The 111,777-nt window shown below is 65.2% G+C and carries 112 protein-coding genes, 3 tRNA genes and 1 riboswitch (1 of these 116 only partly in view); of the genes, 52 read left to right on the top strand and 63 right to left on the bottom strand.

Annotated features, from left to right (window positions below):
- Positions 1–389: 389 nt before the first annotated feature.
- A complete protein-coding gene (locus tag AC13HB_RS09325; protein WP_482949476.1) occupies positions 390–1,043 on the top strand; it encodes a hypothetical protein in 654 nt (217 codons plus the stop codon).
- 190 nt (positions 1,044–1,233) lie between these two features.
- Here the strand turns inward: AC13HB_RS09325 and AC13HB_RS09330 are convergent, their stop codons facing one another.
- Together AC13HB_RS09330 and rpmB are read right to left on the bottom strand one after the other, a co-directional pair.
- The gene (locus AC13HB_RS09330) at positions 1,234–2,970 is read right to left on the bottom strand and encodes an amidohydrolase (protein ID WP_482949477.1); all 1,737 of its coding nucleotides are present in this window, start codon (positions 2,968–2,970) and stop codon (positions 1,234–1,236) included.
- Between the two features lie 105 nt (positions 2,971–3,075).
- Entirely contained in the window at positions 3,076–3,360 is a 285-nt protein-coding gene (gene rpmB / locus AC13HB_RS09335; RefSeq protein ID WP_482949478.1) for a 50S ribosomal protein L28, read from the bottom strand.
- Positions 3,361–3,551: 191 nt separating this feature from the next.
- On the opposite strand from rpmB, the gene AC13HB_RS09340 reads away from it, so the two are divergent.
- From AC13HB_RS09340 to AC13HB_RS09370, 7 genes are all read left to right on the top strand, one after another.
- Positions 3,552–4,370 carry a DUF3108 domain-containing protein gene (locus AC13HB_RS09340; RefSeq protein WP_482949479.1) on the top strand — a complete coding sequence of 273 codons (819 nt, stop codon included), beginning with the start codon at positions 3,552–3,554 and terminating at the stop codon, positions 4,368–4,370.
- Positions 4,371–4,547: 177 nt separating this feature from the next.
- Positions 4,548–7,169 carry a helicase-related protein gene (locus AC13HB_RS09345; RefSeq protein ID WP_482949480.1) on the top strand — a complete coding sequence of 874 codons (2,622 nt, stop codon included), beginning with the start codon at positions 4,548–4,550 and terminating at the stop codon, positions 7,167–7,169.
- Positions 7,166–7,474 carry an RNA-binding S4 domain-containing protein gene (locus AC13HB_RS09350; protein ID WP_482949481.1) on the top strand — a complete coding sequence of 103 codons (309 nt, stop codon included), beginning with the start codon at positions 7,166–7,168 and terminating at the stop codon, positions 7,472–7,474. The genes AC13HB_RS09345 and AC13HB_RS09350 overlap by 4 nt, the downstream gene beginning before the upstream one ends.
- A gap of 34 nt (positions 7,475–7,508) precedes the next feature.
- On the top strand, positions 7,509–7,958 hold the full coding sequence (locus AC13HB_RS09355; RefSeq protein ID WP_482949482.1) for a tellurite resistance TerB family protein: 450 nt from the start codon (positions 7,509–7,511) through the stop codon (positions 7,956–7,958).
- A gap of 63 nt (positions 7,959–8,021) precedes the next feature.
- A complete protein-coding gene (gene fdxA, locus AC13HB_RS09360) occupies positions 8,022–8,363 on the top strand; it encodes a ferredoxin FdxA (protein WP_482949483.1) in 342 nt (113 codons plus the stop codon).
- Between the two features lie 221 nt (positions 8,364–8,584).
- Positions 8,585–9,106: a CarD family transcriptional regulator gene (locus tag AC13HB_RS09365; protein WP_482949484.1), complete on the top strand. Its 522-nt coding sequence runs from the start codon at positions 8,585–8,587 to the stop codon at positions 9,104–9,106.
- Positions 9,107–9,221: 115 nt separating this feature from the next.
- A complete protein-coding gene (locus tag AC13HB_RS09370) occupies positions 9,222–10,136 on the top strand; it encodes an RNA polymerase factor sigma-32 (RefSeq protein ID WP_482949485.1) in 915 nt (304 codons plus the stop codon).
- Here the strand turns inward: AC13HB_RS09370 and AC13HB_RS09375 are convergent.
- On the bottom strand, positions 10,133–11,002 hold the full coding sequence (locus AC13HB_RS09375; RefSeq protein WP_482949486.1) for a thermonuclease family protein: 870 nt from the start codon (positions 11,000–11,002) through the stop codon (positions 10,133–10,135). The genes AC13HB_RS09370 and AC13HB_RS09375 overlap by 4 nt on opposite strands.
- Positions 11,003–11,155: 153 nt before the next feature.
- Between AC13HB_RS09375 and AC13HB_RS09380 the strand changes: the two genes are divergently transcribed.
- The 3 genes from AC13HB_RS09380 to AC13HB_RS09390 all read left to right on the top strand — a co-directional run bounded on the left by AC13HB_RS09380 (position 11,156) and on the right by AC13HB_RS09390 (position 12,540).
- Entirely contained in the window at positions 11,156–11,710 is a 555-nt protein-coding gene (locus AC13HB_RS09380) for a methyl-accepting chemotaxis protein (RefSeq protein WP_482949487.1), read from the top strand.
- An 82-nt stretch (positions 11,711–11,792) separates the two neighbouring features.
- Complete coding sequence (locus tag AC13HB_RS09385) at positions 11,793–12,449, top strand: DsbA family protein (protein ID WP_482949488.1); 657 nt, start codon at positions 11,793–11,795, stop codon at positions 12,447–12,449.
- 14 nt (positions 12,450–12,463) lie between these two features.
- Positions 12,464–12,540 (top strand) — tRNA-Arg (locus tag AC13HB_RS09390).
- A 25-nt stretch (positions 12,541–12,565) separates the two neighbouring features.
- Here AC13HB_RS09390 and AC13HB_RS09395 read toward each other — a convergent pair.
- From AC13HB_RS09395 to AC13HB_RS09435, 9 genes are all read right to left on the bottom strand, one after another.
- Positions 12,566–13,612 (bottom strand): NAD(P)-dependent alcohol dehydrogenase, encoded by a 1,047-nt coding sequence (locus AC13HB_RS09395; protein ID WP_482949489.1) that lies wholly within the window; start codon positions 13,610–13,612, stop codon positions 12,566–12,568.
- Between the two features lie 57 nt (positions 13,613–13,669).
- On the bottom strand, positions 13,670–14,461 hold the full coding sequence (pgeF, locus tag AC13HB_RS09400; RefSeq protein ID WP_482949490.1) for a peptidoglycan editing factor PgeF: 792 nt from the start codon (positions 14,459–14,461) through the stop codon (positions 13,670–13,672).
- The gene (locus AC13HB_RS09405) at positions 14,458–15,894 is read right to left on the bottom strand and encodes a protein adenylyltransferase SelO (RefSeq protein WP_482949491.1); all 1,437 of its coding nucleotides are present in this window, start codon (positions 15,892–15,894) and stop codon (positions 14,458–14,460) included. The genes pgeF and AC13HB_RS09405 overlap by 4 nt, the downstream gene beginning before the upstream one ends.
- 53 nt (positions 15,895–15,947) lie before the next feature.
- Positions 15,948–16,874: an alpha/beta hydrolase gene (locus AC13HB_RS09410; protein ID WP_482949492.1), complete on the bottom strand. Its 927-nt coding sequence runs from the start codon at positions 16,872–16,874 to the stop codon at positions 15,948–15,950.
- A gap of 88 nt (positions 16,875–16,962) precedes the next feature.
- The gene (locus tag AC13HB_RS09415) at positions 16,963–17,187 is read right to left on the bottom strand and encodes a hypothetical protein (protein WP_482949493.1); all 225 of its coding nucleotides are present in this window, start codon (positions 17,185–17,187) and stop codon (positions 16,963–16,965) included.
- A gap of 178 nt (positions 17,188–17,365) precedes the next feature.
- Complete coding sequence (locus AC13HB_RS09420; RefSeq protein ID WP_482949494.1) at positions 17,366–17,944, bottom strand: DUF924 family protein; 579 nt, start codon at positions 17,942–17,944, stop codon at positions 17,366–17,368.
- Complete coding sequence (locus tag AC13HB_RS09425; protein WP_482949495.1) at positions 17,941–19,734, bottom strand: long-chain-acyl-CoA synthetase; 1,794 nt, start codon at positions 19,732–19,734, stop codon at positions 17,941–17,943. Before AC13HB_RS09425 ends, AC13HB_RS09420 begins: the two co-directional genes overlap by 4 nt.
- 119 nt (positions 19,735–19,853) lie before the next feature.
- Positions 19,854–20,741 carry a DUF417 family protein gene (locus AC13HB_RS09430; RefSeq protein ID WP_482949715.1) on the bottom strand — a complete coding sequence of 296 codons (888 nt, stop codon included), beginning with the start codon at positions 20,739–20,741 and terminating at the stop codon, positions 19,854–19,856.
- A 287-nt stretch (positions 20,742–21,028) separates the two neighbouring features.
- Positions 21,029–21,113 (bottom strand) — tRNA-Leu (locus AC13HB_RS09435).
- A 150-nt stretch (positions 21,114–21,263) separates the two neighbouring features.
- Here AC13HB_RS09435 and AC13HB_RS09440 point away from each other — a divergent pair.
- The 5 genes from AC13HB_RS09440 to AC13HB_RS09460 all read left to right on the top strand — a co-directional run bounded on the left by AC13HB_RS09440 (position 21,264) and on the right by AC13HB_RS09460 (position 24,703).
- Complete coding sequence (locus tag AC13HB_RS09440) at positions 21,264–21,881, top strand: exopolysaccharide biosynthesis protein (protein ID WP_482949496.1); 618 nt, start codon at positions 21,264–21,266, stop codon at positions 21,879–21,881.
- Between the two features lie 64 nt (positions 21,882–21,945).
- Complete coding sequence (locus AC13HB_RS09445) at positions 21,946–22,473, top strand: disulfide bond formation protein B (RefSeq protein WP_482949497.1); 528 nt, start codon at positions 21,946–21,948, stop codon at positions 22,471–22,473.
- Positions 22,470–23,066, top strand: coding sequence for a demethoxyubiquinone hydroxylase family protein (locus tag AC13HB_RS09450; RefSeq protein WP_482949498.1), 597 nt, complete (start codon positions 22,470–22,472; stop codon positions 23,064–23,066). Before AC13HB_RS09445 ends, AC13HB_RS09450 begins: the two co-directional genes overlap by 4 nt.
- Positions 23,067–23,591: 525 nt before the next feature.
- Positions 23,592–23,951, top strand: a complete 360-nt coding sequence (locus tag AC13HB_RS09455; RefSeq protein ID WP_482949499.1) for a hypothetical protein — start codon at positions 23,592–23,594, stop codon at positions 23,949–23,951.
- Positions 23,952–24,229: 278 nt separating this feature from the next.
- Complete coding sequence (locus tag AC13HB_RS09460; RefSeq protein WP_482949500.1) at positions 24,230–24,703, top strand: helix-turn-helix transcriptional regulator; 474 nt, start codon at positions 24,230–24,232, stop codon at positions 24,701–24,703.
- 81 nt (positions 24,704–24,784) lie between these two features.
- Here the strand turns inward: AC13HB_RS09460 and AC13HB_RS09465 are convergent, their stop codons facing one another.
- The 4 genes from AC13HB_RS09465 to AC13HB_RS09480 form a co-directional block, all read right to left on the bottom strand.
- The gene (locus AC13HB_RS09465) at positions 24,785–25,099 is read right to left on the bottom strand and encodes a hypothetical protein (protein ID WP_482949501.1); all 315 of its coding nucleotides are present in this window, start codon (positions 25,097–25,099) and stop codon (positions 24,785–24,787) included.
- A gap of 306 nt (positions 25,100–25,405) precedes the next feature.
- Entirely contained in the window at positions 25,406–26,533 is a 1,128-nt protein-coding gene (locus tag AC13HB_RS09470) for a hypothetical protein (protein ID WP_482949502.1), read from the bottom strand.
- Positions 26,534–26,797: 264 nt separating this feature from the next.
- The gene (thiC, locus tag AC13HB_RS09475; RefSeq protein WP_482949503.1) at positions 26,798–28,669 is read right to left on the bottom strand and encodes a phosphomethylpyrimidine synthase ThiC; all 1,872 of its coding nucleotides are present in this window, start codon (positions 28,667–28,669) and stop codon (positions 26,798–26,800) included.
- A 17-nt stretch (positions 28,670–28,686) separates the two neighbouring features.
- Complete coding sequence (locus AC13HB_RS09480; RefSeq protein ID WP_482949504.1) at positions 28,687–29,553, bottom strand: MBL fold metallo-hydrolase; 867 nt, start codon at positions 29,551–29,553, stop codon at positions 28,687–28,689.
- Between the two features lie 78 nt (positions 29,554–29,631).
- A riboswitch (TPP riboswitch) is annotated at positions 29,632–29,733 on the bottom strand.
- A gap of 180 nt (positions 29,734–29,913) precedes the next feature.
- Between AC13HB_RS09480 and AC13HB_RS09485 the strand changes: the two genes are divergently transcribed.
- Genes AC13HB_RS09485 through AC13HB_RS09495 form a run of 3 tightly spaced genes read left to right on the top strand, consistent with a single transcriptional unit; the run spans position 29,914 to position 31,980 of the window.
- Positions 29,914–30,561, top strand: coding sequence for a DUF2272 domain-containing protein (locus AC13HB_RS09485; RefSeq protein WP_482949505.1), 648 nt, complete (start codon positions 29,914–29,916; stop codon positions 30,559–30,561).
- Positions 30,562–30,601: 40 nt separating this feature from the next.
- Positions 30,602–30,958: a hypothetical protein gene (locus AC13HB_RS09490; protein ID WP_482949506.1), complete on the top strand. Its 357-nt coding sequence runs from the start codon at positions 30,602–30,604 to the stop codon at positions 30,956–30,958.
- Complete coding sequence (locus tag AC13HB_RS09495; protein ID WP_482949507.1) at positions 30,955–31,980, top strand: hypothetical protein; 1,026 nt, start codon at positions 30,955–30,957, stop codon at positions 31,978–31,980. The genes AC13HB_RS09490 and AC13HB_RS09495 overlap by 4 nt, the downstream gene beginning before the upstream one ends.
- Positions 31,981–32,025: 45 nt before the next feature.
- Here AC13HB_RS09495 and AC13HB_RS09500 read toward each other — a convergent pair whose 3' ends face one another.
- From AC13HB_RS09500 to AC13HB_RS09515, 4 genes are all read right to left on the bottom strand, one after another.
- Positions 32,026–33,552: a serine hydrolase domain-containing protein gene (locus tag AC13HB_RS09500; protein WP_482949508.1), complete on the bottom strand. Its 1,527-nt coding sequence runs from the start codon at positions 33,550–33,552 to the stop codon at positions 32,026–32,028.
- Between the two features lie 103 nt (positions 33,553–33,655).
- A complete protein-coding gene (locus AC13HB_RS09505; protein ID WP_482949509.1) occupies positions 33,656–34,444 on the bottom strand; it encodes a helix-turn-helix domain-containing protein in 789 nt (262 codons plus the stop codon).
- An 81-nt stretch (positions 34,445–34,525) separates the two neighbouring features.
- A complete protein-coding gene (locus AC13HB_RS09510) occupies positions 34,526–35,059 on the bottom strand; it encodes a hypothetical protein (RefSeq protein WP_482949510.1) in 534 nt (177 codons plus the stop codon).
- Between the two features lie 124 nt (positions 35,060–35,183).
- Positions 35,184–36,473: an adenylosuccinate synthase gene (locus AC13HB_RS09515; RefSeq protein ID WP_482949511.1), complete on the bottom strand. Its 1,290-nt coding sequence runs from the start codon at positions 36,471–36,473 to the stop codon at positions 35,184–35,186.
- Positions 36,474–36,641: 168 nt separating this feature from the next.
- On the opposite strand from AC13HB_RS09515, the gene AC13HB_RS09520 reads away from it, so the two are divergent.
- Positions 36,642–37,217: a hypothetical protein gene (locus AC13HB_RS09520; RefSeq protein ID WP_482949512.1), complete on the top strand. Its 576-nt coding sequence runs from the start codon at positions 36,642–36,644 to the stop codon at positions 37,215–37,217.
- 11 nt (positions 37,218–37,228) lie between these two features.
- Here the strand turns inward: AC13HB_RS09520 and AC13HB_RS09525 are convergent, their stop codons facing one another.
- Both AC13HB_RS09525 and AC13HB_RS09530 read right to left on the bottom strand, forming a co-directional pair.
- The gene (locus AC13HB_RS09525; protein WP_482949513.1) at positions 37,229–37,801 is read right to left on the bottom strand and encodes an acyloxyacyl hydrolase; all 573 of its coding nucleotides are present in this window, start codon (positions 37,799–37,801) and stop codon (positions 37,229–37,231) included.
- Positions 37,802–37,872: 71 nt separating this feature from the next.
- The gene (locus tag AC13HB_RS09530; protein WP_482949514.1) at positions 37,873–39,063 is read right to left on the bottom strand and encodes a phosphoserine transaminase; all 1,191 of its coding nucleotides are present in this window, start codon (positions 39,061–39,063) and stop codon (positions 37,873–37,875) included.
- Between the two features lie 88 nt (positions 39,064–39,151).
- Between AC13HB_RS09530 and AC13HB_RS09535 the strand changes: the two genes are divergently transcribed.
- Complete coding sequence (locus AC13HB_RS09535) at positions 39,152–40,288, top strand: aminotransferase class V-fold PLP-dependent enzyme (RefSeq protein ID WP_482949515.1); 1,137 nt, start codon at positions 39,152–39,154, stop codon at positions 40,286–40,288.
- Entirely contained in the window at positions 40,285–41,217 is a 933-nt protein-coding gene (locus AC13HB_RS09540; RefSeq protein ID WP_482949516.1) for a DMT family transporter, read from the top strand. Before AC13HB_RS09535 ends, AC13HB_RS09540 begins: the two co-directional genes overlap by 4 nt.
- Here the strand turns inward: AC13HB_RS09540 and thiD are convergent.
- From thiD to AC13HB_RS09560, 4 genes are all read right to left on the bottom strand, one after another.
- Entirely contained in the window at positions 41,214–42,029 is an 816-nt protein-coding gene (gene thiD, locus AC13HB_RS09545) for a bifunctional hydroxymethylpyrimidine kinase/phosphomethylpyrimidine kinase (protein ID WP_482949517.1), read from the bottom strand. The genes AC13HB_RS09540 and thiD overlap by 4 nt on opposite strands.
- A 72-nt stretch (positions 42,030–42,101) precedes the next feature.
- Positions 42,102–43,082: a tetratricopeptide repeat protein gene (locus AC13HB_RS09550; RefSeq protein WP_482949518.1), complete on the bottom strand. Its 981-nt coding sequence runs from the start codon at positions 43,080–43,082 to the stop codon at positions 42,102–42,104.
- Positions 43,083–43,124: 42 nt separating this feature from the next.
- Positions 43,125–43,985 (bottom strand): hypothetical protein, encoded by an 861-nt coding sequence (locus AC13HB_RS09555; RefSeq protein WP_482949519.1) that lies wholly within the window; start codon positions 43,983–43,985, stop codon positions 43,125–43,127.
- A gap of 82 nt (positions 43,986–44,067) precedes the next feature.
- Complete coding sequence (locus AC13HB_RS09560; protein WP_482949520.1) at positions 44,068–44,958, bottom strand: LysR family transcriptional regulator; 891 nt, start codon at positions 44,956–44,958, stop codon at positions 44,068–44,070.
- Between the two features lie 94 nt (positions 44,959–45,052).
- Here AC13HB_RS09560 and AC13HB_RS09565 point away from each other — a divergent pair, with 94 nt between their 5' ends.
- On the top strand, positions 45,053–45,817 hold the full coding sequence (locus tag AC13HB_RS09565; RefSeq protein WP_482949521.1) for a DODA-type extradiol aromatic ring-opening family dioxygenase: 765 nt from the start codon (positions 45,053–45,055) through the stop codon (positions 45,815–45,817).
- A gap of 9 nt (positions 45,818–45,826) precedes the next feature.
- On the opposite strand, the gene AC13HB_RS09570 is transcribed toward AC13HB_RS09565, so the two are convergent.
- The 13 genes from AC13HB_RS09570 to AC13HB_RS09630 form a co-directional block, all read right to left on the bottom strand.
- Entirely contained in the window at positions 45,827–46,954 is a 1,128-nt protein-coding gene (locus tag AC13HB_RS09570; RefSeq protein ID WP_482949522.1) for a glutathione S-transferase family protein, read from the bottom strand.
- 34 nt (positions 46,955–46,988) lie between these two features.
- Complete coding sequence (locus AC13HB_RS09575) at positions 46,989–47,819, bottom strand: methyltransferase domain-containing protein (RefSeq protein WP_482949523.1); 831 nt, start codon at positions 47,817–47,819, stop codon at positions 46,989–46,991.
- Positions 47,820–47,922: 103 nt separating this feature from the next.
- Positions 47,923–48,135 carry a hypothetical protein gene (locus AC13HB_RS09580; protein ID WP_482949524.1) on the bottom strand — a complete coding sequence of 71 codons (213 nt, stop codon included), beginning with the start codon at positions 48,133–48,135 and terminating at the stop codon, positions 47,923–47,925.
- A 130-nt stretch (positions 48,136–48,265) separates the two neighbouring features.
- Positions 48,266–48,472 carry a hypothetical protein gene (locus tag AC13HB_RS09585; protein ID WP_482949525.1) on the bottom strand — a complete coding sequence of 69 codons (207 nt, stop codon included), beginning with the start codon at positions 48,470–48,472 and terminating at the stop codon, positions 48,266–48,268.
- Positions 48,473–49,265: 793 nt separating this feature from the next.
- Entirely contained in the window at positions 49,266–51,482 is a 2,217-nt protein-coding gene (locus AC13HB_RS09590) for a 3-hydroxyacyl-CoA dehydrogenase NAD-binding domain-containing protein (protein ID WP_482949526.1), read from the bottom strand.
- Between the two features lie 362 nt (positions 51,483–51,844).
- On the bottom strand, positions 51,845–53,050 hold the full coding sequence (locus AC13HB_RS09595) for an acetyl-CoA C-acetyltransferase (RefSeq protein ID WP_482949527.1): 1,206 nt from the start codon (positions 53,048–53,050) through the stop codon (positions 51,845–51,847).
- Positions 53,043–53,507 (bottom strand): endonuclease domain-containing protein, encoded by a 465-nt coding sequence (locus AC13HB_RS09600; protein ID WP_482949528.1) that lies wholly within the window; start codon positions 53,505–53,507, stop codon positions 53,043–53,045. The genes AC13HB_RS09595 and AC13HB_RS09600 overlap by 8 nt, the downstream gene beginning before the upstream one ends.
- A gap of 149 nt (positions 53,508–53,656) precedes the next feature.
- On the bottom strand, positions 53,657–54,250 hold the full coding sequence (locus AC13HB_RS09605; RefSeq protein WP_482949529.1) for an FMN-binding negative transcriptional regulator: 594 nt from the start codon (positions 54,248–54,250) through the stop codon (positions 53,657–53,659).
- Positions 54,251–54,256: 6 nt separating this feature from the next.
- Positions 54,257–54,619, bottom strand: a complete 363-nt coding sequence (locus AC13HB_RS09610) for a hypothetical protein (protein ID WP_482949530.1) — start codon at positions 54,617–54,619, stop codon at positions 54,257–54,259.
- The gene (locus AC13HB_RS09615; RefSeq protein ID WP_482949531.1) at positions 54,619–54,987 is read right to left on the bottom strand and encodes a hypothetical protein; all 369 of its coding nucleotides are present in this window, start codon (positions 54,985–54,987) and stop codon (positions 54,619–54,621) included. Before AC13HB_RS09615 ends, AC13HB_RS09610 begins: the two co-directional genes overlap by 1 nt.
- A gap of 2 nt (positions 54,988–54,989) precedes the next feature.
- Positions 54,990–56,156 carry an acyl-CoA dehydrogenase family protein gene (locus AC13HB_RS09620; RefSeq protein ID WP_482949532.1) on the bottom strand — a complete coding sequence of 389 codons (1,167 nt, stop codon included), beginning with the start codon at positions 56,154–56,156 and terminating at the stop codon, positions 54,990–54,992.
- A 100-nt stretch (positions 56,157–56,256) separates the two neighbouring features.
- Positions 56,257–58,047: an acyl-CoA dehydrogenase C-terminal domain-containing protein gene (locus tag AC13HB_RS09625; RefSeq protein ID WP_482949533.1), complete on the bottom strand. Its 1,791-nt coding sequence runs from the start codon at positions 58,045–58,047 to the stop codon at positions 56,257–56,259.
- Positions 58,048–58,124: 77 nt separating this feature from the next.
- Positions 58,125–58,607: a MerR family transcriptional regulator gene (locus tag AC13HB_RS09630; protein ID WP_482949534.1), complete on the bottom strand. Its 483-nt coding sequence runs from the start codon at positions 58,605–58,607 to the stop codon at positions 58,125–58,127.
- Positions 58,608–58,730: 123 nt separating this feature from the next.
- Here AC13HB_RS09630 and AC13HB_RS09635 point away from each other — a divergent pair, with 123 nt between their 5' ends.
- The 4 genes from AC13HB_RS09635 (at position 58,731) to AC13HB_RS09650 (ending at position 65,441) form a co-directional block, all read left to right on the top strand.
- Positions 58,731–60,305: a hypothetical protein gene (locus AC13HB_RS09635; RefSeq protein ID WP_482949535.1), complete on the top strand. Its 1,575-nt coding sequence runs from the start codon at positions 58,731–58,733 to the stop codon at positions 60,303–60,305.
- A gap of 330 nt (positions 60,306–60,635) precedes the next feature.
- Positions 60,636–63,743 (top strand): peptidoglycan-binding protein, encoded by a 3,108-nt coding sequence (locus AC13HB_RS09640; protein ID WP_482949536.1) that lies wholly within the window; start codon positions 60,636–60,638, stop codon positions 63,741–63,743.
- A 7-nt stretch (positions 63,744–63,750) separates the two neighbouring features.
- Positions 63,751–64,686: a sulfite exporter TauE/SafE family protein gene (locus tag AC13HB_RS09645; protein ID WP_482949537.1), complete on the top strand. Its 936-nt coding sequence runs from the start codon at positions 63,751–63,753 to the stop codon at positions 64,684–64,686.
- A complete protein-coding gene (locus AC13HB_RS09650) occupies positions 64,686–65,441 on the top strand; it encodes a TIGR02186 family protein (protein WP_482949538.1) in 756 nt (251 codons plus the stop codon). Before AC13HB_RS09645 ends, AC13HB_RS09650 begins: the two co-directional genes overlap by 1 nt.
- 6 nt (positions 65,442–65,447) lie before the next feature.
- Here the strand turns inward: AC13HB_RS09650 and pdeM are convergent, their stop codons facing one another.
- On the bottom strand, positions 65,448–66,176 hold the full coding sequence (gene pdeM, locus AC13HB_RS09655) for a ligase-associated DNA damage response endonuclease PdeM (protein WP_482949539.1): 729 nt from the start codon (positions 66,174–66,176) through the stop codon (positions 65,448–65,450).
- Positions 66,163–68,649 (bottom strand): ligase-associated DNA damage response DEXH box helicase, encoded by a 2,487-nt coding sequence (locus tag AC13HB_RS09660; protein WP_482949540.1) that lies wholly within the window; start codon positions 68,647–68,649, stop codon positions 66,163–66,165. The genes pdeM and AC13HB_RS09660 overlap by 14 nt, the downstream gene beginning before the upstream one ends.
- 131 nt (positions 68,650–68,780) lie before the next feature.
- Here AC13HB_RS09660 and AC13HB_RS09665 point away from each other — a divergent pair, with 131 nt between their 5' ends.
- The 10 genes from AC13HB_RS09665 to AC13HB_RS09710 all read left to right on the top strand — a co-directional run bounded on the left by AC13HB_RS09665 (position 68,781) and on the right by AC13HB_RS09710 (position 75,830).
- Positions 68,781–69,728 carry a hypothetical protein gene (locus AC13HB_RS09665; protein WP_482949541.1) on the top strand — a complete coding sequence of 316 codons (948 nt, stop codon included), beginning with the start codon at positions 68,781–68,783 and terminating at the stop codon, positions 69,726–69,728.
- Between the two features lie 101 nt (positions 69,729–69,829).
- Positions 69,830–70,660 carry a mechanosensitive ion channel family protein gene (locus AC13HB_RS09670; RefSeq protein WP_482949542.1) on the top strand — a complete coding sequence of 277 codons (831 nt, stop codon included), beginning with the start codon at positions 69,830–69,832 and terminating at the stop codon, positions 70,658–70,660.
- Between the two features lie 68 nt (positions 70,661–70,728).
- Positions 70,729–71,034, top strand: a complete 306-nt coding sequence (locus AC13HB_RS09675; RefSeq protein ID WP_482949543.1) for a DUF6460 domain-containing protein — start codon at positions 70,729–70,731, stop codon at positions 71,032–71,034.
- An 84-nt stretch (positions 71,035–71,118) separates the two neighbouring features.
- Positions 71,119–71,934 (top strand): response regulator, encoded by an 816-nt coding sequence (locus AC13HB_RS09680; protein WP_482949544.1) that lies wholly within the window; start codon positions 71,119–71,121, stop codon positions 71,932–71,934.
- A gap of 61 nt (positions 71,935–71,995) precedes the next feature.
- Entirely contained in the window at positions 71,996–72,487 is a 492-nt protein-coding gene (locus AC13HB_RS09685; protein WP_482949545.1) for a PaaI family thioesterase, read from the top strand.
- Positions 72,484–72,906, top strand: a complete 423-nt coding sequence (locus AC13HB_RS09690) for a PaaI family thioesterase (protein ID WP_482949546.1) — start codon at positions 72,484–72,486, stop codon at positions 72,904–72,906. The genes AC13HB_RS09685 and AC13HB_RS09690 overlap by 4 nt, the downstream gene beginning before the upstream one ends.
- Positions 72,907–73,057: 151 nt before the next feature.
- Positions 73,058–73,402 (top strand): UrcA family protein, encoded by a 345-nt coding sequence (locus AC13HB_RS09695; protein WP_482949547.1) that lies wholly within the window; start codon positions 73,058–73,060, stop codon positions 73,400–73,402.
- Between the two features lie 88 nt (positions 73,403–73,490).
- Entirely contained in the window at positions 73,491–73,853 is a 363-nt protein-coding gene (locus AC13HB_RS09700; RefSeq protein WP_482949548.1) for a thiol-disulfide oxidoreductase DCC family protein, read from the top strand.
- 200 nt (positions 73,854–74,053) lie between these two features.
- Positions 74,054–74,365, top strand: a complete 312-nt coding sequence (locus tag AC13HB_RS09705; protein WP_482949549.1) for a UrcA family protein — start codon at positions 74,054–74,056, stop codon at positions 74,363–74,365.
- 97 nt (positions 74,366–74,462) lie between these two features.
- On the top strand, positions 74,463–75,830 hold the full coding sequence (locus AC13HB_RS09710; protein WP_482949550.1) for an MATE family efflux transporter: 1,368 nt from the start codon (positions 74,463–74,465) through the stop codon (positions 75,828–75,830).
- Here the strand turns inward: AC13HB_RS09710 and AC13HB_RS09715 are convergent.
- Together AC13HB_RS09715 and AC13HB_RS09720 are read right to left on the bottom strand one after the other, a co-directional pair.
- Positions 75,782–76,816 (bottom strand): quinone-dependent dihydroorotate dehydrogenase, encoded by a 1,035-nt coding sequence (locus tag AC13HB_RS09715; protein WP_482949716.1) that lies wholly within the window; start codon positions 76,814–76,816, stop codon positions 75,782–75,784. The genes AC13HB_RS09710 and AC13HB_RS09715 overlap by 49 nt on opposite strands.
- Positions 76,813–77,169: a DUF952 domain-containing protein gene (locus AC13HB_RS09720; RefSeq protein ID WP_482949551.1), complete on the bottom strand. Its 357-nt coding sequence runs from the start codon at positions 77,167–77,169 to the stop codon at positions 76,813–76,815. The genes AC13HB_RS09715 and AC13HB_RS09720 overlap by 4 nt, the downstream gene beginning before the upstream one ends.
- A 107-nt stretch (positions 77,170–77,276) precedes the next feature.
- Between AC13HB_RS09720 and AC13HB_RS09725 the strand changes: the two genes are divergently transcribed.
- Positions 77,277–77,903 carry a S24 family peptidase gene (locus tag AC13HB_RS09725; RefSeq protein WP_482949552.1) on the top strand — a complete coding sequence of 209 codons (627 nt, stop codon included), beginning with the start codon at positions 77,277–77,279 and terminating at the stop codon, positions 77,901–77,903.
- Between the two features lie 11 nt (positions 77,904–77,914).
- Here the strand turns inward: AC13HB_RS09725 and AC13HB_RS09730 are convergent, their stop codons facing one another.
- On the bottom strand, positions 77,915–78,730 hold the full coding sequence (locus AC13HB_RS09730; RefSeq protein WP_482949553.1) for a hypothetical protein: 816 nt from the start codon (positions 78,728–78,730) through the stop codon (positions 77,915–77,917).
- A 120-nt stretch (positions 78,731–78,850) separates the two neighbouring features.
- On the opposite strand from AC13HB_RS09730, the gene AC13HB_RS09735 reads away from it, so the two are divergent.
- Positions 78,851–80,251, top strand: a complete 1,401-nt coding sequence (locus tag AC13HB_RS09735; protein ID WP_482949554.1) for a cytochrome P450 — start codon at positions 78,851–78,853, stop codon at positions 80,249–80,251.
- On the opposite strand, the gene AC13HB_RS09740 is transcribed toward AC13HB_RS09735, so the two are convergent.
- A complete protein-coding gene (locus AC13HB_RS09740; RefSeq protein ID WP_482949555.1) occupies positions 80,211–81,812 on the bottom strand; it encodes a lysine--tRNA ligase in 1,602 nt (533 codons plus the stop codon). The genes AC13HB_RS09735 and AC13HB_RS09740 overlap by 41 nt on opposite strands.
- A 174-nt stretch (positions 81,813–81,986) precedes the next feature.
- Positions 81,987–82,670, bottom strand: a complete 684-nt coding sequence (locus AC13HB_RS09745) for a hypothetical protein (protein WP_482949556.1) — start codon at positions 82,668–82,670, stop codon at positions 81,987–81,989.
- Positions 82,671–82,972: 302 nt separating this feature from the next.
- Here AC13HB_RS09745 and AC13HB_RS09750 point away from each other — a divergent pair, with 302 nt between their 5' ends.
- Genes AC13HB_RS09750 through AC13HB_RS09765 form a run of 4 tightly spaced genes read left to right on the top strand, consistent with a single transcriptional unit; the run spans position 82,973 to position 86,638 of the window.
- Positions 82,973–83,635 carry a TetR/AcrR family transcriptional regulator gene (locus tag AC13HB_RS09750; RefSeq protein WP_482949557.1) on the top strand — a complete coding sequence of 221 codons (663 nt, stop codon included), beginning with the start codon at positions 82,973–82,975 and terminating at the stop codon, positions 83,633–83,635.
- Positions 83,635–84,594 carry an HlyD family secretion protein gene (locus AC13HB_RS09755; protein ID WP_482949558.1) on the top strand — a complete coding sequence of 320 codons (960 nt, stop codon included), beginning with the start codon at positions 83,635–83,637 and terminating at the stop codon, positions 84,592–84,594. Before AC13HB_RS09750 ends, AC13HB_RS09755 begins: the two co-directional genes overlap by 1 nt.
- On the top strand, positions 84,591–85,535 hold the full coding sequence (locus AC13HB_RS09760) for an ABC transporter ATP-binding protein (protein WP_482949559.1): 945 nt from the start codon (positions 84,591–84,593) through the stop codon (positions 85,533–85,535). The genes AC13HB_RS09755 and AC13HB_RS09760 overlap by 4 nt, the downstream gene beginning before the upstream one ends.
- On the top strand, positions 85,532–86,638 hold the full coding sequence (locus AC13HB_RS09765) for an ABC transporter permease (protein WP_482949560.1): 1,107 nt from the start codon (positions 85,532–85,534) through the stop codon (positions 86,636–86,638). Before AC13HB_RS09760 ends, AC13HB_RS09765 begins: the two co-directional genes overlap by 4 nt.
- Here the strand turns inward: AC13HB_RS09765 and AC13HB_RS09770 are convergent.
- The 4 genes from AC13HB_RS09770 to AC13HB_RS09785 form a co-directional block, all read right to left on the bottom strand.
- Positions 86,635–86,841: a helix-turn-helix transcriptional regulator gene (locus AC13HB_RS09770; RefSeq protein WP_482949561.1), complete on the bottom strand. Its 207-nt coding sequence runs from the start codon at positions 86,839–86,841 to the stop codon at positions 86,635–86,637. The genes AC13HB_RS09765 and AC13HB_RS09770 overlap by 4 nt on opposite strands.
- Complete coding sequence (locus AC13HB_RS09775; RefSeq protein WP_482949562.1) at positions 86,838–87,248, bottom strand: hypothetical protein; 411 nt, start codon at positions 87,246–87,248, stop codon at positions 86,838–86,840. The genes AC13HB_RS09770 and AC13HB_RS09775 overlap by 4 nt, the downstream gene beginning before the upstream one ends.
- A complete protein-coding gene (locus AC13HB_RS09780; RefSeq protein WP_482949563.1) occupies positions 87,245–87,502 on the bottom strand; it encodes a hypothetical protein in 258 nt (85 codons plus the stop codon). The genes AC13HB_RS09775 and AC13HB_RS09780 overlap by 4 nt, the downstream gene beginning before the upstream one ends.
- Before the next feature lie 152 nt (positions 87,503–87,654).
- A complete protein-coding gene (locus AC13HB_RS09785; protein ID WP_482949564.1) occupies positions 87,655–88,293 on the bottom strand; it encodes a peroxiredoxin in 639 nt (212 codons plus the stop codon).
- Positions 88,294–88,413: 120 nt separating this feature from the next.
- On the opposite strand from AC13HB_RS09785, the gene AC13HB_RS09790 reads away from it, so the two are divergent.
- The 3 genes from AC13HB_RS09790 to AC13HB_RS09800 all read left to right on the top strand — a co-directional run bounded on the left by AC13HB_RS09790 (position 88,414) and on the right by AC13HB_RS09800 (position 90,702).
- A complete protein-coding gene (locus tag AC13HB_RS09790; RefSeq protein ID WP_482949565.1) occupies positions 88,414–88,896 on the top strand; it encodes a SixA phosphatase family protein in 483 nt (160 codons plus the stop codon).
- 87 nt (positions 88,897–88,983) lie between these two features.
- The gene (locus tag AC13HB_RS09795) at positions 88,984–90,459 is read left to right on the top strand and encodes a glycosyltransferase (RefSeq protein ID WP_482949566.1); all 1,476 of its coding nucleotides are present in this window, start codon (positions 88,984–88,986) and stop codon (positions 90,457–90,459) included.
- A 21-nt stretch (positions 90,460–90,480) separates the two neighbouring features.
- Entirely contained in the window at positions 90,481–90,702 is a 222-nt protein-coding gene (locus tag AC13HB_RS09800) for a hypothetical protein (protein ID WP_482949567.1), read from the top strand.
- 16 nt (positions 90,703–90,718) lie between these two features.
- Here the strand turns inward: AC13HB_RS09800 and AC13HB_RS09805 are convergent, their stop codons facing one another.
- Positions 90,719–92,632 carry an alpha/beta hydrolase family protein gene (locus AC13HB_RS09805; protein WP_482949568.1) on the bottom strand — a complete coding sequence of 638 codons (1,914 nt, stop codon included), beginning with the start codon at positions 92,630–92,632 and terminating at the stop codon, positions 90,719–90,721.
- Positions 92,633–92,839: 207 nt separating this feature from the next.
- Between AC13HB_RS09805 and AC13HB_RS09810 the strand changes: the two genes are divergently transcribed.
- On the top strand, positions 92,840–93,787 hold the full coding sequence (locus AC13HB_RS09810) for a peptidase (protein ID WP_482949569.1): 948 nt from the start codon (positions 92,840–92,842) through the stop codon (positions 93,785–93,787).
- A gap of 7 nt (positions 93,788–93,794) precedes the next feature.
- On the opposite strand, the gene AC13HB_RS09815 is transcribed toward AC13HB_RS09810, so the two are convergent.
- From AC13HB_RS09815 to AC13HB_RS09825, 3 genes are all read right to left on the bottom strand, one after another.
- A tRNA-Gly gene (locus AC13HB_RS09815) sits at positions 93,795–93,868 on the bottom strand.
- 113 nt (positions 93,869–93,981) lie between these two features.
- Positions 93,982–95,916: an alpha/beta hydrolase family protein gene (locus AC13HB_RS09820; RefSeq protein WP_482949570.1), complete on the bottom strand. Its 1,935-nt coding sequence runs from the start codon at positions 95,914–95,916 to the stop codon at positions 93,982–93,984.
- 167 nt (positions 95,917–96,083) lie between these two features.
- Positions 96,084–97,103, bottom strand: a complete 1,020-nt coding sequence (locus AC13HB_RS09825; RefSeq protein ID WP_482949571.1) for a 2'-deoxycytidine 5'-triphosphate deaminase — start codon at positions 97,101–97,103, stop codon at positions 96,084–96,086.
- 166 nt (positions 97,104–97,269) lie between these two features.
- Between AC13HB_RS09825 and apaG the strand changes: the two genes are divergently transcribed.
- Both apaG and AC13HB_RS09835 read left to right on the top strand, forming a co-directional pair.
- Positions 97,270–97,662 carry a Co2+/Mg2+ efflux protein ApaG gene (apaG, locus tag AC13HB_RS09830; protein ID WP_482949717.1) on the top strand — a complete coding sequence of 131 codons (393 nt, stop codon included), beginning with the start codon at positions 97,270–97,272 and terminating at the stop codon, positions 97,660–97,662.
- Positions 97,663–97,695: 33 nt separating this feature from the next.
- Entirely contained in the window at positions 97,696–99,150 is a 1,455-nt protein-coding gene (locus AC13HB_RS09835) for a TrkH family potassium uptake protein (RefSeq protein WP_482949572.1), read from the top strand.
- 6 nt (positions 99,151–99,156) lie between these two features.
- Here AC13HB_RS09835 and AC13HB_RS09840 read toward each other — a convergent pair whose 3' ends face one another.
- The 3 genes from AC13HB_RS09840 to AC13HB_RS09850 all read right to left on the bottom strand — a co-directional run bounded on the left by AC13HB_RS09840 (position 99,157) and on the right by AC13HB_RS09850 (position 102,198).
- Positions 99,157–100,086 (bottom strand): Hsp33 family molecular chaperone, encoded by a 930-nt coding sequence (locus tag AC13HB_RS09840; protein WP_482949573.1) that lies wholly within the window; start codon positions 100,084–100,086, stop codon positions 99,157–99,159.
- A gap of 31 nt (positions 100,087–100,117) precedes the next feature.
- Positions 100,118–101,305, bottom strand: a complete 1,188-nt coding sequence (locus tag AC13HB_RS09845; protein WP_482949574.1) for an acetylornithine transaminase — start codon at positions 101,303–101,305, stop codon at positions 100,118–100,120.
- Positions 101,306–101,385: 80 nt separating this feature from the next.
- A complete protein-coding gene (locus AC13HB_RS09850) occupies positions 101,386–102,198 on the bottom strand; it encodes an ABC transporter permease (RefSeq protein WP_482949575.1) in 813 nt (270 codons plus the stop codon).
- Positions 102,199–102,404: 206 nt separating this feature from the next.
- Between AC13HB_RS09850 and AC13HB_RS09855 the strand changes: the two genes are divergently transcribed.
- Together AC13HB_RS09855 and AC13HB_RS09860 are read left to right on the top strand one after the other, a co-directional pair.
- Positions 102,405–102,944 carry a GcrA family cell cycle regulator gene (locus tag AC13HB_RS09855; RefSeq protein WP_482949576.1) on the top strand — a complete coding sequence of 180 codons (540 nt, stop codon included), beginning with the start codon at positions 102,405–102,407 and terminating at the stop codon, positions 102,942–102,944.
- A gap of 179 nt (positions 102,945–103,123) precedes the next feature.
- Entirely contained in the window at positions 103,124–103,498 is a 375-nt protein-coding gene (locus AC13HB_RS09860; RefSeq protein ID WP_482949577.1) for a TM2 domain-containing protein, read from the top strand.
- Positions 103,499–103,583: 85 nt separating this feature from the next.
- Here the strand turns inward: AC13HB_RS09860 and phoB are convergent, their stop codons facing one another.
- From phoB to AC13HB_RS09890, 6 genes are all read right to left on the bottom strand, one after another.
- The gene (gene phoB / locus AC13HB_RS09865) at positions 103,584–104,276 is read right to left on the bottom strand and encodes a phosphate regulon transcriptional regulator PhoB (protein WP_482949578.1); all 693 of its coding nucleotides are present in this window, start codon (positions 104,274–104,276) and stop codon (positions 103,584–103,586) included.
- Between the two features lie 23 nt (positions 104,277–104,299).
- On the bottom strand, positions 104,300–104,995 hold the full coding sequence (gene phoU / locus AC13HB_RS09870) for a phosphate signaling complex protein PhoU (RefSeq protein ID WP_482949579.1): 696 nt from the start codon (positions 104,993–104,995) through the stop codon (positions 104,300–104,302).
- 32 nt (positions 104,996–105,027) lie between these two features.
- Positions 105,028–105,837 (bottom strand): phosphate ABC transporter ATP-binding protein PstB, encoded by an 810-nt coding sequence (pstB, locus tag AC13HB_RS09875; protein ID WP_482949718.1) that lies wholly within the window; start codon positions 105,835–105,837, stop codon positions 105,028–105,030.
- Positions 105,838–105,844: 7 nt separating this feature from the next.
- A complete protein-coding gene (gene pstA / locus AC13HB_RS09880; RefSeq protein WP_482949580.1) occupies positions 105,845–107,587 on the bottom strand; it encodes a phosphate ABC transporter permease PstA in 1,743 nt (580 codons plus the stop codon).
- Positions 107,580–109,280, bottom strand: coding sequence for a phosphate ABC transporter permease subunit PstC (gene pstC, locus AC13HB_RS09885; RefSeq protein WP_482949581.1), 1,701 nt, complete (start codon positions 109,278–109,280; stop codon positions 107,580–107,582). Before pstC ends, pstA begins: the two co-directional genes overlap by 8 nt.
- A gap of 150 nt (positions 109,281–109,430) precedes the next feature.
- Entirely contained in the window at positions 109,431–110,831 is a 1,401-nt protein-coding gene (locus AC13HB_RS09890) for a sensor histidine kinase (protein ID WP_482949582.1), read from the bottom strand.
- Positions 110,832–111,107: 276 nt separating this feature from the next.
- Between AC13HB_RS09890 and AC13HB_RS09895 the strand changes: the two genes are divergently transcribed.
- Positions 111,108–111,777, top strand: partial view of an efflux transporter outer membrane subunit gene (locus AC13HB_RS09895; RefSeq protein ID WP_482949583.1) — the beginning only. Its footprint extends 731 nt past the window's final position; the window shows 670 of its 1,401 coding nt (coding positions 1–670); the start codon lies at positions 111,108–111,110; its stop codon lies beyond the right edge, outside the window.

Genomic DNA, 111,777 nt, shown 5'->3' on the forward strand with positions numbered 1-111,777 from the left:
GACAGTCAGCGCTTTTGCTGCCTCTCCGAACCGATGGCCACCACCGGGCCCTGCTTTGGTCAGTCAGCAGAGACGGGCAGGCTCCGTACTCCCCACACCCCCGGCGAACCAGGCCGGGCCTCGAGCGGTGCGAGAACGGGAGTGAGTCTAAGCCGGGTTTTGAGGGTGGGGATAAATCTCCGTTTTCCGCCCCAAACGCCGTCATCCTGACGAAGGTCAGGACCCGGATCGCAAAGCGGAATTCGGGATATCGAGCCTCGAACCGAGCCGAGGGACCAGGGGGGATTGCGGAACGGGAATCGCCTCCGCGCCGCCTCGCGGCATCCATTTGCCTCCTGATATGCATCATACTCCAGTGACGCGATATCTCTCAGGGGGAGGACTGACACATGAAAACGCATCGCATAGCCGGAACGGCCCTGCTGCTCGGCGGACTGGTCTACCTCATCGCCAATTCGGTCCTGACAATCCTTCTGCCCGTGTCGGAAGACTGGACGGCGACATACGCCTCGACTGGCTTCCTCGCCCGGCTGAGTGTCGCGGCCACGGCGGTTTTCCTTCTCTTCGCAGGAGCATTGGGATTGCACGCGGCTCAGGCGCACAAGACGGGCTGGTTCGGCTCGCTCGCCTTTGCCGTCCTGTTTGCCGGCTCCATGCTCACCTTCGCCCATGAATGGGGGCAGGTCTTCTTCCTGCACCCGCTGGCCGTCATCGCTCCGGAGAGCCTGCGCGCAATGGAAGATGTCGAGGGAGCAAATCTCTACGATATCGAAGCCATGCTCGCCATGGGCGGCTTCGTGCTGGGATGGCTCCTTTTCGCGATATCGATGCTGATGGCACGCGTCTTCAGACCGCTCGGCCCGCTCCTCATCATCGGAGGCCTGTTCAGCATCTCGCTCCTGACCGCGGCCCTGCCGGGCCTGTGGGGATTCGTCGCCGGCAATGCGATCACCGCGCTGGGATGGATCGTGCTCGGGCGCGAACTGCAGGCGTATCGACCTGAACAAGCGTCGGAAGCCGGGCCGGTTCCCACCTCTGCCTGATTCCGAATTGACCGGCACACCCGGTATGAAGCCGTTTCCCCGAGCGGACGAAGGCGATCCCGGACACGGGGCCTATCGGCCTTGAGCGCCGCATGGCGTTCTGCGCACGCTCGCCAAAGCTCGTCCAGCCGGCTCGGGCCGGTGCGTCGTGTCACGTGCCGTCATGTCCTCCCGGACGTGGCAGGTGGCCCTACTCCCCGTGGTGAAAGCTCGTCGGGCTTTCCCAGACCACTTCGCCATCGACCACCGTCATCCACGGGTCGACCGTCAGGATCTCCTCGGCGGGGATGTCCATGATGTCGGCTGAGAGGATGGTGAAATCGGCGCGCTTGCCGACCTCGATGGAGCCCAGTTCGTCTTCGCGGAAGGAGGCGTAGGCGGGCCAGAGAGTGAAGAGTTTGAGCGCGTCTTCGCGCGACAGGGCTTCCTCGGGATGCCAGTTCTCGCCCTGGAAGCCGGCAAGATCGGCACGGGCGACGGCGGCGTAGAATTCGATGCGCGGATCGCCCTGCTCGACCGGCGCGTCCGAGCCGCCGGTGATATGGGCGCCGGCGTCGAGCAGGCTCTGCCAGGCATAGGCACCGGCGAGGCGTTCATCGCCCAGACGGGCCGGGGCGAAGTGGAGATCGCCGATGGCGTGAGAGGGCTGCATGGACGCGATCACACCGAGTTCGGCGAAGCGCGGAATGTCCTCGGGATCGACGATCTGGCTGTGCTCGTCGCGCCAGCGATGATCGGCCAGGGCGCGCTCCTCTTGCGGCACCTGGGCGAGGGCTTCCTCGACCCAGTCCAGCAGATAGCGATTGCCGCGGTCACCGATGGCGTGGACGTTCATCTGCACGCCGTCGCGCAGGGCCTGGGTGAAGAGACCGGTCGTCTCGTCGGCCTCGGCAATCGCGAGCCCGGAAGTCTCCGGCCGGTCGGCATAGGGTTCGAGCAGGGCCGCACCCCGCGAGCCCAGGGCGCCGTCCATATAGAGTTTCACGGCCCGGGTGATCACCCGCCCGTCATCGGCGATCCGCGGCGCTTCGTCTGCCAGTTGCGCATAGCCGTCCGGATTGACGGAGACATAGACGCGGATCGGCAGGCGGTCCTCGGCGGCGAGCTGCTCGATCATGGCGACGTCCTCATAGGGAACGGACATGTCGTGCGCGCCGGTCCAGCCCAGGCTGGCAAGACGATTGGCGCCTTCGGCATAGACCGCGGCGCGCTCCTCGCCGGTCGGCTGCGAAAGCAGGCTCGCCATCGCGCCCATCGCCGTATCGATCAGCATGCCGGTCGGCTCGCCCGCTTCGTCGAAGAGTATTTCCCCGCCATCCGGAGCAACGCTGTCGCTTGTGATGCCGGCGGCCTGCAAAGCGAGACTGCTGGCGACCAGGGCATGCCCGTCCGCGCGGATCAGAACGACCGGATTGTCCGGCGCCACCGCGTCGAGATCATCGCGATTCGGAAAGCGTCCCTCCGGCCAGTGGGTCTCGATCCAGCCGCGCCCCTGCAGCACCGTTCCGGGCGCCAGCAACGCGACTTCCTCGCCGACGCGCCTCTGCAGATCCTCGATCGAGGTGACGGTGTCGAGATTGAGATTGCGCTCGCGCATCCCCACGCCGAGAACGTGGATATGGCTGTCGGTGAGGCCGGGATACATGGCCCCGCCATTGAGATCGACGATGCGGGTTTCTCCGCCGATGAGCGCCTGCGCGTCGGTTCCCGAACCGGCGAAGACGATGCGCCCGTCCTCGACCGCGACGGCCTCGACCATGGGCCGGGCGTCGTTCGCGGTGTGGATGTCGCCGCCCCAGAAGACGATATCGGCGCCGGCGGAGGCTCCGGCTTCGCCGGGTGCCATGCCCGTCTCGTCCGACGACTGCCCGCAGGCGGCCAGTGCGAACAGGCTGGTGGCGGTCAGAATAGCTGGAATCCGGTGCATGCGCTTTCCCCCGAAAATGACTGCGAGGAAGCTAGCGCCCTGATCCGGATACGACAACGCCCGCTGCAGGCAGCGGGCGTTGTGCAAAAACCGATATGGCGTGGATCAGGCCGCCAGAGCCTTCTTCAGATCGCGCTTGATCTTCAGGGCCCGGTCGGACAGGTGCTCGTCACGAGCCTTCATGAGGTAGGCATCGAGGCCGCCCACATGGTCCACGCTGCGCAGCGCCTTGGCGGCGATACGCAGTTTGAAGCTGCGACCCAGCTTTTCGGAAGCCAGGGTCACATCGCACAAATTCGGCAGGAAACGGCGGCGGGTCTTGTTGTGAGCGTGGGAAACATTGTTCCCCGTCATCACGCCCGTGCCGGTCAGTTCGCAGCGACGCGCCATAGTCGCACCTTTCAAATATAAAGAATCCGCGCGCACCGACCTTGCGGCCAGCACGAGAGCGGGCGAAATAACGGAGCAGGACACGCCCGTCAAGCTCGACCCGTTCATCCGGTGTCCAGTTTCGATGAGTTATTGCAGTTGGATGCCACCCGGTCTAGGGCTTTATGGGGCGTCAACAAGGAGTCAGACGAGTGAAATTCGCGTGGTTATTCGGGAGTGTGGCGCTTGGACTGTCCGTCCCCGCCGTGGCGGCCCAGGCCGACGGTACGGACGGGACGGACGGCGTGACGGCTGCTGCATCTCATGGCGTGACCGTCCAGTACTCGGGATCGGTCATGGTGTTCCAGGTCGCGAACATCGTCATCAACAGCCAGTACAATGCCGACACCTATCAGGCGTCGGCCCGGTTCACGACGGCCGGACTCGCCGCCCTGTTCAGCGATGCCGACATCGAGGCCGGCGTGAGCGGCTATCGCGGAGAGACCCGCCTGGAGCCCTGGCGCTACAGCCATCTCAATCATGCCAGCTCCAAGGGCCGCATCGTCGGGATCGATTTCCCGGAAGGCGTGGCGACGCCGGACATCAACCCGCCCTTCGGGTCGATGGGCGAGCCGCCGGCCAATGAAGAACAGCGCCGCGGTGCGGCCGACCCGATTTCCGTCCTGCTGTCCATGGGCATGGGCGCGGTGTCGAACGGCGAAACGCTCTGCGACGGGCGTCTGCCGGTCTTCGACGGCCGGGCGCGCTATAATCTGCGCTTCGAGGATGGCGGTACGGATCGTGTCCGCACGCGGGCCTGGTCCGGCGATGCGGTCGTCTGCCATGCCTATTACGAGCCGATCGCGGGCTATGAGGAAGACGAATACCCGTCCGAAGACCTGATCTCGCGCCCCATTACCTTCTGGATGGCACCGCTGCATGACGGCGAAATCTACGTTCCGGTCCGTATCCGCACCAATGCCGGCTTCGGCGGTGTGACGGTGACGGCCCGGTCGATCCAGGAGAGCTAGCTCGCGCGGCAGGCAGGGACCCGGACGGCGCTTTTCTCCCCCTGCCTGCCCGCCATACTCGCTTTCGGGACCATGATTGCCTAAATCTCGCATGGACGGTCATCGGTGGTCGCGTTTTCGAACCGCACAAACCGGTTCCCGATTGTGCTGAAAACGCTCCAGGCGAGGAGTTGCGGCATGCAATCGCATCGCATCGAGCCCGGCCAGATAACCGCCGCGCTGGGCCCCACCAATACAGGCAAGACTCACCTTGCCGTCGAGCGAATGCTCGGCCGCGCCTCCGGGATGATCGGCCTGCCCCTGCGCCTGCTCGCTCGCGAGGTCTATGACCGCGTGGTGCGGGCCAAGGGGCCTGCGGCGGCCGCACTGATTACCGGCGAAGAGAAGATCGTGCCGAAATCGGCGCGCTATTTCATCTGCACGGCCGAAGCCATGCCGGTCGAGAAGCGCGTCGCCTTCGTCGCTATCGACGAGGCCCAGCTGGGCGCCGACCCCGAGCGCGGCCACGTCTTCACCGACCGCCTCCTGCGCGCCCGCGGCACCGAGGAGACCATGATACTGGGCGCCGGCACGATCGCGCGCATGGTGCACGAGCTCGTCCCCTCGGCCGGACTGGAACAGCGCGAGCGCTTCTCACAGCTGACCCATACCGGTCCTGCCAAACTCACGCGCCTGCCGCGGAGGAGTGCCGTCGTCGCCTTCTCGGCCGAGGCGGTCTACGCCATCGCCGAGCTGCTGCGCCGGCGCCGGGGCGGCGCCGCCGTCGTGATGGGCGGGCTGTCGCCGCGCACCCGCAATGCCCAGGTCGAACTCTACCAGTCCGGCGAGGTCGACTTCCTGGTCGCCACCGATGCGATCGGAATGGGGCTGAACATGGATATCGACCATGTCGCCTTCGCCGAGAGCCGCAAGTTCGACGGACGCCGCCGGCGAAAGCTGACCTCCGCCGAACTGGCCCAGATCGCCGGCCGTGCCGGACGCTTCCGCTCAGACGGCACATTCGGGGAGACCGCCGATTGCCGCCCCTTCGATCCCGATGTGATCGAGGCCATCGAGGCGCATGAATTTCCCTCGGTCGAAAAACTGCAATGGCGCAATCCCGATCTCGACGAGAGCTCCCTGGAGGCGTTGTCCTGGACGCTGGGCAAACCCTCGCGCCATCCGGCGCTGGAGCGTGTGCGCGAAGCCATCGACGAACGCACGCTCGCCGTCCTCTCCGCCGACCGCGAGATCCGCGAGCGCGCGGCCACGCCGGCGGGCGTGGCCCGCCTCTGGGATGCCTGCCGTCTGCCGGACTTCCGCAAGGCCACGATCGATGCGCATGCGCGGCTGGTGAAGTCGCTCTTCATGCATCTCAGCGGGACGGGCGGCTATCTGCCCGACGACTGGATGGCCGGCCAGCTGGAGCGGCTGACCCGGACGAGCGGCGATGTCGACGCCCTGGCGAGCCGCCTCTCCTATGTGCGCACCTGGGCCTATGCGGCTCACCGCGCGGACTGGACCCGCGACCCCGATCACTGGCGCGGCCGCACCCGCGAGATCGAGGACGCGCTGTCCGATGCCTTGCACGAGAAGCTGATGCAGCGTTTCGTGGACCGGCGCACCAGCGCTCTGGTCAAGGGACTGCGGGACGAGCGTGACCTCCTGGCTGGCGTCAATCACGATGGCGAAGTGACCGTCGAGGGCCATTTCGTCGGACGGCTTGACGGCCTGACCTTCAGGCCCGATGCCGAAGGCCGCGAGCTTGCGGCTCGCACATTGAAGTCTGCCGCGCTAAAAGCGCTGCGTCCGGAAATCAATCGGCGCCTCGGCGCCTTGGCGAAGACAGATATGGATTCACTGACTTTTACTGACGACGGCCAGATCGGCTGGAACGACCAGATCGTCGGACAGCTCGTGGCGGGTCCCTCGCCGCTGAAGCCCGGCATCCGCCTGATCGGCGGCGATCTCGGCGCACCCGAAGCGCAGTCGCGCGCCCATGCCACGCTGGAAACCCGACTGCACGAGCATATCCAGACCGTGCTCGCACCGATCTTCAAACTGCGCGATGCGGGACAATCTCCCGATATTCCCGGTCTTGCGCGCGGTCTCGCCTGGCGCCTGCACGAGGCAGGCGGTGCGCTGGCGCGCTTCACCATCGCCGACGAGGTGCGCAATCTCTCCCAGGCCGAACGCCGCGCCCTGCGCTCGGCCGGCGTGCGCATCGGCGAGCACATGATCTACGTCCCCGAGCTGGTGAAACCGGCGCCGGCGCGGCTCAACGCCCTGCTGCATGCCATCGCCGCCGGCCGGCCGGACATCGCCTGGCTTCCGGCACCGGGACTGACCTCGATCGCCAACGACAAATCGCGCACGCGCGCCGAATACGCCGCGATCGGCTTCTATCCCTGCGGCCCGCGTGCGGTGCGCTTCGACATGCTCGAGCGCCTCGCCGACACGCTGCGCGATGCCTCCGCCAAGGACGAGGAGCCGGGCTTCCCGCTGACCGCGGACATGACCGCCCTGCTGGGCTGCTCGGTCGAGGATATTCGCGGCACGCTGATCGCGCTGGGATACAAGCGCATCCAGAAGGGCCCCGATCCGGAAAAGGCCGAAGGCGAGCGCTGGGACCGCAAGAAGCGTGGCCGGGGCGGCCCGCCGCGCGGCAAATCCCAGCCGAAATCGCGCAAGCCCGCAGCCGCCGCGCCCGCCGTCGCGCCCGAGGACAGCCCCTTCGCCGCGCTGGCCGAGCTGAAACTCGCCGAGCCGCAGCCACGCAAGTCGAAGTCCCCGAAAAAGCGCAAGGCCAGGAATTCATGAGCACGGACGATGCGGGCCTCCGCGTCGATGTCTGGCTCTGGCGTGCACGCATGTTCAAGACGCGCAGTCTCGCCACCGCCGTGGTCAACAAGGGTCAGGTGCGCCTGACCTCGAACGGCGTCACGCGCCGCCTGGGCAAGGCCTCGGCCCTTGTGCGCGCAGGCGATACGTTGACGCTGCCCTGGAACAAGCAGATTCTCCACCTTCGTGTCGTCGCGCTGGGCGAGCGGCGCGGACCGGCGAGCGAGGCCCGGGAACTCTACGAGATCGTCGACGATGACACGACGAGCCTCCGGAATTCCTGATGCCGGATCGGACGTAAAAGGAGACCGACCGACCATGCTAGACGCCCTCAAACGCCTGTTCGGTGCGCCCGGCTCCGAGCCGCATCCGGAAATCGACCCGCATGTCGCCGCGACCGCGCTCCTGGTCGAGGCTGCGCTGGCGGACGGGATCTATGCCGATTGCGAACAGGACCAGATCCGCGACATCCTCGCCGGCGCCTTCAAGCTGCCGGAGGAAAAGGCCGAGCGGATTCTCGACGAAGCCGAGCAATTGTCCGAGACCGCCATCGACCATCACCGCTTTACACGCGTCGTTAAGGCCTGCCTGTCCCATCAGGAACGCGTGGCGCTGATCGAGCAGCTCTGGATGGTCGTCCTGGCCGATGGCGAGAAATCGCCCTTCGAGGATGCCTTCGTGCGACGTATCGCGCCGCTGGTCGCCATCCCCGACCGGGAGCGCGCCTTTGCGCGGTCACGTGCAGAAGCGCGGCTGCGCACGAGTTGACAAATCCGGCAGGGCATCCCATGTCCCGCGCGGTTTTCCGCTCCCAGATCGATTTCGGGCCCCATGACCTACATCGTCACCGACGCCTGCGTGCGCTGCAAATATACCGATTGTGTCGAAGTCTGCCCCGTGGACTGTTTCTACGAGGGCGAGAACTTTCTCGTCATCCATCCGGACGAGTGCATCGATTGCGGCGTTTGCGAGCCGGAATGCCCGGTCGAGGCCATCAAGCCCGACACGGAGGACGATCCGGACGGCAAGTGGCTGGAAGTGAATTCGAAATTCGCCGAGATCTGGCCGAACATCACGGTCCGCAAGGACCCGCCGGCCGATGCGGACGCGATGGCCGAGGAAAGCGGGAAGTACGAAAAGTATTTTTCGGAAAAGCCGGGATCGGGCGACTGATCCTGCCGGCAGCGGGCCGTCGGCAATTTGAAGATTGCCTCCGTTTGTGTTATGTTCTGCAACATTGATGGGCAGTGCGCATTGCACTGCCCGCTTTTCTGCGCGGTGAACTGGACGCAGCATAATCGATCTCGGAGCCGGGTTGGGTGCCGGAACTTCTTTGGGAGCGATCTGCGGCCTTTTGCGTCTCTGCGTAAGGAAAGCCCAACGAGAGAGCATCCATGACGAAAAAAACCGCCAACGAGAACAAGCCTTTCAAGCAAGGCGACTTCATTGTGTACCCGGCGCACGGCGTCGGTCGTGTCACGGGCGTTGAGAAGGATACCGTCGCGGGGTTCGATATCGAAGTCTACGTCGTGACGTTCGAGCAGGACAAGATGACGCTGCGCGTTCCGACCGCCAAGGCCGAAGCCTCCGGCATGCGTCCCCTGTCCAGCGACCGCATCGTGAAGGATGCGCTGAAGACCCTCAAGGGCAAGGCCAAGGTCAAGCGGACCATGTGGAGCCGCCGGGCCCAGGAATACGAAGCCAAGATCAATTCCGGCGACCTGATCATGATCGCGGAAGTGGTTCGTGACCTGCACCGCGCCGAAGACCAGCCGGAACAGTCCTATTCGGAGCGCCAGCTCTATGAATCCGCGCTCGACCGCATGGTGCGCGAACTGGCTGCCGTGGAAGACATCGAGCACGAGAAGGCCCGCGAAATGCTCGCCGACTCGCTGATGAAGAAGGTCGCTGCCTGACGTCGCGCTCGACATGCCACACTGGCGAAACGCCCGGCCATCGCGCCGGGCGTTTTGCTGTCCGGTGATCCGCTCTCTCCCGTGCATCGTAATCAGGGGTGCAAGGAGGAGAATGATGAGTCGTGTCACATCCGGGTCCCCGAAACGTACCGAACGCAACGCAACCGGCCCTGACGGCGAACAGAGCTTCGTCAAGGCCGCCATGGCCCTGCCCCTTCTCAGCCGCGAGGAGGAAAGCGAACTCGCGCGGGCCTGGAAGGAAGAGCGCAACGAGCAAGCGCTGCACAGCCTGACCGAAGCCCATTTGCGCCTGGTGATCTCCGTGGCGAGCAAGTATCGCCGCTACGGTCTGGCTTTCGGCGACCTCATACAGGAAGGCAATATCGGCCTCATGAAGGCTGCGGAACGTTTCGACCCGGAACGGGATGTCCGATTTTCCACCTATTGCACCTGGTGGATCCGCTCCTGCATCCAGGACTATGTCCTGCGCAACTGGTCCATCGTGCGGACGGGAACGACGTCCGCGCAGAAATCCCTCTTTTTCAATCTGCGCCGCCTGCGCGCCCGCATCGGCGATCTGGACAGCGGTGCGCTGACGCCGGAAAACCGTCATCAGATCGCCACCGACCTTCGGGTCCGGGAGAGCGATGTCGACACGATGGCCGCCCGTCTGAGCGCGTCCGACCGCTCGCTCAACGCCCCGGTCGGCGATGAAGAGCAATCGCAATGGCAGGACTTCCTCGTCGACGAAAGCGAAGGCCCCGACCAGGAGGTAATGGAACGCACCGACTCCGCCCGCCGCCGCGCCTGGCTGGCCGATGCTGTGTCCGAACTGAACGACCGCGAGCAATTGATCATCCGGGAGCGCAGGCTCTCTGAAAAAGGCTCGACACTGGAAGCGCTCGGCGAAAAGCTGGGCATCTCCAAGGAGCGCGTCCGACAGATCGAGGGCGCTGCCCTGAAGAAGCTGAAGACTGTCCTCGTGAACCGCGTCGGCGACCCGGCCGAAGCCGGCCTGCTGCCCGGCTAGTCCGGCAGGACTTCCAGTCGTTCCGGGTGATCGATGCGGATCATCGGCCCGTTCTCGAGCTCGACCCAGCCCCGTACGCGAACGCGGCGCGTCTCCAGCCGGTCGGGCGCAAGCCCGGCCGCTGCGAAGGCGTCCGCATCCCGCGCCGCGATCATGACCGTGAAGTCGGTCCGGTAGTCGGCCCCGAAATTGAGATAGATCCGTCCTGACCTCAGCTGCGTCGCCTCGATGATGCGGCCCTCGACGATCTGGACGGAGCCGTCATCCTGCGCCAGCACGTCCGGATCGGTGGACCGGACCGCATGCGCAGGCTCTGCCCACAGGCCGAGTCCGGCGCGCCGGGCTTCGGATTCCAGCATGAGCAGATAGGGCGCCGCGTCCGGGTTCGAGGCATGACTGAGGACCCGGGCCGTGCCGCGCCTCACCAGCTCGGCCTGCAGCCACACATCCGCCCCGTCGGGCCCGTCCAGATAGGCCTGGGCCAGAATCCGGCCATATCGATCCTCTCCGGGACCGTCCGGCGCCAGCCGGAGTTCGGCACCCGCAAGACGTCGTTCCAGCACCGAGCGCGCAAGATCCGGATCGGGCGCGTCAAGCGTGGCCAGGCGGGCGGTCACGGGAATGGCCTCGCGGTACTCCGCCGACATGGCGGCACCGTCGAGGCGGACCGGCCCGGTCGCGAGGTCGAAAGACAGCGGCGAGCCGATACTCACCACCCGGCCGGACAATGTCGTCTCGAAGACCGGCGGCACCCGCACGGCCGTCTCCGTGTCAGCCCGGTCTTCCTCTCCGGCCGCGCGGGAACAGCCCGGAAGGGACATCAGCGCCAGAACACCGGCCACCGCCGGCAGGATTCGAGTTCGCATGCTCACCACCCCCTGTTGCGAGAAGGCCGAGATTACACGCTGTGATTGCAATTTCCAGTTGCAAAATTATTTTGTGCGATTCACCGGGTTTTCCGATCCGTTTACCAAACGGCCCTACATATGGCGCCTCGACCTCAAGAGGATGGACCCACGATGAACGCCTACGCCTATTCCGACCCGGCCACCGAAACCGTCGCGGACGACGCCGACTCGCAGTCTCATGCGATCGCGGAAGCCGTCGGGGAAACAGCAGCGCGGGCATCCCAGGGCGCCGAAGCAGCCCAGGTCGCACGTGATGCAATGAACCAGGTGGAGGAATCCAGCCAGGTACTCGAACGCCGGGTGGAAGCGCTCACCGACGCGTCCCAGCGCATCAATGCCATTCTCTCGACCATCGAGGCGATCGCCAGCCAGACCAACCTGCTCGCGCTCAACGCCACGATCGAAGCCGCACGTGCAGGGGAAGCCGGCCGCGGCTTCGCCGTCGTCGCGGGCGAGGTGAAGGCCCTGGCCGGCCAGACCGCCAAGGCGACCGAAGACATCGCCGCCCGCATCAGCGCGCTCGATAATGAGGTCAAGGAAATCCTCGACGGCGTGCGCGGCTCCGGTCAATCCGTGGCCCGCGGCAAGGAAGCCGTCGACCAGATGACCCAGGCCACGCAAGAAGTCGCCGAACAGCTCAACAGCCTTCGCAGCCAGGCCAGCTAGAGCCGACGGACATCCAAGAAAAGGGCGCCCGCCTGCCGGCCGGCGCCCTTTTCTTTTGCCGCACCGCCCATAGACTGAGCTCATGACCTATCCCGTCGACCTGTTCTGGTCCTTCCGCAGCCCTTATTCCCATCTCGCCCTGCCCCGCCTGATCGCGCTGCAGTCGGAGCGGCCGATCGAGATCCGGGTCCGGCCCGTGCGGCCGCTGGCGCTCCGCCAGCCGGATTTCTTCGAGCGGGAAGATCCCAACTGGATGGGCTATCTGCTGACCGACGTGCTGCGCCTGTCCGACTATCTCGGCGTCCCGATCGCCCTGCCCGATCCTGACCCGGTGGCCATGGACGAGAGCCGCAAGCGCGCTTTGCCGGAGCAGCCTCACATCCACCGCCTCACGCGGATCGGTGCCGCGGCGGCGGAGGCCGGCGACGGACTGACGGCCCTCTACGCCCTGTCCAGTCGCATCTGGTCGGGAGAACGCTGGGAAACACGCGAACAACTCGTCGCGGCGCTGGACGAAGCCGGACTCGATGGCGAACGCCTCGTCGAGACCGCCGAGTGCGAGGCCGAACGGCTCGATGCCGTCATCGCCGAAAACGAACTCGCCCTGAACGCCGCCGGCCATTGGGGCGTTCCCACGCTCGTCTACAAGAACGAGCCTTTCTTCGGCCAGGACCGTATCGACCTCCTGGTCTGGCGTCTGGAGCAAGACGGGCTTCAGCCCGCGGCTGAAACGGTCTAAGACGCATCCCGCACGGCCCCGTAGCTCAGCAGGATAGAGCGCCGGATTCCTAATCCGTAGGTCACAGGTTCGAATCCTGTCGGGGTCGCCAGCGCTTTTCTGCCTTGGCTTTCTGTCTAGCCCAGCGACGTCATGTCGATGACGAAGCGGTATTTGACGTCGCCCTTGAGCATGCGGTCATAGGCATCGTTGATCTCGTCCATGCGGATCATCTCGATGTCCGAACCGATGCCGTGCTTGCCGCAGAAATCGAGCATTTCCTGGGTTTCGGCGATGCCGCCGATCAGGGAGCCCGCAATGGAGCGGCGGCGGCCGAGCAGCCGGCCCACCGACGGCGACTGGTGCGGCGTGTCCGGCGCCCCGACAAGCACCATCGTGCCGTCGCGCTTGAGGCAATCCAGATAGGGATCGAGATTGAGGGGAGCGGCGACCGTATTGAGAATGAAATCGAGCGAACCGCGCGCCGCCTTCATCTGATCCCGGTCCTTGGAGATGACGACCGAGTCGGCGCCGAGCCGCTTGGCATCGGCCGCCTTGTCCGGCGAGGTGGTGAACATCACCACCTCAGCGCCAAGCGCCTTCGCCAGCTTTACCCCCATATGGCCCAGCCCGCCGAGGCCAACTACGCCGACGCGCTGGCCCGGACCGACCTTCCAGTTGCGCAGCGGCGACCAGGTCGTGATGCCCGCACAGAGCAGCGGTGCCGCGGCCGCCAGATCGATGCCCTCCGGGATGGAGAGCACGAAGTCCTGCTTCACCGTGATGCGCTGGGAATAGCCGCCGAAGGTGTGCGTCCCGTCATCCAGGCGGCCGTTATAGGTGCCGGTCATACCGCTTTCGCAATACTGCTCGAGGCCTTCGCCACAGCTCGTACACTTGCCGCAACTGTCGACCATGCAGCCTACGCCGACCTTGTCGCCGATCTTGTGACGGGTCACATCCGGGCCGACCGCGGCGACCGTGCCGACGATCTCGTGTCCGGGCACGCAGGGATAAAGCGTGTTCTTCCAGTCATTGCGCGCCTGGTGCAGATCCGAGTGGCAGACGCCGCAATAGGCGATCTCGATCAGGACTTCTCCGGGGCCCGGATCGCGGCGCTCGAAGGAAACCTGGTCGAGGCGGGAATCGGGTGCGGCGGCGGCGTATCCGAGAGACTGGGGCATGAAAGCACTCCTGAAGCTGTTCCTGACAAGATAGTCGCCATACCCGTTTTTCCAAGCTCAGCGACTGCCCTCGATGCCGATTATCCCGGCCTGACCGCCGAACTGGCCTGTTTCGCCCTGATGATGCGAGCGCCGCGCGGAGAAGAGCCGGTCGTGTTCCACATAAGTACACAAGGGCGAACGCTCGATCTGTGCCTCGGGAATTCCGGCCATGACCAGCTGGCGGCGGCAGGCCTCGGCAACATCCAGCTGGGCGCCGCCTTCCGGATCGCGGGGCGAGAGAACGCCGCGTGTCGTCTCTAACGCTTCTTCGAAAGCGGCAACGACGTCGGGACCGACTCGATAGCTGGCGGGCGAGATCGAGGGCCCGATCGCTGCCAGCAGATCGGCCGGATCGCTGCCATAGGCCTCCTGCATCGCGGCGACCGTCTCGCCGGCAATGTTCTGTACCGTGCCCCGCCAGCCGGAATGAATGGCAGCCACAGCCCCGCGCTTCGGGTCGAAGAGAAGAATGGGCGTGCAATCCGCCGTCTGGCAGACCAGACCGATGCCCGGCCGGTCCGTGATCAGCGCATCGCCCTCGCCGGCGGGCTGATCGCCCTTGGGCGGCGCTTCGACGCGCAGCACGGTCTTGCCATGCACCTGGGTCGCGAAAACGAGGTGGTCGAGCCCCAGCGCATCGCGCACGCGCGTCCGGTTCGCCGAGACCCTGGCCGGATCATCCCCGCGCGACCGCGTCAGATTGAGACTGGCAAAGGGCCCCTCGCTGACCCCGCCCTCGCGCGTGGTGAAGGCATGAACGAGGCCGGGCCGGGTCAGATTTCCCGACTGAATCAGTGTGTCTTTCATGCCCGGAAACCTATCCGGTTCCGGCCGAGATCATAAGCCTTTCCGGCGTCCCGTACCGCACCGACCAGATCGTTGAAGCCGGACCAGTCGTCCTCGTCTGCAATGCGGTCCCAGGCAGCCTCGACCATGTCGATCGTCATGGCGACGGGATTGGCCCGCGAGAAATACGCGTTCTCGAGCCGCTCCGGACGCACCATCTCTCGTCCCTCCAGACTGGTCCGCCAGGCCTCGAATGCCTCGCCCGCATAGAAACTCCCCCGCGCGCCCGACAGGGCCCGTTTCTCCGAGGCCGCGCCGCCGAACCAGTCGAAAATCGCGGCCTCCCAGGGCAGCTGGCTCTCCTGCATGAAAGCCAGGAAGGTCCGGACCATGACTTCATCGGTCTCGTGCCCGGCGCTGGTCACGCCGAAACGGGCGCGAAAGGCCTCCAGCAAGGCCAGCCGGTAGACGGCGGGGTAGGTGTTCAGCGCGGCTTCGAGGGCCAGCCGGTCGCCGATCAGTGCCAGCGACCGCGCCAGCTGCTGCAGCGCCCAGAACACGGCCTCCGGCTGCCGGGCGAAGCAGTAAAGCCCGTTCTGGTCGAAATAGGCAGCGGTGAAGCCCGGTTCGTAATGCGGCAGGAAACGCCAGGGCCCGTAATCGAAACTTTCGCCGGTGATGTTGAGATTGTCGGTATTCAGGACGCCGTGCACGAAACCGGCCGCCATCCAGCTGGCCGCCAGACGCGCACTCTCCGCCACGACCCGCTCGAGAAAGGCAGCGGGCCGGTCTTCGGCACCGCCCAGCTCGGGATAATAGGTCTCGAGGGCATGATCGAGTAGCGTCTCCAGCCGGTCCGTCGCGCCTTCGAAGGCATGACGCTGGAAAGTGCCGAAGCGGATATGGGAATGCCCGAGCCGCGTGAGCACGGCGGAGCGTGTCGGCGAGGGCTCGTCATTGCGCGCCAGCTGTTCGCCGGTCTCATAGACCGCGAAGGCCTTGGACGTATAGACGCCCAGTGCTTCGAGCATCTCGGCCGCGAACACTTCACGCACGGCGCCCTTGAGGGTCAGACGCCCGTCCCCGCCGCGCGACCAGGGCGTCTGGCCGGAGCCCTTGGTCGCAAGGTCCAGCAACCTGTTTTCGTCGTCCCGCAACTGGGCGAAAAGGAAACCCCGGCCATCGCCCAGTTCCGGATTATAGGTGCGGAACTGATGCCCGTGATAGCGCATGGCTCGCGGCGTGGCCTGATTGTCCGGCAAGGGCGCGAAGCCATGAAAGTGCGTCTCCCGGCCCTGCGCGTCGAGACCGTCCAGTCCGATCGCCGGAGCCCAGCGATCATTCCAGAAGCGCAGCCTCGCGTCGGGAAAATCAGCGGGCTCGACCGGATCGGAGAATTCGTCGCCGAGCTGCGCGAAGCGCGGATCGGGCCGGTAGGCGTCGGAAAAGCTCATGCCTTCCAGCTAGGGTGAACGGCCCGCGAATGCAAACGCAGCCACGGCACCGGTCAGGGACGCAAGGCCTCGCCGAGCACTCGCGCCGCATCATTCACCAGCGTCTTGGCCCCGGGCAGGATGGCCGTCAGGTTGAAATAGCCATGCGGCAAGGCCTTGCCGAGCGTGTATCCCGCTTTCAGGCCCGTTGCCTGGAGGCGGTCGCGATAGGCACGCCCTTCATCAAGCAGCGGATCGAGCTCCGCCGCGAAAATGTGCGCCGGCGGCAGTCCGGCGAGATCGGTCTCGAAGAGCGGCGAAACACGGACATCGCGGGCTTCCTCATCGGAGGAAAGATAGGCCCGGGCGATCTGGTTCAGCGTGAAAGCAGAGAAGAGATGCCCCTCGAGCGCTTTCAGTTTCGGCTTCTTGCGTTCCACCAATTGCATGAGCGGGTAGATGAGGAGCTGGAACCGCAATTGCGCGCGGCGTTCCTGGGACACCACGGCAGCCAGACCGCCTCCGGCGGAATCGCCGCCGACCGCAAGGCGCGTGGGATCGGCGCCGACGGCCTCGCTCCCCGCTTCGCCCGCGAGCCAGTCGAAAGCGGCCAGTGCATCGTCCACGGCTGCCGGAAACCGGTGTTCCGGCGCCAGCCGGTAGTCGAGCGCGAGAATGCGGACCCCGCTCAATGCGGCGAGCCTGCGCCACATCCGGTCATGGGTATCCAGATCGCCGATGACATAACCGCCTCCGTGCAGGCCAAGCATGCAGGGCGCAGGCGCTGTCGACCCCTTGGGCACGTAAAGACGCACCGGCAGGCTGCCCCCCGGCCCGGGTATGGTGAACTCGCTGACACGATCGATAGCTGGCGGTTTCGCGTCGAGATGCGTGGCGGCATCGCGCAGCGATTTGCGCAGACGCGGCGCAGCCCGCTCCGGATCGAGCGGATCGTACAGACCGAATTTCGACAGGGCCTCGGGCCAGGCAGGCGTTTCCATATTACGCAGTTAGCACACCGCCGGGGCGATACAAGCGCGGCAATACGGCCCCGAGCGGGCTTTTCCGTGACCGGGAATTCCGTGACCGTCAGTGAACGGTGATCTCGGCTTCCCGGTCGAGACGTCCGGCAAGTGCGTCTTCCATGACAGAGCGCAGGGCGCGCCAGGCATCGGCGCTTTCCGGTTGACCCTGCTCGTCGAGATCGCAGACCGCCTCGTCGGCATAGCCGATCGCCTGGGAGCCGTGCAGATCCACCATGGTCCAGGCGATCTGGCGGATGTCTTCGACGGTGATGTGTACGCGCGGGGTCATGCGGAGCTCCGGTCTGGTGTGTCTGTCATCAGAGGGAGCAATCGCGATGCCAAATCAGTTTGGGTAAATGAGTTTAAATTTCAATGGCTTGAATTTTACACAGGCACTGACACGCTGACCGGCTCTGCCTTCCGGTCGAATTTGCCGAGTCAAACCGTCCGGGTCGTCCGCTCCGGTGTCAGCGCTTGCGACCCGGCGCATACCCGCCGCTTTCCAGATAGGCGATTTCCTCGGGCGTGGACTCCCTGCCCAGCGCCTCGTTGCGATAGGGAAAGCGACCGAACTGCCGGATCACGTCGCGGTGCTTGATGGCGTGATCCAGCGTGCTCTTGTCGGAGAGGCGCTCCTCCGCCAGCTCGATGCAGCGGTCCTGGTCCGCGAGGCTCTCGGAATGCATGAAAGGCATGTAGACGAAGGCCCGGCGCTCGTCCGGTATCGCCCAGTCGAAACCGCGATCGATCATGTCACGCGCAAGGTCGAGAGCGAGCGGATCGAATGCGAAAGCCTTGTTGGACCCGCGCCAGGCATTCCGCGTGAGCTGGTCGAACAGGATGATCAGCGCGAATGCGCCCTCGGGCGTATCGGCCCAGGGATGTTTGCCGCAGCGCACGCACTGGGCGGCACCCTCTATCCGTGCGGCAAAGCGGCGCCGGATCGCATTGTCGAAATCCTGCGAGACCGCATACCAGCGCTTCGGCCCGGCCTCTTCGAACCAGAAAGCCAGAATGTCGTCAGGTGTGATCTCGCGCGGCCTCATACCCGCAACTCACCTGATTCGATGGCGTCGCGCAGCGCTTCGGTGAGCGGCACGTAGCGGCCTTCGCCGGGATGATCGAAATAAATGGGATCCTCGATCTTGGCCGGATCGAATCCCTGTTTGACGAGATCGACCTTGCGGAATTTGAACGTGCCCGTCGTATCCGTCTGCTCCTGCAGGCGCAGGAAGAGCGGTCGCGCATAGGCCGGCAGATTTGCGTGGACATGCGCGTGCAGCGCCTCGAGGTCGAGCTGCTTGCCCGCGGTCACGAGAGCGGCCATGCCGGCGCGGCCGGAATGTCCCTTCACCTCGACGCCATAGACATTGGCCTGCTCGATCCCGTCGAAGGCGAAAGCTTCCGCCACCTCGCCCGTGGCAACATTCTCCGACTTCCAGCGGAAAGTATCCCCGACACGATCGACGAAGTAGTAATAGCCGAGCTCATCCCGTGTCATCAGATCGCCGGTCCGGAACCAGGCATCGCCGGGCTCGAACACGTCGCGCAGGATTTTCTTCTCGGTATCTTCCTCGGAGCCGTAGCCGTCGAAGCGGAAACGGGCATCGCTCGGATCGATCCGGCCGACGGCTTCGCCGACTTCGTCGGGCGCACAAGGGATGCAATGCCCGTCCGGTCCGCGCATGGGCGCCTCCGCCTCCATGTCGAACTTGACCAGATCGACATTGAAGCGGTGCCTGAGATAACCGGGAATGCGCCCGACGGCGCCGGGCTGATTGGTCGCGTTCACGAGCCCGACATTGCCTTCGGTCGAACCGTAGAACTCGATGATCTGGGGCACGTTGAAACGCGCCTGGAAGGCCTCCCACACATCCCGGCGCATGCCATTGCCGATGATGCAGCGCAGGGTGTGACGCTTCTCGTCCGCGGTCTCGGGCGAGTTGATCAGGAAGCGGCAGAGCTCGCCGACATACATGAACATGGTCGCCCTGAAACGCACCGCATCCGGCCAGAAGGCCGAGGCGGAGAAGCGGGGCCGGATAATCAGCGCACCGCCATAGGAGAGCGCACAACCGACACCGCACAGCCCGCCCGTCGCGTGATAGAGCGGCAGGACGAGGAACATGCGATCCGTCTCGGAGCTCTTCGAACCGACCGCGAAGACGTTGAGATAATAGAGCGCGCGGATATGCGTCATCAGCGCCGCCTTGGGCAGGCCGGTCGTGCCGCTGGTGAACATCTTGAGCACCGGGTCTTCCGGCTTCACGGTCTCGCGGACGGATCGGTCCGGACGGACGTCCGGCTGGGCCGCGAGCGTGGCCGCGAAGTCCTCGGCATCGTCGAGATGCCCGTCAAGAACGAAGGCCTTGACCTCGCCAATCCCGCAGGCGCGCGCCGCGTCATAAGCCTCGCCCAGTTCGCCCTCGACGATGGCGCAGCGCGTCTCGCCGATCGACAGGCAGTGCGCAAGGGACTGGCCGCTGAGCTGGTTATTGATCAGGGAGGTGATCACGCCGACCTTGGACAGGCCGAACCAGATCGCGATGTATTCCCAGCGATTGGTCATGAAAAGCGCGACCGTGTCGCCGGGCTTCAACCCTTCCGAACGTGCCCAGTGGGCCACCCGGTTGGCATAGGCGTCGAAGGCCGCATAGCTGATCTCCCCATTGTCGAGGATCGCCATGGGCCGGTCGGGAAAACGATCGACCGTGTTCTCGATGTGGTCGGGCACCCGCAGGCCCGACCCCGCTCCGACCTTGCGGACCCGCCGCAGGACCCGGAGCATGCCGGAGATATAGTCGAACTCGCGCTTGATCGCGCCGAACAGACCCATCGATGAAACCTCCCACTGGTGGGCGAACGATAGGTAGGGGTCCCGACCGGTCAAGCAGGACCGGCGGGCGGCGCGGCAAGTGTGAAGCGCGTTTCAGAACATTACCCAGAAAATCCGCGTCAACCGCGCCGCCAGACGCCATGCCGCCCGGTCTCGGAGTCGAGGGCCACGCAGGCCGCCAGAAGCGGCAAATCCTTGAGCAGGAAGTGTCCGGCCCGGGACAGGACCGGGAAGCCCCCGAGGTCTGCATCCCAGGCGCCCGCAAAGCTGGTGAGGAAAGTCAGCGTGAACAGGAAGGTCACCGCCGCCAGACCGAGACCGATCCGGTAGAGGCGGCGATCGAACCAGAAACCCAGCAGCGCCAGTACTGTCGCCAGTTCGATCCCGCCGATGATCCAGGACGAAATCTGCACACCGGCGGCATTGGGCAGCCAGAAGAAGAAGGGACTGCTGCGCAGGAGCGGCTCGATGCCGGCCGCTTCGGATGCGGTGAATTTCATACCGCCGATCCAGGCGAGAACGAGGACAAGGCCCGCCCAGATAATGGGCTGGCTCCAGCCGCGCATCTCGCTGTGACGGTGCGAGAACATGCGCGTATTCTCGAAACTGCCCGCCCAGAAGGCGAGCCCCAGCATGGCGAGGTATTTGAGCAGGCCCTGCCCCGATCCGATCGCCGGGAAACCGCCTTCGGCCTCCAGCCAGACCGGATTGGTGAAGAGAAAGCTCATCGCGATGATCGCATGCAGACCCAGCATGGCGAATCCGATCCGCCGGAAGCTTCCGGACGGAATGGGCAGACCGATCAGAACCGCCATGACGAGTTGGTAGATACCCAGCGCCCCGGCCGCGGAGCCGGCCTGGTCGGCGAGACCGGAGAGCAGCGCATGTCCCTCGATCCAGCCTTCGACGATCTCTGTTCCGGCGGGCGTGAAGTTCAACGCGCCGAACCAGAGAAAGGTCAGCGCGAAGGAAAAACGTACGAAGAGCAATGCATTGCCGGGTGACACCAAGGTCTCGGCCTCCTTCGAACTGTCGCACTGCGAACGCTAGCACTTGCCTGCTCACCTGACGAGAGCGCGACGAAACCGGGTGAAGATTTGCCAATCATCACACTAAAAAGCTACGGGTCCGCCGCACCCGCGGGGGTCACAAGGATGTGAGGGTCTCGGTGAAGGGTCGCCCTGCGCCCGAGGCTATGGGGGACACCTCTTAGCCCGCTCGCTACGCTCATATTCGCGCTGCGGGTGACTCGCCACCCCAAGCCCGCCCTGAAAGCAAAAGGGAGAGCGAAGGCTGGTGCCCCTGGTCAGACTCGAACTGACACTCCTTGCGGAAACGGATTTTGAATCCGTCGCGTCTACCAATTCCGCCACAGGGGCACGCCGCTCCGGGTGCGTGTTGCCCCGGCGGATGCGCGGCGCAAGCTGCCCATAGAGGCCCGGACTGTCAATCGCCCATTCCTCTTCCCTGCACCGGCTGCCACAACTAGTCTCCGGCCGTTCGCGCACGGTCGCCGGCAGGGGAAGAGAATGACGGAAGCAGCGCCATCGCGAGGGCTGATCGCTACGCTCGAGACCATCGCCGCGGAGGCCGGCGAGGACGGGATGACGCTCGGCGAATTCGTCGACGCACTGGGCGAGCGGGCCTTCGGGGTAATCCTCTTCGCCATGGCCCTGCCGGTCTCGATTCCCTTTCTCTACGGGGTTCCCCAGATCATGGCCCTGCCCATGATCGCGCTGGCGGGCCAGATGGCGCTGGGCCGGGACGAGCCCTGGCTGCCGGGCAGGTTCCGCGAGCGGCGGATCGGGAAGGCGGGTCTGGACCGGATGGCGCGGGGCGGACGCAAATGGTTCGGCTGGCTGGAAGCGCTGGCGCGGCCGCGCCTGACCCTGCTTTCGGGCCCCACCGCAGAGCGTATCGTGGGCGTCATCTTCCTGGTCTTCTGCACCTCCATCCTCATCCCCCTCCCGGCCACCAACACCACCCCCGGTATCGCGCTGGCGATCGCATCCCTCGGACTGCTCACCCGCGACGGGCTCCTGGTCCTCGCCGGGCTGATCCTCGGACTGGTCTGGATCGCGATCCTGATCGTTTTCGGAAGCGCAGCGTTGAGCGCGGTTAAAGACTTCGCCCTCGGACTGTTTTAAGTCTAAAACTCATTCTCAACTGTGCGCATTGGTCGCGGTGCGCCAGACTGTCGAGTTCGCAATCATGTTTCATATGACACCCATGCTGCACCAGTTTCCCCTGACGCGTTGGCCCCTGCTCATGGCAGGCGGGTCGCTGCTGCTTCTGCTCGGCGCCTGGGGCTTCCAGTATATCGGCCATTACGACCCCTGCGCCCTGTGCTACGACCAGCGTCATATCCATATGGCCGTGATCGGTCTGGGTCTGGCCTCCGGCGTACTGCTGAGCGTGCGGCCCGAGCTGGCGCGATACGCGCCCTGGATGATTTTCGCCGTCGCGGCCGTGCTGGCCTTCTCCGCCGGCTTCTCCTTCTGGCATGCCGGCATCGAATACGACTGGTGGGAGGGCCCGGCCAGCTGCACCGCCTCCAATATCGGCGATGTCTCGGTCAGCGACGTGCTGGCCGCGCTGGGCGGCGAGCGTCCGGTCGTGCTGTGCGACGAGGCCGCCTGGACGCTGTTCGGCATTTCCATGGCCGGCTATAACGCCCTCATCTCCGCCGTCATGGCGGGCATTTCCGCCTTCGTCGGCTTCAAGGGCCTGCGCCAATGACGGACGAGACCGCCACCCCCAAAGCCGAGACCTCCCGCTTCACCCCGCCCCTGCCCGGCAAGCGTCGCGACGCGCGGCGGATCGAGCAGATGGTGCGCGTGGACCATGCCGGCGAGTACGGCGCGGTGGCGATCTATCAGGGCCAGCGGGCCGTCTTCGGTCAGCTTCCCCACAAGGCGCGCATCGCCCGCCAGCTCGAAGAGATGGAAGCGGACGAGCAGCACCATCTCGACACGTTCGACGACCTGATCTTCCGGCACGACACCCGCCCCACGGCCCTCGCCCCCGTCTGGCAGCTTGCCGGCAAGGCGCTGGGCGCGGGCACGGCCCTGATGGGCGAGAAGGCGGCCCATGCCTGCACCGAAGCCGTCGAGACGGTGATCGAACAGCATTATGCCGGCCAGATCGAGGAACTCCGCGCCATGGGCGAGGACGAGCTGGCGGAGCTGTTCGCGAAATTCCGCGAGGAAGAGCTGGAACACCGCGACCTCGCCCGCGAGGAAGGCGCCCGCGACACCCCGGGCTACCCCCTGCTCTCGCGCCTGATCGAGCTGGGCTGCCGCACCGCGATCAAGGTCTCCGAACGGATCTGAGCATTTTCAGCAAAAGTGGGAACCGGTTTTGCGGTTCGAAAATGCGACCGCTTCAGACCTGCATTTTCAGCAAAAGTGGGAACCGGTTTTGCGGTTCGAAAATGCGACCGCTTCAGACCTGCATTTTCAGCAAAAGCGGGAACCGGTTTTGCGGTTCGAGAATGCGACCGCTTCAAACCTGCATTTTCAGCAAATGCGGGAACCGGTTTTGCTGAAAATGCGACCACCCCAAAACGTATCCAGTCGTCCAGGACGTCGAAGCGGTTTGCCGGGAAGCGGAAAACGGCGCCTGCCCTGCCGCGAGGGGACGGTCGAGTGGGGAGGCAGGCGCCGCTCTCCGGGGGGAGAACCTGCCTCGTATACGCCTCAGGCGCGAAACCGGATCACCCGAGGGATCGCCGGGTGGCGAAATTTTCGTGCCCCGAAAACAGGAAGGATACAGGCGCGACCTTGCGCCGCTCCCGGGACGAATTGGCAGCGGCCCCCGATCGGTCTACGCAGGGTCCGTCAGATATGGAAACCGTCATGACCTATGCACCCGGCCAGGCATGGAGCCTCAAGGATATCGACCGCCCGGAGGCCCGCATTGTCGTCGGCCGCATCGAGCCGGCCGCCCAGCTCGACGGCGAGACCGTCGTTCACTGCACGATTTTCGGCGCCGTGATCGCCGATATGGGCGACGGACCCGAGCCGCTGACCTTCGGCCACATCCCCTTCACCCAGGCCGCCTTCGCGGCTTCGGTCGACACGCTGCTGGCCAGCGATGCGGCCACGGCGGACGCTTTCGACGAAGGCTATTACCAATGGGCCGAAGCCCTCGGCGGCGCCTTCAACCAGCCCGTCGCCGCCGCGCTCGTCGAAATCATCCAGGGCGCCCGCGAATAGGGCGGGGCGCGACTCCCTAAGGGACGGAAGGGGCGAAATGCAAAGCGTTCCCGGTCTTTGCGAAGTCACCCACTCTACCCTCCTACGCCCTGCGGGCTCCGGACGGTCCCCTCGCCCATCAGGGGCGAGGACCTGGAAGCCCGCGTCGATCAGCGAGTCCGCCCGCCTTGCCTGGAAGTCCTGCACTTGTCACCTTCCTGTCGCCTGCCTGTCGTGGCCGACCGGGCGGCCGGACTCCTATGTAGGCGTTCGCAATCGGGACGAAGAGACGGACAGGCATGGGACTGAAATCGCTGCGCCTTGAAAAGGGCTGGTCGCAGGAACAACTCGCGCAGATCAGCGGGCTGAGCGAGCGCACCATCCAGCGCGCCGAACGCGGCGAGACCCCGAGTCTGGAAACCCTGCGGTCGCTGGCCGCAAGTTTCGACCGCTCTCCGGCCGAGTTGCGAGACCTGATCGCCCCGCAAGAGGAGAGCCCCGAAATGACCGCCAGCAAACCCGCCCGGCACGCCGCCACCCCGGACGCCGGTCCGCTCCTGCCCCGTCCCTGGATGCGCTTTCTGATCGCAGTTGCGGTCTATATCGCGGTGATGACCTGGCTCGCCGTGATGCAGGCTCTCGCCGGCTGGGACCCCGAACTCCTCCCCTGGCTCGGCCTCACCGGCGCCGGCCTCCTCGCAAGCCTGGCCTATCTGACATGGGGCGAGAGCGGAGACGAGGACTCAAAGACCGGGACGGAGCGGGAGCCGTAGGCAGGAGCGCGTTGCGGTCCCCTCGCCCGTCAAGGGCGAGGATCTGGGAGCAACGCCGTTAATACGGCCAAAGAAATCGCGTTACTGTTTCGGACGATATTCGTAATCTTCGAGGCGCTTGCGCGCCTTTGCTAACTCCTCATCGGTGAAGAGTTCATGCCACATCGGGTTATCGATCACGATCGCTTCGACCGTTAGCTCCAAATGGCCACGACTATATAGCGCGGTATAGCCATCAGACGGCTTCGTGGAATTGATCAAAGCCTTAGCCGTCGCGAGCCCGCCACGGTCTTGAAGCATCTGTATAAACAGGGTGGCATTGTACCCGATCGCTTTGGATTTCATGTAAGCATCGAGCAATGCATTATGGAATTTACGTTCCAGCTGCGACTGCATCTCTTCCCCCTTAAATCCTTTGCCAGCCAGCAGGCCACCGGGGCCCGGCGGGGTCAAGAGAGGAACCGGGACGGCGCTCCAGCGAGGCCCGAAAAGTGGGCACCACTTTTCGGATCAAGCCGAGCGTCAAAAGGAGCGCCCTTGACCCCGCTGGGCCCCGGTGGCGGAATTCTCGGCATGGGATGAAGGGGGTGGTGGGGGGGAAATTGGTGCGTGTACCCGTTATTCTCAGCGCCCTTAACGCCGTTGGAGCCGTGAGACGGGGTTTGGGGGATCGAAAGAAAAACCTAAAAAAGCGTGCACTGGTCACAAATATTGCTGGAGGTCGTACTCATCGAAGAGGCCCGCTAATTTGTCAGAGTCAAATGGCGGGGCCTCATCCAAATCCCGCAGCATCTGGTGAAAGGCATGGCTACCTATCAAATCTGCATCTCCATTTCGAGCCGCATCAAAGATCCCTCCCAATTGATGTTCATCAAGATCAAATAATATTTTTGAGAAAAATTGATTGTATTTTTCGTTCGCAGAGTGCCAATTTCTTACAGAAATAAAACGGTCTATAGCCATTTCAACCAAATATTCATTGCTAGAAAAATTCAACAAACGCCCGAAATCTTCATCACCTAATTCATCTATTTCATCAATTAACTTTTCTGCAAATGCATCAATTTCAGTCGCATAAGCATAATACTCAAGCCGCTTGTCTCGGTCGAGAAGTTGTGCCGAACCGATTGCTCTCACGATATCGCCCTCGGTCAAAATCTCCCGAAGAGGCGGGACAATATTTGCGATAGGAATTATCAAGCAAGCATTATTTTGAGCAAGATTCGGTATTATTTTTTTGAAATTTTCTTTAACTCTGTCAGGCACCACCTCAGGATCTATTTCGACCATAGCACCAAGAGCAAATGTTGGCCGCTTTTTTCGGTACAACTGACTATTTTCATCAAACATCGAAAATACTAAAGCATCCGTAATTGCTCGGGACAAAACGGGTCGAGGATTTCCTACACCTATTGCAACAAGATAATGCCGCGCATCTGCTATATTAACTGGGAATGCGCTGGAAGCACATTCACTGCATATACGTTCGACTAAACTTTTCCCATATCGCGGGGGTTCACTTAGCGCATGATGGATTACATTAACTATGTGAAGTCGAGCCAGTTCTGCTGTGGGCTGGTAGATGCTAGTCTCTGACTGGAAGCTTGGATGCGCACAACGATTTCGGTCATCCCGCAACCGCTCCAAATCAGTGCGCGCTTGGGCACTTAAAAACTCAAAACTCTCCGATGCTAAATCAATAATTTCTCTTTCAAACAATATTGATTTCTTCAATCCTTCAGGGTCATTTCTATGTATTTGATTCTGGATATTTTCAAAACGAGTCTTCACTTCCATCGCCTGTGCATCGCCAGAAGCAGACAACTCCATTATTTTATCGATAAAATCAAATACGTAAGCGATCCAGCAAGACACTATGGCGGACCGGTACGCGCCTCCACGATACGCTCTATAGGCATCTGTGACATGTTGCTTCGCGCGTTCGGATCGACATTAAAAAAATTAACTGGTCGAGATCTTCTAACATTTAGAAATACCAAACACGTCAGCCACTGATTACCTTATTAAAACACGCTAAAGAAGCATATAACAACCAAAACGCGAATAGAATTATCCCAATCCAACGAACTCCCCCTAATCAATCGGCTCCCGCGTCTTCCCATCCTCGCTCAGATAAATCTCCCCGCCCTTCTCGCGGAACTCCGCCGCTTTCTCGGCCATCGCCTCTTCCACATTGTTCGGCGCCCGCGCTGACCCGAACGTGTCCCGGATTTCCTGCGTGATCTGCATCGAGCAGAATTTCGGGCCGCACATGGAGCAGAAATGGGCGACCTTGTGGGCCTCTTTCGGAAGCGTCTGGTCGTGGAAGTCGCGGGCGGTTTCCGGATCGAGGGCCAGGTTGAACTGGTCTTCCCAGCGGAATTCGAAGCGGGCGCGCGAGAGGGCGTCGTCGCGGATCTTGGCGGCGGGGTGGCCCTTGGCGAGGTCGCCGGCATGGGCGGCGATCTTGTAGGTGACGACGCCGGTTTTCACGTCGTCGCGGTCGGGCAGGCCGAGATGCTCTTTCGGGGTGACGTAGCAGAGCATGGCGCAGCCGAACCAGCCGATCATGGCGGCGCCGATACCGCTGGTGATGTGGTCGTATCCCGGCGCGATGTCCGTGGTCAGCGGGCCGAGCGTGTAGAAGGGCGCCTCGTGGCAGCACTCCAGCTGCTTGTCCATGTTTTCCTTGATCTTGTGCATGGCGACATGGCCCGGCCCCTCGATCATGACCTGGCAGCCCTTGTCCCAGGCGATCTTGGTGAGTTCGCCCAGGGTTTCCAGCTCGGCGAACTGGGCGCGGTCGTTGGCGTCGGCGATGGAGCCGGGACGCAGGCCGTCGCCCAGGGAGAAGGAGACATCATAGGCCCGCATGATGTCGCAGATCTCCTCGAAGTACTCGTAGAGGAAGCTCTCCTTGTGATGCGCGAGGCACCATTTCGCCATGATGGAGCCGCCGCGCGAGACGATGCCCGTGACGCGGTCGGCGGTGAGCGGGACATAGGCGAGCCGCACGCCGGCATGGATGGTGAAATAGTCCACGCCCTGCTCGGCCTGCTCGATCAGCGTGTCGCGGAAGACCTCCCAGGTGAGGTCCTCGGCGACGCCATTGACCTTCTCCAGCGCCTGGTAGATCGGCACGGTGCCGATCGGCACCGGCGAATTGCGCAGGATCCATTCGCGCGTGTTGTGGATGTTCTTGCCGGTGGAGAGGTCCATCACCGTGTCGGCGCCCCAGCGGATCGCCCAGACCATTTTCTCCACCTCTTCCTCGACCGAGGAGGCGACGGCGGAATTGCCGATATTGGCGTTGATCTTGGTCAGGAAATTGCGGCCGATGATCATCGGCTCGAGTTCCGGGTGGTTGATATTGGCCGGGATGATGGCGCGGCCGCGGGCGATCTCGTCGCGGACGAATTCAGGCGTCACATGCTCCGGGATGGCGGCGCCGAAGCTCTCGCCGTCCGCGATGCGCGCCGCGGCGCCCTCGACGGCGGCCTTGCGGCCCAGATTCTCGCGCTCGGCGACATAGACCATTTCCGGCGTGATGATGCCGGCCTTCGCGAACTCGTACTGGGTGAGCGACTTGCCCGCCTCACCCCTGAGCGGCTGGTGCCGGGTCGGGAATGCGCGAGCGAGATACTTGCCCGAAGCGCCGCCATTATCGAGCGGGGAAAGCGGGCGGCCCTCATAGGCCTGCGTCTCGCGATCCTTGTACCAGTCCATCCGGTGACGCGGCAGGCCGTGCTCGACGTCCAGCGTGTGATCCGGATCGGAATAGGGACCGGAGGTGTCGTAGACACGCACGGGCGGCTCGTTCGCGGTCGGGTGCAGGTCGATCTCGCGATGCGGCACTTTCAGCGCCGGCGCGCTCTGCGGCGAGGTATAGACCCGGCGCGATCCCGGCAGCGGCCCGGTGGTGACTTCCGGCGTCTCGAACTCGGACTGGTTGGTGGGCTTGTTCATGGGAAACGTCCTCGGGATCAGTCGTGGCTGTGATCGGGGATGGACCGGGTTTGACCGGCCTCGGTGAAATAGTCCTCGCCGCTCTCATCGAGCCAGTCCGGTTGCCGGATGGGAATGTGGATGCCGGTCACCGCCTCGGCATTGAGACGGGCGCGGGTGGTTTCGCCGCCCCACTCGCCCAGCACCCAATAGGGCGGGAAGGCGTGCTGGCTGGTGCGGGCCTGGAAGTGATCGGAACGGGTGTCATAGATCGACGGCTCGGGCGTGGCGTCGCCGAGATGCATGACCGTGGCCTCGCCATTCAGCGTCACCCGGTGGGCCATGTTCTGGATGTCCGCCCGGCCCGGGCCGCCGGCATGAGGGATGTGGACCGTCTCGACGCGAATGGCGCCCTGGACACCGTCGGCGGCGAGCACCAGCTCCTGCGGGCTGGCATTGAAGGGCAGCGCGTGGATGCGCGCCTCGAAGGCCTGGTCCCAGCCCTCGGCCGCCTGCATGTCGAGCCGGGCCTGCCAGGGACCGACCAGGATCACATCGGGATGGGCGGCGAGATAGGCATTGACCGCCGCCGCGTCGAAATGATCGCCATGGACATGGCTGACAAAGACCGCATCCACGCCGTCATAGGGCGCCTCGCCGGCCATGATCGCGGCGCGCACATCCGGTGCCACCAGCGGATAGCCGTAGGAGACGCTGAACAGCGGATCGAACAGGATGCGGGTCTCGCCGGCCGTGACCAGGATGGCTTCATTGGCGAGGAAATGCGCGGTGGCCGGATCGTCCTCGGAGGGGTGTGCCTGAGCGGGTATTGCGGACAGGGCAGTCGCACCGGCCAGCAGAAGGGCGGCGCCAAGGGGTTTCGTCATCGCTGCAAACTTCATCATCGCCATCTCGTTTCGCGCACAGGCGGTCGGACGGCAGCGGTCAGAGTTCAAGGGCCCGGTCCACAGGCAAGGCTGTGGCGCGAAGGCCTGCTCCATCCCGACGCCGGCATGACCCGGATCCGGTCCTAAGGGTGAAATCTCAGTCCCGCTTCGACGCGCGGGACACCCCTTGGAACTGTTGCGGCGACCATGGACGGGACGCGCCGATTTGGCAAGCAAAGCGCACTTGTCCCCGCGGCAGCGCCACGACGGGGCCAGTCCTGGCAGTCATGCCCGCCCTAATCGCCCCGGACTTGTCATCAACCTAAACTTGTTTGCGAGACTGTATGCCGTTAGTCTGCGCGAAGAGGGAGAGTCGAGATGGCGTTCGCACAGGAGGCAGCGCGTCTCTGCCTCGCCGAATGGACACGCTTCGATGAGGGGGCCGGTCAGGAGACCGAGTCGCCTTTCAAGGATTTCGTCAAGGAGTACTGGGTCTCGATCGGCGTCGATCATCTCGACGGCGCGACCGAGGAACCCACGCCCTGGAACCCGGACGAGACCTGGCGCCCGCCCTGGTCCGCCGCCTTCATCTCTTTCATCGTCCGACGGGCCGGCGGCGGCAGCCGTTTCGCCTACGGACCGGGCCATGCCGCCTATGTCGGCCGTGCCTGGCGCGAGAGCGCGGCGGGCGTCGACAGCCGCCTCTATCACGTCCACCACCCGGACAATTACAGCCCGCGCGTCGGCGACCTGGTGCATTTCAGCCGAACGGGCGAGGTCGCCGAATTCCGCGATGCGCGCCGGAAATGGAGCCGGGGCGAACATTACAGCTCGCATTGCGACCTCGTCGTCGCAGTCGATCCCGGCCATGCCTTCATCGACACGATCGGCGGCAATACGCGCGACGGGGACGGCGCGAGCGGCCACACGGTCGGCCGAAAACGGATCGCGCTCGACGAGGACGGCTTCATTCCCCCGCGCAAACGATCGCCCTGGCTCGCCGTGCTGGAATGCCGCGACCGCTGACTTCCTCCCCGCCCCGACAATTTCATCCCAGGAGACACGCATGAAAACCATCAAATGCGGCCAGCAGACGAGCGGATTCACGCTCGATGTGCGGGCCACCGAAGCCGATGTCGTCGCCAGCTTTCTCTATCGCGTCGACGGCGAGAAACCGGTTCACATCGCGTCGGACGACAATGATGCCGGCCACAATCTCTACACGCTGCCGGGTCTCGGCCAGTACGAAGTCTGGATCACTTTCAAGACCCTCGAAAAGAACGATCCGCGCACGCAGACGAACGCAAAGCTCGTGATCGCCAGGTCCGGCGGCGAGGAGAGCTGGCGGGTCGGCTCGAAGACAAAGAGCGGAACTTCCTTCGACTTCGACAAAATCGACTTCACGCTGGAGGCCGGCCAATGAGCGCATCCCTCATTCTCGCCCTCGCCCTCCTCGTCCAGCCGGAGACCACATCGCTCGCCGAGGAGATGAAAGTCGATGCCAGCATCCCGACCCAGCCCGGCCTTGCCATCGTCGGTGCCGATCCGGGCGGGCTGACCCAGGTGGCCAACGTGTCCGATCTGGGCACCCAGCTGGGCACCTATCTGGACGAGGACGGGCGGCTGCAGCCCGGCTTCGCCCTCGGCGGCCGTCCCTATTGGTGGGCGGACAACGACATCACGCTGGAGGACTATGCCCGCGCCGGCCGCGGCACGCGCATTCTCGCCCGCACCGCCGTTTCCCTCGCGGGCGTGGGCAGCGGCGATGACGGGTCGCGGCTCGGCATCGGCGTCTTCACCCAATTGCTCGACCAGCAGGATCCGCGCCTGGACGGAGAGCTCGCGACCTGCCTCCAGTTGGTTGCCGCGCTCGAGAACTGGCAGCGATTGCCCGAGGATCGGCGAGCGATAACGCCGCGTCCCGATGCCAGGCCCGAATCCGAATGCCGCCAGGAGGCCGGCGAGCGCTTCAACAACCAGCCGGGCTGGACGATCGGCCTGGGCGCGGCCTTTGCCGGCTCGGACGGCCAGTTCAGCGATCTGGAAAGCGACGGCTTTTCCGCCTGGTCCGCCTATCGCAATCCGCTCGGCGCAGGCCCCGGCGATCTGAGCGCCCGCCTGGTCGTCACCGCCGATCAGGCGCTGAGCGTCGAAGGCGGCACGGCGGATGGCGACGAGGCTTCCTTCGCCCTGGTCTATGCGGAAGAACAGGACGGGCGGCGCTGGGAAGTCGTCGCCGACTACACCATGCGCCAGTACGAGGACGATCTCGGACCGCTCAACACGCCGCTGGACGACGACGAGTTTTTCACCTTCGGCGCGCGCTATCTGGCGCGGGTGCGCGAGGGAGTCTGGGTGGAGCTGGGCTATCGCACCAGCCCTGACACCGAAACCGACGACGAGGACCGCGTCACCGTGCAGATCAAGCTCGACCTGCAGGACTGAGCGTCTGCTGCCCCGGCGACCGGTCGTCGCCGGGGCGCTGCAGGCCTATTCGCTGCGCCGGTAGGTTCGGCCCTGAAAGCTCAGCGTCGCGATGGCGCCGGTCTCGTCCCGCTCGAAGCTGAGCGGGTCCGGACGATCGACCGGGGTCACGGTCGCACCGAACAGATCCGGCGCAGCCGGCTCGAGTCCGTAGCGGGCCTCGCCCCAGCGTGCGACGAGCCCCTCTCCCTCGACGGAAAGCATGAGGTCGAACCAGTCATCCCCCGTCGTCCAGCGGCCGGCATAATCGGCCAGGTTATCCGGTGCCCAGGTCCAGCCCTGCCAGTCCTCGGCTTCCCGCGCCGTTTCCCGGCGCCCTGCCCGGAATTCGGCAAAGCGTCCGACGCGGTCGGGATACGCTTCGAGCAGGCCGGCTGCGGTCTCGTCCGCGGTCTCGTCATCGGTGAGATAGAGCAGGAATTGCGTCAGGATGCGGCCGGAGAACCAGCCCGTCTGCGCGTCGGAATTGGAGAAGGTGGCGAGACCGACCCCGCTGTCCGGCATGAAGGCCATCACCGAGCGGGCGCCGGTGTAACCGCCGCCATGCACATAGACGGTCTCCTCGTTGAACGAGCAGACATGCCAGCCCAGCGCATAGCCTGAACACGGCATCTGATACGCATTGCGGCCGTCTTCCTGGTGCGTCGCAACGCCGGAAGTATGCGCCGTGGCGATCATGTCTGCAGTAAGCCCGCTCCCGGCCGGCCCTTCGCCGCGCAGATTGAGCTGGAGCCATTCCACCATGTCGTTCGGGCTCACCATGAGGCCGCCGGCCGACTGCATGATGGCGTCGCTCTTCGGCGGCAGCTCGAACCAGCCATCTGCCTCGCCCAGCCAGACATGGTTCCAGGGCAGGATTTCCGGCGCGAAATCGGAGGTGCGGGCCGAACTCGCCTCCCAGCCCATCGGCTCGAAGATCGCGCGATCGAGCCAGTCCTGCCAGCTGATCCCGGTCCGGGTCTCCAGAATGGCGGCATAGATGTTGTAGCCGAGATTGCTGTAGTCGAAGCCCGGCTCGCGGGCCTCGCCATAGGTCTCGATCAGGCGCGGATAGGCGGCCGGATCGACCCGGGTCACATAGGCTTCCAGCTCGGTCAGCAGATCCACCGAGATCGGCACCTGGTGGGTGAGCAGGTCGCGCATCGTCCATTGCGCCGCATCGGCCTCGCCCGGTAGGTCGATGCCCGGCCAGTGGTCGGCGATGGTCGAGTCCAGCGGGAGGATGCCTTCCGCATCCAGGCGCGCGGCGAGCAGGCCGAGATAGGCCTTGGTCTGGGAAGCGATGTAGAGCGGCGTGTCCGCGCTCAGCGGCGTACCGCCGGAAGCCCTCGTGGTGCCGCTGACGCGTTCCAGCAGGACAGTGTCGCGGTCGGCGACGACGATGGCGAAACCCGGCTGCGGCCCGTCGATCCCGTCGAGAAAGGCATCGAGCCGGTCCGCGGCGCCCTGCGGAGTCTCGGCCAGCGCGTGCGGCGATACCAGACAGGCAGAAACCAGCGCGGCGGCGGAAAGGCGATGAATATGCGTCAGCATGAACTGAGCTCCCTTGAGTGCTTTCTGCCCCCGCTTGTGCCAGCACGTCGGCCGGCATTCTTGTACGCAGGTAACCTCATTCGCAACGTCTGGCGGTCGGGTATCAGGCCGCGAACAGCTGCTGCAGGCGGCGCGGCGGCAGGCCGGTCTCCCGCCGGGCCCAGCGGGTAAAATGACTCTGGTCGGCGAAACCTGCCTCATAGGCGGCCTCCGCCAGCGGCAGGCCATGCGTGATCCGCATAAGCGCCGCGGCGAGCCGGCAGCGGGTCCGGTAGAGGCTCGGCGTCATGCCGAAATGGCGGGTGAAACTGCGCGAGAGATGGACACGGTGCACACCCGCATCCTCCGCGCAGGCCTGCAGATCGGCCTCGCCTCGCGTGTCGCGCAAACGGTCGCGCACGTCCTGCAGCCAGCGCGGAACCTCGCGCCGCCGGCTATCCGTCGCGTCAGGCCGGGCGCTGGCCAGGGCCACGATGTCTGCAACCGCCATCTCGGCAGTGTCCGTATCGCCGGCGCTTACGAGGTCGGAGAGACGGTCCAGCCCCTCGCCCGCATTCGACGCGCCCGATACGGGCCGCCAGCCGGGCCGCATCATGGCGCTGTCGCCCGCCAGCGCGCGATAGCGGTCCTCGCCGATATTGATGCTGAAAATGAGCGCGCCGTCGGGTCCGTAGGCGTCGGCATGATCGAGCCCGGCCGGTTTGAGCGCCGCGCTGGGTCCGCTGACATCGGCCTCGTCAGATCGTGTGATTTCACGGAACTCGCCGGCCAGCACCCAGGAGAGCTGGTGGCAGTCATGGGCATGCATCGCCATCGCATCGTCCGGGCCGTAATGGCAAAGCCGGACTTTCAGCGCGTCGCCTTCATGCAGGGTGCGGGCTCGAAACGGCATGCTCTTTCCTCATCGCTTGCCGGGCGGCAGGGTCAGGAAAGAGATGCACGAAGGGGGCGTTTTGGATGCGGGGTTCGTGGTTCAGTGCGCAGAAAAGGCAACGCGCCGGCCCTCGCAGGCCTCCAGCATGCCCATGAAGGCCGAGGCGTCGCGATTGCCCGACCGGGCCGCACCGGAGAGATAGGCGCGCGCCCGGTAGGGGTCGTCGACGCCCCGCCCGTCCGACAGCATCAGCCCGGCGAGGAGGGACGCCATCTGGCTGCCGTGTTCCATGGAAATGCGCTCCATCGCACGCTCGGCCCGTTCCGCCTGTCCGGGCCAGCGGGCCGTGGCGAGGGTGAGTTGAGCGAGGGAATCGAGACTGACCGGGTCGCCGGCCTGCATCAGCGTACCGCCCCAGTAGAAGGCCGCCGCCTCGACCGGCACGCCTCGCCGGGCGGCCATCGCATCGAGCTGACGCGCCATACCGGACCCGACATGATCGAGATAGGCATCGCGGTGAACACCGTAATCGCTGCAGCTGTCCGCGGAGGCGTGGGAGACGCCGATAAGGGCCGCGCCGATGCTCCAGGCTATCAGGCTGATCCAGAAAACGCCGGTCTTTTGTCGAAACATGGGGCCACTCTCGCAAGCATTGATGCGAGCAGTGTGCCGGCCCCGCTTTAAGCCGAAACCAAAGCAGGGCCACAAGATTTCGACAATTTGTAACTAAACTCGAGCGAGTTCGGTCCGGCCGCGACTAGCCCCTGAACGGGTCCTGCATGAGGATGACGTCCTCGCGCTCCGGGCTCGTCGAGACCAGAGCGATCGGGCATTCGATCAGCTCTTCCAGGCGGCGGACATATTTGACCGCTTCGGCCGGAAGATCGGCCCAGGAACGGGCGCCGGCGGTGGAGCCTTGCCAGCCCTGCAGCTCCTCATAGACCGGCTTGACGCGGGCCTGGGCTTCCTTGCCGGCCGGCAGGTGATCGAGACGTTCGCCGTCCAGCTCGTAGGCCACGCAGACCTTGATGGTCCTGAACCCGTCCAGCACGTCCAGCTTGGTCAGGGCGACACCGTCGACACCGCCCACTCGCAGGGTCTGGCGGGTGATGACCGCGTCGAACCAGCCGCAGCGGCGCTTGCGTCCGGTGACCACGCCGAATTCATGACCGCGCTCGCCGAGCTGCTGGCCGTCATCGTCGAACAGCTCGGTCGGGAACGGCCCCTCGCCGACGCGGGTCATATAGGCCTTGGCTATGCCGAGCACATAGCCGACATCCTTCGGACCCACACCGGTGCCGGCGGAGGCCTGGCCCGAGACCGTGTTCGAGGAGGTCACGAAGGGATAGGTGCCGTGATCGACGTCGAGCAGCGCACCCTGAGCGCCTTCGAAGAGGACTTTCTGGTCCTGGCGGATCGCATCCGACAGCACGCGCCAGACCGGGGCCGCATAGGGCAGGATTTTCGGCGCGATCTCGCTGATCTCGTTGAACAGCGTCTCGGCGGAATATTCGTCATAGCCCATGCCACGGCGCAGGGCGTTGTGATGGTAGAGAATGTCCGCGACGCGGGCCTTCAGCGCCGCCGGATCGGCCAGGTCGATGACGCGGATGGCACGGCGCCCGACCTTGTCCTCATAGGCCGGACCGATGCCGCGGCGGGTCGTGCCGATGGCCTCGCCGTCATCGCGGTTCTCGCGCATGGCGTCGAGCTCGCGGTGGATCGGCAGGATCAGCGTGGCCGTCTCGGAGATTTTCACGACGTCGGGCGTAATCGCGACGCCCTGTTCGGCGATCCGCTCGACTTCGGAAACGAAAGCCCAGGGATCGACGACGACGCCATTGCCGATCACGGAGAGCTTGCCGCGGACCACGCCGGAGGGGAGCAGTGAGAGCTTGTAGACATTCTCGCCGACGACGAGCGTATGGCCGGCATTGTGTCCGCCCTGGAAGCGGGCCACGACATCGGCACGGTGCGACAGCCAGTCGACCAGCTTGCCCTTGCCCTCATCGCCCCACTGGGCGCCGACTACGGTGACGTTGGCCATTCAAGCCTCCTCGCGCTGTATCTGGAGCCGCTCCGGAAGGCCCCGTCCGCGGGCCGACTATGTGTCATGAAGCCGTTATCTCGACCAGAGCAATTTGCATCATTGCGAGCACTCAGATACAATATTGCATGAATTTTTGTTAATAAGCATTCTTGATGGGGAGATCAGATGTTTTGCGCAAAATCCTTTCTCGCTTCTGCCGTCATGACGGTCAGTCTGACCGGAATCGCGGGCGCACAGGCTACGCCGCCACCGGCCTGCACGGGCGAAGTGCACGATGATTTCGACTTCTGGCTCGGCGAGTGGAATGTCTATGCGCCCTCTACGGAAGACCGGCCGGGTCCCTATGTCGGCCATAATGTCATCGAACGCGTACACGGCGGCTGCCTCGTCACCGAGAACTGGTTGAGCGTGGACGGCAGTACCGGCGAAAGCATGAATATGTACGACCCGCTCGCCGGCGCATGGCGGCAGGTCTGGATGAGCAATGGCTGGTTTATCGACTATACCGGCGGGCTCGACGAGAACGGCGCCATGGTCCTGATGGGCGAGTCCTACACGGAACAGACGGACAGCCGCGCCGGCATGCGGGGCACCTGGACCCTGCAGGAGGACGGGACGGTCAGCCAGTTCTTCGAGCAGATGGATGCCGAGGGCAATTGGCAAGGCGTCTTCATGGGCATCTATGTCCGGGTAGAAGACGATCCGCGCGCCGCGGAAGCCGCCGAGGCGCGCGGGAATTAGCGCTCGCGCCCTTACCGCCCGAAGCGATAGCCCAGGCGGACGCCGGCATTGTCCAGCGCCTGGTTGCGGCCGGAGGCGAGGATCTGGCCGTGCGAGATGTGCTCGTAATAGACGCCGATCGCCCACTGGTCGTTCAGGTCGTAATCCAGCCCGATCGCGTTGTGGAAGAGGATCTCATTGCCCATCAGCGAGCGCGTGGTCGCAAGGCGGATGCGCGTGGGATCGCTGGGCGGGGAATTCTGGTCGATATCGACGACGCCGTCATTATAGGTCAGGCCGAAGCGGTATTCGAAATTGAGATTCTCGGCCCACTCCCAGTTCCAGGCGAGGCCCGCACCGCCGAAATTGGTCAGTTCGTTGGTGTTGAAGGAGCCGTAGACGTAAGGCCGCGGCGACCAGATCACCTCGAGTACGTCGGGCGAGGGAAATAGCAGGTCGAGGGTGACGTTCGGACCGTCCTCGACATGATCTGACAGGTCGTGCGCGGTCACGCCGAGACGGAATTCCAGGCCGCGATCATCCTCGGCGGACGCGGCACCGGCAAGCAGAACTGCCGCCGACGCGGCCAACATGAAACGTGTCATCTTTCCCCCTTGCCGGATGCGCGGTCGCACATGCGGCAGATTTCGAAACCTGTCACTCGATAGCGCGAGCCTCAGCCCGCGTCCAGCGCTTCGCGATAGGCCCAGTCCAGCCAGGGACCGAGCGCGGCCATGTCGTCCGCCTCGATGGTCGGACCGGCCCAGATGCGGATGCCCGGCACGGAGGCACGGTGCATGTTGATGTCCAGCGCCGCATTTTCCCGCTCGAGCAGGTTGGAGATGGCCTTGGTCAGCGCCCACTGCTCCTCCGGATCGGCGTTGGCGATCTTCGGATCGGTGTATCTCAGCGTCACCGAAATAGGCGAGCGGTGCGCCGGGGTCTCGCAGAGATAATCGAGCCAGTCGCAGGACTGCACCCAGGCGTCGAGCGCCGCAAAATTCGCCTCGCGCCGCTTGATCAGCTCCGGCAGACCGCCGATGCGGGAGGCCCATTTCAGGGCCGCGACATAATCCTCGGTCGCCATCAGGGAGGGCGTGTTGAGCGTGGAGCCCTCATAGATGCCCATATTGGCCTTGTCGCCGGAATGGAGCTGGAGAATGCCCGGGATCGGCCAGTCGGGACGATAGGTGTTGAGACGCTCGATGGCGCGCGGCCCCATGATCAGCATGCCGTGCTGCGCCTCGCCGCCCATGCATTTTTGCCAGGAGAAGGTCAGCACATCGATCTTCGACCAGTCGATATCGACGGCGAAGGCCGCGGAGGTCGCGTCGCAGATGGTCAGGCCCTCGCGGTCCGCATCGATCCAGTCGTAGCCCGGAATCCAGACCCCTGCCGCAGTCCCGTTGAGCGTGAAGACGGCATCCCGGCTGCCGTCATATTCCTCGACCGGCGGCAGCACGCCCGGCTCGGCCTGGAAGACGCGCAGATCCTTCAGCTTGAGCTCGTCGCGCGCATCCAGCGTCCAGCGATTGCCGAACACATCCCAGGAGAAAACATCGGTGCCGCGCGCGCCGAGCAGCGACCACATCGCCGCTTCCATGGCGCCGGTATCCGAGCCGGGGATGATCGCGACCCTGTAGTCCTCGGGCAGTTCGAGCAGGGCATGGGTCCGGTCGATCGCTTCTTTCAGCCGCGCCACCGGAGCCCCCGCCCGGTGCGTGCGCGAAAGCGGCGCGTCGGCCAGCGCCTCCCAGGTCCAGCCCGGATACTTCTTCACCGGCCCGCAGGAAAAGCGCGGATCGGCCGGACGCAGGACGGGTTTCGGATTGCGGGTTTCGGCAGGGGCGGTCTCTGTATCGGCCAAGGGGAATCTCCAGGCGAGTCGGCGGCGGTCCATTCTTATGCTGCACTGCACGTTGACGGTCTTGGCCGGGCGGGGCAAGAGGCTTTGCATGATCCCGTCCCAACGCGACCTGTTCGATCTTCCCCGCGATCGCGTCTATCTCAATGCCGCCTATATGGGTCCCATGCCGCGCGCCGCCGCCGGCGCCGGGGCTGAAAGCTATGCCGGCAAGACTCAGCCCTGGCTCTACGACGTCCAGCAGGATTTCTTCGACGCGCCCGAAGCGCTGCGCAGCAAGGCGGCACACCTGTTCGGCGCTACGGCAGACGATGTCGCGCTTGTGCCGGCCGCCTCCTACGGGATCGCCACGGCCGCGCGCAATCTGGCCCCGCAAAAGCGAACGGACATTCTCGTCCTGGACGCGCAGTTTCCGTCCAATATCTATAGCTGGCGCGACCTGGCCGAAGCGCATGGCGCCCGCATCCGCACGGTGCGGCGCTCGGACAATCAGAGCTGGACCGAGGCCATGCTGGGCGCGATCGGACCGGCGACCTCGATCGTCGCCTGCCCACAGGTGCACTGGGCCGATGGCGGCCTGCTCGACCTTGCCGCCATCAGCGATGCGGCCCGCCGCCAGGGGGCAGCCCTCGTGCTCGACCTGACCCAGTCGCTGGGCGCCCTGCCCTTCGACATGAAAGCCATCCAGCCCGATTTCGCGGTGGCGGCGGCCTATAAATGGATGCTCGGCCCCTATGCGCTCGGCTTCAACTATGTCGCGCCGCACCATCATGCGGGCGAGCCGCTGGAACAGAACTGGATCGTGCGCGACCGGGCCGAGGACTTCGCCCGTCTGGTCGACTATGCCGACAGCTACGCCGCAGGCGCGCGCCGTTTCGATATGGGCGAGCGCTCGGCCTTCCAGCAAATCCCCGCAGCCAATGCCTGTCTCGCGCAGATCCTCGACTGGGGCGTGAACGAGTTGTCGGAAACGCTGGGCGCCCTCACTGCGCGCATTGCGGAGGCCGTCGCGCCGCTCGGCCTGCACGACGCGACGCCCGACCGGGCGCCCCACTATCTCTGCCTTGCCCTGCCGTCGGGTGCACCGTCCGACCTTGTCGCGCGGCTGGCCCGTCACAAGATCCATGTCTCGCAGCGCGGCGACCGCCTGCGCGTCACGCCGCACCTCTACAACGACGAGACCGATATTGCGGCTTTCGTCGCCGGTCTGAAAGCCGAGCTTTGTTGAGTCACACGCCCCACCATCCGACCTGGCGAGACTGGGGCGCCCTGCTTGTGCTGACCGTACTGTGGGGCTCGGCCTTCGCCTTCATCAAGCACAGCGTGATTACGCTGCCGCCCGGCGCGCTCATCTTCGTGCGACTGTCGCTGGCCGCGGCCGCCATCACCGCCTGGGCCGTCTCGCGCGGCTACCGCCTGCCGGCCCTCACGGATATCCGATGGCGCTGGTTCGCAGCGCTGGGCCTGTTCGGCAATACGCTGCCCTTCTTCCTGATCGGGTGGGGGCAGCAATATATCGACAGCGCGCTGGCGGGGATTCTCGTGGCCACCATGCCGCTGGCGACGGCCGGCATGGCGCATATCTTCGTACCCGGTGAACGTCTGACCGCGCGCCGGCTGATCGGGCTCGTGATCGGCTTCAGCGGCGTCATCGTGCTGCTCGGGCCGTCGGCCCTGTCCGGTCTCGGAGGGTCGGACCTCTGGGCCCAGCTGGGCGTGGTCGCAGCCGCGACCTGTTACGGCATCAATGCCATTCTCGCCCGGCTGATCCCGGAAACGCCCGCCTCCGTCTCAGGCGCCGGCATGCTGATCATGGCGGCCCTGCTGTCCGTGCCGCTGGGCGTCTGGGATTTCGCCCAGGCACCGGCGGTCGCCCCCAGCGCCTGGGTGGCGGTGATCTGGCTCGCCCTCGCGCCGACCGCCTTCGCGAGCGTCGTGCTGATGCATCTCGCCCGCACGGCCGGTCCGAATTTCCTCGCCAATGTGAACTATCTCACGCCGGTCGCGGCCGTGATCACCGGCCTCATCATCGGCGAGACGCTCGGCTGGCGCGTCTTTCTGGCCCTGGCCATCATCCTGGCGGGCATCTGGCTGGCGCGCGGCCGGCGGCCGAAACCCGGCACGCCGGCGGACACGACCGGCGAAAGCGCCGCCTAGTCGCGCCGCATCATCCACATGTGATCGACGGGTCCATTGCCTTCGCCGAAACCGGGCGCGTGAGCGATCGCCTCGTGCAGATAGTCGCCCGCCTGCCGGACAGCGTCGGGCAGCGGAACGCCCTGGGCCATCAGCCCGGCGATCGCGGAGGCCAGCGTGCAGCCTGTGCCGTGCGTGTGCTTCGTCTTGATGCGGGGGCGTTCCATGATCTCCATGCCGCGCGACGAGACGAGAATGTCCGTCGCTGCCGATCCCTTGCCGTGACCGCCCTTCACCAGGGCCGCACGCGCGCCCATCTCGACCAGCATTTCGGCGGCTGCGAGCTGGGCTTGCATATCGCTCACCTCGCCGCCCGTCAGGCGCTCGGCTTCGGGAAGATTGGGCGTGACCAGCGTCGCCAGTGGCAGGAGGCGTTCGCGGATTGCCGTCTCCGCCGCATCGTCGACCAGCCTGTCGCCGGACGTCGCCACCATGACCGGGTCGAGCACCAGCGGAACCGGGGTCTCGAGCGCCTCGATCGTATCGGCGACGGCCTCGACGATCTCGGCAGTTCCCAGCATGCCGGTCTTGATGATGTCCGCACCGATATCGCCGAGCACGGCATCCATCTGCCCCTGGATGATATCGAGCGGAACCGGGTGGATGGCGCTGACGCCGAGCGTGTTCTGAACGGTGATAGCGGTCACGGCGGTCGCCGCGAAGCCGCCCATCGCCGTGACGGCCTTGATATCGGCCTGGATGCCCGCACCGCCGCCACTGTCGGAACCGGCAATGATCAGGACGCGGCCTGCCGCGTCGGGGGAAGGTGTCATGGAATTATCCGTGCTTGTCTGGACGTGGGTGGCAAAGCTCACCGCGAGATGTGGCGTGCCGGAGGGGCGGCGTCAATTGCCGCGCAGCGCACGCAGACGAGAGCGGGCGCGCGACGCCTCGGCATCGCTCAGCGCATACTGCGCCGCCAGATTGTAAAGCTCCCGCGCCGCTTCGGCATCGCCCATTTCGGCGCGGATATCGGCCAGGGCAATGGTGGCGCGGAAATTCTCCGGCTCGAAGGCCAGCATGCGCTCATAGATAGTCGCGGCCTGGTCGAGCGCCTCTTCATCGGTCAGGCAGGCCGCCTCGGCAAAAAGCAGCTCATCGTCCCAGGGGTTCTGACGAACGGCGCGCGCGGCCGGACGGCACGGTTCGGGTACGGCTTCGAGCGCTTCGGCGGTCGCCGGGTCCAGTGCTGCGGGCGTGGCTGAAGCCGCCTCTTCAGGCATGGGGGCAGCGTCAGGCTCGGCCATCTCCGCTTCGTCACGCTGGGCAACGGGCACGTCTGAGGCCGCGGCGGCAGCGTCGTGCGACGTTTCGGTGTCCGTCATCCCGGCGGCGCTGGCCGCTCCCGCAGTGTCGCCGGCTTCAGACATGACAGTTGATGCGGCTTCGGTATCAGCAGGCGCCGGTTCGGCCCGGACCACATCCGCGATCGGTGCCATGGTCAGCGCGCTATCCCCCTCGAGCGTCACACGCACCAGGACCCCGCCCTGCAGAATTTGAGCCTCGGCGCCCTCCCAGGCCCCGGCAGCGCCGAGGTGAATACGGGCGCCCGCTTCGTCGCGGTTGAGATCGACGGACGCGATCAGATCGCGATGAGCTGGAATTATCCGGCGATCCCGGACATCGACGCCGCCGATGGACAGCTCGACACCGCGCTCGGTGACGATGGCGGACACGCTGGACGGCTGTTCGTCGAAAGCGAGCCAGACCCGGCCGGTCGTGCCGGTCCGGTCGGCGCGGACGTCCGTCAGCTCGGCGAGAGCCGGAGCGGCGAAGCCCGCCGTGATGGCCGCCGCCAGAGTGGTCGAGAGGACGAAAGCACGCATATTTCACGCCTCATCCGGTTCGCGTAAAGACAGGGTTAAGGCCTAGCCCACACCTGCATCAGGTTCGCGTGCTGCAACGCCGCCGACGTCGCAGGAATCATGGCCGAAGGCGCCGATCAGGGAGCCGTCGGCCTCGCGAACCGCTTCATAGACATAACACCCTTCGCCGAAGGCCGGCATGATACCGCGCACGAAAATCGGATCACCCTCTCCGAAGACCGCATCGGCCGCATCGAGAGGACGGATGGAATTGATGGCCGTGCCCTGTTCGCGGGTCGCGCATTCCCAGGTCCGCACGTCGGAATCGACGACCCGGATCGCCGTCTCGCCGCCCGGCATGGTGTAAGCCACGGATACATAGGCCTCCTCGCCCCGGAATTCGGCAAGGCAGGTATCGATGGCCGGCAGGTAGTCGAGCAGGTAGTTGGACCAGCGATCGGTCGCGGCAACCTCGCTGCCGCATCCGCTATAAACGCTTTCGCCGACGCGCATGGCGACGAAATAGAGCTGGGGATCGTCCGGGTCGACGACCTGGCACCGGCCGACCTGAAGCTCGACATCGACAGGTTCGCCGGTATCGGTCAGACCGTGAAAGCGCCGCACGCCGTCCTCGAGATATGGCATCGCGATAGCCAGTTCGGCCTCGGTCCGTTCGCCGTTGGAATTGTCGTAGCTCAGGATCGCCGCGGGAATATCGCCGCTCGCCTCGTAGACCAGCGAGCCCGACCAGTTCTGCGCCCCGGCGAGTTCGTAGCCGAAGCCCTGAACCGCGTGCCGCTCGGACCGCGCCGGCGCGTAATCGAATGCGCTATTGGCAAGTCCCGGCATGGCGTCGCCGCCATTCGTGGACGCACAGGCTGCAAGGCTCGCACTGAACAGGGCGAGAATAAGTATGCGTGTCATGACACCCCCCGGATATCCATCCTGCGGGCACCCTAACACAGACTGCGTGCAAGTGCGCCTCCCGCAATCGCGCCGTCGCGCCTCAGATGCGCTCGCCGAAATTCTCCGCGAGGAAATCGACAAAGGCGCGGACGCGATGGGTCATGTAGCGGTTCGAGGGGAAGACGGCCCATAGATGGCGGTGCTCGGGTTCCCAGTCCGTGAGAATCTGGACCAGCTCCCCGCGGGCCATAGCCTCCTCCGCCGCCCAGCACGGAACGGAGACGATCCCCAGTCCGGCCGTCGCCGCACCGACGGCCGCAACGGCGCCATTGAGCGAGAGCCGGCCATTGATCCTGACCTCTACCTCTTCCTCATCGCGCCTGTAGCGCAGCAATTGCGGTGCCGGCCGGTTGCGGTCGATGATCACCTCGTGATCGGCCAGGTCAGACGGGTGAACGGGTTTGCCGCGACGCTCGATATAGTCCGGCGATGCCAGGACGGCCACGCAGGCCGGAGCCAGCCGACGGGCGATCAGGGCGCTGTCCGGAAGGTTCCCGATCCGCACGCCGATATCATAGCCCTCATTGACCAGATCGACCATGCGGTCGGCAAAGCTGATGCGAACCTCGACATCGGGCCAGGCCTTCATGAAATCGGCGATCAGCGGTATCAGCTTGCGCGCGCCGAAATCGACGGGCGCCGAGATGCGGAGCAGGCCGGCCGGCGCCGACCGCGCATCGGCGACGCCCGCCTCCAGCGCGTCATACTCGTCCAGCCAGGGCTTGACCCGATCGAGCAGGGCCGCGCCGGCATCGGTCAGCCGGACCGAACGCGTGGTGCGCTCGAAGAGACGTGCCTGGAGACGCGTCTCAAGGGCGGTGATCTGCTTGGACGCCGCGCCGGGCGTGATCGCCTCGCGTTCGGCCGCCCTGGTGAAGGAGCCCAGCTCCGCGACCGAGCTGAACAGTCGCAACGCGTCGATCCGGTCCATTGCTTCCTCGCAAGAAAGAGAAATAAGCCAAATACCGTCTTTATCCCCTTAGGGAGGAAAAGTCATATGGGTAACGAACACAATGGAATGCATCATGTCGCTTGCCCCGCTTTTCATCTCCCACGGCGCCCCGGATGTACTGATCAACGGATCGCCTTCGCATCACGCCCTGCGCACCCTGCAGCTCGCACCGGAGACCCGTGCCGCCGTCATTATTTCCGCTCACTGGGAAGCCGATCCGCTCCGGGTCGCGGCCGCGCCAGCGCCGAAGACGATCCATGATTTCGGAGGGTTCGCGCCTGAGCTCTATGAAGCCGGCTACCCGTCGCCCGGCTCGCCGGAGCTGGCCGGGGCCCTGATCGAGCGCCTGCGCGAGGCGGGCCTGCCCGCAACGGCAGATGTCGAGCGTGGGCTCGATCACGGCGCCTGGATCCCGATGGCGCTGATCCGGCCGGAGGCCGATATTCCCGTCATACAGATCAGCCTGCCCCGCTCGGATGCGGGCTCGATAGCGCTCGGTGCAGCCCTGTCCGGGCTGGCCGCGGACGACATCCAGCTCATCGCCTCCGGATCGCTCACGCATTCCCTGCTCGACTCGCTGCGCGCGCCCGAGAGCGCTCCGCCCGCCCCCTTTGCCAGGACCTTCCGCGACCATCTTCTGCCCGCGATCGAGCGCGGCGATGTGTCCGCGCTCGCGGACTGGGCGTCGGCGCCGGAGGCGCTGCGCAATCACCCCACGCCGGAGCATTTCCGGCCGCTTCTGGTGGCCATGGCCGCCGGCGGAGGTGCGTCCGGCGAATGCCTGCACCATTCCTGGAGCCGCGCGGCGCTGGCGATGGACATCTGGCGCTTCGGCTGACCGGCGGATTCAGCCCGCCACGGCGAGCTTGAACCGGCGCCGGTCAAGGCGGAGCGGCGCCTTGAAATCGATCAGGGCCGAGCCCCCGATGCTGCGCAGCATTTCCTCAGCCGCCGCCCGCTCCTCGCCGGCTAGCGCGCCGAGACAATCGGTGACCCGCTGCAGCATCCAGAGCGCGAAGGGGAAGACCCCGCGATCGACCTCGACCGCCGCGTCTCCCCGCCCGATCACTGCCTTGTGGAAGCCGAGCAGGCGCGGCACTTCGCCATTCCCGGCAACGATCTCCGGATTGGCGTCCGCCCACTCGCCCAGCACGCGGGCCGTGTCGATGAGGACCGGTAATTGCTGCGCAGCAAACATGCGCAGCATGGCCATGACCCCGTCCGGGATTTCGTCGTCCGGCAGGAAGTCTCCGGAGAGGGCGTGCTGCGGCGCGTGGCACCGTTCCGCCCAGTCCGCGACACGCGGCGCAATACGGCGCATGAGCTTGCCGGATTCCGGGTCTCTCAACAGGTGCGCATAGAGCGGGCCGAGCAGGCCGTAATCGCCGATCGAGGGGCGTGAACCGAACAGGAAGTCATGCTCCGCCAGATGCGCATCGAAGACCTCGAGAAAGGCCTCGTACGCATCCTCCACCGCCGCCTCGCTCTCCGGGTGCACACCCAGACCGCCGACGGTTCCCGAGAAGAAATCGACGGCTTTTTGCGCCGCGGCGAACTGCTCCTCCGGCGGGAGGTGCGGATGCGAGCTGGCGCCGAATTCGGCCTGGGCGAAGTCGCGATTATAGCGCCAGCGATAATGCATCGCCGGGATAACCAGCCACTCGTCGCCGAACAGCTCGAGGATCAGGGCGGCCAGCCTCTGCCTGGGCGTATCGGGATAGACGGACGGGCCAGGCTCGTTCTGCTCGACATAATCGATGATGTCGGTCGTATCCTGCAGCGTCACCCCATGCTCGGAACCGTCTTCGTGGATGACGACGGGAATGACCGGCCAGCCGACGCGGGGCAGGATGTCCTGCTTGTAGACCTCGCGCGTGGACAGGCGCTCTCGAAAGGGCACGTTCTTCCAGCGCAGATAGCCGCGCACCTTGCCGGTATAGAGCGAGACCGGCGCACCGATCAGCGTGTAGGTCATGGCATTTCCCCTCTTGCCTTCTGCCTGGCCCGGGTCAGCCGGGCTTGCGCGTGATGGTCTCGAGCACCATGGGCGTCATCAGCGAGGAAGCCGGGTCCTGCTGGCGGGCATGGAGAAAGACGCGGAAACTGTCCGCATCTTCCGGATTGAGAAAGCCGAGATCCACGAGACGGTCCGGCGCCTGTTCAAGCCAGGTCATGGGCCAGGTCCAGACCAGATCGCCCGGCTGGGCCATGCGGATAATGGGTTCGGCGTGGAGGGTCTGCCAGCCGAACTGGCTGAACAGGGCGGGAAAGCGCCGGGCGACATTCGGGTCGCCGCCGAAATGCAGCCAGCTGGCGCTGACGGCCTCGATGAAGCGCTCGAAGACCGGTTCGGCCGGCTCGATACGGAAGCTGCGATAGTCGACATATTCCTGCGCGACGAAGAGCCCGCCGGGCTTCAACGAGCGGTCGATCCCGGAGAGGGCCCCCTCGACATTGGGCACGAAGGAGAGACACCAGCGCGACCAGATGGCGTCGCACGCCGCTTCCGGCCAGTCATAGTCGGCCAGATCGGACTCGATGCACTCGATATTGGCGAGCTTGCGATCGTCCGCGCCCTTGCGCAATGCGTCGAGAAAGAGCGAGGACTGGTCGATAGCGATGACCCGGCCTTCCGGCCCGACCAGGCGAGCGAGGTCGAAGGCGGCATAGCCCGGTCCCGCACCGACATCCATGACCGTCATGCCCGGTTTCAGCCCGGCCCGACGCCAGGCGGCCAGCGCCGATTCTCGCCAGATGGCATGCTGATGCCCGAGGCGTCGTATCTCGGCCTCATTGGCGCCGATGATATAGTCTTCGTCTTCAAGGGTCGCCTGCGTCACCGGTCTACCTCCGCTCCGACTTCATTTCATGCAGAGAGTATCGCCAGCCGTGTTCGGCTGGCCAGTGGCAGGCCTGCGATGAATGGGCGTGATGCGCGGCAGGTCAGTCGAGAAGTCGCGAAACGCTGCTTCCCAGCGCCGTATCCGAAGACTGGGCCAGCTGCGGTGTCTGCGCGACCGGGTCCTTGATGGTGGCGTCGTAAGCGGACCACGCCGACCAGCCCAGCGCCATCGTGACGATCAGCGCCGCACTCCAGCACATGATCGCTAGAGTCGTCAGATATCCCGGCCATCGAATATTCGCCAAGGCGGTCATGGGTCCTGTCATTCGCAAATGAGTCACTGCGGGGAAGATGGGCAAATTCTGCCTGGCCGCACGTCATTTTTGATTAACCCTGTTAGCGCAGCACAACAGCGAGACAAAAAGTCTGTGTGTTTTTCGAATGTTACCCTGTTAGTTGTAAAATAATCGGAACACTCGTGGCCATGAGGACGATGACGGGCAGCAGCCTGCCCAGCAGCATTCGCGCCAGACGCGCGAGCCGCCAGGCCCGATACTGGGCATCCGTGGCTGAAGAAACATGCATGATGAAAATCCGGATGATGCGCGGTGCAATCTGCCCGCCGGCGCCTGGCAGGGCACCGCAACTCATCTGACATTTCCGTGAGGATCTCAGACGCGCGCTCCGAACGGCGGAGCTGTCCCCAAAAGCACCAACCGCCCGTCCCTGGCCGGTGAGGGCAAGGAGGCGGGCGGCCGTGTTGCTTCAGGATCCGGTAGCCCGTGAGAGCGCCCGCACCATCCGCTTGCTTCAGGTTTCGGCCCGAAGGCCATTCCTTCCGCTTCCCGGCAGATCGGGCGAACCCTCGCTGCCGGTTTTGCCTCCGGACCGGCCCGAGGGCCGGCCTTTCGGCGGGAGCTTCGAAGTCGGACCCGAAGGTCCGGCTTCTCCGCCTACCTCCGTCCTGGGACGAAGGCCGGCACCGCCGAAACGGCGCCGCTATCGATCGCTACCTGGTCACCGTCCTTGCGGTCGGATCAGTCCCGCCGTTCTGACCAGCACCCCGGCTCATGCCTCCCGAAGGAGATTTCCCCGAAATACCTGCCTCAAAATCAAGCCCTTGCGAGCTGTCTTCCTTGGCTGCTCCTTCCGGAACCTTGCCCTTTCGAGCGGGCCCTTCCGGAGCCGTCTTCCCGGCGATCCCCGGACCGTGAGGTCCGCTTCGGTCGCTGTCGACGATCAAAGTTAAGCAGGACGAAACCGGGTGAGCAACGCACGGAAAATGCGTTTCGGTGGAGAAGATCGCGAAGTCGGTGGAGAAGTTTTGCACTTCTGTGGAGAAGCTGGGGAAAACTTTCCACAGGCCGGAAATGCCCGCATCGCGCAAACGAAAACCGGCGCAGAAGCCCTGCGCCGGTTCCCGAAAATCCTGGCTGTCGCTTGCCTATTCGGCTGCGACCGCCTCCTTGGCGCCGAAGCGTCCATAGAAGGTTTCACCCTTCTCGGCCATCTCGCGCAGCAGCGCCGGCACCTCGAACTGCTCGCCATAGGCGGCCTTGAGTTCGTCGGCCCGCGTCACGAAGGCCTTGGCACCGATCGTGTCGATGAAGGAGAGCGTGCCGCCGGTGAAGGGCGCGAAGCCCCAGCCGAGGATCGAGCCGACATCCGCCTCGCGCGGATCCTGGACGATACCCTCTTCCATGCAGCGCGCCGCTTCCAGAGCCTGGGTGTAGCGGATGCGGTCGCCGATCTCGGCGGCCGTCGGCTGTTCTTCCAGATACTTTCCGTCCGGTGCGAACTGCTCGAGTTCCGGCCAGAGACGCTTGGGCTGGCCCTTCTCGGCCGGATAGTCGTAGAAGCCCCTGCCGTTCTTGCGGCCGCAACGGTCGTAGTCCTCGACCATCTTGAACAGGATCGGCTCGGTCCCGTTCGGCTTGTAATCGTCGCCGAGATCGTTCTGGGTCTGCTTGATCAGCTTCACGCCGAGATCGAGGGCGACCTCGTCCTGCAGCGAGAGCGGACCGACCGGCATGCCGGCCATCTTTGCGGCATTCTCGATCAGGGCCGGCTGCACGCCTTCGGCCAGCATTTTCAGACCTTCGCCGACGAAGCGCATGACGCAGCGATTGGCGTAGAAGCCGCGCGTGTCGGACACGACGATCGGCGTCTTCTTGATCTTGGTGACGAAGTCGATGGCCCGCGAAAGCGCGTAATCGCCCGTCTTGTCGCCCATGATGATCTCGACCAGCATCATTTTCTCGACCGGCGAGAAGAAGTGGATGCCGATGAACTGGTCCGGACGCTTGGACGCCTTGGCCAGATCGCTGATCGGAATGGAGGAGGTGTTCGAGCCGAACACGGCCTTATCGCCGATGACGTCCTCGGCCATCTTGGTGATCTTGGCCTTGAGCTCGGAATTCTCGAACACGGCCTCGACGACGAGATCGACATCCTTGATCAGGGAGTAATCGGTCGTCGGCGTGATGAGAGAGGCCAGCCTGGCCGCCTTCTCTTCCGTCATCTTGCCGCGCGAGACCCGCTTGGCCCATTGATCGACCGCGTGCTGCTTGCCCTTCTCGGCGCCTTCCTGGTTGGCGTCGATGAGGACGACCTCGATGCCGGCATTGGCCGAGACCGTGGCGATGCCGGCACCCATGAAGCCGGCGCCGATGATGGCGACCTTCTTCACTTCGCCCTTTTCCTGGCTGGCCGGACGGCGTCCGCCCTTGTCCAGGTCCTGCTTGGACAGGAAGATCGAGCGGATCATGTTGCGGCTTTCCGGACGCAGGAGCAGCTTGGTGAAATAGCGGCTCTCGATACGGATGGCCTGGTCCATCGAGACCTGGGCGCCTTCATAGACGCAGGACAGGATGTAGCGCTGGGCCGGATAGTTGCCGTAGGTATTCTTGCGCAGCATCGGGCTCGCTGCGCCGAACATCTGCGCGCCCGCCGGATGGTAGGGGCCGCCGCCCGGGAATTTGAACTTGTCGCCATCCCAGGGCTGTTTCGAGCCTTTCGGGTCTTCCTTGACGATCTCCTTCGCCTTGGCCACCAGATCGGCCTGCGGCACGACCGCATCGACAATACCCTGGGCCTGCGCCGTGGCCGCATCGAGCTGCTGGCCCTGCAGCAGGATCGGCGCAGCGTTCATCACGCCGACGAGGCGCGGCAGGCGCTGCGTGCCGCCGCCGCCCGGCAGGACGCCGACCATGGCTTCCGGCAGGCCCAGCTTGGCGGACGGATTGTCCGACGGCATCACCCGGTAGTGACAGGCCAGCGCGATCTCGAACCCGCCGCCCAGCGCGAGACCGTTCACGGCCGCCGCGATCGGCTTGCCGCAGGTTTCCATGGCGCGGAAGGTCTTGTTGAGACGGAAGCACTGCTCGAAGAGTTTCGACTTCATCTCCTCTTCCGGCAGCTTGGCCAGCTCGGCCGAGGACCCGCCCAGTTCGGAGAGGTCGGCACCGGCGCAGAAGGCCGCCTTGCCCGAAGTGATGACCACGCCCTTGATGGCGTCGTCGGAAATGATTTTTGACGTCAGCGCGTCGAAGTCGTCCATGACTTCGGCGGAAATGACATTCATCGACTTGCCCGGGCTGTCGAAGGTGACCAGGGCAATGCCGTCGCTGTCGATTTCGAGTGTGAAGTTTTTCAAGCTCATTGGGATGTTCCCTCAGTTAGAGAGCGTTGACGTCGTCGTGACGGCCTGGGTCACTTGGCCTGTTCTCATCTCGTAGAGATAGAACTCGGCCATTCCAGGAAGCACTTGGCAGCGGATCCAGTAAGCCCGCGGCTCGTCACGCGCGACAACGTGAAAGGCCCGGCTGCAGCTTCCATCGAAATCCATTCCGGGAAACTCATCAGCCGTGAAATCGGAATGCAGCTGAGTCGTGTCCACACCCCCCGGCAATCCCTCTGACCACGCAGTCTCCATGGAGACATCGGCAAAGGAACGCGCCTCATCCTGCGCATTGCAGGCTGAAGTCAGCAAAAGCGACGCAAGGAGTGCGGACCGTACCATGCTTACACCCGCTCGATAATCGTCGCGGTGCCCATGCCGCCGCCGACGCAGAGCGTGGTGAGGGCGGTTTCCTTGTCCGAGCGTTCCAGCTCGTCCAGCACCGTGCCGAGGATCATCGCGCCCGTGGCCCCCAGCGGGTGGCCCATGGCGATGGCGCCGCCATTGACGTTCATCTTGTCGTGCGGAATGTCATAGGCCTGCATCAGGCGCAGGACGACGGCCGCGAAGGCTTCGTTGAGCTCCCAAAGATCGATGTCGCCGACATCCATACCGGCCTTCTTGAGCGCCTTGGCGGTCACCGGAACGGGCCCCGTCAGCATGATGGTCGGTTCGGAGCCGATCGAGGCCATGGCGCGGATGCGGGCGCGCGGCTTCAGGCCAGCCTTCTCGCCGGCTTCCTTGGACCCGACCAGGACCATGCCGGAGCCGTCCACGATGCCCGAGGAATTGCCGCCCGTATGGACCCAGTTGAGATACTCGACTTCCGGGTATTTCTGGATGGCGACCTGCTCGAAGCCGACAAAGTCCGAAAGGTCCTTGAAAGCCGACTTCAGCGAACCGAGGCCCTGCATGTCGGTATCGGGACGCATGTGCTCGTCCTTGTCGAGAATGGTCACGCCAAGCTGGTCCTTGACCGGCACGACGGACTTGGAGAAGCGCCCCTCGGCCCAGGCGCGAGCGGCGCGCTTCTGGCTTTCCACCGCATAGGCGTCGACATCGTCGCGGGAGAAGCCGTGCTTGGTCGCGATCAGGTCGGCGGAGACGCCCTGCGGCACGATATAATGGTCGAAGGAAATCTCCGGGTCGGCGCCCATGGCACCGCCGTCCGATCCCATCGGCACGCGGGACATGGCTTCCACACCGCCACCGATGGCGAAATCGGCTTCGCCGCTCATCACCTTGGCCGCCGCGACATTCACGGCTTCCAGGCCCGAGGCGCAGAAGCGGTTGATCTGGTAGCCGGCGGCGGTCTCGGCATAGTTCGCATTGATCACGGCGGAGCGCGCGATATTGGCGCCCTGCTCGCCGACCGGCGAGACCACGCCCATGATCACGTCATCGATCAGCGCCGTGTCGAGATCGTTGCGATCGCGGATCGCCTCGAGCTGCTGGGTCGCCAGCTGCAGAGCGGTGATCTCGTTGAGAGCACCGTTTTTCTTCTTGCCGCGCGGGGTCCGCGTGGCGTCGTAGATATACGCTTCAGTCATCTCTCATCCTTCTCCCTTGGCGGGTGACTTCCTTTATCGACTCAACTCTTTCGTCCTCCCCCAGCGGGGGAGGTGTCCGCGCAGCGGACGGAGGGGGGCCGGCCTTCGCCCGCTCCCGCATCAGATTTCCGGCTGCCTCGGCGATCGCATCGAGTACGCCGGACAGATGTTGGTAGACATCGACATTCCAGAACCGGATCACGGTCCAGCCCTGCGCTTCCAGATAGGCCGTCCGCACAGCATCGTGACGGCGCTCCTGGGCGCTGCCATGCGTGGCTCCGTCGACCTCGACGATCAGCTTTGCCGCAAAGCAGGCGAAGTCGGCGATATAGGGACCGACAGGGTGCTGGCGGCGAAAACGATGTCCGCAGAGATCGCGCTTTCTCAAATGCACCCAGAGCTTAACCTCCGCATTCGTCATCGTGCGGCGTAGACGCCGGGCCCGTTCCTTCGTCAATCGGGGCTCGCGCGGCGCAGGCCCCCCATCGGTTTCGCTGACGCTCAACCACTTCCCCCGCGGGGGGAAGACGAAGACCGACGCATTTCGTCCTCCCCCCACGGGGGAGGTGGCCGCGAAGCGGTCGGAGGGGGAACATGGCGAAAGCATCACTCCTCGTCCTCCACCATGTGAAAAGCGACGGCGTGTTCGCCGCGTTCGTTGAGCGCGTGGGCGACGCGCAGGCGGTCCTCGAGGGACTTGTTCTGGGACATCTTCGCCTTGCCCTCGAGGCGTTCAATCTCGAATTCGAAACACTGGATGGCCGATTCCAGCCGCGCCCGGCGCTTCGGTTCGATATCGGTGATGCGCCACTCTTCCTCGAAATCGGCGATCTGCGAGGACAGCGCCCGTTCGGCTTCCTCGCCCTGGAGCGGCAGGAATTTCCCGAAAGCGTGGACCGCCACATAATTCCAGGTCGGCACGTTGAGGCGCGGCGCGGAATACCAGGTCGGCGAAACATAGGCGTGCGGGCCGGTGAAGACCGCGATCGCCTGCTTGCCCGCCCGGATCGCCTCGGCCATCGGATTGGCCTGCGCGACATGCCCGATCAGGACTTCGCGCTCGTCCGACAGTTTCAGCGGAATATGCGTCGCCGCCAGGTCCGGCTCGCCCGGCACCAGAACCAGCGCGAAATCATAGGACCGCATCAGCGATCGCATCTCGGCCGGGTCTTCCATGCGGAATTGGGGCGGCGTGTACATTCCCGATCAGTCCTCCGCCTCGCAGCGCCAGGCTGCCGTCGGGAAGCCGGAGACTTCGCTGCCGATCTTCAGCTGGCCGTCCTCGACGATCCAGACACCGCCATCGCCGCCGCGCGTCTCGCTCTCGCCGCAGACGAAGAAGACGCGGAACCCGCCCGTATGCGGATCGCGGATCAGATAGTCCGTGGTGCAGGTCTCGCCATCGTCATTGACGTAACCGGCGCTGGAATAGGTCCGGCCCGAGGTGCAGCCCTCCTCGCCCCACTCGCCGGCCAGGCACTGGTCGAACTGCTCCTCGATCGTGCCGTCCGCGCCATAGCCGATGCATTGGGTGGTGAGGAGGAGGGTAGAGGTGAGAAGGGTCAGCATCAGAGTGATCTCCATCTAGGGAAAGCTGTGGCAAGCAAAACACCTGAAGCGAAGAGAACAATCATCACTGAGCTTTGGGTCAACCAGGTGATTACGTCGAAGCCTTGGCCTGCGAGTCGCCAGTTTGCGACAAGGATCGCCGCGACCATCAGCATTGCCCAGCGTCCACTGCCAAGCACATACCCGCCAGCTCCCAAAATGAAGCCGGAGAACAGCAGCGGGCCAAATTCAATCCAGCCCTCGGGAAGAAAGGCCGCTCCCACCAACGTGCCCACCCCATGCGCAAGCCCTATCGCTCCGAACGCGAATAGAAAGACCAACGGCACCAGAAACCTGGACGGGATTGACCTGTCGGTGACCTCGCTCATCCCTACAACGTCCTCGCGATCAACAGCTTCATGATCTCGTTCGTGCCGCCATAGATGCGCTGGACGCGGCTGTCGCGCCACATGCGGGCGATCGGGTATTCGTTCATGAAGCCGTAGCCGCCGTGCAGCTGGACGCATTCGTCCATGACCTCGTTCTGGGCTTCGGAGACCCAGTATTTGGCCATGGAGGCGGTCGCCGCATCGAGTTCGCCCTTCATCAGGCGTTCCGAGCAGTGGTGCACGAAGACCTCGGCCATGGTCGCCTTGGTCTTGCACTCGGCGAGCTTGAACTGGGTGTTCTGGAATTTCAGGATCGGACGGCCGAAGGCCTCGCGTTCCTTCGTGTAGGCCACCGTCTCGTGCAGGGCGCGCTTCATGGCGCCGACGCCCTGGACGGCGATCTGCAGGCGTTCCTGGGGCAATTGCTGCATCAGCTGGATGAAGCCCTGGCCCTCTTCATTGCCGAGCAGCGCATCGGCGGGAACCCAGACGTCCTCGAAGAAAAGCTCGGCCGTGTCCTGGGCTTTCATGCCGACCTTGTCGAGCAGCTTGCCGCGGCGGAAGCCCTCGACCTTGTCGGTCTCGACCATGAAAAGCGAGACGCCGTCATAGCCCTTTTCCGGATCGGTCTTGGCGACCACGATGACGAAATTCGCCGTGCCGCCATTGGTGATGAAAGTCTTCGAGCCGTTGATCCGGTAGCCGTTGCCGTCCTTGATCGCGGTGGTCTTGACGCTCTGCAGGTCCGAGCCCGTGCCCGGCTCGCTCATGGCGATAGCGCCGACATATTCGCCGGTCAGCATTTTCGGCAGGATGGCCTTCTTCTGGTCTTCCGACCCGTAGGCGATCACATAGGGCGCGATGATGGAGTTGTGCAGACCGACGCCCCAGCCGCCCGCACCGACTTCGGCGCCCGCGGTGTGGAAGACGTATTCATGACCCCAGTCGCCGCCGGCACCGCCGTATTCCTCCGGGCAGGACGGCACCAGAAGGCCGGCTTCGCCCGCCTTGTACCAGAGGTCGCGATCGACCACGCCTTCCTTCTCCCAGCGCTCGGCATTGGGCACGCATTCCTTGGCCATGAAGCCGCGCACGGCATCCTCGAAAATGCGCACATCCTCGCGGTCGAGAAAGGCGGGCCGTGGTACGTTGAGCGGATCCTGAAACATGTACGTCCTCCCCGTGGATCGTGTGATTGTCCGGGCATTATCGACCGGTATTGCGGGCCGCCCTCTTGCCGGGGCGGTCCCGCCTTGAAATCGGTTCGGCCTAGAAGGCCTCGGCGTCGAGCGCCATCATGGTGTCGGCTCCGGCCTCGACCTTGGCCAGATGCATGCCCGCTTCCGGGACCCAGCGATCGAGGAAGTAGCGGCCGGTCGCCAGCTTGTTGGCATAGATCGGATCGGTTTCGCCCGACGCGATCCTGGCCGAGGCGACCTTGGCCATCCTGGCCCACATATAGGTCAGGCAGGTCAGGCCGAAGAGCTGGAGATAGTCGTGGCTGGCCGCGCCGGCATGATCGAAATTCTCCAGCGCATTGTTCATCAGCCAGTCGGTGGCCTGCTTGAGCTTGCCCTTGGTGTCGGCGACGGCGTCGACGAAGGCCTGGGTCTCGTCATTGCCGCCCTCGGCGACGAAGGCGTCGAGTTCGGCGAAGAAGCTGGTGATCGGACGCATGCCGTTCATGGCCAGCTTGCGACCGACCAGGTCGAGCGCCTGGATGCCGTTCGTGCCTTCGTAAATGAGGGTGATGCGGGCATCGCGCAGGAGCTGGGACGCCCCCCACTCCTCGGTAAAGCCGGAACCGCCATGCACCTGCAGGCCGTTCGAGACCATGTCATAGCCCTTGCCGGTCAGATACGCCTTCACGATCGGCGTCAGCAACGCCATGTAGTCGCCCGACTTCTCGCGCACGGACGGGTCGTCGGCTTTTTCTTCCAGATCGCCCTGCAGCGCGGTCCAGAGCGCGAAACAGCGCGCGCCTTCCGCGAAGGCCTTCTGGTCCATCAGCATGCGGCGCACGTCCGGGTGCACGATGATCGGATCGGCCGGACCGTCTGAATTCTTCGGACCGGTCAGGGAGCGGCCCTGCAGGCGGTCCTTCGCGAAGCCGAGCGATTGCTGATAGGCGGCTTCGGCGAGGGCATAGCCCTGCAGGCCGACGCCGAGGCGGGCTTCGTTCATCATGATAAACATGATTTTGAGGCCCTTGTTCTCCTCGCCCACGAGCCAGCCGGTCGCCTCGTCATAGTCCATGACGCAGGTGGCATTGCCGTGAATGCCCATCTTCTCTTCCAGGCCGCCGCACTTGAGCGAGTTGCGCTCGCCCGGATTGCCGTTCTCGTCCGGGATGTGCTTGGGTACGACGAAGAGGGAGATGCCCTTCACGCCTTCCGGTGCGCCCTCGATGCGGGCGAGAACGAGGTGGACGATATTGTCCGCCATGTCGTGCTCGCCGGAGGAAATCCAGATCTTCTGGCCGGTGATCTTGTAGGAGCCGTCCGCCTGCGGCACCGCCTTGGTGCGCAGCAGGCCCAGATCCGTGCCGCAATGCGGCTCGGTCAGGTTCATCGTGCCGCCCCACTCGCAGGAGATCATCTTCGGCAGGTAGAGCGCCTTCTGCTCGTCCGATCCGCCGGTGTGCAGCGCCGCGGCCGCACCGAGGGTCAGGCCCGGATACATGCCGAAGGCCATGTTCGCGGAAGAAACCATCTCGTTGAAGGCGAGATTGAGCACGTGCGGCAGGCCCTGCCCGCCATATTCCGGATCGGAGGACAGCGCCGTCCATCCGCCTTCGGACATCTGCTTGAAAGCGTCCTTGAAACCGGCCGGCGTCTTCACATTGCCGTCCGCGTCGCGCTTGCAGCCCTCGACATCACCGGTCTTGTTCAGCGGCGCCAGCACGCCTTCGCAGAATTTCGCGCCTTCCTCGAGGATGGCGTCGATCGTGTCGCCATCGGCATCGGCGAAGCCGGGCAGGTTCGAATACTGGGTGATATTCAGCACATCGTGCAGGACGAAACGCTGGTCACGAACCGGGGCGCGATACGGGGTGGTCATGGTGGGGTCTCCGGAGCGGAATGAGTGGAGTGGATTGGGTTCGGTGTGGCGGGTCTGGTCGGATCGGAACGTGCCGCCTAGCCCGGCGACAGGCCGCTCCAGTCTTCCAGACGCGCATTGGCCAGAGCCTCGAAGGCGCGTGCACGGCGGCGCACGTCGTCGGGCGGTGTGCGGTCTTCCAGGCGCTCGCGCATCCAGTCGAGGCCGGCCTGGAGTTCCGCGATCGCGCGTTCGACGTCCTCTCGCTGCTGCTGCAGCACTTCGATGCGGTGCTCGAAGCGCGTGATCGCCGGCTCGAGCCGTTCGCGGCCGCCGCGATCGATCGCCTGCAGGTCGAGGATTTCCTTGATCTCGTCGAGCGCGAATCCGACGCGCTTGCCGCGCAGGATCAGCTCGATCCGCGCACGATCCTCGGCCGAATAGACGCGGGCGGCGCCACGGCGCATGGGATTGATCATGCCCTTCTGCTCGTAAAACCGGAGCGTCCGGGGGGTCACGTCGAATTCCTGGGCCAGTTCGCGGATGGTGAATTCGGCGTCGGGGGAGACGGGTTTGATCATGGGGTGAATGGTGTTCACGAATTTACGCGAACGTCAACGTCAAAGATGTCACACCACCCGTCTTTCCACCGGAACCGGCTTTCCCTCTTTCATCGGCGCGCCGGGCGCGGCACAGTCGCACTCATGTCGTGTTGTGATCGTCTGCAGAACGCCCGCCTCGCCCTTATCGCCCTCACCGGCCTCATCGCCCTGCCCGCGGCGCCGGCCGGGGCTCAGGACCCGTCCGAAACTCCGGAAGGCTTTTCCATTCTCGCCTCCGAACCCGAGGCCGAGACTCAGGCCGAAGCACCGGCGATCGGGCCGCATCTCGACCGCGACGCCTATCTGGCCGCACGCGGCGACATCGAGGACACGGTTCTCAGCACGCGCTGGCGCATCGAACGCACCAGCCTGGACGGCGAGCCGCTCGATAGCGATATCCGCACCGTGGTGATCGGCGACGGCTATGCTTTCGAACCAGCCGCCGACGGGCGCACCGTCTATGACTTCCGGACCGACCGCATTCTCGACCGGGTCGACATGCTCGACGGGCCGGTCGTGCGAAGCCGGCCGATCGTGGCGCATGTCCACCGCCAGATGAACACCTTTGCCTTCTATACCCGGGGCGGCGAACTCGACGAGGTCTCCGGCCCCGGCGGGGCGGTCTTCGAACGCTTCTGGATCGAGGCTGCGATGGGCGTCCGCCTCAGCGCCGTGGAACTCGAGACCTTCATTACCGAAGACGACCGGCATGAATTCCGCCGCGATCCGCTCGGCGGTACGATTTTCAGCTATACGCCGGACGAGGTCGGCATCGGCAATCCCGCAAGCCTGTTCCGGGCCTGGCTGAGACACGGCCCGCCCATCCATCCCGACGCACTCGACCGGCTGGCTCCGGGCGACGGCATTCCCGCCCGCTTCAGCTATATCGTCTTCAGCCCGTCCAGCCCGGACGGCCGCGTGGAGAGCTGGACCCGTCAGGACGCGACCGAGACAACCGGTCTGTTTCCCTGGCCGGAAGACGTACCGCCAGCCCCGGCGAGCGCTTATGAAACCGCATCGCCGGAGCTGAATACCGTTCTCGCCGCGGGCATGTCGGCGCTCTCCGGCGAGGCCGGCCTTGCCCCGACGCGTACGTCCTTCGTGGCCGCTTCCGAAGGCGCCCAGCGACGCGGCGATCTGCCGGGCAGCTATCTCGCCCTGCAGCAAGCCATCCACCATTACGGACCGTGCATGCCGCAATCGGAGGAGGAACGCTGCACCCGCCTGAGCCGGGTCGTTGCGGCCGGCCTCGGCAATGACGAATTCGAGGCCCTCATGCTCGCACTCGGAGCGATGCAGACCGATCGCGCCGCGGCCTTTCGCACCCTGACGGATCATCTCGACCGCGACGCCTATGCCGGCGCCGCCGCGAATCTCCTTGCCGCCCAGGCGCTCGCCGGGCTGCAGGCCGGCAACCCGGACGCCATGTCGGACCGCGATCCGCTCGCCCTCTTCGCCGCGAGCGCGGAGGCCGACCCGCACGCCCCCATGACCTACTGGCACGCCGGGCGCTTCGCCGCGTCGATCGGCGATGTCGAAACGGCCTGGCTTCTCTTCGATCTGGCACGCGCCCTGCCGGATGCCGGCGCAACCGGCGCCGCACAGGAAGCCGACTCCATGCACGAGCGGCTCCAGGCGCTGGCGCCCGATTTCTTCGGGCCCGACGGCGCGCGGTAGTCGCGCCGGAGACCGCCTGCAACCGCGAACGGCGCGTTTATCCACACATTTTACGACGCGTTAACCGAGTCGGAGCCTTGTTTTGACTCAGGTTTTCACGCCTGCGTGTGAGGGCCTGAGATTCGGTGTGGAAACACTAGATATTGGGTCTCCACCTTCGGTTTACACCATATTAACTGCCCGATACCGTCGGTTGGTTGGAACGAGCGAGCGATTCGAATGTCCGCAAGTGGTCCTTGGAGCGTTAAGGGGATCGATCCCCGCGCAAGGGCGCGAGCCAAGACCGCTGCGCGACGCGAAGGCGTTACGCTCGGTGAGTGGCTCAACCGCGTGATTCTCGACGACTCCGACCCCACCAATCCCGGACACCCGCAATGGGATGACGCACTGGAAGGTTTTCCGGGCTTCGGCGGCAGCGGCCCGGCCCTCGAGCCGGACGAGGACCGCCTGCTCCGCGCCATGGTCAATCGCCTGACCGAGCGCGTGGAATCCTCCGAGCAGATGTCGACCCACACCCTGCAGGAACTCGACAAGGCCATCACCCAGCTCGCCGACAAGGTGGTGACGTCTTCGGACCACCAGTCGGAAGAGCTCAAGACGGCGCGCGATGCGATCGACCGCGTGCGCAAGAACCAGGACGAGCTGACCGACCGCGTTCGCACCCTGGAGACGAACCCTGCTGGCGGATCGTCGCCGGAAGACCGCAAGGCCTTCGAGACGACCATCATGAAGCTCGCGCGCCGGCTCTACGAACACGAGAACGACACCGCTGCCCGCCTGCACGCGTCGGACGAGGATACCCGCCGCCTGTCGGAAAGCCTCGAAGACCGGCTCAAGCGCCTCGAATCACGGGCCGAAGACTTCACCGACCTCAACAAGAAGCGTGAGGACCGGACCGCACAGAGCCTCAACGCGCTGCAAACCGCGACCGAAACGCTGCGGTCCCGCGTCGAGGGTGCGGAGCGTGTCACCAATGATGCGGCGCGCACGCTGGAATCCACCGTCTCGCGTCTTGACGACCGCCTGCGTCAGCTCGAAACCCGCAATTCCACCGACACGGTCGATCTGGAGCGCCGCTTCGATCGCCTGTCCGACGACGTTGCCCGCGTCATCGCCGACACGCGTGCCCAGGTCGCCAAGGCCGTCAGCGGTGCCGCCGAAGAGCCGCGCGTCGAACGCCTGGAGCGGGCGCTGGCCGAGGCACTCGGACGTATCGACCAGGCCGAACGCCGCCAGAGCGACAGCATGTCCCGGCTCGGCGAGGAAATCACCAAACTCGCCGGTGCGATCGACCGCCGCCTGACCGAGAGCGAGCGCCGCTCGGCCGACGCGTTGCGCGAAGCCCGGTCCGAGCAGGCGCTGGAACGCCGGCTCGACGAGGTGCGCAGCGAGAACAAGGACGCCATGAAACGGATGGGCGACGAGGTCACCCGTCTCGGCCGTTCTCTCGCCGATCGTATCGAAGTGTCCGAGGCCCGCGCATCGAGCGCCGTCGAGGCGGCGACCGATCGCATGACGCAGATGATGGACCGGCTCGACCAGCGCGCCTCGCGCGAAGACGAGCTGGAAGACCGCCTGCGCCAGTCCGAGGAACGCACGGCCCAGCGCATTGAGGACGCCCTGTCCGGCGTGCACGAGCGCATGGAGCATGTCCGGGACGAGACCGAACAGGTCCTCTCCCCGGTGCAGCGCGCCATGTCCGCCCTCGCCGACCGACTGGAAGCGATCGAACAGCGTGCGACGGCGCCTGTGTCTGACGAGGCGGACACCGCCGACGAGACCGAAACGGACAGCACCGCAGCCGAAACCGCTGAAGAGTCTTCGGCAATTGCCGAAGAGGCAGCGCCTGAAGCGGAGACACCGCCCGCCGAACCGATCGATTTCGATACGCCGCTCTCTCCGCCGCCGCAGGCCGAAACGCCGATCAGCCGCTTCGACGAAGAGACGGACGACCCCTTCCTCGCCGGCGACGACGCACCCGACGCCTTCACCGAGGCCGAGCCGGAACCCGCGCGGCGAGAACGGCCCGTCGCGGAAGCGGCTCCGGCTGCGGATACTGCGCAAGCGCCTGCTCCGGCTCCGAAGAAGGAAAAGCCGAAACCGCGCCCCGCTCCACGTGTCGGTGCGACGGCGGACGCCGACTTCCTCGCCGCTGCCCGCGAACGCTCGCGTGCGGGTACGAGCTATGAAGATCAGGCGCGACGCGAGCACGGTATAAACCGGTCCGTCCTCTACGCCCTTCCCGTGGTGGCCCTGGTCATGCTGTCCGGCGCTGGCGGTCTGCTCGTCTGGGAAGCGATGCGCGGGGACAGCGACACCGTCGCCAACCGCACGACCGAACGCGATTTCGTCGCCCAGGTCGAAGCCGGGCTGGCCGGGAATGAAATCAACACCGACGGGGCTGCGGCCGCCTATGATCCGGCCGTGACCGAACCGGCCGGTGCGCGCGCCGCAGACACGGCTGTCCCGCCGTCCAATATGGTCGCCGATGCCAGCGGCGCGATCACGCCGGCAGCGGGCGACACCACGACCGGGCTGACGAACGCGGCCGTATCCGCACCGGGCTCGGCGGACGCCATGGCCCCTGTCGCAGCGGAAGCCGAAACAGTTCCGGGCCCGTCCGCGGGTCGAATGACGCTGGAGAGCGCGGCGGCGGACGGCAATCCGGTCGCCCGGTACCAGCTGGGCCTGCGCGCGCTGGAAGACGGCGATATGCAGACGGCCGTCATCCTGCTGCGCCGAGCGGCCGAACAGGGCGTGCCGGCGGCCCAGTATCGCTACGCCAAACTGCTCGAGACGGGCGAAGGCGTGGCCATCGATCTGGAAGGCGCCCGCCGCTGGACGGAACGCGCCGCGAATGCCGGTCATCGCCGGGCCATGCACAATCTCGGTGTGATGTACTATTATGGAACCGGCGTCGCGCAGGATGTCACCACGGCGGCGCGCTGGTTCCAGGAGGCGGCCTTGCTCGGCTTGCGGGATTCCCAGTTCAATCTCGCCCTGCTCTACGAGACCGGGGACGGCGTTCCGCTGAGCCTGCCGGACGCCTATGCCTGGTTCTCGATCGCGGCCGCCGACAGCTCCGACCCGACGGCTGCGGACCGCGCCGAAACGATTTCCGAAATGATCCAGCCGGAGGCGCTCCAGGCCGCACGCCAGACCGCCGCCGACTTCACGCCGCGCCCGATCGACGGCGAGGCCAACGGTATCTATCAGGACCTGCCCTGGGGCCGGACCGCGACCGCGGACATGCTCATGGTTCGGCGCGCCCAGGGTTTCCTGTCGGCACTCGGCTATCCGACCGGGCCGCTCGACGGCCGCATGGGCGACCGGACGCGCGAAGCCATCATGGCCTTCGAGGCCGACCGGGGACTGCCTCGTACCGGACGCGTCGACGCCGTTCTGCTGGAACGGCTGGAACGTGCGGCGACGGGCTAGTCCGGCGGTGCAAATCTATCTCCCGATCGCAGAGATTTCCGTCAACATCTTCCTGTTGCTCGGCCTCGGCGCCGGGGTGGGTTTCCTGTCGGGCATGTTCGGGGTCGGCGGCGGCTTTCTCCTGACCCCTCTCCTCTTCTTCATCGGCATCCCGCCTGCCGTCGCGGTCTCGACCCAGGCCAACCAGATCGTCGCCTCTTCCGCCTCCGGCGCGCTCGCCCACTGGCGACGCAGGACGCTGGACGTGAAGATGGGCGGGCTGCTCCTCGCCGGCGGCGCCTTCGGCTCCATTCTCGGCGTTCAGATTCTCGGCATCTTGCGCAGCCTCGGTCAGGACGGGCTGATCATCTCGCTCAGCTATGTCGGCTTCCTGGGCATTATCGGCGGGCTGATGTTCTTCGAGAGCGTGCGGGCAATCATGCGGCGATACAGCAGCGACGGGCAGACCCGCTCGGGCGCCGGACGGCGCAAGCGCGGCTGGATCGACCAGCTGCCCTTCAAGATGCGCTTTCCGCGGTCCGGGCTCTACATCTCGGTCATCCCGCCGATCGCAATCGGTTTCCTGGTGGGAGCCCTGGCTGCCATCATGGGCGTCGGGGGTGGATTCGTCATGGTTCCGGCCATGATCTACCTGCTGCGCATGCCCACCAATGTCGTGGTCGGAACCTCCCTCTTCCAGATCCTGTTCGTGACCGCTCTCACGACCTTCCTTCAGGCCGCCCAGAACCACACGGTGGATTTCCTGCTCGCGGCCCTGCTGATCGTGGGCGGCGTTATCGGTGCCCAGTTCGGCGCCCGGGTCGGCCGCCGCATCCGCGCCGAGGATTTGCGCGCCCTGCTCGCCCTCATGGTCATCCTGGTCTGCGCCAAGATTGCCTGGGACCTCGTCGCGCCGCCGCTCGATACCTTTGTGGTCCTGCCCCAGGGCGGGGAGGTGCACTGATGCTGGAAGCGGCTATCCTCTCCGCCACGCTGCAATTGCAGCCAGTTCCGGTCGAGGCGCCAAGCATCGTCGCAGCACTGACGCACGAGACGGTCGAGATTCGCGAGGATTTCGCCGGTCAGGAACTCATTCTCTACGGCGCCACGCGAGGACTGACCATCCAGGACGAGATCATCGTCGTCCTGCGCGGGCCCGGACGCGATCTGCGGGTGATGGAGAAGGAGCGGACCTTCGGCATCTGGGTCAATTCCGCACCGCTCGAGATCGACGACGTGCCGAGCTATTACGCCATGGCCAGTTCGCTCCCGCTCGAGCATGTCGCGACGCCGGAAGAGCTGGAAGATGCCGGCATCGGTCTCGTCACCGCGCTCGAGGCGCGCCTGGCGGAGACCGAGACGAGCATTCCGATCGAAGAGCGCCAAGCCTATCTCGACGCTATCGCGCGGGCCGGCGACCGGAACAATGTCTATGCCGAGGCGCATCGCGGCGTCGAAATTCTCGATGGCGGACTGTTCCGGGCGACGATGAGCCTGCCGCCTCTGACCCCGGTCGGCGATTATGTGGCCGAGGTTCACCTGTTGCGGGACGGCCGTCCGATCGCCAGCAAGACGACCAGCTTGCGCGTGGAGAAAGCCGGCATTGAACGCCTGCTCTTCGAGTTCGCCCATAACGCACCGATGATCTACGGCCTGTTCTGCGTCGCACTCGCCATGCTGGCCGGCTATCTCGCCGATCTGGTCTTCAAGCGCCGCTGACCCGGCCTAGCCCGCCCGGCGCTGAGCGCCGTCCGGGACGAGGCGCCGCCCCGAAACCGAATAGATGCGCGAACGGCCCATGGCGAAGACGTCCGGGACGCGGCCGAACACGGTCGCAAAGGCCGGATCGCAGACATTCAGCCCGCCCGTGAAGGCGCCGAAGGCCGGCATGACGAGACGCGTGCCGTCGGTCGCGAAACAGCGCACCCGCACCGACCGCCCGCGATTGCGCACCTTGGCGCAGGGATGGAGATGGCCCGCGATCTCGCCCGGCGCGGAGCCATCGGTCGGCTCGTGACGCAGGTTGAGCCGCCCCAGTTCCAGCGTCTCGCACACCTCGCCGCCGAAATCGGGCGGCGGGGCGGGATCGTGATTGCCCTCGATCCAGACCCAGCGATCCACCCGCGATACCAGCCCGGCCAGCGTCTCGCGGTCCTCGCCCGCCATGCGGCCGCCGGCGCGCAGGTCATGAAAACTGTCACCCAAAGCGATCACCGTCTCCGGTCTGTGCGCGTCGATCGCGGCCGCAAGCCGGCGCAGCGTGGTGCGGGTGTCGTAGGGCGGCAGGAGCTGTCCGCCCGGCGCGAAAGAGGAGCCCTTCTCGAAATGGAGGTCCGAGACGATCAGGGCGGACTGGTCCGGCACGGCCAGTGCGCCGGCACGATCCGCCAGAACCGCTTCGCCATTGATGCGGGCCGCCTGGTATTCCGCCTGTTCGCGCTCACGCTCGGTCAAACGACATCGCCTCCGCGATCAGATCCTCCTCGGCATCGGCGAGGATGCTTTCATGGCCTTCGCCATAGACGGGTTCCTTGCCGATCTCCAGCATGACCGGCACGGCCAGAGGCGAAATCCGCTCCAGCGCTTCGTGCACGATATGCCCCTTCACCCGCGCCAGCGCCCTTCCCAGCCTGTGAATGTCCAGAAGGCCCGTGCCCGCATCCGCCCAGGCGGCCTGGAGCAGGATGTGGTCGGGCTCGTGCTCGCGCAGCACGTCATAGATGAGGTCGGTGGACATGGTGACCTGGCGCCCGGTTTTCTCCTGGCCCGGAAAGCGCCGCTCGATCAGACCGGCGATCACGGCGCAATTGCGGAAGGTGCGCTTCATCAACTGGCTTTCGGCGAGCCAGGCATCGAGATCGTCACCCATCATGTCCTCGTCGAAAAGCGCGTCGAAATCGAGCCCGGACATGTCGCGCAATCCCCAGACCGAGAGCGCGTACTCGTTCGCCACGAAGCCCATGGGCCGCATGCGCAGGCGCTCGAGCCGGCGCGTCAGGAGCATGCCCAGCGTCTGGTGCGCCAGCCGTCCCTCGAAAGGATAGCAGACCATTTGATAGCGGGCATTGCGCGGGAAGGTCTCGACCAGCAGGCCGTCGGCGGCGGGCAGGCGCGACTTCAGCCTCTGCAGCTCCAGCCATTCGCGCACCTGGCCGGGCAGACGGTGCCAGCTCTCAGGATCATGAACGAGTTCACGGACCCGCCGGGCGAGATAGGTGGAGAGCGGAAACTTGCCGCCCTGATAACTCGGAATCTTCGGATCGCTCTCGCTTGCCCGTGCGACACGCGCCGTCATCTCCTCGATGCCGAGAAAGCGCAGGACCTGCCCCGCAAACAGGAAGGTATCGCCCGGCACGAGCTGTTCGATGAACCATTCCTCGACCTGGCCGAGCCTGTGCCCGCCCCGCCCGCGTGACGATACGACCACGTCCAGCATGGGGGCCTCGACGATGGTGCCGACATTCATCCGGTGACGCTGGGCGATCTGCGGCGTGCGGACCGTCCAGCGATTGTCCTCGCGGCGCTGGATGAGGCGCCGGAAACGGTCGTAATTGTTCAGCGCATAGCCGCCGGTCGCCGTGAAATCGAGCACGCGGTCGAAGGTGAGCCGGTCGAGCTCCGCATAGGGGGCCGCCGCCCGTACCTCCTCGTAGAGCCCGTCCGCATCGAAGGGCTCGCCGCAGCCGCGCGCCATGACATGCTGGGCCAGCACGTCCAGCGCGCCCGCCTTGAGCGGTTCGCCGTCGAGTGCATTGGCCGCCACCGCATCGCGCGCCGCCTCGCATTCGAGATGTTCGAAGCGATTGGTCGGTGCGAGCAGGGCCCGCGAGGGCTGGTCGAGCCGGTGATTGGACCGGCCGAGACGCTGGATCAGGCGGGAGGAGCCCTTGGGTGCCCCCATCTGGATGACGAGATCGACATCGCCCCAGTCGATACCGAGATCGAGCGTCGAGGTGCAGACGACCGCCTTCAGCCGTCCCGCCGACATGGCCGCCTCGACCTTGCGGCGCTGTTCCGGCGACAGGGAGCCGTGATGCAGGGCGATGGGAAGATTGTCGTCATTGAGCGCCCAGAGCTCCTGAAAGGTCATCTCGGCCTGGGAGCGCGTATTGACGAAGACCAGGGACATCTTCGCCTCCCGGATACGCGCATAGACATCCTTCATGGCATGACGCCCGGAATGGCCGGCCCAGGGAATGCGGTCTTCGGCTTCCAGAATGTCAACCTGCGGACGCGCTCCCGCGCTCCCGCGCACGATGCGGGCAAACCGGCTGCCACCGTCCGTCTGCGGCGTCATCCAGCGGGCCAGCCCGCCCTCGTCGGCGACGGTTGCGGAAAGACCGGCGCGCGTCGCCTCCGGCGCCCATTGGGCGATCGTGGCAAGGTCGAGGCTCAGGAGGTCGCCTCGCTTCTGCGGCGCAATGGCGTGGGCCTCGTCGATCACGATCCGCCTGAGATCACGAAAGAAGGCCTCCGCATTGCGCGTGGCGCAAAAGAGCGCGACCTGTTCCGGCGTGGTCAGGAGAATGTCCGGCGGATGCGCGCGCTGACGCTGGCGCTTGCCCGCGGAGGTGTCGCCCGTCCGCGTCTCCACCCGCACATCCAGCCCCATCTCCTCGATCGGCGTCATCAGATTGCGCGCGACATCGACGGAGAGGGCCTTGAGCGGGGAGATGTATAGGGTGTGAAGACGGTATGGCCGCGGCCTGCCGCCGGCAGCCTCCACGGCATCGGACAGCTCGATCAGGCTGGGCAGAAAACCGCCGAGCGTCTTGCCGCCCCCGGTCGGCGCGACCAGGAGCGCATCCTCGCCCGCCTGCGCCGCCTCGATCATTTCAAGCTGATGCGGGCGCACCTGCCAGCCGCGACCGGCGAACCAGTCGGCGAAGCGCTGCGGCAGGAATGTCGGGGCTTGAGTGTCCGGCATGCTTCATACCTAGCGCCTGTTTCCGGGCGCGGCGATAGCGGGGGACAAACAGGCCCTGCTTCCCTCTGCCATTTCGCCCTGATTTTGCCATGCTTGCCGGACTTATTGCCGACAGCGAGGGGAACAGGGTCATGGACACAACCGTTACGGAACGGTTCGAGGCGCTCGATAGTGCCTTTCTCGATAGCGCCAAGCGGGGCGAGGCACTCTTTGCCCGCTTCTCGGCGCTGGCCTGCCTGTCCAGCGACCAGAGCCCCGACCGCCTTGTCGAATCCGCCGCGCGCGTTCGTGAGGATCTCAATGAGGGTCTGGGCATGTGGGGCACGCCCGGCAAGGCGATGCGTTTCGTCTTCGCAGCCGCGCTGACCGCCTCGGACCGGACGGCCGCCCATTTCTTCGCCATTCGCGACGCACTCGCGGAACGCCGCAAACTGCGCGGCGGCCGGGCCCTCAGCCATGGCGGATCCTGCGCCGCCCTCGCGCTCGCGGCGAGCGGCGGACAGCCTCACCACGCCGACGCCTATTACGACATGCTCGAAGCCATCGCCGCGCCCTGGTGGCGTCGCGACGCCGGCCGCGAGGAAGTCCTCGCCGGCATACTCACCGCACTCGGCGAAACGCCGGAGGATGCGCTGGCGCACATGGAACGGGCCCGCACGGCCCTGCGCGCTGCGGGCGTACCGAAGCATCATGCCGATGCGGCCGCCCGGGAAATCTGCCTGCTCGACTTCGACGCCGGCGAGCTTGCGGCCGCCTGGACGGTTCTCAATACCGCCGTGCGCGGCCGGTCGAGCCTGCGCCACGGACTCGGCAAGACCGGGCTGGCCATCCTCGCAGCCCAGGGACACGGCCAGGAAATCGCCGACGCGCTGGTCCGCGGTTTCGAAACCGTTCGCGCACTCAAGCCACGCCCTTCCGGCCAGATCGCGGCGCGCCTCGCCATGCGTCTCGCCCAGGCAGAGTGCGGCCGGACCCAGCCCATTTCGGCCGCCAACGAGCTGGCCGCCATCCTGGCCGCGCAGGCGGCCATGGTCGCGGCCGTTGCAGCCTCCTCAGCGGCCGTTGTCGCCGCCACCTGAGCCCGGCCACGTCCCGCACAAATTGTTCCCGCATGCCAATTCCATTGCCGGTGCAACGGTGCTAGGAGCATGAAAGGACCGGATAAACAGGGGGCGCTGCCATGAATCCCGAGACCTATCTCAACCCCGAGACGATCGCCGTGATCACCGAACAGGTTATGGCTGCCGCTGGCAGTCTGCTCCTCGCCATCGTCATTCTGGTGGTCGGCTTTATCGTCGCCGGCATCATCAAGCGCTCAATCCGCTCAGCGGCCCAGAAGAGCGAGCGCATGGACGACACGCTCGGCGCTTTCTTCGCATCCATCGCCTATTACGGCGTGATGGCCGTGGTGATCATCGCCGTGCTGACGCGCTTCGGGGTGGAAACGACCAGCCTTGTCGCCGCCCTCGGCGCCGCGACTCTGGCCATCGGCCTCGCCCTCCAGGGTACGCTCTCGAACCTCGCCGCCGGCGTAATGATCATCCTTTTCCGCCCCTACCAGCTGGGCGACTGGGTCGAGGTGGCCAGCGTGTCCGGTGCCGTGAAGGACATCACGCTCTTCACCACCGTGCTCGCAACGGGCGACAACAAGAAGGTGATCATTCCCAATGGCAGCGCCTGGGGCGATGTGATCACCAATTACAGCGCCAATGAAACGCGCCGCGTCGATCTCACCTTCTCGATCGATTACGGCGACGATATCGACAAGGCGATGGACATCATCCAGACGACGCTGAAGGCCGACGCGCGCGTCCATGACGACCCGGCCGTGTTCACCGCCGTCACCGCCCACGGCGCCTCCTCCGTGGACATCGTCGCCCGCGCCTGGTGTGCGAGCGGGGACTATTGGGGCGTCCATTTCGATGCGATGAAGAATGTGAAGACCGCCTTCGACAGCAACGGAATTTCCATTCCCTACCCGCACCAGGTGAACATTACCCGCAAGGGCTGATCCGGCCGGCCGGGGCGCCCGTTCGCGGGCGGCCCCGATTGCGCCCCATTTCATGCTAGAGTGACCTCATGACAGAGCCCGCAGAACAGAACCGGAAGTCCTTCGCGAAGCGCCTTTTCCAGGTGAATGCGACGGATATCCTCCGCCTCGTCTTCCTGTGCATCATTGCGGGCCTCGTCCTGGCGGCCTTCCATGTGAATCCGCGGCGCCTCTGGGTCGATTTCTTCGGCACGATCGCCGAGTCCTGGGGCCGGTTCATCGATTTCCTGACCGAGACCGCGAGCTGGGCGTTCGACTATTTCTTCCTCGGCGCCGTCCTGGTCATTCCGATCTGGATCGTCTTCCGATTCCTTCGCGCCCTGCGCCGCGATTAGAAAACCGCTGATCCCGCTGACATTATTGCCCGCTTAACCATGCTCGTTTGCGTGATGGCAAGACCGCCACGCTAAGCGGAGATAATGAGCTCGCACACACCCGCCCTCCGATACGCTGCCCAGCCCCAGATGCCGCCGAGCCGCATGCCGGTCCTGCTGCAGTCGAACGGCTTCATGCGTACCCTGCTGACCGGGCTTCTGCGCGAGAACGGGATCGAGCACGTCATGGTGGAGCGGTGTGCGGAACAAACCCTCGAGGCGCTGAACAGCGAGGCCCCGCCCTTCCTGCTGATCGACTGGTTCGAACATCATCCGCCCGAAGAGGACCGGCTCAGACTGATCCGGCAGATCCGGGCCATGGATGCCGATGTGCGCGCCACGCCGATTATCATGGTCTCGCAACCGCGCGCCCGGCGCGAGATCGAGACCGCGCGCGATACGGGCGTCACGGAATTCCTCATCACGCCGGTTTCGCCGGCGAGCCTGAACGACCGCATCCGCTCGGTCACGGAACAGCCGCGCGGCTTTATCGAGGCGGCGCGTTTCTCGGGCCCGGACCGGCGCCGGCGACCGCGGCGCAAGCACGGGCCGAGCCTCAAGCGCATGGCCGATGTCGAGGCCGGACTGACCACGCCGATCCGCGCAGCCCGCGCGGCAGCACTGGCCATGGCCAGCGAGACGGAACTCACCGGCGACCCGCTCGCCATCCGCGTCGGCCGCTCGCTGAAACGCTTCATGAGCACGGCGCAGGACTATACCGAAAGCGAGGCGGAAATCGCCGAGATGCATCGCGCCACGCTGGCCCAGCTGATGCAGATGGCCGATGCAGGCGACCCGCTGCGCGAACCCGTCGTCTCGGGGCTCGAACAGGTCGTGTCGCGGCGAATGGGGCACGGCTGAATTCGCTGGCCCGGCCTCGCGCGCTGTTCTAAGCGGGGCGAAGCTGACATTCTGCGGACCCATGACCGAAACCGACGACTTCCAGACCCGCCTCGAAACCCTTGCACCGCTGATCGTGGACGGCTGCCCGCACGCGGTCGAGCTCGGCTTCCGGATCGACACGCTGGCGCGCGGCCATTGCGCGATGAGTGCGCCGTATTCGCAAGAGCTGGTCGGCGACCCGGAAACCGGCACGCTGCATGGCGGCGTGATCACGGCCCTGCTGGATCATGCCTGCGGTATCGCCGCCTTTGCCGGACTCGGCGCGGTGGACACGCCCGCCACGCTCGATCTGCGTATCGACTATATGCGGCCGGCCCGGCCGGGCATGACTGTGACGGCCGAGGCCCACAGCCTGAAATCCCACGGCCTGGTCGCGATCGTCCGCGCGACGGCCCATGACGGCGATGCCGAGGATCCCGTCGCCGTGGCCCAGGCCGCCTTCATGGTCTCCAAGGCGTCCAAGGCCGCCCACGAACGTGCCATGCGCGAGATGAAGGGGGGGACGGAATGAGCCAGGCCCTGCTCGAGACCCTTCTGGGTGCGCCCTATGTCGCCAAATTCGGCGTCCGGCTGGAACAGCATGGCGACGAGCTGACCGGCGTCCTGCCCTTTGCGGACAATCTGGTCGGCAATCCGCTCATCCCGGCGCTGCATGGCGGCGCGGTCGGGGCTTTTCTCGAAATCGTCGCCTCCGCCTCGCTGCTGGTGGCACAGCCGCTCGCGCGATTGCCCAGACCGATCGACATCTCCGTCGACTATCTCCGGCCGGCACGGGATGCGGACGTTTATGCCCGGGCCATCGTCGCCCGCAGCGGCAGCCGCGTCGCCAATGTGCGCGTGGAAGGCTGGCAGGGCCGCAAGGGCGCCCCGGTCGCGACGCTTCACGGACATTTCCTGATCACGCCTGAAGGCCGGGCGGACACGCGCTGATTGCCGGCACCTTATAGTTTCATGAAACCAGGCTGACGAAACTTTAGGGTCGGCGACACGATAGCGCCATCCGGGGACGGGCAGGCTCCCGGACGGGATGACGGCCTGTGCGAGGCAGGTCGCTCCCGCCCAGAAAAGGAGCCTCCCCCTCATGTTCAAGCGCACATGTCTCCGCACGCTGCCGGCCGGTCTGTTCGCCTGCCTGGCTGCCCTGTCCACCGGTGCCGCCGCCTTTGCCGACGATAACCACCAGATTGAGGTCATCCGCGTCTACGCCTCCGATCTTGAAGGCCGCGAACGCTATAACGATCTCAAACGCAATATCCGCCGGGCCGCCCAGCGCGTATGCAGCGCTCACGGCGTGCGGGGCGTTCAGGTCTGGGCCGAGATCCGGGAATGCCGCGACGACGCCTATGACCGCGCCATGCTGCAGATCGACCGGCAATTCGCCGAGGCCGGAACGGACCGGATCGACCTGACCCTCCGGGCCGGCTGAGCGGGCCGCAGCCGGCGGCCCGTCCGGCTTGCCGGCTGCGTCAGCCTGCCACCTTTGCCTGGTGCGTGGCTGCCCTAGATTGAGTGGCATGACAGGCATCGGCCCCGTGATCGCCTATTATGATGCGCTCTGCCCCATATGCCGGGCGGAGATGGCGCATTATGCGCGCCATGGGGAGGACATCATCCGGCTGCAGGACTGCAATGGCGACCTGCCCGCCGATATCGACCGGGAGGCCGCCCTCGCTTCCCTGCATGTGCGCCTTCCGGACGGACGCATCGAAACCGGCTGGGCCGCCTTCATCGCCATCTGGGAGCGCCTGCCGCGCTGGCGGATACTGGCTGCCCTGACCCGGCCCGCCCCGGTCCGCATTCCACTCGACCGGATCTATCGCTGGCTCGCCCCTTATCGACCGCGCCGGACCTGCGGCAACGGCGCCTGCGAGCGCTGATCGCACCCATACGAAAATCTTGGCCCTGACCGGTTTCGGGGCGAAACCCCTGAGAAATCAGCGCTATTCGTTTTTGAATTGTTGCGCTGCATCAAACACGCAGACCACCCTCTTTCACCGGGACATTTCTCCAATAACTATTGAGCTATCAGGTCATGCATAATCGTATCGCATGATCATTCAGCCGAGGAGATTGAGCCATGCTGAAAACGAGCCTTGCCGCGACCCTGTTCGCGATCGCCGTTGCCCCGACCGTTCTCGCCGCGCCGGACGACTATCAGGTCGAAGTCCGTTTCGCCGCCGAGGACCTGCGCAATCCGGCCCGCGTCCGCGAGATCGAAGCCCGCATCGAGGCCGCCGCGGAAGAAGCCTGCCGCGACCGCCTGCTCGGCGATCTGCTGCGCCCCTATTCCCTGCGCGCCTGCATCGCGGAAACGACCGAAACCGCGATGGAGGACCTCCAGTCTCGCATCGCGAGCACAACGATCGCCGGCCCGAACCAGGTCGACTGATCCGTTCAGGCCGGTCCGGCAGTCGCCCGCTCCTCCCCGCGGCAACGGCCGGGCCGGTCTGCTTGCCCTGCCGCCCGGCACGGGCTAGGTGCGACACATGTCCGTCGCGCCCCTCACCCGAATTGACGTTCTCAAGCGTGCCTGGCCGCTGGTCTTCGCCAATGCCGCCACGCCGCTCGCCGCCGTCACCGACACATTCGTGCTCGGCCTGTCCGGCGATACCGCCGATCTGGGCGGCGTTGCCCTTGGCGGCGCGATCTTCTCCGTCTTCTACTGGAGCTTCTACTTCCTGCGCATGGGCACGACCGGCCTGACCGCGCAGGCGGACGGCGCCGGCGCACTGGCGGAGGGCCAGCGCATCATCCTGCGAGCCCTCGTCATCGCCGGCGTGATCGGCGTTCTCGTCTGGCTGGCACGCGACCTCATCGCGGCAGGCGGCTTCGCCATCCTGCAAGGCGAGGCCGCAACCGAGGACAAGGGCGAGATCTATCTGCTCGCCCGCACCTGGGGCACGCCGGGCGCGCTGGCGACCTTTGCCCTCACCGGCTGGCTGATCGGGCTCGGCCGCAATGGCGCGACCATGGCGGTCTATGTGGTTTTCAGCGCCGTCAATATCGTGCTCGACCTCGTCTTCGTGCTGATGCTGGACATGGGACCGGGCGGCGTCGGCGCCGCCACATCGATCGCCGACTGGACCGCCTTCGCGGTCGGTATCGGCTTCCTGCTCCAGACAATCGCCCGGCAGGGCGGCTGGGCCGAAGGCGCCCTGAACAGGGCCGAGCTCATGGCCGCCGGCCCGGTGCGCGAACTCTTCCATGTGAACGTCAATCTGATGATCCGCACCTGGTCGATGGTGATCGGCTTTACCTGGTTCGCCAATGCCGGCGCCCGCCAGGGCACGGCGGCCCTCGCCGGCAATCACGTCCTGCTGCAGGTCATCACGCTCTGGGCCTTCGTGCTGGATGCCTTCGCCTTCATCGCCGAGACCGAGGTCGGCCGCGCGATCGGACGCGGCTCGCGCCAGGCCCTGCGCCGGGCCGTACGGCTGACCGGCGAGCCGATGTTCGCGGCCGGTGCGGTCTTTGCCGTACTGACGGTGACGCTGGGTCCGGACGCGCTGGACGCGCTGATCGCCGACGAGGCCGCACGCGAGGCGGCCATGGCCTATCTGCCCTGGTGCGCCGCCGTGCCCTTCCTCGGCGCGGGCGCCTGGCTGATGGACGGCGTCTTCATCGGCGCCACCAGCGGCCGCATCATGCGCAATGCAGGCATTGCCTCATTGCTGGTCTATCTCGCCGCGGATTTCATGCTGGCGCCCGGCTTCGGCAATGACGGGGTGTGGGCCGCCTTCATCATCTACTATCTGGCCCGCGCGGGCGCGCTGGCCTCGGCTTGGCCCGTGCTCGAAAAGCGTCTTCAGTCGATGCCGACCGCCTCGGAGACGGATGCGAACCCGTCCGCCTGAAGCCGCTCGGCCAGACCCGACTTGATCCGTCCGACCAGGCCCGGCCCTTCATAGACAAGCGCGGTATAGAGCTGGACGGCATTTGCCCCGGCCCGGATCTTGGCATAGGCGGTGTCCGCATCGGACACGCCGCCCACGCCGACAATGGCCAGGTCCGGCCCCGCCGCCTTGCGGAAAACGCGGACCAGCTCGGTCGAGCGCTCGAAGACCGGCGGGCCGGACAGACCGCCCGCCTCGCCCATATGTTCGGACTTCAGACTTTCCGGACGGGTGATCGAGGTGTTCGAGATGATCATCCCGTCAATGCCGTGCCGGCGCACGGACGCCAGCATGTCGCTGGCCTCCTCGTCCGCAATGTCCGGCGCGATCTTGAGGAAGACCGGCGCGGCATCGCGCACCCCGGCAACGGCGCCGAGCAGTTCGTCGAGCGCCTTCGTGCCCTGCATGGCGCGCAGGCCGGGCGTATTCGGCGAGGAGACATTGACGGTAAAGAAGCTCGCCAGCCCCTTCAGCGCCTCAAGGCAGGCGACATAGTCCGCGACCCGGTCCTCGCTGTCGAGATTGGCGCCCAGATTGACGCCGACCACGCCCGGCTTGCCCGCACGCCGCGCGAGACGCTCGCGGAAAAGATCGAGCCCCTCATTCGGAAAACCCATGCGGTTGATCACCGCGCGGTCCTCGTCGAGCCGGAAGATGCGCGGCTTCGGCTTGCCGTCCTGGGCGCGCGGCGTCACCGCCCCGCACTCGACGAAACCGAAGCCGGCGGCAAGAAGCGCGTCCGGCGCTTCGGCATTCTTGTCGAAGCCGGCGGCGAGCCCGACGGGATTGCTCAGCGCGAGCCCCGCAAGAGAAGTCGCCAGCACCGGCGCATCGGGGCTCATCTGGCGCGGCCCGAGGCCGAGCTTCAGCCCGATAATGCCCAGGCGGTGCGCGCGTTCCGGGTCGAAACCCCGCAGGGCCCTGGTTGCAAGATCGTGGATCATCAGTCGCGCTCCAGATCGGACGGCAGCACCCAGTCGCCCTCCTCATTGCGCCGGACATGACGCATGCCGCGCACGGCGCTCACGGGAATATCGCCATAGACATGCGGGAATTCGGCGCCGCCACGCGAAACCTCCCACTTCACACTGTCGCCCAGCGCCTCGAGATCGATCTCGACCAGGAGAAGACGCTCATGATCATTGTAATGCTTGACCAGCGTGCCCTCGACCTGGTCGGCCGCGGAGAGATGGATGAAACCGTCCGCCACATCGTGCGGATCCCCGGTGAAACGCCCCTCGGCCATCACTTCGGCCCAGCGTTCGGGCGTGGCGAGTCGGAATGCTTTGCTCTGGCTCATGAGCCGGGGTTAGCCCCGCTCGCGGACGGAGGCAAGTTTGCGAGGCGGCGGGGGTGGGGGTCGGAGACCATTTTCCTATCCCGGCGCATTGTTCTAGGCTGCAACCCATGTTCACGCACGAGCAGATATGGCGCGGGATCGACCGGCTGGCGGCGCTGGCGCAGACCTCGCCCTCGGGGCTGGCCCGGCGGGCGGGGCTGGATGCGACGACTTTCAACCCGTCCAAGCGCTTTTCCCGCGACGGCGAAAAACCGCGCTGGCCGTCTACGGAGAGCCTGGCCAAGGCGCTGGCCGCGGCGAATATGAGCTTCAACGAGTTCGCGCAGCTGGTCGCCGGCAAATCGGGCGGGCCGGGCCTGCGCCTGCGCGGCCTGGCGGACGGGCCGCAGAGCGACGCCTTCGACGCGACCGGCATGCCGCATGGCGAGGGCTGGTCGCAAATGGCCTTTCCCGCCTTTTCCTCCGAGGAGGCGTTCGCGCTTACCGTCGAGGACGAGAGCATGGCGCCGGTCTATCGGCCCGGCGACCGGTTGATCGTCGACCGAGAGGACCGGCCGCGCCGCGGCGACCGGATCGTGGTGAAATTCCGCGACGGGCAGCTGAAGGCCTTCGAGCTCGGCGAGAGCAATGTCCAGGAGGTGGAGCTGAAACCGCTGATGCCGGACGCGCCGGCCCGGCAGGTTGCGCTTGTCGACATCGCCTGGCTGGCCCGCATCGTCTGGGTCAGCCAGTAAAAAGGCCGGTCTCAACGCCGCATGCGCCGGTCGGCCCAGCGTGCGGCCGCGCGCCTGTCATCGAGACGGTCGCGCAGCGCGCGGGCTTCGTCGAGAATGGCCGCCTCCAGGGCGTCACGGGGGTCCAGCGTCAGGGCAGCCTCCAGCTGGTCGCGCCCCAGCGCGAACCAGGCGTCGCGGCCCGCATCGCCGGCGTCCAGGGCGATCAGGCCGAGGGCCAGGAAATAGCGCAGGGCCGGATCGGCGGGGTCGAGCGCGATGGCCTGGTTATAGGCGTCCAGCCCCGCTTCGACCGACGCCCCCAGCGCCCTCATGCCGCGCGAACCGCCACGGCGGGCGACCTCGAGATGCCAGGCGCCGAGCATGCCGTGAGCCCAGGCATTCTCCGGCGCATCGGCGACGACGCTCTCCAGTATGCGACGACCCCGTTGCGGCACGCGGCTGACATAGGCGCGCCAGCCGGACATGTAACGCCCCTGATAGCCGAGCGCACCGGCCAGGTTGAGCCGGGCCTCCACATGGGTCGCATCGCGATCGAGGGCGGCTTCGGCCAGGTCGATGCCCTGTTCGGCCAGCTCGGCACGGTCGGGATGGTCGAGATCGATCATGAGCTGGGCCAGCACGGCACGGGATGCGAGGGCGAGACCATCGGCATCGTTCGTGCTGCGCGCCGCCTCCACCGCCGTCTGCCAGTCGCCGGCCCGATAGGCCTGCCGGGCCTGTTCGAGATCGGCCGCAGCCGGGGCGGTCAGGGCAAGCGGCAGCAGGACAGCCAGTGCCAGGCGACAATACTGGGCCAGGCGAGGGAACCGGGAAAAACGGGTCATGTGCATGCCCGAAGCCTAGGCCAGCTCCACGGCCGGAGGAAGCGCGACCCGCGACTTTTCGCGACATGGCGGCGAACGCGCCATCGCACTAGCTTGCGGTCAAAGACAAGGAATGGCGCAATGAACCAGGTCTTCCGGCCGCCCAAACCGCCCTATGCCGTTTATAGCGGTATCGGCAAGCTGACGCCGTCGGATTACTGGACCTATTTTTCCGCCATGCGGCGCAATCCGCTGGAGATCTGGGGCGAGCACCATTTCTCGATCCGGCTCGCGCCCTTCCGCTTTCTCGGCCGCTCCAGCCTGATCATCAACGATCCGGAAGTCATCCATCACTGTTTCGTTGCCAATGCCGGCAATTTCCGCATGAACAATCTGCGCCAGGCCGTGCTGCGGCCTTTCCTGCGCGACGGGCTGCTGACGGCGGAGGGCGAGACCTGGAAGACGGTGCGCAAGGCAGTGGCACCGGTTTTCACCCCGCGCCGCATCAATGCCTTCGCACCGCAGATCCGCGATATCTGCGAGACTGCCACGGCCGCATTCGAGGCGGTGGACGGCCGGACGATTTCTGCCTCCCACGCCATGATCGACCTGACCCTGGACGTGCTGATCGACACGCTGTTTTCCGGCGACGAGGCGCTCGACAAGGCCCGTTTCACGGCGGGCATCTGCGAACTGCTCGAACTGAGCGGCATCCCCCACCCCTTCGACCTCGCCCATCTGCCGGGCTGGATTCCGCGCATCGGCCAGGGAAAATCGCGACGGGTGATCGCCGATCTGCGCCGCCAGGTCGGGGCGGTGGCCGCGAGCCGCCGCGCCAGTCCCCGCGCCGCCGACGAGAGCCGTCCGCCGGACTTCCTCGACCTTCTCCTCGGCGCCGGGCTCGACGATACGGCCGTGATCGACAATCTCCTCACCTTCCTGGCCGCCGGACACGAAACGACCGCCCGCTCGTTGGCCTGGACGCTTTACCTGCTTTCGCGCGCACCGGACGTGCGCGACCGTCTGGAGGCCGAGCTGGACGCCGCCCCCCTGGAGACGACGGAGCCCGCACGCTGGAGCGAGGTGCTGCCGCTGACCGAAGCGGTGATCAAGGAAAGCCTGCGCCTCTACCCCTCCGCGCCCATGCTGGCGCGCACCTCGATCGAGTGGGACATGGTCGCCGGCCTGCCGGTGCCGGCCGGCACGGACGTGCTGGTCTCGACCTGGCTCCTGCACCGCCAGCGCGAGCTCTGGTCCGAGCCGGACGATTTCCGCCCCGAGCGCTTTATGGGCGAGGCGGGCGAGCGCATTCCGCGCCATGCCTACCTGCCCTTCGGCCTCGGTCCGCGCGTCTGCATCGGCGCGCGCTTCGCCATGATGGAGATGGTGATCGTGCTCGCCAGCCTGCTGCGCCGCGTGCGCTTCGACTTTGCCGGCCAGCGCGAACCGGTGCCGGTCATGAAGATCACGCTTCAGCCGGACACCGATCTGGAGATGCGCGTTACGCGTCGGCGAGGTCGCCGGCCAGCGCCTTCTCGATAAGCGCGATGGTCTCGGTGACGCCGTAGATCGCCACGAAGGAGCCGAAGCGCGGGCCCTGGGACTGACCGAGAAGGACTTCGTAGAGCGCCTTGAACCAGTCGCGCAGATTGTCGAATTCCTGCGTCTTTCCGGCCGCATAGACCTCGTCCATGATTTTCACTGCGTCGCGCTCGCCGGCATCCATCGCCTTGAGGCGCGCGAGCAGGTCTTCCATCGCCGCCCGCTCCTGCGCCGTCGGCGCGCGGAAGGCCTTGGTCGGCTCCACGAAGTCGGCGAAATACTGCACCGCGAAGCCGGCAAGATGGTCGAGCAGCGGATGGTTCTCCGGCGTCGCCCCTTCGACATAGCGGGCGATAAAGCCCCACATCACATCCGTCGAATGCGCGCTGGCCGCCGATGCGAGATTGAGCAGGAGCGCGAAGGAAATCGGCGATGACTCGGCCGGCGGATTGCCGGTGTGGATGTGCCAGACCGGATTTTCCAGCTTCTTGTCGGGCTCCTGGCTGCCATAGGCACCCAGATGCTGGAGATACTCGTCGACCGCCTTCGGGATGACGTCGAAATAGAGCTTCTTGGCGACCCGCGGCTTGACGAAATTATAATAGGCGAGGCTCTCCTGCGGAGCGTATTTCAGCCATTCCTCGACCGACAGGCCATTGCCCTTGGACTTGGAAATCTTCTCGCCCTTCTGGTCGAGGAAAAGCTCGTAGACGAATTGCGTCGGCGGCTCGGCGCCGAGGATCTTGCAGATGCGCGAATAGATCGGCGCATTGGTCTGGTGATCCTTGCCGAACATCTCGAAATCGACGCCCAGGGCGGCCCAGCGCATGCCGAAATCCGGCTTCCACTGCAGCTTCACATGACCGCCCGTGACCGGCAGCGTGGTTTCCGTACCGTCCTCGTCGTCGAAGGTGACCGTGCCGGCCGCGGCGTCGACGGCCTTCATCGGAACGTAGAGCACGCGGCCCGTCTTCGGCGAGATCGGCAGGAAGGGCGAATAGGTCGCCTGGCGCTCCTCGCCGAGCGTGGGCAGCATCACCTTCATGATGTCGTCATAGCGCTCGGCCGCGCGCTTGAGCATCGCGTCATAGGCGCCGGACTTGTAGAGCTCGGTCGCCGAGGCGAACTCGTACTCGAATCCGAAACTGTCGAGGAAGCCCTTCAGGCGGCTGTTCATGTGCGCGCCGAAACTGTCGTGCGTACCGAACGGGTCGGGCACTTGCGTCAGGGGCTCCTGCAGGTGCTGGTGCAGCATGTCCTGGTTGGGCAGATTGTCCGGCACCTTGCGCATGCCGTCCATATCGTCCGAAACGCAGATCAGCCTGGGCTCGTAGGCACCATCGGTGAGCACGTCGAAAGCGTGCAGAACCATGGTGGTTCGCACCACTTCGCCGAACGTCCCCATATGCGGCAGGCCGGAGGGGCCGTAGCCCGTCTCGAACACGACCGGTCCCGATTTTCGCCCCAGCTTGTCCAGACGCTTCTTCAGCAGGCGCGCTTGTTCGAACGGCCAGGCTTTCGCGTTTTGGGCAAGATCGGAGGACCTTTGGGTATCGGTCATGGGAGCGGATACTTTCCTGATGATGTGGACAATAATCCGCGCGAGGTAGAGGCGGACGCGCGACGGGTCAAGCTATAGCGCATGTATAGCCGGTATGACGCGGCGCGGCGGCTCAGAAAAAAGGGCGGAGCGCGCCGGCGCTCCGCCCCTGAGGCGATCGCCTGACCGGTTGGGTCAGGCGATGATGTCGATCAAGGGGTCTTCCGACCCACTGGTATCGATCGTCGGCTCGCCGGCCTCGACGAGCGAGGCCAGCATGGCCGTCTCGGCCGCCTCGGCAGTCGAGTCCGCAACGGTCGCATCCGCGACTCCGGCGGCTTCCGTCTCGACCGGGTCGGCTGTCCCGGCTGTCTCCGCAGCCCCGGCCTCGACCGGGGCTTCGGCCCCGGAGGCTTCCCCGACTGCCGGCGCAGGCTCGAAGGAGGCGCCGCTGGCGTTCGGGCTGCGATGGAGGAGACCGGTAATATTGGGCCGGTCATAGCCGTTTTCCTCCATGAAGCCGGCCAGCGCCGCGCGGTCGAGCCGCCCGTCCTCGCCGATCAATGTCGCCGCCGCTTCCTCTCCGAACATGCGCGTGATGTTCTCGGTCAGCTTCGCCGTGCGGGCATTGACCCGGTCGGCCCGGTCCTGCTGCAGACGATCGACGACGGCCGACATGTCGACCTCGCCCGACTCCGAAACAAGGCCCGATGCATCGGCACCGAACCGGTCATTCAGTCTGGCCTGGAATTCTTCACGGCCCGCTTTGCCGGACCGGGGTCCGGGCTCGGGGCGACTCGCGGTTTCTTCCGTCGAGGGCGGCATGCTTTTCATGCCGTAATGACCATGCACCGGCATGGTCTGTGTCTCGTCAATCATGGCGTCCCTCCTGCTAGAGGAGCGACCGGAGACCCTTGGACATGGTTTTCTTACGCATCCTGTGTTGACGATTGGTTAGCCATAAGGCGGCAGGCTCCCCGGGTGACACAGGCACCGTTTCCCCCGATCCGGATCTTTGTCGCACGCGGTGGAGGGCGAGCCGCCCACGAAGCGGCCGCACCCTTGGACAGGTAAAGCCCGGCTCCCCTCCCCGCAGCTTCCCCCGACATGCCCGACCTGTCTGCCCGCCCCGCGACAATCCGCCTCTTTTTAATGACTGACCGGTCAGTTATAAATGCGCCATGACCCGCACGACATCCAACTCCCCGCGACGGCGGCGACGGCCGGACGCCCGCCCCGACGAAATCCTCGACGCTGCGCTGGACATCTTTTCCCGCGACGGATTCGCCGCTGCCAGGGTAGAGGACATAGCGGCCGCAGCCGGGCTCTCGAAAGGCGCGGTCTATCTCTACTTCCCTTCCAAGGAGGCCATGCTGAACGCCCTGGTCGAGCGCTCCGCCGGCACTCTGGCCCGATCCGCAGACGCGATGGTCGCCGCCGGAGCGCCGGATGATCCCGAAGGCGCACTGCGAGGCCTGCTCCGACTGCTTTTCGGCGCCCTCGCAGACCCGAAAATCTCAGCTGCACCGCGTCTGGTCCTGGCCGAAGCGGGCCGCTTCCCCGAGATCGCGGAATATTATCGCACGCATGTGCTGGACATTGCCCGAGGTGCCATCACGGCACTCCACTCGGCCGGGGTCGAAGCAGGAAAATTCCGCGCCGTGGATTCAGACGCCCTGATGCGCCTCATCGCCGGCCCGGGGCTCGCCCATATGGCACTGACTTCCATTTTCGCCTTCCCGCCAGCCACGCTGACCGAGCCTGAAGCCATGGCCGATGCCATTGCGGACCTGCTCCTGGAGGGCCTGCGTCCGCGACCGGCCCTGAACGCCGGAGAGACATGATGACGGGCAGCACCAGACCCGGCGGCGTGATCGCCGCACTCGCCCTGACCTTCGCGCTTGCCGCTTGCAGCGATGAACCCGAAGGCACCCTTTACGGCTATGCCGATGGCGACTTCGTCACGCTCGCCATGGAAATACCGGGCCGCATCGTGGAAACCGGACCGGTCGAGGGCGAGCCTGTCCTGGCCGGCGACCGGGTCGCACGGCTCGACGCCACGGACCAGCAGGCCGCCGTCGCCGCGGCCGAGGCCCGCCTTGCCGCGGCGACAGCCCGGTTCGACGACGCCGCAGCCGGCGCCCGGAGCCCCGAGATCGCGGCAGCCCGTGACCAGCTGGACCAGGCGCAGGCCGCCGCCCGGGACGCAGGCGACACGCTTGCACGTACGGTCGACCTGTTCGCAGCCGGTCATGTCAGCCAGGCCCGGCTCGACCAGGTTCGCGCTGCAGCGAATGCGGCTACGGCGCGCGAAGCGGAAATGCGCGAGCGACTGAACCTGATCCGGCTTCCGGCCCGCGAACACCAGCTTGCGGCGCTCCAGGCCGAAGTTTCCGCCGCGGCCGCAGAGCTGGACCGCGCCCGGCACGGGCTCGCCCGGACAGATCTCCACGCCCCGGCCGATGGCGTTATCCACCGCCAGATCCGCTATGAAGGCGAGATCGCGGGGCCGGCCGCGCCGGTGTATGCCCTCCTGCCGGCCGGTGCCGTGCACGCAGTGCTGTTTATCCCGGAGGCACAATTGCAGGCCTTTCCCGCCGGCACACGCCTTTCGGTAAGCTGCGACGGATGCGCCCCGGAACTTGCTGCGGTCATCGCAACGGTCGAGGCGGAGGCAGAGTTCACACCGCCGGTCATCTATTCCGATGCCATGCGGGAACGTCTCGTCTGGCGCGCCGAAGCGCATTTCGACGGCCGACCGCCCCTGCCAGGCACGCCCCTGCGGTTCGAGAGGGCGGAATGAACAGCGCGCCGCCATCCGGAGCGGAGCCGGCCATCGAGGTACGCGGACTGATCAAGCGGTTCGGCGACAAGACGGTCGTGGACGATTTCGACATGGCCGTACCCAAGGGCGCGATCTACGGCTTTCTCGGGCCCAACGGGTCGGGCAAGACGACCACGATCCGCATGATGTGCGGCCTGCTCCGGCCCGATGGCGGCGGCGGCACCGCGCTTGGCTTCGACATTCGCACCCAGAGCCGGGCCATCAAGTCCCGCGTCGGTTACATGACCCAGCGCTTTTCGCTCTATGGCGATCTGACGGTGCGAGAGAATCTGACCTTCATGGCGCGCCTCCACGCGCTTCCGCATCCACGAGCGCGTGTGGAAGAGGCGCTGGAGGAATACGAGCTGGGTCCGCGTGCCGGACAACTGGCCGACACGCTCTCCGGCGGCTGGAAACAGCGCCTCGCGCTTGCAGCCGCTTCCCTGCACCATCCGGGCCTGCTGCTTCTCGACGAACCCACGGCAGGCGTGGACCCCAAGGCACGGCGCGATTTCTGGGACCGCATTCGCCGGCTCGCGCGCGCCGGCGTCACCGTCCTGGTGTCGACGCACTACATGGATGAGGCGGTGCAGTGCGATTACATCGCCTTCATCGCGTACGGCCGCAAACTGATCGATGCGCCGGCCACGGAAATCCCCGACCGGGTGGGGCTCACGACCTGGCGCATCGAGGGCAAAGGACTATTGCCGGTCTATGACGCCCTGGACGGCGCCCCCGGCGTCGACCAGATCGCCCGCTTCGGCTCGGCCATACACGTATCCGGCCGCGATGCCGGCCTGCTGGAAAAAACCGTCCTGCAATGGCGCGGGCAGGACGGGCTGAGCGTCGAAAAGGCCCGCACGGGTCTGGAAGAAGCCTTCATCTGGCTGATGACCGGCGCGCAGGACAATTTCACATGAACAGCCTTGCCCGCATTCTCGCCATTCTCGGCAAGGAGTTCATACAGATGCTCCGCGACCGGCTGACATTCGGGATGATGGTCGGCATCCCCGTCATGCAGCTTCTGCTTTTCGGCTATGCGATCAATACCGATCCGCGCCATCTGCCGACCCTTGTCGAGATGGGCGACACCGGACCGGCAAGCCGGGCCATCGTACAGGCCATGGAGACCTCCGGCTATTTCGACATCATCGGGACGGTCGGTCCGGGCGAGCCTGCGGGAGAGGCCCTTCGGCAAGGCGAAGCGGCCTTCATCCTGACCATACCACCCGGTTTCGAACGGGACTTCGCGCGCGGCGACAGACCCCAGCTCCTGCTGGATGTCGACGCGTCCGATCCGGTTGCCGCGAGCGCCGGAACGGGGGCTTTCGCGCCACTCGTGCAGGAAGCTCTCGAACCGCTGACAGGGTCTCGCGCGCCGCCGGTCGAAACGATCGTGCACCGTCGATACAACCCGGCGGGCACCACTGCGCTGAACATCGTTCCGGGACTGCTCGGGATCATTCTCACCATGACGATGGCGATGATGACGTCGATCGCTCTGACGCGCGAAGCCGAGCGAGGCACGCTCGAGGCGCTTCTGGCGACACCCGTCCGCCCGCATGAAGTCATGGCCGGGAAGATCAGCCCCTATGTCCTGGTCGGCTTCATCCAGGTCATCATCATGCTGGCGGGCGCTCGCTTCCTGTTCGGCGTGCCGTTTCTCGGTTCACCGCCGGCCTTTCTGGCCGCGGTATCCCTCTTCATTCTCGTCAATCTGGCGCTGGGTTTCCTCTTCTCGACCTTCGCGCGCAGCCAGATGCAGGCCATGCAGCTGACCTTTTTCGCCTTCCTGCCGTCGATCCTGCTGTCCGGCTTCATGTTTCCCTTTGCCGCCATGCCCGGCTGGGCACAGGCGATCGGGCAGGTCATACCGGCGACGCATTTCATCCGCGCAGTCCGGGCGATCATGCTGAAAGGGGCCGGCCCGGCCGATGTCTGGCCGGACCTCTGGCCGCTGGCGGCGATCTTTGCCGTCATCGCCTCTGTGGCGATGATCCGATATCGAAGAACGCTGGACTAGCTCTCCGTCGGTTCCTCGTCGTCGAAGATCGCCTCGATCGGCAATTCGAACAGGCGCCCGATCTTGAAGGCGAGCGGGAGGGAGGGATCGTATTTCCCGTTCTCCAGCGCGTTCACGGTCTGGCGCGAGACCGCCAGCCGGTCCGCGAGGACCTGCTGGCTCCAGCCACGCTCGGCGCGGAGGTCCCGAAGGCGGTTCCTCATCGCACCCGCGCCTGCTGGAAGATCGCCGCCACGCTGTGCGCAAGGGCCGCGATCGGCAGCAGCATCGCCATGTTGAGCGGCTCCATCACCCCATAAATCTCCGCCACGCCGAAGACGGCACCTGCCAGCAGCATCACCAGGGCGGAGAAGGCCGCGGCCCTGATCTGGAACCGCGCCAGCATCTCGTCGATGGAGCGGACATAATGCACCACTTCCCAGCCATAGAGCAGAAGGGGCAGGCAGGTGAGGCCGACCAGCGGCCAGGCGGCGGACGCGCTCCAGTCATTGCGCGACGGGTCGATCAGCTTGTCGATAGCGACCACGAGACCGGTAAAGACCAGCATCAGCGTCATTGTCCGCCAGGCATAGCGCCGCAGGGTGCGGGCCTGCTTTTCCGTATGGCTCATCCTTCACCCCGCGTGCCGGCGCGCGCCAGAAGGACGCCGATCCGGGCCAGGGCCATCACGCCGAGAATGAAAGCGGTCAGGGCGCCCATCTTGATACCGGCCGGCATGCCGGCAAGCGCCGAGCGGACCGGGTCGATGAGGGCCGAGCCAAAGGTCACCGCGGCAATGGAGGCGAAGAAAACCACGGCAAACAGGGCCAGCGAGACCAGCGTCGGCGTTGCGCCTTCCCGGTCCATCAGTTCGTGATCAGTCATGTCTGTCTCCCATGAAATGTAAAGCGTGCTTTACGATTTAATGTAAAGGAAACTTGTCGTCAAGCGTCCTTGACGTAGCGGACCGAAAAAGAAGGGGCCCCCGGCCGGGGACCCCTTCTTTTCGTCTCGGTCCGGAGACCGGAAACGACGCGTCAGACCTTGTTCGGCTGCTTGGTGACGCGAAGATAGGGCTTGATCTTGTTGTAGCCGGCCGGGAAGAGCTTGTCGGCTTCCTCGTCGGAGATCGACGGCACCACGATGACGTCCTGACCGTCTTCCCAGTTCACCGGCGTGGCGACCTTGTAGCCGTCGGTCAGCTGCAGGCTGTCGATGAGGCGGAGGACCTCGTTGAAATTCCGGCCGGCGCTCGGCGGGTAGGTAAAGGTCGCGCGGATCTTCTTGTTCGGATCGATGACATAGACCGAACGCACGGTGACCTTGGGGTCGCAGTTCGGGTGCAGCATCTCATAGAGATGGCTGACCTTCTGGTCGGTGTCCGCGATGATCGGGAAGTTCATCGTGACGCCCTGCGTCTCCTCGATGTCCTTGATCCAGGCATTGTGATCCTCGGCGCTGTCCACGGACAGGGCGATGGCTTTCACATTGCGCTTGGCGAACTCGTCCTTGAGCTTCGCGGTGAAGCCCAGCTCGGTCGTGCAGACCGGCGTGAAATCGGCCGGGTGAGAGAAGAACACGACCCAGTTGTCGCCAATCCAGTCGTGAAAACTGATCTGGCCTTCATTGGTTTCGGCATCAAAATTCGGGGCAGTATCGCCCAGCAGCAGACCCATGACTTTCTCCTCGGTTCAAATCAGACGGCAAACGCTCTACCACTAGGTGCGCGTTGCTCCGGAGGATTGCAAGACCGTTCCGGAACGCGTTGCACAGACATGAACATTCCGGACGGCCCGATGACGACGACCCTGATTCTGATGCGCCATGCAAAGGCGGTAGACCGGCTCGAAGCCGAAGACGATTTCCAGCGCGGCCTGACCTCGCGCGGCCGGGCCGACAGTGCCGCCATCGCGGACAAGCTGGAGGCCATGGGGATTCGGGCGGACATCGCCCTCGTCTCGCCGGCCTGGCGCACGCGCCAGACCTTCGACCAGCTCATTCCCGGGATCGGCACTCCGAGCCTGGACGATCCGATGGCGCTCTATCACGCCTCCACGGACATGCTCGAACGGGCTGCGCTCGATGTCCTGCCCCGGGCGGGCTGCGTGCTGATGGTCGGCCATAATCCGGGCATTGGCGGCTTTGCTCACAAGCTGGCCCGGAACTGCGACGCACGCTCGCAGATGCCCTCGGGCTATCCGACCGCGACAGCCTGCGTCTTCGAGCTTTCAAACGGCTCGCTGGACGACCCGCATCTCATCGCCGCCCTCACGCCCTGACTTCAGAAGCACCGGACTCGCTCTTCGGTTGCATTCATGCTTTCCTGCACGGAACCGGCTTTGGGTCCGGCCCGGGAGGAGACTGTCATGGACGGGATGCAGTGGGGCGAGGCAGAGCCTGCGCGGGGTCGTGCGACAGGCCCGCAGCAGGGTGGGAGCGATACCGGTCTGCGCGCGCGGCTCTGGGCCGAACAGGCGGCGAACGGGCTGTTCAGGCGCACGCCGGTCCAGAGCGCCCGGCAGGCCTGGCCGGGCTGGCTCCAGGGTATGACCGTCGCACTCGCCGCCGGATGGCTGACGGCTCTCGCCGCTGGCCCCTCCATCACCACGCTCTGGACGCTCAGTGCGGTCGCGCCCGTCTTTCTGGCTCTTACCGCCCTTAGACTGGCCGCCACCCTGATGCCGCCGCAATGGGCGCCGCGTGTCCGCCTGCAGGACGCCGACCTCCCGCAGGCGAGCCTGCTCGTCGCGCTCCATGATGAAGCCGTCATGCTGCCCCAGCTCGCCAGCGCGCTCCGGGCGATCGACTACCCGGCCGAGAAGCTCGAAATCATGCTGGTCCTAGAGGCTCATGACGCCGCGACCCAAGACGCCGCCCGTACGCTGGAGGCCGATCCGCGTTTTCGCATCGTCATCGTCCCGCCCGGCGGACCGCGGACCAAGCCGCGTGCGCTCAACTACGCGCTGAGACATTGCACCGGCGAGATCGTGGTCGTGCACGATGCGGAGGACCGCCCGCATCCCTCTCAATTGAGAGCCGCGGCGGAAAGCTTCGCCGGCGGCGGGCCGCGTCTGGCCTGCCTGCAGGCTCCATTGAACTGGTACAACCGCGAGGAGTGCTGGCTGACCCGACAGTTCGCCCTGGAATACGCCGCCCAGTTCCACGCCCTGCTCCCGCTCTACAACCGGATGGGCTGGCCACTCCCGCTGGGCGGAACCAGCAATTATTTCGATACCGCCATTTTGCGCCGGATCGGCGGCTGGGATGCGTGGAATGTAACCGAGGACGCGGATCTCGGGCTTCGCCTGCACCGGGCAGGCTATGTCAGCGGTCTGATCGAACCGGCGACGATGGAAGAAGCCCCGATCACGCTGCGCGCCTGGATTTGCCAGCGGACGCGCTGGATTAAGGGACATGCCCAGACCGTGGGCGTCCATGCGCGCCAGGCCACGGCCGCCCAGCCATCCCGGATCGCGCTCGCTCTCACCCTCGGCGCCGCCGTCGCATCGGCACTGTTTCACCTGCCGCTGATCGGCCTGGGCGTGGCAGCGCTCATTACCAGCGACGCCTCACCGCTCTTCCTGCCGCTTTTCGTCTGCGGGCTCGCCAGCGGCTATATCGCCGCCATGTTGTGCGCGGCCACGGGCATGCGCCGAGCAGGGCTGACCGCGCGCTGGTCCGACGTAATCACCATGCCGGCCTATTGGGTGCTGCAGGCGCCCGCCGCAGTGCGGGCCCTGTATCAACTGGTGAGAACGCCTTATGTGTGGGAGAAGACGCAGCACGGCGTCAGCGCGATGACCCGTAGCGAACTGTCCGGGGACCGCGCCGGCGACCCGTGACGCGCCAATCGCCGGGACGCCATGTATCTTTCACTGACCGCGACGCTGCTGGCCCTGGGCCTGGTAATCGCCCTCTTCTTCGTCGCCCGCTGGCGCGCCGGTCAACCGGTCCGCCCTGAAAAAGGGCCGCGCCTTATTCCCTGGACGATGATCGCCGTGGCATGCGGCGCGGTGGGCGTCATCCTGATCGCCCACCTCGCCGAACTGGCCGGCATGGATCTTTCCAGCCGGCCTCGCCTCTGACATCGGCAGAACCCGGTCAGTCGACCGGGAAGTGCTCCTGCAGGAAGTCGGTGCTCTCCTGCAGCAGGCGCGTCCGGGATTCCACCGTCCGCAGATAGTGGTCCTCGTCCGGGAGCAGGACCATCTCGACGTCATGGCGTGACCCGATGGCATTGCGCAGCAATCGAAGCTGACCTTCCGGAACGGTCACGTCGTTCTCGCCATGAATGGCGAGTACCGGCATCGTCAGTTCCGAGGCGCGGTCGACCGGCGTGATCTCGACCCGATAATCGGTATCGCTGAACCGGCTGCCCATATACTGCTCCCAGTAACGCGTCTCCGTTTCGAGCTGGGAGGGATCGGCCAGCATGGAGAACGGGTCGGTGACGCCCGCGAAAGAGATCACGCACGCCACGCGCTCGCTGTCCCGCAGCCCCATCATGAAGGCGGCATAACCCCCGTAACTGGCACCGGCGACGCAGTATTCGCCGTCACGGGCGAGGCCTTCCTGCTGCAGGAAACTCGCACCATCGATCATGTCGTCGATCATGCGCGTGCCGAAGCCGCCATAGCCGGCCTCGATGAAGGCCGCGCCATATCCGGATGATCCGCGGAAATTCGGGTGAAGCACGACATAGCCGAGCTGGGCATAGTGCGCTGCCCACCAGTCGAAACGCGCGGTGTCGCGGGCCTGCGGTCCGCCGTGCGGCATGACGATGAGCGGGAAGGGACCGTCCTCCAGGCTCGCCCCCGGAGGCAATGTAACATAGGCCGGGATGACCTCCCCGTCGGAGGCTTCGTAGGACAGGGGTTCGCGGCGCGGAATGACCATGCCCTCCGGCACGGCCATTTCCGTATCCAGCAGTCCGAGCCCGCCGGTCGTCAGGTCGAGGAAATAGTAATTGGCCGGCATGCCCGGATCGCGCCCCACGACGACCAGCTTGTTCCGGTCCGCGGACCAGCTGATGATCCGGACGGACTCCTCGGTCAGAATCTGTTCGAGCTCGGCCTTGAGACCGGCCAGTTCCTCATCGATGAAAATCTGCCCTCCGAGATGATTGGTATAGCTGAACCCGACGAGTTCGGCCGCATATTCGTCGATGATCGGCACCGTACGGGACACGCTGATCTCGCCGATCTGGAACTCCGAAAGTTCACCCGTATCCAGATCAAGGCGCCGCAACCCGGTCCCCGGAATCCAGATGGCCAGCCCGGACTGGGAGCCCGCAAAACCGTAGATATAAGGGGCATCGGCCGGAAAGCGCGCTTCATAGACGAGCCGGTCGCTTTGGCGGACGTCGTACAGGGCATAGCGGCCGCTTTCTGCATCGCGACGGACTTCGACGATGGTTTCCCCTTCCGGTGTCAAGACATATCCGGAGGTCGACGTCCCCGAACGCTCGAGCCGCCGGGCCCTGTCTCCGGTATCCAGATCCATCTCATAGACAACCGTGCCGAAATCGCCCCGATTGCCAAGCCGACTGCCCGTATTCGGGCGGTCATCGAGCTGGTAGGTGATTTCGACCGCAACCCGGTCGTCCCGGTCGGTCAGGCTCGAAATGATATCCGTCTGGGCCATCAGCAGGGCCGACCGGCCCGTTTCCAGCGAATAGGCGATCGGCTGGCTGAAATCGATATTCCGCCGTCCGGAGGAGGTCGCAATGTTCTGGACACTGGAAACCCGGTAGATCAGATGCGTCGAACTCGGCCAGTAGAAGCCCGACATATGGCCGCCATCGGGAGGCGGTATGACGAGCGCGCCGGTTGCGCCGGTCAGGTCGTAGATGCAGATGGCGCGCTCGCCCGCCGGGCTGCAGCCCGTGGCGAGACGATTGCCGTCGGGCGAGACGGCCGCATCCCAGATCCGCGGCATGGCCGCATAGGTGTCGATTTGTGCGAGGCCCGTGCCGGTCAGCACAAGCGATGCGATTGAAGCAAACAGAACGCGCATATGTCCCCCTCGGACAGCAGTCCAATACAACTGTGGCGCGTAGCGTTCACGCCGCCGCTGCCAGGGTCAAGGGCCGTGCTCCACGGAAGGGTCGAATGCCCGGAAATGCGTTCCTGTAGTCAAGAAACGAAACTAAACCTTGGCCACGCGCGCGAGTGAGCTAGGCTTGTCCGCATTGGTTCGAGCTAAGCAGATACGGGGGGAACCATGCTCTCATCCACGATCCGCGGCCTGGCCGCTCTGGCCGCCATCGCCACGACTGCCGCCGTCGGCGCCCAGGACTACACGCAACCGCCGTCCTTCGGGTCTGTGCGGCTGAACGCCGGCTTCCTGCCGGACCCGCATGTCCGCAACCTGACCGCCGGAGGCGCGATCCGCGCCGCGGATGCGGTCTCCAGCAGCTGCCGCGGCTATATCGCCAATGCGCCGGACTACTCGGTCTACTACACTGCCGGCAGCGCGCCGCTCTTCCTGTCCGTCGATTCCGACCGCGATACCACGCTGGTCGTGAACGGACCGGACGGCCGCTGGTATTGCGACGACGATGGCGGCGACGAGCCGCTCAACCCGCTGCTTTCCTGGTCGAACCCGCAATCGGGCCGCTACGACATCTGGGTCGGCACCTATTCGAGCGGATCCGGCGCGCCGGCCACGCTCTACGTCTCGGAAATCGGAGAGTTCACACGCGAAACCGCCTATTCCGGCGGTGTTTCCAGCGCTGCCGGAGTCGATATTTCCGCGCCGGCCATATACGGGAATTTCTCGCTCAATGGCGGCTTCCTGCCCGATCCCTGGCAACGCAATCTGACCGCAGGCGGCACCATTCGCGCCGCCAATGCGGTGTCGAGTACCTGCCGCGGCTACATCACCAACGCGCCGAGTTTCCAGATGAGCTATAACGGCAGCGGCCCGCTCTACATCTACACCGAGGGCAGCACGGACACGACACTGGTGGTGAACGGTCCGGACGGCCGCTGGCACTGCAATGACGACGAGATCGGCACCGATGCCGGCCTCGCATTCCACTCCGGCGTCAGCGGCGTGTACGACATCTATGTCGGCACCTATGGCAGCTCGCGGGCGAATACCACGCTACGGGTCTCGGAAATCTCGATGGGCTACGCGCCGGGCGGCAAATCCAACGACGCCGAATAGGGAGCCATGGAGCGGGTGAAGGGAATCGAACCCTCGTCGTAAGCTTGGGAAGCTTCTGCTCTACCATTGAGCTACACCCGCCTCGCGCCGCCAGCTTATACGCAAGTTTCGCCGCACGGGAAGCGCGGACTTGCAGAACAATAAAAAGGGCCGGTCATTGCGACCGGCCCTTTTGACATGCGACTTCGCGCTCGCTACTCCGCCGGGTCGGGCGGGTTGTGCTCGAGCAGGAAGCGTTCGAGATTGGTGTAGAGCTCGCGCACATTGTCCACCGTCATCCGGTAGGACTGGTGCGGGCCGTCCTCGATCGCGACCAGCTCGTAGGGCTTGCCTGCAGCTTCCATGGCTTCCGCCATGATCTCGGCCTGCTCGAAAGGCACGATGAGATCGTCCGTGCCGTGCACGAGCATAAGCGGCGCCTGGACGTTCTGGGCCTGACGCGCCGGCGAAATGGCAATCATTTCGTCACGCTCCGCAACCCAGTCGCCGATATACTCGGCCCAGTAGGTAATGGATGCGCCACCGAAGCGGCCTTCCTCGTATTCCATCATGGCGAGGATGTCCGAAACCGGCGCACCGGCGATGATGCAGCGGTAGAGTTCAGGCGTGAGCGTGGCGCCCGCGAGCGCCGCATAGCCGCCATAGCTCCAGCCGAACAGGCAGACGCGATCCGGGTCGATGACGCCTGCATCGGCGAGGTGCGCAACGCCGTCACTGATATCGTCCTGCATGGCGCGGCCCCACTCGCCGTGAGCAGCGAGAATGAAGTCGCGTCCAAAGCCTTCCGATCCGCGGAACTGAGGCTGGAACACCGCATAGCCGCGAGACGCGAGGAATTGAGCCCATGGGTCGAAGCCGTAGAAGTCCCGCGCTTGCGGGCCGCCATGCGGCAGCATGACCAGCGGCAGGTCTTCGGCCTCGCGGCCCGGCGGCAAGGTGAGATAGCCGAAGAGGTCCATGCCGTCGCGCGCTTCGTATTGCACGATCTCGACCGGGGCGATCGCCTCGTCGGGAATCCGTTCATAGGCGGAGGAGAGCAAGACCATCTGTCCGGCGGCGCGGTCGAGCAGGTAGAAGGTGCTCGAGGTCTCGCCCCCTTCAACATTGACGACCAGTTTATTGAAGTCCGCATCCCAGCTCGAGATCGACACATTCGAAGCCGGGAAGAGTCCTTCGAGCTGCTGTTGCAACGCGGCGAAATCGGGATCGAAATATTCGGTCTGCGACCGCTCCTCATCCCAACTCACGCCGATGACGGCATTGGTCCGCCAGTCGCGGATGAAACTCCCCACGTCCGCCAGATCGGACTGCACGACGGGCCCTTCGATCTCGTTCGTCTCGAAATCGAAGCGGAAAACGGCGGAACGGTCGTCATTCACCCGGCTCGTGAAATAGCCATAGCGACCGGTGATATCGAGGCCGGCCATATTCGTCATGCGCCCGCTCCAGCGAGCGGAGGAGCGCGCACCGAACCGGAAGCGCTCGCGGGTCAGGTTCTCCGAATAGACCTTTTCCCAGCCATTTCCGTCTCGGTTCGACCAGAGTTCGAACTCGGAGCCGTCGAGCGTGTAGCGCACGACCGGCTCGTTCTCGGCGTTGAGAACATATGTATACCCGCCTTCACCGATAAAAACTCGATTCCGGGAGCGGTCATTGCGGAAACCCTGGCGGAAAATGCCCTGAGCACGCTGGACGTCGTCACCGCCGGACCGCGATCCACGATTATCCTGGATGACCGGCAGCCAGACGAGGAAGCCGTCAGGATCGTCCATGTCGCGATTGGCAATGGAGGCGTACTGATTCAGTTCCCAGTTCCGCTCCCCGTCAAAACGGATCACATAATTGCGGAACACGTCAGCGCGTTCGCCTTGTGCCGCCAGATTGCGCCGGTCCGAATAGGTCGCCACCAGATATTCGTCATTCAGCCAGCTGACAGATGCGAGGACCTGATCGTCGCCCGCATCGATCACATTCGTGCCTTCGCCCATCAGCGAATAGACGACGATACTGCGCTCTTCGCGGTTCTGGCCGGAAATGAAGACGATCCGCTCTCCGTTCGGCGAAATGCGAACCGAAGACATATTCGACATGGCGGCATAGTCGTCGATCGACGGGACCGGCTGCGCCATGGCCGCTCCTGTAAGCTGTGCCATGGCTGTTGCTGTAAATAGAATAGCGGCCAAAAGACCGAATACGCGGGACATACTCCCCTCCCCCTCAGAACGCGCGAGCTTGCTCGCTCGAAGGATCGAGGGTGACCGATCGAAGATCAAGACCAGAAATCAGCCGAAAGGCCTTATTCCATCCGGAAGAATTTCGAGAGCTTCAGGCTCTGGGCCTGGTAGTTCGAGGCCAGCATGCCGTAGGCGGTCGTCGGCCTTTCCTGCATCGGCTCGTAAACCAGGCGGGCGATGGCCTGGCCGTGTTCGAGGATGAAGGGCACGTCGCGGCCACGCACTTCCAGCACCGCGCGCGAGCCTGTTCCCCCCGCTTCGGCGACGCCGAAACCAGGGTCGAAGAAACCGGCATAATGCGCCCGGAACTCGCCGATCTCGGTCGCGATGGGCGCCATTTCGGCCGCCTGGTCGAGTCCGATCTTCACGGCTTCGCGGGAAGCGAGGATGTAGAACTCGCCGGGATCCAGGATCAGCCGACGGTCCGGCGCATGGAGCGGCTCCCAGAAGCGCGAGGCCGGATGCCCCCCGATACGCGACAGGTCCACAAGCCCGGAATGCCGCCGCGCGCGATACCCCACGATACCGTTTTCGAAACCGGCAAGGTCGACGCTCACCGTCAAATCGGTCACGGCTTCATGCGCGCCCTGCCGGAAGCGGATCTGACTCAGCCGGTCGCCCTCGCGGGCCAGAATGGAAAACGTGCACGGGCTGATCTCGGCATAGAGCGGACCCTCGTAATCCGGCGGCGCCTGGTCGAAAGCCTCACCATGATCGGTGATGACCCGGGTGAAGACGTCGATCCGCCCGGTCGAGCTCTTCGGGTTCATGGCGGCGCTCAGCCCGGCCGGCAATTTCAGACTCTCCTGCAGCGGAGCGAGATAGACGCAGCCCGTTTCCAGCACCGCACCGCCGCTCAGATCCACCGTGTGCATGACGAGATCGTCGTCGAGGCATTCGGCGACGGTGCGTCCCTTGCCCGGCAGGAAGCTCGCACGCATGCGCCAGGCCTTGTCACCAAGCCGGAGATCGATGCTGGCCGGCTGCACCTGGTCGTCCTGGGGCGGGCGATCGGCGATCACGACGCCGGCGTCGAACAGCTCGGCGAGGCGGTGGTCGGGCAGGATTCCGGTAGCGGACATGGGCACATCATCATCGTCTGATCGGGATGACGAGATGTCCAACATCCTGTCCCGCCTGTCCAGCCGCGCTGACCGTAGGGGGTTGAGCCGCAGGCGGCTCGGGCCGATGATGCCCGGATATGCGCCGGCCCGGGCTCCGGGCACGGCTGTCAGGCGGGATCGCAGCATGTACGAGCAGGAGAGCGGGGGCGTCCGCATCAGCGTCAGCCCCGACTATCTCGAGGACGAATCCGATCCGGAAGAGGGCCGCTATGTCTGGGCCTATACGGTCGAGATCGAGAATACCGGCGATGCCCCCGTCCAGCTGATGTCGCGCAAATGGGTCATCACCGACGCGCTCGGCCGGACCGAACACGTGCAGGGTCCCGGCGTGATCGGCGAACAGCCCGTGATCCAGCCGGGCGAGAGCTTCCGCTATACGAGCGGTGCCCCGCTGAGCACGCCCTCAGGCTTCATGACCGGCAGCTACGAGATGCGCCGCGACAATGGCGAGCACTTTGCGGCCGCCATTCCCGGCTTCTCGCTCGACAGGCCGTATGATCGTGTCCAGCTTCACTGATATCCGGCGCGTGACCGAACCGGGGAGCGGCGAATGAGCGGTTCCCTGCGCCAGGTCCTCTTCATGATCGGCATCATGGTGATGGTGCTGTCGGCCGCCATGATCGCACCGGCCATTCTCGACGCAGCCGTGGGTGAGCGTGAAAGCGCGGACGCCTTCATCGTGTCGGGCCTGATGGGGCTCTTCCTCGGTGGTGCCGTCTCCCTGGTCAATCGCGGGCCGATCACCTCGATCGAGCCGCGCGCGGCCTTCGTGTTGACGGTCGGTGCCTGGGCGGCACTCTCGCTCTGCGCCGCCGCACCGCTGCATCTGGCCGGCGAAGGGCTGAGCTGGACCGACGCGATCTTCGAGGCGGTCTCCGGCCTGACGACAACAGGTTCGACCGTCATTACCGGGCTGGACGGCAGACCGCCGGGCTTCCTTCTGTGGCGGGCTATCCTGCAATGGATCGGCGGGATCGGGATTATCGTCACTGCCATGGCCTTCTGGCCCATGCTCGGCATTGGCGGCATGCAGCTCTTCCAGCTGGAATCGAGCGACACTTCGGAAAAAGTCCTGCCGCGCGCGACCCAGATCGCTGCCAGCATCTCGCTGATCTACCTTGTCCTGACCATCGCCTGCACCACGGCCTACAGCGTCGCCGGCCTCGACCTGCTGGACTCCGTCGCGCATGCCATGACGACGGTCTCGACCGGCGGTTTCTCAACCTCGGACCTGTCGCTGGGTGCCTTCTACGACGAAGGCGCGGACATGATCGCCGTGGTTTTCATGCTGCTTGCTGCCCTGCCCTTCGGTCTTTTCATCCTCGCATCGCGGGGCAAGACGAGGCCGTTATTCCAGGATGCCCAGGTCCGCGGGTTTCTTGTCGTGATCCTGGCGACGACCGCGGTGACCGCACTGATCCTGGCGGTGACCGGGGTGCATGGCGACGGCTCCGCCTGGCGACTGGCCGCCTTCAATGTAACGTCCATCATCACCGGTACGGGCTATGCCTCCACGGATTATGGAGCCTGGGGGCCGGCTGCGCAGGCGGCCTTCTTCGTCTTCATGTTCGTCGGTGGCTGCGCCGGCTCGACGACCTGCTCCATCAAGGTCTTCCGATACCAGATCGCCGGTTCGGCGATCCGGCGCTATCTGGCACAGATGCTGCGGCCGAATGCGATCATTCCGATGCGCTATAACGGACGCCCGGTGAGTGAAACGGCCCTGCACTCGGTGCTCGGCTTCTTCTTCGCCTTTCTGGCTGTCTTCGCCATCAGCGCCACACTGCTCTCGACCATCGGGGTCGATGTCGTCACCGCCGTCTCGGGTGCCGCAGCCAGCCTTGCGAATGTCGGCCCGGGCCTGGGCGATACGATCGGGCCGGCCGGTACGTTCCAGCCCCTGCCGGATACGGCGAAATGGGTCCTGACGGCCAATATGTTCATCGGCCGCCTGGAAGTCCTGGCAGTGCTGGTATTCCTCAGCCCGCGCTTCTGGCGGGGCTAGCGCGGATCAGCGCTGACCGGCTGCGGCGGCCTCGACGTCTTCGGGCAGGAAGCGCCAGTCGCGATTGCAGTATTCGCAGGTCATGACGATCTGGCCGTCCCTGGTCATGTGCTCGCGGTCGTCCTGCGGGAAACGCGCAATCACCTCCATCAGGCGATCTTCCGTGCAGGAACAGCGGCGTTCGACCGCGGTCGGTTCGAGCAGGCGGACGCCGTCCTCGTTGAAGAGGCGATAGAGCAGCTCGCCCGCAGAGAGGTCCGGGTCCAGCAGTTCGGCATCCTCGACGGTCTCGAACAGGGCGCGGGCATGATCCCAGTCGTCCTCGGCCGAGCCGCGCGTCTCGTCCCCGGCCACCGACTGGAGCAAGGCCCCGCCGCCGCGCCATTGCGACGCCTCGCCCTTGTCCCAGATCTCGCCGACCGCGATGCGGATGCGCGTGGGCATCTGTTCGGACTGGGCGAAATAGGCTTCCGCCGCCGCCGAGAGATTCGGTCCGTCCAGGGCCACGACGCCCTGATAGCGGTCCATCTTGGCGCCCTGGTCTATGGTCATGGCGAAGGCGCCCTTGCCGAGCAATCTGTGCATGATCGCGTCGGCCGGCGGATTGTCCGCCAGTACGGCCTCGACGCGTTCGCGGTCCATCTTGGCAAAGCCGCGCACGCCTTCACCGGTGACGTATTCCGCCACGATGAAGGCGATCGGACCGTCGCCGTTCGCCTGCACGATCAGGCGCCCGTCGAACTTTAGCGAATTGCCGACGAGAGCGGCGACGATCACCGCCTCGCCGAGCAGGCGAGCGACCGGCTCGGGGTAGTCGTGCGCCGACAGGATCTTGTCGAGCGTCGTCCCGAGGCGGCTGATGCGGCCCCGTACCGTACGCCCGTCGACCTGGAATCCGGCGACGATATTGTCGTGTTCTCCGAGTGGATCGCTCACTCAACGCTCCTGGTATCGCGGCAGCGGGCCGTCAGCCCGCCTTCTCGAGCGCGCCGAGCGCCTCGTCTAGAATGTTCACCGCCTCGGCGGCATCCTCGCGCGTGATGATCAGCGGCGGCGCCATGCGGCAGACATTGTCGCCGGCCGCGCCGACGAGGAGATGGCGATCCCGTGCCAGTCCCGCAAGCTTCTTCGGGTCGAAACCTTCAGCCAGCTTCACGCCGACCAGCAGACCCTTGCCACGCACCTCGACGACCTTGTCGCCGTGGCGGTCCATCACGCCCTGCAGCTGCTGGCGCAGATAGTTGGAGACGTCGACGACGTGATCCATGAAGCCTTCGGAGGTCAGCTCGTCGAAGACGACATTGCCGACCGCCATGGCCAGCGGACCGCCGCCATAGGTCGAGCCGTGGGTTCCGACGACCATGCCCTCGGCCGCAGCCTCCGTGGCCAGGCAGGCGCCCATCGGGAAGCCGCCGCCAATGCCCTTTGCGGCCGCCATGATGTCCGGCTCGGCGCCCTCGACCCACTGGTGGGCGAAGAGCTTGCCGGTACGGCCGGCGCCGGACTGGACTTCGTCATAGACCAGCATCAGGCCGTGCTCGTCGCAGATCGCGCGCAGTCCGCGCAGGAAGCTGTCGTCCGGTGCGCGAACGCCGCCCTCGCCCTGCACCGGCTCGACGCAGATCGCCGCCGTTTCTTCGGTAACGGCGTTACGGACCGCATCGAGATCGCCGAACTCGACCTGGTCGAAGCCTTCCATCGCCGGGCCGAAACCCTCGAGATATTTCGGATTGCCGCCGGCATTGATCGCGCCATAGGTGCGGCCGTGGAAAGCGCCGGTGAAGGTGATGATGCGATAGCGCTCGGGATGGCCGTTCACGAAGTGATAGCGGCGCGCCGTCTTCAGCGCGCATTCCATCGCCTCGGCGCCGGAATTGGTGAAGAAGACCCGGTCGGCAAAGGTCGCGTCCGTCAGCTTGTCCGCCAGCTCGATACCCTTGGGCACCTTGAACATGTTGGACAGGTGCCAGAGCTTGCCGGCCTGTTCGGTCAGGGCCGCGACCGCCTTGGGATGGGCGTGACCGAGGCAGTTCACCGCGATGCCGGAGATGAAGTCCAGATAGCTGTCGCCGCCTTCGGTGAAGAGGCGAACGCCCTCACCATGGTCGAAAACGAGATCCGGCGGGGCATAGGTATCCATCATCGGGGCGGGCATCGGTATTCCTCCAGAAATGTTCTTGAAACCGCCCCGTGACCCGGAGCAGCGTCCCTGACTTCCCGTCTAGGCCGACCGGATCAGCTCTTCAAGCGCCAGCCTGAGGCGAGCAGCAGGTAGCACGCCGCCGCCAGCACGAGATTGATCGCAGCGACGGCGATGACACCGATCGTCAGATTGCCGTCGGCCACGCCAATGAAGCCGTAGCGGAAGCCGTCGATCATGTAGAAGAAGGGATTGAAATGGCTGATCAGCTGGATCGTCTCGGGCAGCCGGCTGACCGAGTAGAAGGTGCCCGACAGGAAGGTAAGCGGCGTGATGACGAAGGTCGTCACGGCGGCCATGTGGTCGAACTTCTCCGCCCAGAGCCCGCCGATGACGCCGATCATGCCGAGCATGGCGGCCGCCATGAAGCCGAAATAGAGTACCGCCCACCAATGCTGCGGGGCCACGTCGATGAAGGGGATGAGCGTGACCGCAGTGACCAGCGCGACCAGCAGTCCGCGGGTCATGGCGCCACCGATGAAAGCGATCGCCAGTTCCAGCGCCGAGAGCGGCGGCATCAGGAAATCCACCATATTGCCCTGTACCTTGGACACCAGGATCGAGGAGCCCGAATTGGCGAAGGCATTGTTCAGAAGGCCCATCAGGATCAGGCCGGGCGCGAGGAATTCGGCGAAGGGTACGCCATGCACATCCGGGCGCGCAGAGCCGATCGCCACGGCAAATACGGTCATGTAAAGCAGTGTCGTCGCGACGGGTGCGAGCACCGTCTGCATGACGACCTTGAGGAAACGCCGCACTTCCTTCTTGTACAGTGTCCAGAGGCCCAACCAATTGATTGTGCTAAATTTTCTGGGTCCGTTAAGAGTGGTTAAGTGTCCGTTACTCATATCGAATTACCCTTAATTTCCCGGTAACCATCTTCGTTAACGATTGCCCTGGCAAGCGAGCTTTCCACAGGTAACACCATAACCCGATCTTGTGGCGATGCTCTGCTCGGGTACAATATATGGTGTAATTAAACATGCATTGAGATGCCTCGGCTTTACCATCATCTAGATGTGGTACCGGCGCATCCCAGACGGGAGACAGGGCGATGGCTTGGACTGACGAACGCGTCGAAGAACTCAAGAAACTCTGGTCCGAAGGCCTGAGCGCGAGTCAGATTGCCAAACAGTTGGGTGGTGTGACGCGGAATGCCGTGATTGGCAAGGTCCACCGCCTGGGACTTTCAGGCCGGGCCACGCCTTCGCGTCCGGCACGCCGCACGGTTAAGCCGTCGCGGCCGCGCACCACAACGAACGCCTCAAGCCCGGCCACGGCACGCGCCACGTCTCCGGCCCGTCCGGCTGCGAGCACGCCCGCACCGACGACGGCTCCGGTCGAGCCCGCCGTCCTGCCGTCCGGCGAGTTCGCGACCGTGCTCACCCTGCGCGACAGCATGTGCAAATGGCCGATCGGCGATCCGGCCCAGGCCGAGTTCCGCTTCTGCGGCCGCAAGACCGATGCCGGCCACGCCTATTGCGACGCCCACTCGGACATGGCCTACCAGCCGAGCCAGCGCCGCCGCCGCCGCACCTCGGACGCCAGCGCCGCGCTCGACGCCATCGCCGCGACGCGCCGCTATAATTTCTAGGACTGCAAGAGTGTCCAGCCCCGGCACCCTTACCCATCCATAGCCGGGCCGAGTAGACGACCGCCTCTCCGGAGGCGGTCGTTTTCGTTCCGGCGGTATTCCGGTCGCCTCATTCCCGATTGACGCTCCGGCCGCTCCACCGGACATTGCAGCCAGCCATCGTTTCCGGGGGACCCGACATGAACCAGCAATCCTACACACTCGAGCTCATGCAGATCGTGGGCAATGTGCCGGCGGAAAGCCGCAACAGTTTCATCACCGCCTTCCAGGCTTCCGAGAAAAACCCGGTCGTGCTTTACGGCTTCAACATCTGGCTGGGCTGGCTCGGGATCGACCGCTTCCTCGTCGGGGATGTGGTCGCAGGCATTCTCAAACTCCTCACCGTGGGCGGTTTCGGGATCTGGGTTTTGATCGACTATTTCCTCATCGGCGGACGTGCGAGAGAGAAGAACATCCGCCTCGCCCGCCAGATGGCCGAAAGCTTCAAGCGCCCGTCCATCGACGCAGCGCCTGCCGCCGCGCCGGCGGTGCCGGCCGCCCCGTCCGAGGACTGATCCCGGGCCTCACGCGGGCACAGCAAAGCGCGGCGCCCCTGTCCGGAGCGCCGCGTCTTTCGTTCAAACGTGTATGAGGCTGCCGCTAACCGGCGCTGACATCGAAGGCATAACCCGCCGAGCGGACGGTACGGATCGGATCGCGGTCCTGTTTGTCGTTCAGCGCCTTGCGCAGACGGCCGACATGGACGTCCACCGTGCGCGCTTCGACATAGACGTCCGATCCCCAGACGGCGTCGAGCAGCTGCTCGCGCGAGAAGACGCGGCCGGGATGCTGCATCAGATAGTCCAGGAGCCGGAATTCCGTCGGACCGAGATGGATGTCGCGATCGCCGCGTTTCACGCGGTGCGCCACCCGGTCCATGGTGATATCGCCGGCTTCCATCACATCGTCGGTAAGGCCCGGGCGGATACGGCGGAGCACGGCGCGAATGCGCGCGAAAAGCTCGGTCATGGAGAAGGGTTTGACGACATAGTCGTCGGCGCCCGTGTCGAGACCGCGCACGCGATCAGTTTCCTCGCCACGTGCCGTCAGCATGATGATCGGCACATTCGCCGTTTCCTGGCGGCCGCGGAGACGGCGGCACACCTCGATGCCGGAAACTCTCGGCAGCATCCAGTCGACGAGCACGAGATCCGGCGTCGCCTCCTCGGCCTGCATCAGTGCGTCCTCGCCATCCCCGGCCACAGCGACCTGATAGCCTTCCTTCTCCAGATTGTACTGGAGCAGCGTGGCCAGCGCGTCCTCATCTTCGACAACCAGTACATGCGGTTTCATCTGTGCGGCTCCCTGTCGAAATCTCAGTTCGAGGACGAAGCTTCCACCGTCGCTTCAAGATGCGAGGCGGTGACCATGTAGTGGACGGCTTCGGCAATATTGGTGGCGTGGTCGCCGATACGCTCGAGATTTTTGGCAACGAACAGGATGTGCACGCCCGGCCCCACGAGGTCGGAGTCTTCCGTCATCGCCAGCAGCATGTCGCGAACCAGCGCGTTATAGCGTTCGTCGACCTCGTCGTCGGACCGCCAGACACGGATCGCCGGCTCCACATCGGCACGGGAAAGCGCATCGAGCACTTCGTGCAATTGCTTGAATACCAGCTGGCCGAGGCGCTCCACCTGCTGCGTCAGCGCGAGCGGCGCATATTCGGTCAGGTCCTTGGCGCGATAGGCGATATTCTTGGCCAGATCGCCGACCCGTTCGAGGTCGTTTGCGATCTTCAGTGCGCCGACGGTGAGACGCAGATCGGTGGCCAGAGGCTGCCGCAGGGCGAACAGGCGGATCACGCGCTTCTCGACATCGACCTCGAGCGCATTGACCAGCTTCTCGCGCTGGCGGACATCGGCCGCGATCGAGGCGTCGCGACGGACCACGGCGGCGATGGCCTGCTCCAGCTGGGTCTCCACGAGACCGCCCATGCGGGCGAGCTCATTGGCCAGCTCGTCGAGCTCCTCGCCATAGGCGGTGACGATATGTTCGGTCTTGGAAAGCGCCATTTCTGGCCCTCCTCTTCAGACGATCGCGGCCGCTAGCCGAACCGTCCCGTGATGTAATCCTGCGTGCGCTTGTCACGCGGATTGGTGAAAATCTCTTCGGTCGGCCCCGACTCGACGAGCGAACCCATGTGGAAGAAGGCGGTCTTCTGCGACACGCGCGCGGCCTGCTGCATGGAGTGGGTGACGATGATGATGCAGTAATTCTCGCGGAGCTCGTCGATCAGCTCCTCGATCTTCGCCGTGGCGATCGGATCGAGCGCCGAGCACGGTTCGTCCATGAGGATGACTTCCGGATTGACCGCTATGGCGCGGGCGATGACGAGACGCTGCTGCTGGCCGCCGGACAGGGACGTGCCCGGATGGGTCAGGCGGTCCGAAACCTCTTCCCACAGACCCGCCTTCTTCAGCGAGCGCTCGACGATGCCGTCCAGGTCCTCGCGCGTCGGCGCCAGGCCGTGGATGCGCGGACCGTAGGCGATATTGTCATAGATCGATTTCGGGAACGGGTTCGGCTTCTGGAACACCATGCCCACGCTGGCGCGCAGCACGACCGGATCGACCGACTTGTCGTTGATCTCGCGGCCGTCGATCTTGATCGAACCCTCGACGCGTGCGCCCTCGATCGTGTCGTTCATGCGATTGACGCAACGCAGGAAGGTCGACTTGCCGCAACCGGACGGACCGATGAAGGCGGTCACGCTCCGGTCGGGAATGTCGATCGAGACATGGCCGAGCGCCAGCTTGCCGTCATAGGAGACGTTCACATCGCTCGCGACGACTTTCGGATCCGCTTCCGGCTCGCTTCCGGCCTCGAAGCCGGCGATCTGGTCTTCGGTATCCATCATGAAACTACCATCTCCGTTCGAAACGGCGGCGCAGATAGATGGCCAGGGCATTGAACCCGATCATCAGCGCCAGAAGAATGAGAATGGCGGCTGCGGTGCGGGCCTCGAAGGCGCGCTCGGCCGCATCCGACCACAGGAAAATCTGCACCGGCATCACGGTTGCCGGTTCGGTAAAGCCTTCCAGCCCCAGAGTCGGGGCGTCAGCGATGAAGGCGACCATGCCGATCAGAAGCAGCGGCGCCGTCTCGCCCAGTGCCTGGGCCAGACCGATGATCGAACCGGTCAGGATGCCCGGCGCGGCCAGCGGCAGGACATGGTGGAAGACGGTCTGCGTCTTCGATGCGCCGATCGCGAGTGCCGCCTGGCGGATCGACTGCGGCACCGCCTTGAGTGCGGCGCGCGTGGCGATGATCACCGTCGGCAGCGTCATCAGCGAAAGCACCAGACCGCCGACCAAGGGCGCCGATCGCGGCAGACCGAAGGCGTTGAGGAAGACGGCCAGGCCCAGCAGACCGAAGACGATGGACGGCACGGCGGCAAGATTGTTGATATTCACCTCGATCAGGTCCGTGAAGCGGTTCTTCGGCGCGTATTCCTCAAGATAGAGCGCAGTGAAAACCCCGATCGGCACCGAAAGCAGGATCGTCACGATCATGGTCAGGATCGAGCCGAACAGCGCGCCCTTGACACCGGCCAGCTCCGGCTCCCGGCTGTCGGCATTGGCGAAGAGATAGGTGTTGAAGCCTCTGCTGATCACACCGCGATCGACCAGAACACGCGTCCAGACGATGACCTGGTCGCTCACACGGCGGCGGCTTTCCGGCGTGTCGATCACATAGATCGACCAGTCGCCGGCACTGATCGACGTCGACGCCGTATCGCCGTACATCGCCTCGCCCGTCGCCAGGCCACCATCGGCAGCGATCCCGGACAGTTTGATGGTGACGCCGTCGAAGTCCACGAAAACGCTCGGGAGCGCGTCGGTCAGCTCGATCATGTCCTGCGCGGCAGCCGCTTCCAGCGTTTCCGCCTGGGCTTCGGCGCGGGCTGCAAGTTCGAGCGCACGCTCGGCGTCCTCCGGCGAAAGGCCGTCGGCCCGGCTGCGCTGATCCTCGGCCTGACGGAGGCGCATGCGTGCCTCGGCTCGCAGAACCTCGCGCGCATCCTCGGCGACACTGGCGAAGCCCCGCCCCGCGGATTGCAGCTGCCATCCCGTCTCGCCCTCCGCGATCTGCAGCGTGCCCGTGGTCTCGAGTTCGCGATCCTCGACGAGATCGCCGGTCAGGTAGAGATCGAGATCGTCCGCCAGCGGCATCACGAAGTCATAGCGCGTCCCGACAAGTCCCGGATCCCCGAGGACCTTGTCCATCAGGCGCGTCGAATTGAGAGAGGTATAGAGGCTGAAAAGATTGCGCAGATCGCGGCGGGCGGTGACGTCCGGAAACTGCTCGCGCATGGCGTTCTGCAGCACCCGGCTATAGGAACCGCGGCGCAGCGACGCCTCGCTGCCGTCTCCTTGCGGATCGACGAGGTCTTCCTCGAGCTCGACCGGCAGCGTGATCTGGTTGACCGCGAAGGCGGAAATGCCCTGAGAGAAGATGGAGGTCAGCAGAATGGCCAGAATCCCGACTGCCGTCGCAACGGCCGTCACACCGGCGATACGGAAGCGCCGTTCCGCGCGATAGCGCTTGGCGAGGCGGCGCTCGACCGCGGCGCGGATCGTCGAGGTGTCAGAGCGATCAGTCATACTTTTCCCGGTATCTCTGGACCACGCGCAGGGCGATCACATTCATGATCAGGGTCACGACGAAGAGCACGAGGCCCAGTGCAAAGGCGGACAGCGTCTTGACGCTGTCGAACTCGGTATCCCCGGTCAGAAGGGCGACGATCTGGACGGTCACCGTCGTCACGGATTCAAGCGGGTTGGCCGTGAGATTGGCCCCCTGCCCCGCCGCCATGACGACGATCATGGTCTCGCCGACGGCCCGGCTGACCGCCAGCAGGACAGCCCCGACGATGCCCGGCAGGGCGGCCGGCAGGACAACGCCCGTAATCGTCTCGGACTTGGTGGCCCCCATCGCATAGGCCCCGTCACGCAGGGATTGCGGCACCGCATTGATGACGTCGTCGCTGAGCGAGGAAATGAAGGGAATGATCATGACGCCCATGACCAGACCTGCCGACAGGGCGCTCTGGGTCACGACGTCTTCCACGCCGAGCGCGCCGAAGAGCGCGCGGATGGCCGGCCCGACGACCAGCAGCGCGAAGAAGCCGTAGACGACGGTCGGAATGCCCGCGAGGATTTCCATCAGGGGCTTGGCCGTCGCCCGGAAACGCGGTCCGGCATATTCGGACAGGTAGATCGCCGAGAAGAGCCCGATCGGCACGGCGACCAGCATGGCAATGGCGGTGATCATCGCAGTGCCCGCGAAAAGCGGTACAGCGCCGAAGGCGCCGGACTGGCCGACCTGGTCTTCGCGGATCGCGATCTGCGGGCTCCACTGCAGGCCGAACAGGAATTCCGTGATCGGCACGCTCGAGAAGAAACGCAGGCTTTCGAACAGGAGCGAGAAGACGATGCCGACCGTCGTCAGGATCGCTATCACCGACGACAGGAGCAGCATGGCCGTCACCAGGCGCTCGACCTGGTCGCGGGCCCGGAATTGCGGTTTGACGAAGCTGCGGGTCCGCAACAGGCCCAGAACCGCGAGCGTCAGGGCAAGGCCCGCCGTGATGAAGCGCAGCCGGTTCTCGTGCGTAAGGACCGTCGCCGCCGCGGCCCGGCGCTCGGCGGTGTCCTCGCTCGGCAGCTCGCCCGCCGCCAGGCTTCGGGCATCGGCCAGCAGGAGCTGGCGCCGTTCGCGCGGCGCGAAGGCGAGGTCGAACCCGACCAGCTCGCGGCGCGACACACCGGCCTCGACAGCGTCCGTACGCGTTTCCAACACGATGGCGTCATGGCGGTCGATGACGGCCTGTTCGGCTGCCGTACGCTGATCGAGACGCTCACTTCGCGCCTCGTTCAGCGCTTCCAGCCGCTCAGGGTCACGTCCCTCGCCGCGCGCATTCTGGAGGCGCGCCCGCTCCTCGTCGATCGCGTCGACGGCCTCGACGAGCCGTTCGGCATCGCTCTGCAGAGTGAGGTAATCGGTATCCGTCGCCAGCCGCTCCTCGGCCTGCTCGATCAGGGCAGACGCCTCGCCGGTCAGTTCCGAATAGGTCAGCCGCTCGACGATCTGTCCGCCGAAAACGCCGTAGGCGGCGAGCAGGAGAAAGGCCGGAAGACCCGTCCAGATGGCAATGAAATAGCCGTGATAATTGGGCAGGGAGTGAAGGTCCGCCGTATCGCCGGTCACCGCCGCGATCGCCCGCGACCGGCCGACATAGAATCCGCCCGCGAGCATGACGAGAATGATGAGTGCCACGATAGCGATGACAGACATTCAGCTCAGCCTTTCGGCCCGATCCGGCGGGCGCCTTGCGACTTCGGTTGCGCGATCGGCGGGACCGCTCGGCGGCTCCCGTTTATGACAACTCGGCTACACTTTTGTGACAGCGGGCGCGAAGTCTGCAGGTGCGCCCGAAATACTTTATCAAGCGATTGTTTCTTCGTCGCTTTTTGAGTCAGCTGCTGCGAGCGGCAAAAACACGGAAAAGATCGACCCGGCGCCCGGAGCGCTCTCGACGGCGAAACCGCCCCGATGGCGATTCACGATATGTTTGACGATGGCGAGGCCCAGGCCTGTGCCTTCTTTGGGCCCGCTTTTCTGGCCATCGACCCGGTAGAAACGCTCGGACAGGCGCGACAGGTTTCCGCGCTCGATACCCTGGCCTGTGTCCCGGACCCGCAGGAGCGCATAGCGTTCGCCCGGTTCTGTCGTCGGGGCCGCCAGCGTCAACCGGTTCGCACCCTCGCAGAAAACCGGCCCCGGGCGTTCGGCCGCATCGCGCGTCAGGCCGGTCTGCAGGCTGATGGCGACGTCTGCGCCCTCGGGCGAATACTTGATGGCGTTCTCGACGAGATTCATCACCACTTCGGTCAGCTGATCCCGGTCGCCGGTCGCCTCAGCGGCTTCCGGCATATCCAGGTCGAGCGTGATGGTCCGCTCCTCGAGCTGCGGGCGCAGAAATGCCGCCACATCCTCCACGATCGCAACCAGGTCTGCCCGACCGCCCGGCGGTACGTGTTCGTCCATTTCGACCCGAGACAGGGACAGGAGGTCGTTGATCAGACGCTGCATGCGCTCTGTCTGGTCGACCATGATGCCGAGGAATCGGTCGCGTGCTTCAGGATCGTCCTTGGCGTGTCCGCGAAGCGTCTCGATGAAGCCCGCCAGCGAAGCCAGGGGCGTGCGCAGTTCGTGGCTGGCATTGGCGAGGAAGTCCGCCCGCATCCGGTCAGCACGCTTGATCGAGGTCTCGTCGGTGAGCACCAGCATGGCGCGCGCCGGTTCTCCCGGACCGGCAGCGGCGGCGATCGGCGTCACATGCGCGCGCACATGGCTCTCGACCGGAGCCATGAGCGAATACTCCACGGGCTCGACCGACCGTCCGCGAAGTGCGTTGCCCACGGCCTCGAGCACGCTGGGCTGACGCATGACGGCGGAGAGATAGCCGGTGGCGTCGTCGAGGCCGAGGAATTCCATGGCCGCCGGATTGGCTCGCTCGATCCGCCCGCCCGGCCCGATCAGGAGAATGGCGATCGGCAGACCGTCCAGCATCTGCTTGGCCGTGACCGCGCCATCTTCCGCGGTAACGGGCGCCTCGGCCTCTCCCTCGGGAAGCGCCGGCGGGTTCAGTGTCGTGCTCACGGTGAGATAATAGAAGGTGGACAGCGCCGCCACCGTCGCGATCGCGACGACCGTTTCCAGGAAGCCGAGCTCTCCGAACAGCCAGAACAAGAGCAGCACCATACTGCCAAGTGCGGCCACGGCGGCCGTATCGCGGCGCCGGATGCGAATGGAAGTCTGAACGTCGGACCGGTCCGTTTTCACTGCGTGCTCGTACTATCCGCGATGGGGAGAAACAGCCCACCTAACCAATCGGTAAGTGCCACAAGGCTCCGCGGTGTTCTATCGCATGTTTGCCGGTCGCGCGACGCCACCGGGCCAGTTATCTGTGGGGAATTCGGGACGTGCATCTCGAAAATCGAGAGAGTTTTCATGCCATTCGCTAATGATTTAGTGTTTTTCGATAAATTTATGTTGACTCTCGCTATGCCGCGTCTAGGATGCCCGGACATTGGAAAGCAGGACGTGCGGGGACAACGCATGCGAAAATCTTTGTTAGTCGTTGCGACAGCGCTCGCGACAGCCTCATGCGCCGGCGTCCCGGCGTTCCAGCCCGGCGAGGTCCTCCCCGACACGCCGGCCGGCTGGACGTCCGCTCCGGACATGGTCGGCAGCCAGGCCGAACCGGACTGGGTCGCCGCACTGGAGGACGGTCATCTCACGGCCTTGGTGGACGAGGCGTTCCGCGCCAATCCCAGCCTGGCCCAGTCGCTCGCCCGCTACCGGGCGGCACGGGCCGGCGCGCGGATTGCCGGCGCCGATCGTCTGCCCTCGCTGAACGCGGGTCTGGACTATACCCGGACCGAGCCGAACGGCGGATCGGGCAGCAACAGCTTCGGTCTCGGCCTGTCTTCTTCCTGGGAAGTGGATCTGTGGGGCCGCGTCGCCGACGGCGCCAATGCCGCCAGCCTCGATGCGGAAGCCGCAGCGGGGGATCTGGATGCCTCGCGGCTCTCCATCGCCGGTCTGGTCGCGAAAGGCTGGTTCGCCCTCATCGAAGCTCACCTGCAGACGGATCTTGCGATTCGCGACGTGGAAACGCGCCAGGATGCGCTGAACCTCACCGAGCGCCGTTTTGCGCGCGGCCTGGTCCGCAGCTCGGACGTGCGTACAGCCCGTAGCGCCCTGGCCTCCTCCGAGGCAGCGCTGG

It is taken from the genome of Maricaulis sp. B-26 (assembly GCF_056857855.1).

Coding starts and splice junctions, on each gene's coding strand:
- AC13HB_RS09325 (WP_482949476.1), top strand. CDS start 390: ATGAAAACGCATCGCATAGCCGGAACGGCCCTGCTGCTCGGCGGACTG.
- AC13HB_RS09330 (WP_482949477.1), bottom strand. CDS start 2,970: ATGCACCGGATTCCAGCTATTCTGACCGCCACCAGCCTGTTCGCACTG.
- rpmB (WP_482949478.1), bottom strand. CDS start 3,360: ATGGCGCGTCGCTGCGAACTGACCGGCACGGGCGTGATGACGGGGAAC.
- AC13HB_RS09345 (WP_482949480.1), top strand. CDS start 4,548: ATGCAATCGCATCGCATCGAGCCCGGCCAGATAACCGCCGCGCTGGGC.
- AC13HB_RS09350 (WP_482949481.1), top strand. CDS start 7,166: ATGAGCACGGACGATGCGGGCCTCCGCGTCGATGTCTGGCTCTGGCGT.
- AC13HB_RS09355 (WP_482949482.1), top strand. CDS start 7,509: ATGCTAGACGCCCTCAAACGCCTGTTCGGTGCGCCCGGCTCCGAGCCG.
- fdxA (WP_482949483.1), top strand. CDS start 8,022: ATGACCTACATCGTCACCGACGCCTGCGTGCGCTGCAAATATACCGAT.
- AC13HB_RS09365 (WP_482949484.1), top strand. CDS start 8,585: ATGACGAAAAAAACCGCCAACGAGAACAAGCCTTTCAAGCAAGGCGAC.
- AC13HB_RS09370 (WP_482949485.1), top strand. CDS start 9,222: ATGAGTCGTGTCACATCCGGGTCCCCGAAACGTACCGAACGCAACGCA.
- AC13HB_RS09375 (WP_482949486.1), bottom strand. CDS start 11,002: ATGCGAACTCGAATCCTGCCGGCGGTGGCCGGTGTTCTGGCGCTGATG.
- AC13HB_RS09380 (WP_482949487.1), top strand. CDS start 11,156: ATGAACGCCTACGCCTATTCCGACCCGGCCACCGAAACCGTCGCGGAC.
- AC13HB_RS09385 (WP_482949488.1), top strand. CDS start 11,793: ATGACCTATCCCGTCGACCTGTTCTGGTCCTTCCGCAGCCCTTATTCC.
- AC13HB_RS09395 (WP_482949489.1), bottom strand. CDS start 13,612: ATGCCCCAGTCTCTCGGATACGCCGCCGCCGCACCCGATTCCCGCCTC.
- pgeF (WP_482949490.1), bottom strand. CDS start 14,461: ATGAAAGACACACTGATTCAGTCGGGAAATCTGACCCGGCCCGGCCTC.
- AC13HB_RS09405 (WP_482949491.1), bottom strand. CDS start 15,894: ATGAGCTTTTCCGACGCCTACCGGCCCGATCCGCGCTTCGCGCAGCTC.
- AC13HB_RS09410 (WP_482949492.1), bottom strand. CDS start 16,874: ATGGAAACGCCTGCCTGGCCCGAGGCCCTGTCGAAATTCGGTCTGTAC.
- AC13HB_RS09415 (WP_482949493.1), bottom strand. CDS start 17,187: ATGACCCCGCGCGTACACATCACCGTCGAAGACATCCGCCAGATCGCC.
- AC13HB_RS09420 (WP_482949494.1), bottom strand. CDS start 17,944: ATGAGGCCGCGCGAGATCACACCTGACGACATTCTGGCTTTCTGGTTC.
- AC13HB_RS09425 (WP_482949495.1), bottom strand. CDS start 19,734: ATGGGTCTGTTCGGCGCGATCAAGCGCGAGTTCGACTATATCTCCGGC.
- AC13HB_RS09440 (WP_482949496.1), top strand. CDS start 21,264: ATGACGGAAGCAGCGCCATCGCGAGGGCTGATCGCTACGCTCGAGACC.
- AC13HB_RS09445 (WP_482949497.1), top strand. CDS start 21,946: ATGTTTCATATGACACCCATGCTGCACCAGTTTCCCCTGACGCGTTGG.
- AC13HB_RS09450 (WP_482949498.1), top strand. CDS start 22,470: ATGACGGACGAGACCGCCACCCCCAAAGCCGAGACCTCCCGCTTCACC.
- AC13HB_RS09455 (WP_482949499.1), top strand. CDS start 23,592: ATGACCTATGCACCCGGCCAGGCATGGAGCCTCAAGGATATCGACCGC.
- AC13HB_RS09460 (WP_482949500.1), top strand. CDS start 24,230: ATGGGACTGAAATCGCTGCGCCTTGAAAAGGGCTGGTCGCAGGAACAA.
- AC13HB_RS09465 (WP_482949501.1), bottom strand. CDS start 25,099: ATGCAGTCGCAGCTGGAACGTAAATTCCATAATGCATTGCTCGATGCT.
- AC13HB_RS09470 (WP_482949502.1), bottom strand. CDS start 26,533: ATGGAGTTGTCTGCTTCTGGCGATGCACAGGCGATGGAAGTGAAGACT.
- thiC (WP_482949503.1), bottom strand. CDS start 28,669: ATGAACAAGCCCACCAACCAGTCCGAGTTCGAGACGCCGGAAGTCACC.
- AC13HB_RS09480 (WP_482949504.1), bottom strand. CDS start 29,553: ATGATGAAGTTTGCAGCGATGACGAAACCCCTTGGCGCCGCCCTTCTG.
- AC13HB_RS09485 (WP_482949505.1), top strand. CDS start 29,914: ATGGCGTTCGCACAGGAGGCAGCGCGTCTCTGCCTCGCCGAATGGACA.
- AC13HB_RS09490 (WP_482949506.1), top strand. CDS start 30,602: ATGAAAACCATCAAATGCGGCCAGCAGACGAGCGGATTCACGCTCGAT.
- AC13HB_RS09495 (WP_482949507.1), top strand. CDS start 30,955: ATGAGCGCATCCCTCATTCTCGCCCTCGCCCTCCTCGTCCAGCCGGAG.
- AC13HB_RS09500 (WP_482949508.1), bottom strand. CDS start 33,552: ATGCTGACGCATATTCATCGCCTTTCCGCCGCCGCGCTGGTTTCTGCC.
- AC13HB_RS09505 (WP_482949509.1), bottom strand. CDS start 34,444: ATGCCGTTTCGAGCCCGCACCCTGCATGAAGGCGACGCGCTGAAAGTC.
- AC13HB_RS09510 (WP_482949510.1), bottom strand. CDS start 35,059: ATGTTTCGACAAAAGACCGGCGTTTTCTGGATCAGCCTGATAGCCTGG.
- AC13HB_RS09515 (WP_482949511.1), bottom strand. CDS start 36,473: ATGGCCAACGTCACCGTAGTCGGCGCCCAGTGGGGCGATGAGGGCAAG.
- AC13HB_RS09520 (WP_482949512.1), top strand. CDS start 36,642: ATGTTTTGCGCAAAATCCTTTCTCGCTTCTGCCGTCATGACGGTCAGT.
- AC13HB_RS09525 (WP_482949513.1), bottom strand. CDS start 37,801: ATGACACGTTTCATGTTGGCCGCGTCGGCGGCAGTTCTGCTTGCCGGT.
- AC13HB_RS09535 (WP_482949515.1), top strand. CDS start 39,152: ATGATCCCGTCCCAACGCGACCTGTTCGATCTTCCCCGCGATCGCGTC.
- thiD (WP_482949517.1), bottom strand. CDS start 42,029: ATGACACCTTCCCCCGACGCGGCAGGCCGCGTCCTGATCATTGCCGGT.
- AC13HB_RS09550 (WP_482949518.1), bottom strand. CDS start 43,082: ATGCGTGCTTTCGTCCTCTCGACCACTCTGGCGGCGGCCATCACGGCG.
- AC13HB_RS09555 (WP_482949519.1), bottom strand. CDS start 43,985: ATGACACGCATACTTATTCTCGCCCTGTTCAGTGCGAGCCTTGCAGCC.
- AC13HB_RS09560 (WP_482949520.1), bottom strand. CDS start 44,958: ATGGACCGGATCGACGCGTTGCGACTGTTCAGCTCGGTCGCGGAGCTG.
- AC13HB_RS09565 (WP_482949521.1), top strand. CDS start 45,053: ATGTCGCTTGCCCCGCTTTTCATCTCCCACGGCGCCCCGGATGTACTG.
- AC13HB_RS09570 (WP_482949522.1), bottom strand. CDS start 46,954: ATGACCTACACGCTGATCGGTGCGCCGGTCTCGCTCTATACCGGCAAG.
- AC13HB_RS09580 (WP_482949524.1), bottom strand. CDS start 48,135: ATGACCGCCTTGGCGAATATTCGATGGCCGGGATATCTGACGACTCTA.
- AC13HB_RS09585 (WP_482949525.1), bottom strand. CDS start 48,472: ATGAGTTGCGGTGCCCTGCCAGGCGCCGGCGGGCAGATTGCACCGCGC.
- AC13HB_RS09590 (WP_482949526.1), bottom strand. CDS start 51,482: ATGAGCTTGAAAAACTTCACACTCGAAATCGACAGCGACGGCATTGCC.
- AC13HB_RS09595 (WP_482949527.1), bottom strand. CDS start 53,050: ATGACTGAAGCGTATATCTACGACGCCACGCGGACCCCGCGCGGCAAG.
- AC13HB_RS09605 (WP_482949529.1), bottom strand. CDS start 54,250: ATGTACACGCCGCCCCAATTCCGCATGGAAGACCCGGCCGAGATGCGA.
- AC13HB_RS09610 (WP_482949530.1), bottom strand. CDS start 54,619: ATGCTGACCCTTCTCACCTCTACCCTCCTCCTCACCACCCAATGCATC.
- AC13HB_RS09615 (WP_482949531.1), bottom strand. CDS start 54,987: ATGAGCGAGGTCACCGACAGGTCAATCCCGTCCAGGTTTCTGGTGCCG.
- AC13HB_RS09620 (WP_482949532.1), bottom strand. CDS start 56,156: ATGTTTCAGGATCCGCTCAACGTACCACGGCCCGCCTTTCTCGACCGC.
- AC13HB_RS09625 (WP_482949533.1), bottom strand. CDS start 58,047: ATGACCACCCCGTATCGCGCCCCGGTTCGTGACCAGCGTTTCGTCCTG.
- AC13HB_RS09630 (WP_482949534.1), bottom strand. CDS start 58,607: ATGATCAAACCCGTCTCCCCCGACGCCGAATTCACCATCCGCGAACTG.
- AC13HB_RS09635 (WP_482949535.1), top strand. CDS start 58,731: ATGTCGTGTTGTGATCGTCTGCAGAACGCCCGCCTCGCCCTTATCGCC.
- AC13HB_RS09650 (WP_482949538.1), top strand. CDS start 64,686: ATGCTGGAAGCGGCTATCCTCTCCGCCACGCTGCAATTGCAGCCAGTT.
- AC13HB_RS09660 (WP_482949540.1), bottom strand. CDS start 68,649: ATGCCGGACACTCAAGCCCCGACATTCCTGCCGCAGCGCTTCGCCGAC.
- AC13HB_RS09665 (WP_482949541.1), top strand. CDS start 68,781: ATGGACACAACCGTTACGGAACGGTTCGAGGCGCTCGATAGTGCCTTT.
- AC13HB_RS09670 (WP_482949542.1), top strand. CDS start 69,830: ATGAATCCCGAGACCTATCTCAACCCCGAGACGATCGCCGTGATCACC.
- AC13HB_RS09675 (WP_482949543.1), top strand. CDS start 70,729: ATGACAGAGCCCGCAGAACAGAACCGGAAGTCCTTCGCGAAGCGCCTT.
- AC13HB_RS09680 (WP_482949544.1), top strand. CDS start 71,119: ATGAGCTCGCACACACCCGCCCTCCGATACGCTGCCCAGCCCCAGATG.
- AC13HB_RS09685 (WP_482949545.1), top strand. CDS start 71,996: ATGACCGAAACCGACGACTTCCAGACCCGCCTCGAAACCCTTGCACCG.
- AC13HB_RS09690 (WP_482949546.1), top strand. CDS start 72,484: ATGAGCCAGGCCCTGCTCGAGACCCTTCTGGGTGCGCCCTATGTCGCC.
- AC13HB_RS09695 (WP_482949547.1), top strand. CDS start 73,058: ATGTTCAAGCGCACATGTCTCCGCACGCTGCCGGCCGGTCTGTTCGCC.
- AC13HB_RS09700 (WP_482949548.1), top strand. CDS start 73,491: ATGACAGGCATCGGCCCCGTGATCGCCTATTATGATGCGCTCTGCCCC.
- AC13HB_RS09705 (WP_482949549.1), top strand. CDS start 74,054: ATGCTGAAAACGAGCCTTGCCGCGACCCTGTTCGCGATCGCCGTTGCC.
- AC13HB_RS09710 (WP_482949550.1), top strand. CDS start 74,463: ATGTCCGTCGCGCCCCTCACCCGAATTGACGTTCTCAAGCGTGCCTGG.
- AC13HB_RS09720 (WP_482949551.1), bottom strand. CDS start 77,169: ATGAGCCAGAGCAAAGCATTCCGACTCGCCACGCCCGAACGCTGGGCC.
- AC13HB_RS09725 (WP_482949552.1), top strand. CDS start 77,277: ATGTTCACGCACGAGCAGATATGGCGCGGGATCGACCGGCTGGCGGCG.
- AC13HB_RS09730 (WP_482949553.1), bottom strand. CDS start 78,730: ATGACCCGTTTTTCCCGGTTCCCTCGCCTGGCCCAGTATTGTCGCCTG.
- AC13HB_RS09735 (WP_482949554.1), top strand. CDS start 78,851: ATGAACCAGGTCTTCCGGCCGCCCAAACCGCCCTATGCCGTTTATAGC.
- AC13HB_RS09740 (WP_482949555.1), bottom strand. CDS start 81,812: ATGACCGATACCCAAAGGTCCTCCGATCTTGCCCAAAACGCGAAAGCC.
- AC13HB_RS09745 (WP_482949556.1), bottom strand. CDS start 82,670: ATGATTGACGAGACACAGACCATGCCGGTGCATGGTCATTACGGCATG.
- AC13HB_RS09750 (WP_482949557.1), top strand. CDS start 82,973: ATGACCCGCACGACATCCAACTCCCCGCGACGGCGGCGACGGCCGGAC.
- AC13HB_RS09755 (WP_482949558.1), top strand. CDS start 83,635: ATGACGGGCAGCACCAGACCCGGCGGCGTGATCGCCGCACTCGCCCTG.
- AC13HB_RS09760 (WP_482949559.1), top strand. CDS start 84,591: ATGAACAGCGCGCCGCCATCCGGAGCGGAGCCGGCCATCGAGGTACGC.
- AC13HB_RS09765 (WP_482949560.1), top strand. CDS start 85,532: ATGAACAGCCTTGCCCGCATTCTCGCCATTCTCGGCAAGGAGTTCATA.
- AC13HB_RS09770 (WP_482949561.1), bottom strand. CDS start 86,841: ATGAGGAACCGCCTTCGGGACCTCCGCGCCGAGCGTGGCTGGAGCCAG.
- AC13HB_RS09775 (WP_482949562.1), bottom strand. CDS start 87,248: ATGAGCCATACGGAAAAGCAGGCCCGCACCCTGCGGCGCTATGCCTGG.
- AC13HB_RS09780 (WP_482949563.1), bottom strand. CDS start 87,502: ATGACTGATCACGAACTGATGGACCGGGAAGGCGCAACGCCGACGCTG.
- AC13HB_RS09785 (WP_482949564.1), bottom strand. CDS start 88,293: ATGGGTCTGCTGCTGGGCGATACTGCCCCGAATTTTGATGCCGAAACC.
- AC13HB_RS09790 (WP_482949565.1), top strand. CDS start 88,414: ATGACGACGACCCTGATTCTGATGCGCCATGCAAAGGCGGTAGACCGG.
- AC13HB_RS09795 (WP_482949566.1), top strand. CDS start 88,984: ATGGACGGGATGCAGTGGGGCGAGGCAGAGCCTGCGCGGGGTCGTGCG.
- AC13HB_RS09800 (WP_482949567.1), top strand. CDS start 90,481: ATGTATCTTTCACTGACCGCGACGCTGCTGGCCCTGGGCCTGGTAATC.
- AC13HB_RS09805 (WP_482949568.1), bottom strand. CDS start 92,632: ATGCGCGTTCTGTTTGCTTCAATCGCATCGCTTGTGCTGACCGGCACG.
- AC13HB_RS09810 (WP_482949569.1), top strand. CDS start 92,840: ATGCTCTCATCCACGATCCGCGGCCTGGCCGCTCTGGCCGCCATCGCC.
- AC13HB_RS09820 (WP_482949570.1), bottom strand. CDS start 95,916: ATGGCGCAGCCGGTCCCGTCGATCGACGACTATGCCGCCATGTCGAAT.
- AC13HB_RS09825 (WP_482949571.1), bottom strand. CDS start 97,103: ATGTCCGCTACCGGAATCCTGCCCGACCACCGCCTCGCCGAGCTGTTC.
- apaG (WP_482949717.1), top strand. CDS start 97,270: ATGTACGAGCAGGAGAGCGGGGGCGTCCGCATCAGCGTCAGCCCCGAC.
- AC13HB_RS09835 (WP_482949572.1), top strand. CDS start 97,696: ATGAGCGGTTCCCTGCGCCAGGTCCTCTTCATGATCGGCATCATGGTG.
- AC13HB_RS09845 (WP_482949574.1), bottom strand. CDS start 101,305: ATGCCCGCCCCGATGATGGATACCTATGCCCCGCCGGATCTCGTTTTC.
- AC13HB_RS09850 (WP_482949575.1), bottom strand. CDS start 102,198: ATGAGTAACGGACACTTAACCACTCTTAACGGACCCAGAAAATTTAGC.
- AC13HB_RS09855 (WP_482949576.1), top strand. CDS start 102,405: ATGGCTTGGACTGACGAACGCGTCGAAGAACTCAAGAAACTCTGGTCC.
- AC13HB_RS09860 (WP_482949577.1), top strand. CDS start 103,124: ATGAACCAGCAATCCTACACACTCGAGCTCATGCAGATCGTGGGCAAT.
- phoB (WP_482949578.1), bottom strand. CDS start 104,276: ATGAAACCGCATGTACTGGTTGTCGAAGATGAGGACGCGCTGGCCACG.
- phoU (WP_482949579.1), bottom strand. CDS start 104,995: ATGGCGCTTTCCAAGACCGAACATATCGTCACCGCCTATGGCGAGGAG.
- pstB (WP_482949718.1), bottom strand. CDS start 105,837: ATGGATACCGAAGACCAGATCGCCGGCTTCGAGGCCGGAAGCGAGCCG.
- pstA (WP_482949580.1), bottom strand. CDS start 107,587: ATGACTGATCGCTCTGACACCTCGACGATCCGCGCCGCGGTCGAGCGC.
- pstC (WP_482949581.1), bottom strand. CDS start 109,280: ATGTCTGTCATCGCTATCGTGGCACTCATCATTCTCGTCATGCTCGCG.